General features: G+C 70.0%; 75 protein-coding genes, 8 pseudogenes and 1 riboswitch. Of the genes and pseudogenes, 39 read left to right on the top strand and 44 right to left on the bottom strand.

Going from position 1 to position 85,174, the window contains the following annotated elements; all coding sequences use genetic code 11:
* Positions 1-364 precede the first annotated feature (364 nt).
* From ABZW18_RS15240 to ribA, 4 genes are all read right to left on the bottom strand, one after another.
* Entirely contained in the window at positions 365-814 is a 450-nt protein-coding gene (locus ABZW18_RS15240; RefSeq protein WP_356187261.1) for an SRPBCC family protein, read from the bottom strand.
* A gap of 143 nt (positions 815-957) precedes the next feature.
* Positions 958-1,842, bottom strand: a complete 885-nt coding sequence (locus ABZW18_RS15235; protein ID WP_356187244.1) for an SDR family oxidoreductase — start codon at positions 1,840-1,842, stop codon at positions 958-960.
* 185 nt (positions 1,843-2,027) lie between these two features.
* Positions 2,028-2,993, bottom strand: a complete 966-nt coding sequence (locus ABZW18_RS15230; RefSeq protein ID WP_356187241.1) for a YihY/virulence factor BrkB family protein — start codon at positions 2,991-2,993, stop codon at positions 2,028-2,030.
* A 159-nt stretch (positions 2,994-3,152) separates the two neighbouring features.
* Positions 3,153-3,809 carry a GTP cyclohydrolase II gene (gene ribA / locus ABZW18_RS15225; protein WP_356187237.1) on the bottom strand — a complete coding sequence of 219 codons (657 nt, stop codon included), beginning with the start codon at positions 3,807-3,809 and terminating at the stop codon, positions 3,153-3,155.
* Between the two features lie 227 nt (positions 3,810-4,036).
* On the opposite strand from ribA, the gene ABZW18_RS15220 reads away from it, so the two are divergent.
* Positions 4,037-4,774 carry a creatininase family protein gene (locus ABZW18_RS15220; protein ID WP_356187234.1) on the top strand — a complete coding sequence of 246 codons (738 nt, stop codon included), beginning with the start codon at positions 4,037-4,039 and terminating at the stop codon, positions 4,772-4,774.
* Positions 4,775-5,005: 231 nt separating this feature from the next.
* Positions 5,006-5,686, top strand: a pseudogene (locus ABZW18_RS15215) (RibD family protein); the annotation flags it as partial.
* Positions 5,687-5,788: 102 nt separating this feature from the next.
* On the opposite strand, the gene ABZW18_RS15210 reads toward ABZW18_RS15215, so the two are convergent.
* From ABZW18_RS15210 to ABZW18_RS15190, 5 genes are all read right to left on the bottom strand, one after another.
* A complete protein-coding gene (locus tag ABZW18_RS15210) occupies positions 5,789-6,796 on the bottom strand; it encodes a lysylphosphatidylglycerol synthase transmembrane domain-containing protein (RefSeq protein ID WP_356187232.1) in 1,008 nt (335 codons plus the stop codon).
* Entirely contained in the window at positions 6,793-7,650 is an 858-nt protein-coding gene (locus tag ABZW18_RS15205; protein ID WP_356187229.1) for a class I SAM-dependent methyltransferase, read from the bottom strand. The genes ABZW18_RS15210 and ABZW18_RS15205 overlap by 4 nt, the downstream gene beginning before the upstream one ends.
* Positions 7,647-8,717 (bottom strand): glycosyltransferase family 4 protein, encoded by a 1,071-nt coding sequence (locus tag ABZW18_RS15200; RefSeq protein ID WP_356187259.1) that lies wholly within the window; start codon positions 8,715-8,717, stop codon positions 7,647-7,649. Before ABZW18_RS15200 ends, ABZW18_RS15205 begins: the two co-directional genes overlap by 4 nt.
* A gap of 47 nt (positions 8,718-8,764) precedes the next feature.
* Entirely contained in the window at positions 8,765-9,163 is a 399-nt protein-coding gene (locus ABZW18_RS15195; protein WP_356187227.1) for a 6-carboxytetrahydropterin synthase, read from the bottom strand.
* A gap of 129 nt (positions 9,164-9,292) precedes the next feature.
* Complete coding sequence (locus ABZW18_RS15190) at positions 9,293-10,291, bottom strand: zinc-binding alcohol dehydrogenase (protein ID WP_356187225.1); 999 nt, start codon at positions 10,289-10,291, stop codon at positions 9,293-9,295.
* Positions 10,292-10,400: 109 nt separating this feature from the next.
* Between ABZW18_RS15190 and ABZW18_RS15185 the strand changes: the two genes are divergently transcribed.
* Positions 10,401-11,171 (top strand): CDP-alcohol phosphatidyltransferase family protein, encoded by a 771-nt coding sequence (locus ABZW18_RS15185; RefSeq protein WP_356187222.1) that lies wholly within the window; start codon positions 10,401-10,403, stop codon positions 11,169-11,171.
* A gap of 337 nt (positions 11,172-11,508) precedes the next feature.
* Here ABZW18_RS15185 and ABZW18_RS15180 read toward each other — a convergent pair whose 3' ends face one another.
* The 9 genes and pseudogenes from ABZW18_RS15180 to ABZW18_RS15140 all read right to left on the bottom strand — a co-directional run bounded on the left by ABZW18_RS15180 (position 11,509) and on the right by ABZW18_RS15140 (position 19,354).
* The gene (locus ABZW18_RS15180; protein WP_356187219.1) at positions 11,509-11,820 is read right to left on the bottom strand and encodes a hypothetical protein; all 312 of its coding nucleotides are present in this window, start codon (positions 11,818-11,820) and stop codon (positions 11,509-11,511) included.
* Positions 11,821-11,926: 106 nt separating this feature from the next.
* Positions 11,927-12,052, bottom strand: a pseudogene (locus tag ABZW18_RS15175) (monooxygenase); the annotation flags it as partial.
* Positions 12,053-12,456: 404 nt separating this feature from the next.
* Entirely contained in the window at positions 12,457-14,577 is a 2,121-nt protein-coding gene (locus ABZW18_RS15170) for a SpoIIE family protein phosphatase (protein ID WP_356187217.1), read from the bottom strand.
* A gap of 49 nt (positions 14,578-14,626) precedes the next feature.
* Complete coding sequence (locus ABZW18_RS15165) at positions 14,627-15,355, bottom strand: transposase (RefSeq protein ID WP_356187214.1); 729 nt, start codon at positions 15,353-15,355, stop codon at positions 14,627-14,629.
* Between the two features lie 198 nt (positions 15,356-15,553).
* On the bottom strand, positions 15,554-16,369 hold the full coding sequence (locus ABZW18_RS15160; RefSeq protein WP_356187212.1) for a DUF899 domain-containing protein: 816 nt from the start codon (positions 16,367-16,369) through the stop codon (positions 15,554-15,556).
* 169 nt (positions 16,370-16,538) lie between these two features.
* A pseudogene (locus ABZW18_RS15155) lies at positions 16,539-16,949 on the bottom strand (SpoIIE family protein phosphatase); the annotation flags it as partial.
* A 260-nt stretch (positions 16,950-17,209) separates the two neighbouring features.
* Positions 17,210-17,734 carry a DUF4396 domain-containing protein gene (locus ABZW18_RS15150; RefSeq protein ID WP_356187210.1) on the bottom strand — a complete coding sequence of 175 codons (525 nt, stop codon included), beginning with the start codon at positions 17,732-17,734 and terminating at the stop codon, positions 17,210-17,212.
* A gap of 418 nt (positions 17,735-18,152) precedes the next feature.
* Positions 18,153-18,797 (bottom strand): DUF305 domain-containing protein, encoded by a 645-nt coding sequence (locus tag ABZW18_RS15145; protein WP_356187207.1) that lies wholly within the window; start codon positions 18,795-18,797, stop codon positions 18,153-18,155.
* A gap of 92 nt (positions 18,798-18,889) precedes the next feature.
* The gene (locus ABZW18_RS15140; protein WP_356187205.1) at positions 18,890-19,354 is read right to left on the bottom strand and encodes a DUF6153 family protein; all 465 of its coding nucleotides are present in this window, start codon (positions 19,352-19,354) and stop codon (positions 18,890-18,892) included.
* Between the two features lie 232 nt (positions 19,355-19,586).
* On the opposite strand from ABZW18_RS15140, the gene ABZW18_RS15135 reads away from it, so the two are divergent.
* From ABZW18_RS15135 to ABZW18_RS15125, 3 genes and pseudogenes are all read left to right on the top strand, one after another.
* Entirely contained in the window at positions 19,587-21,092 is a 1,506-nt protein-coding gene (locus tag ABZW18_RS15135) for an AMP-binding protein (protein ID WP_356187202.1), read from the top strand.
* Between the two features lie 44 nt (positions 21,093-21,136).
* A complete protein-coding gene (locus ABZW18_RS15130) occupies positions 21,137-22,906 on the top strand; it encodes a DUF3556 domain-containing protein (RefSeq protein ID WP_356187200.1) in 1,770 nt (589 codons plus the stop codon).
* Positions 22,899-23,423, top strand: a pseudogene (locus tag ABZW18_RS15125) (FAD-dependent oxidoreductase); the annotation flags it as partial. The gene ABZW18_RS15130 and the pseudogene ABZW18_RS15125, both read left to right, overlap by 8 nt.
* Before the next feature lie 63 nt (positions 23,424-23,486).
* Here the strand turns inward: ABZW18_RS15125 and ABZW18_RS15120 are convergent.
* Positions 23,487-24,347 carry a bifunctional 5,10-methylenetetrahydrofolate dehydrogenase/5,10-methenyltetrahydrofolate cyclohydrolase gene (locus ABZW18_RS15120; protein ID WP_356187197.1) on the bottom strand — a complete coding sequence of 287 codons (861 nt, stop codon included), beginning with the start codon at positions 24,345-24,347 and terminating at the stop codon, positions 23,487-23,489.
* 24 nt (positions 24,348-24,371) lie between these two features.
* Positions 24,372-24,459, bottom strand: a riboswitch (ZMP/ZTP riboswitch).
* Between the two features lie 183 nt (positions 24,460-24,642).
* Here ABZW18_RS15120 and ABZW18_RS15115 point away from each other — a divergent pair.
* The 3 genes from ABZW18_RS15115 (at position 24,643) to ABZW18_RS15105 (ending at position 26,944) form a co-directional block, all read left to right on the top strand.
* A complete protein-coding gene (locus tag ABZW18_RS15115) occupies positions 24,643-24,999 on the top strand; it encodes a VOC family protein (RefSeq protein ID WP_356187195.1) in 357 nt (118 codons plus the stop codon).
* Between the two features lie 423 nt (positions 25,000-25,422).
* Complete coding sequence (locus ABZW18_RS15110; RefSeq protein ID WP_356187193.1) at positions 25,423-26,100, top strand: UdgX family uracil-DNA binding protein; 678 nt, start codon at positions 25,423-25,425, stop codon at positions 26,098-26,100.
* A gap of 64 nt (positions 26,101-26,164) precedes the next feature.
* A complete protein-coding gene (locus tag ABZW18_RS15105; RefSeq protein ID WP_356187191.1) occupies positions 26,165-26,944 on the top strand; it encodes a DNA-formamidopyrimidine glycosylase family protein in 780 nt (259 codons plus the stop codon).
* A gap of 43 nt (positions 26,945-26,987) precedes the next feature.
* On the opposite strand, the gene ABZW18_RS15100 is transcribed toward ABZW18_RS15105, so the two are convergent.
* The 4 genes from ABZW18_RS15100 to ABZW18_RS15085 all read right to left on the bottom strand — a co-directional run bounded on the left by ABZW18_RS15100 (position 26,988) and on the right by ABZW18_RS15085 (position 29,018).
* Entirely contained in the window at positions 26,988-28,160 is a 1,173-nt protein-coding gene (locus tag ABZW18_RS15100; protein ID WP_356187188.1) for a methyltransferase domain-containing protein, read from the bottom strand.
* On the bottom strand, positions 28,157-28,309 hold the full coding sequence (locus ABZW18_RS15095; protein ID WP_356187186.1) for a hypothetical protein: 153 nt from the start codon (positions 28,307-28,309) through the stop codon (positions 28,157-28,159). The genes ABZW18_RS15100 and ABZW18_RS15095 overlap by 4 nt, the downstream gene beginning before the upstream one ends.
* 221 nt (positions 28,310-28,530) lie before the next feature.
* Complete coding sequence (locus ABZW18_RS15090; protein WP_356187184.1) at positions 28,531-28,773, bottom strand: hypothetical protein; 243 nt, start codon at positions 28,771-28,773, stop codon at positions 28,531-28,533.
* Entirely contained in the window at positions 28,770-29,018 is a 249-nt protein-coding gene (locus ABZW18_RS15085; RefSeq protein ID WP_356187182.1) for a hypothetical protein, read from the bottom strand. The genes ABZW18_RS15090 and ABZW18_RS15085 overlap by 4 nt, the downstream gene beginning before the upstream one ends.
* A 143-nt stretch (positions 29,019-29,161) precedes the next feature.
* Between ABZW18_RS15085 and ABZW18_RS15080 the strand changes: the two genes are divergently transcribed.
* Complete coding sequence (locus ABZW18_RS15080) at positions 29,162-30,520, top strand: hypothetical protein (RefSeq protein WP_356187180.1); 1,359 nt, start codon at positions 29,162-29,164, stop codon at positions 30,518-30,520.
* An 18-nt stretch (positions 30,521-30,538) separates the two neighbouring features.
* Here the strand turns inward: ABZW18_RS15080 and ABZW18_RS15075 are convergent.
* Positions 30,539-30,649, bottom strand: a pseudogene (locus ABZW18_RS15075) (NUDIX hydrolase); the annotation flags it as partial.
* A 201-nt stretch (positions 30,650-30,850) separates the two neighbouring features.
* On the opposite strand from ABZW18_RS15075, the gene dnaE reads away from it, so the two are divergent.
* The 6 genes from dnaE (at position 30,851) to ABZW18_RS15045 (ending at position 37,462) form a co-directional block, all read left to right on the top strand.
* Positions 30,851-34,441, top strand: a complete 3,591-nt coding sequence (gene dnaE, locus ABZW18_RS15070) for a DNA polymerase III subunit alpha (protein ID WP_356187177.1) — start codon at positions 30,851-30,853, stop codon at positions 34,439-34,441.
* Positions 34,438-34,788: a DUF6300 family protein gene (locus ABZW18_RS15065; RefSeq protein WP_356187175.1), complete on the top strand. Its 351-nt coding sequence runs from the start codon at positions 34,438-34,440 to the stop codon at positions 34,786-34,788. Before dnaE ends, ABZW18_RS15065 begins: the two co-directional genes overlap by 4 nt.
* Positions 34,789-34,878: 90 nt before the next feature.
* Positions 34,879-35,148, top strand: a complete 270-nt coding sequence (locus ABZW18_RS15060) for a hypothetical protein (protein ID WP_356187173.1) — start codon at positions 34,879-34,881, stop codon at positions 35,146-35,148.
* 57 nt (positions 35,149-35,205) lie between these two features.
* Complete coding sequence (locus ABZW18_RS15055) at positions 35,206-35,841, top strand: ABC transporter ATP-binding protein (RefSeq protein ID WP_356187170.1); 636 nt, start codon at positions 35,206-35,208, stop codon at positions 35,839-35,841.
* Positions 35,838-36,701 carry a metal ABC transporter permease gene (locus ABZW18_RS15050; protein ID WP_356187168.1) on the top strand — a complete coding sequence of 288 codons (864 nt, stop codon included), beginning with the start codon at positions 35,838-35,840 and terminating at the stop codon, positions 36,699-36,701. The genes ABZW18_RS15055 and ABZW18_RS15050 overlap by 4 nt, the downstream gene beginning before the upstream one ends.
* On the top strand, positions 36,659-37,462 hold the full coding sequence (locus ABZW18_RS15045) for a zinc ABC transporter substrate-binding protein (protein ID WP_356187165.1): 804 nt from the start codon (positions 36,659-36,661) through the stop codon (positions 37,460-37,462). The genes ABZW18_RS15050 and ABZW18_RS15045 overlap by 43 nt, the downstream gene beginning before the upstream one ends.
* 55 nt (positions 37,463-37,517) lie before the next feature.
* Here ABZW18_RS15045 and ABZW18_RS15040 read toward each other — a convergent pair whose 3' ends face one another.
* Together ABZW18_RS15040 and ABZW18_RS15035 are read right to left on the bottom strand one after the other, a co-directional pair.
* Positions 37,518-39,203 (bottom strand): class I adenylate-forming enzyme family protein, encoded by a 1,686-nt coding sequence (locus ABZW18_RS15040; protein WP_356187162.1) that lies wholly within the window; start codon positions 39,201-39,203, stop codon positions 37,518-37,520.
* Positions 39,200-40,993, bottom strand: coding sequence for a CoA transferase (locus tag ABZW18_RS15035; protein ID WP_356187159.1), 1,794 nt, complete (start codon positions 40,991-40,993; stop codon positions 39,200-39,202). The genes ABZW18_RS15040 and ABZW18_RS15035 overlap by 4 nt, the downstream gene beginning before the upstream one ends.
* A gap of 143 nt (positions 40,994-41,136) precedes the next feature.
* Here ABZW18_RS15035 and ABZW18_RS15030 point away from each other — a divergent pair, with 143 nt between their 5' ends.
* Complete coding sequence (locus ABZW18_RS15030) at positions 41,137-42,321, top strand: acyl-CoA dehydrogenase family protein (protein ID WP_356187256.1); 1,185 nt, start codon at positions 41,137-41,139, stop codon at positions 42,319-42,321.
* A gap of 87 nt (positions 42,322-42,408) precedes the next feature.
* Here ABZW18_RS15030 and ABZW18_RS15025 read toward each other — a convergent pair whose 3' ends face one another.
* Complete coding sequence (locus tag ABZW18_RS15025) at positions 42,409-43,461, bottom strand: sugar ABC transporter permease (protein WP_356187156.1); 1,053 nt, start codon at positions 43,459-43,461, stop codon at positions 42,409-42,411.
* Positions 43,458-44,591: an MFS transporter gene (locus ABZW18_RS15020; protein WP_356187254.1), complete on the bottom strand. Its 1,134-nt coding sequence runs from the start codon at positions 44,589-44,591 to the stop codon at positions 43,458-43,460. Before ABZW18_RS15020 ends, ABZW18_RS15025 begins: the two co-directional genes overlap by 4 nt.
* A 264-nt stretch (positions 44,592-44,855) precedes the next feature.
* Between ABZW18_RS15020 and ABZW18_RS15015 the strand changes: the two genes are divergently transcribed.
* Both ABZW18_RS15015 and ABZW18_RS15010 read left to right on the top strand, forming a co-directional pair.
* Entirely contained in the window at positions 44,856-45,626 is a 771-nt protein-coding gene (locus ABZW18_RS15015) for a hypothetical protein (protein WP_356187153.1), read from the top strand.
* Positions 45,627-45,776: 150 nt separating this feature from the next.
* Positions 45,777-46,472, top strand: coding sequence for a sigma-70 family RNA polymerase sigma factor (locus ABZW18_RS15010; RefSeq protein WP_356187150.1), 696 nt, complete (start codon positions 45,777-45,779; stop codon positions 46,470-46,472).
* A gap of 258 nt (positions 46,473-46,730) precedes the next feature.
* Here ABZW18_RS15010 and ABZW18_RS15005 read toward each other — a convergent pair.
* Positions 46,731-48,556, bottom strand: a pseudogene (locus ABZW18_RS15005) (amino acid transporter).
* Between the two features lie 256 nt (positions 48,557-48,812).
* Positions 48,813-49,226 (bottom strand): arsenate reductase ArsC, encoded by a 414-nt coding sequence (locus ABZW18_RS15000; protein WP_356187147.1) that lies wholly within the window; start codon positions 49,224-49,226, stop codon positions 48,813-48,815.
* Between the two features lie 73 nt (positions 49,227-49,299).
* Here ABZW18_RS15000 and ABZW18_RS14995 point away from each other — a divergent pair, with 73 nt between their 5' ends.
* The 9 genes and pseudogenes from ABZW18_RS14995 to ABZW18_RS14955 all read left to right on the top strand — a co-directional run bounded on the left by ABZW18_RS14995 (position 49,300) and on the right by ABZW18_RS14955 (position 56,929).
* Entirely contained in the window at positions 49,300-49,614 is a 315-nt protein-coding gene (locus ABZW18_RS14995; protein ID WP_356187144.1) for a metalloregulator ArsR/SmtB family transcription factor, read from the top strand.
* Entirely contained in the window at positions 49,611-50,717 is a 1,107-nt protein-coding gene (arsB, locus tag ABZW18_RS14990; RefSeq protein ID WP_356187142.1) for an ACR3 family arsenite efflux transporter, read from the top strand. The genes ABZW18_RS14995 and arsB overlap by 4 nt, the downstream gene beginning before the upstream one ends.
* Positions 50,714-50,845, top strand: a pseudogene (locus ABZW18_RS14985) (FAD/NAD(P)-binding protein); the annotation flags it as partial. The gene arsB and the pseudogene ABZW18_RS14985, both read left to right, overlap by 4 nt.
* Before the next feature lie 209 nt (positions 50,846-51,054).
* Entirely contained in the window at positions 51,055-52,647 is a 1,593-nt protein-coding gene (locus tag ABZW18_RS14980) for a hypothetical protein (protein WP_356187139.1), read from the top strand.
* Between the two features lie 399 nt (positions 52,648-53,046).
* A complete protein-coding gene (locus tag ABZW18_RS14975; RefSeq protein WP_356187137.1) occupies positions 53,047-54,318 on the top strand; it encodes an APC family permease in 1,272 nt (423 codons plus the stop codon).
* Between the two features lie 139 nt (positions 54,319-54,457).
* The gene (locus tag ABZW18_RS14970; protein ID WP_356187134.1) at positions 54,458-55,027 is read left to right on the top strand and encodes a PadR family transcriptional regulator; all 570 of its coding nucleotides are present in this window, start codon (positions 54,458-54,460) and stop codon (positions 55,025-55,027) included.
* Positions 55,014-55,832, top strand: coding sequence for an SGNH/GDSL hydrolase family protein (locus ABZW18_RS14965; RefSeq protein ID WP_356187131.1), 819 nt, complete (start codon positions 55,014-55,016; stop codon positions 55,830-55,832). Before ABZW18_RS14970 ends, ABZW18_RS14965 begins: the two co-directional genes overlap by 14 nt.
* Positions 55,833-55,836: 4 nt before the next feature.
* Complete coding sequence (locus ABZW18_RS14960; protein ID WP_356187128.1) at positions 55,837-56,319, top strand: hypothetical protein; 483 nt, start codon at positions 55,837-55,839, stop codon at positions 56,317-56,319.
* Complete coding sequence (locus ABZW18_RS14955) at positions 56,270-56,929, top strand: TetR/AcrR family transcriptional regulator (RefSeq protein ID WP_356187125.1); 660 nt, start codon at positions 56,270-56,272, stop codon at positions 56,927-56,929. Before ABZW18_RS14960 ends, ABZW18_RS14955 begins: the two co-directional genes overlap by 50 nt.
* Positions 56,930-57,090: 161 nt before the next feature.
* On the opposite strand, the gene ABZW18_RS14950 is transcribed toward ABZW18_RS14955, so the two are convergent.
* From ABZW18_RS14950 to ABZW18_RS14935, 4 genes and pseudogenes are all read right to left on the bottom strand, one after another.
* Complete coding sequence (locus ABZW18_RS14950; protein ID WP_356187122.1) at positions 57,091-57,921, bottom strand: SDR family oxidoreductase; 831 nt, start codon at positions 57,919-57,921, stop codon at positions 57,091-57,093.
* The gene (locus ABZW18_RS14945) at positions 57,914-58,561 is read right to left on the bottom strand and encodes a carboxymuconolactone decarboxylase family protein (RefSeq protein ID WP_356187119.1); all 648 of its coding nucleotides are present in this window, start codon (positions 58,559-58,561) and stop codon (positions 57,914-57,916) included. The genes ABZW18_RS14950 and ABZW18_RS14945 overlap by 8 nt, the downstream gene beginning before the upstream one ends.
* A 1,280-nt stretch (positions 58,562-59,841) precedes the next feature.
* A pseudogene (locus ABZW18_RS14940) lies at positions 59,842-60,315 on the bottom strand (ABC transporter); the annotation flags it as partial.
* A 389-nt stretch (positions 60,316-60,704) separates the two neighbouring features.
* Positions 60,705-61,034, bottom strand: coding sequence for a hypothetical protein (locus tag ABZW18_RS14935; protein ID WP_356187252.1), 330 nt, complete (start codon positions 61,032-61,034; stop codon positions 60,705-60,707).
* Between the two features lie 691 nt (positions 61,035-61,725).
* Between ABZW18_RS14935 and ABZW18_RS14930 the strand changes: the two genes are divergently transcribed.
* Positions 61,726-62,598 carry an oxygenase MpaB family protein gene (locus ABZW18_RS14930; RefSeq protein ID WP_356187116.1) on the top strand — a complete coding sequence of 291 codons (873 nt, stop codon included), beginning with the start codon at positions 61,726-61,728 and terminating at the stop codon, positions 62,596-62,598.
* 585 nt (positions 62,599-63,183) lie between these two features.
* On the opposite strand, the gene ABZW18_RS14925 is transcribed toward ABZW18_RS14930, so the two are convergent.
* From ABZW18_RS14925 to ABZW18_RS14910, 4 genes are read right to left on the bottom strand one after another with little or no spacing between them, the layout of a single operon-like run.
* Positions 63,184-64,332 carry an XdhC/CoxI family protein gene (locus ABZW18_RS14925; RefSeq protein ID WP_356187114.1) on the bottom strand — a complete coding sequence of 383 codons (1,149 nt, stop codon included), beginning with the start codon at positions 64,330-64,332 and terminating at the stop codon, positions 63,184-63,186.
* On the bottom strand, positions 64,325-66,487 hold the full coding sequence (locus ABZW18_RS14920) for a xanthine dehydrogenase family protein molybdopterin-binding subunit (RefSeq protein ID WP_356187111.1): 2,163 nt from the start codon (positions 66,485-66,487) through the stop codon (positions 64,325-64,327). The genes ABZW18_RS14925 and ABZW18_RS14920 overlap by 8 nt, the downstream gene beginning before the upstream one ends.
* Positions 66,484-67,476 carry a xanthine dehydrogenase family protein subunit M gene (locus ABZW18_RS14915; protein ID WP_356187108.1) on the bottom strand — a complete coding sequence of 331 codons (993 nt, stop codon included), beginning with the start codon at positions 67,474-67,476 and terminating at the stop codon, positions 66,484-66,486. The genes ABZW18_RS14920 and ABZW18_RS14915 overlap by 4 nt, the downstream gene beginning before the upstream one ends.
* Entirely contained in the window at positions 67,473-68,030 is a 558-nt protein-coding gene (locus ABZW18_RS14910) for a 2Fe-2S iron-sulfur cluster-binding protein (RefSeq protein ID WP_356187105.1), read from the bottom strand. The genes ABZW18_RS14915 and ABZW18_RS14910 overlap by 4 nt, the downstream gene beginning before the upstream one ends.
* A gap of 240 nt (positions 68,031-68,270) precedes the next feature.
* On the opposite strand from ABZW18_RS14910, the gene ABZW18_RS14905 reads away from it, so the two are divergent.
* The 3 genes from ABZW18_RS14905 to ABZW18_RS14895 all read left to right on the top strand — a co-directional run bounded on the left by ABZW18_RS14905 (position 68,271) and on the right by ABZW18_RS14895 (position 71,047).
* Positions 68,271-68,915, top strand: a complete 645-nt coding sequence (locus ABZW18_RS14905) for a TetR/AcrR family transcriptional regulator (RefSeq protein ID WP_356187102.1) — start codon at positions 68,271-68,273, stop codon at positions 68,913-68,915.
* A 1,132-nt stretch (positions 68,916-70,047) separates the two neighbouring features.
* The gene (locus tag ABZW18_RS14900) at positions 70,048-70,716 is read left to right on the top strand and encodes a pyridoxal 5'-phosphate synthase (protein WP_356187099.1); all 669 of its coding nucleotides are present in this window, start codon (positions 70,048-70,050) and stop codon (positions 70,714-70,716) included.
* 139 nt (positions 70,717-70,855) lie between these two features.
* On the top strand, positions 70,856-71,047 hold the full coding sequence (locus tag ABZW18_RS14895; protein ID WP_356187097.1) for a hypothetical protein: 192 nt from the start codon (positions 70,856-70,858) through the stop codon (positions 71,045-71,047).
* A 325-nt stretch (positions 71,048-71,372) separates the two neighbouring features.
* Here the strand turns inward: ABZW18_RS14895 and ABZW18_RS14890 are convergent, their stop codons facing one another.
* Together ABZW18_RS14890 and ABZW18_RS14885 are read right to left on the bottom strand one after the other, a co-directional pair.
* A complete protein-coding gene (locus ABZW18_RS14890) occupies positions 71,373-73,652 on the bottom strand; it encodes a GDSL-type esterase/lipase family protein (protein WP_356187094.1) in 2,280 nt (759 codons plus the stop codon).
* Positions 73,653-73,948: 296 nt separating this feature from the next.
* Complete coding sequence (locus ABZW18_RS14885; RefSeq protein ID WP_356187091.1) at positions 73,949-74,647, bottom strand: DUF4232 domain-containing protein; 699 nt, start codon at positions 74,645-74,647, stop codon at positions 73,949-73,951.
* Positions 74,648-74,871: 224 nt separating this feature from the next.
* On the opposite strand from ABZW18_RS14885, the gene ABZW18_RS14880 reads away from it, so the two are divergent.
* Positions 74,872-76,152, top strand: a complete 1,281-nt coding sequence (locus ABZW18_RS14880; RefSeq protein ID WP_356187088.1) for a helix-turn-helix transcriptional regulator — start codon at positions 74,872-74,874, stop codon at positions 76,150-76,152.
* Positions 76,153-76,463: 311 nt separating this feature from the next.
* On the opposite strand, the gene ABZW18_RS14875 is transcribed toward ABZW18_RS14880, so the two are convergent.
* From ABZW18_RS14875 to ABZW18_RS14865, 3 genes are all read right to left on the bottom strand, one after another.
* On the bottom strand, positions 76,464-77,429 hold the full coding sequence (locus ABZW18_RS14875; RefSeq protein ID WP_356187085.1) for an alpha/beta fold hydrolase: 966 nt from the start codon (positions 77,427-77,429) through the stop codon (positions 76,464-76,466).
* Positions 77,430-77,497: 68 nt separating this feature from the next.
* Positions 77,498-77,809 (bottom strand): EamA family transporter, encoded by a 312-nt coding sequence (locus ABZW18_RS14870; protein ID WP_356187250.1) that lies wholly within the window; start codon positions 77,807-77,809, stop codon positions 77,498-77,500.
* A gap of 9 nt (positions 77,810-77,818) precedes the next feature.
* The gene (locus tag ABZW18_RS14865; protein ID WP_356187082.1) at positions 77,819-77,983 is read right to left on the bottom strand and encodes a hypothetical protein; all 165 of its coding nucleotides are present in this window, start codon (positions 77,981-77,983) and stop codon (positions 77,819-77,821) included.
* A 436-nt stretch (positions 77,984-78,419) separates the two neighbouring features.
* Between ABZW18_RS14865 and ABZW18_RS14860 the strand changes: the two genes are divergently transcribed.
* From ABZW18_RS14860 to ABZW18_RS14845, 4 genes are all read left to right on the top strand, one after another.
* The gene (locus tag ABZW18_RS14860) at positions 78,420-79,013 is read left to right on the top strand and encodes a hypothetical protein (RefSeq protein ID WP_356187080.1); all 594 of its coding nucleotides are present in this window, start codon (positions 78,420-78,422) and stop codon (positions 79,011-79,013) included.
* A gap of 1 nt (position 79,014) precedes the next feature.
* A complete protein-coding gene (locus ABZW18_RS14855; RefSeq protein ID WP_356187078.1) occupies positions 79,015-79,710 on the top strand; it encodes a hypothetical protein in 696 nt (231 codons plus the stop codon).
* Positions 79,695-79,904, top strand: coding sequence for a hypothetical protein (locus ABZW18_RS14850; RefSeq protein WP_356187075.1), 210 nt, complete (start codon positions 79,695-79,697; stop codon positions 79,902-79,904). The genes ABZW18_RS14855 and ABZW18_RS14850 overlap by 16 nt, the downstream gene beginning before the upstream one ends.
* Positions 79,905-80,280: 376 nt before the next feature.
* Positions 80,281-80,526, top strand: a complete 246-nt coding sequence (locus ABZW18_RS14845; protein ID WP_356187072.1) for a tyrosine-type recombinase/integrase — start codon at positions 80,281-80,283, stop codon at positions 80,524-80,526.
* On the opposite strand, the gene ABZW18_RS14840 is transcribed toward ABZW18_RS14845, so the two are convergent.
* Positions 80,474-81,922, bottom strand: coding sequence for a peptidase C39 family protein (locus ABZW18_RS14840; RefSeq protein ID WP_356187070.1), 1,449 nt, complete (start codon positions 81,920-81,922; stop codon positions 80,474-80,476). The two genes, ABZW18_RS14845 and ABZW18_RS14840, sit on opposite strands and share 53 nt — an antisense overlap.
* A gap of 277 nt (positions 81,923-82,199) precedes the next feature.
* On the opposite strand from ABZW18_RS14840, the gene ABZW18_RS14835 reads away from it, so the two are divergent.
* Positions 82,200-82,751, top strand: a complete 552-nt coding sequence (locus ABZW18_RS14835) for a hypothetical protein (protein ID WP_356187247.1) — start codon at positions 82,200-82,202, stop codon at positions 82,749-82,751.
* 456 nt (positions 82,752-83,207) lie between these two features.
* Complete coding sequence (locus ABZW18_RS14830; protein ID WP_356187067.1) at positions 83,208-85,148, top strand: AAA family ATPase; 1,941 nt, start codon at positions 83,208-83,210, stop codon at positions 85,146-85,148.
* The last annotated feature ends 26 nt before the right edge of the window (positions 85,149-85,174 follow it).

Below are 85,174 nucleotides of genomic sequence, written 5' to 3'. Positions count from 1 at the left end.
CACCTTCGACAGGGCCCGCGCGTCCTTCGGAGCGACCTTGGACGCCTCCTCGATCCACGGAAGTTCCCCGGCCGTGGAGCCGCCGGCCCGCGAAGTCAGGGACACAGGCTTCGGGGGCGCACTCGGCTTCGCAGCAGCAGAACCCACGCTCGTCGTCATGTCATCACCCTCCTCGGTAACGGCCCCGTCGATGGCGTTCGCCTACCCCTGCGGACAGTTGCCATACGACAAAATCAGCCCCGTCCATCGCGTCCCGGGGGAAGGAGGCGCTCGGCGGGCTCGGCCTCTTCCGCAACCGGTGCGCGGAGTGCCCGGGGCGGCCCGCACGAGGCGGGCCGCCCCGGGCAGCCGGTGGGTGCGGGGCTCAGACCCGACCGCGCCACGCCCCGGTCTCGGTGCCACGGGATTCGATGAACCTCTTGAACCGCTCCAGGTCACCCTTGGCCTGGCGGGTGACGAATCCGAGCTTGTCGCCCACGGTGTCGGCGATGCCCGTCGGGTCGTGCTCCAGCTGCAGCATGACCTTCGAGCGACCATCGTCCAGACGGTGGAAGGTCACCACGCCGGCCTGCCGTACCTCACCGGCCACCGTTGTCCATGCGACACGCTCGTCGGGGAGCTGCTCGGTGATCTCGGCATCGAACTCGCGGGAGACCCCGGCCACCGACGTGACCCAGTGCGTCAAGGTCGGGCCGCGCTGCTCGACCCGCTCCACACCGTCCATGAAACGCGGGAACTCCTCGAACTGGGTCCACTGGTCATAGGCCGTCGAAACCGGGACAGCGACCTCGATGGACTCCTCGACCTGCGACATGCTGAAACCTCCTTGATCGCTCAGCGGAAAGGGCTCCGATGCGCGTGCCCTCCCCGCGGCGATGTAGACGGCCCCGTAGCCAACGATGCCGACGCGATCGAACGAGCGCTGGTCGGCGGACTTCCCGCCCATCGCGATGACGCTCAGGGCAGGGGCGTGCCGCCCGTGGCGTTGAGGATCTCCGCCGTGATGTAGCTCGCGTCCTGGGATGCGAGGAACACGAACGCCGGCGCCATCTCGGCCGGCTGGGCAGGGCGCTGGAGCGGGGACTGCTCGCCGAAGGACGAGGTGTCCGGCAGCGTGGCGGGGATGAGCGGCGTCCACACCGGCCCGGGGGCGACCGCGTTGACCCGGATTCCACGGTCGGCGAGGTGCCCGGCGAGGCCCTGGGTGAAGGTGACGATCGCGCCCTTGGTCGTGGCGTAGTCGAGCAGATGGGGGCTGGGCTTGTACGCCTGCACGGACGTGGTGTTGATGATGCTGCCGCCCTCGGGCATGTGGGGCAGCGACAACTTGCTGAGCCAGAACATGCCGTACACGTTGGTCCGCATGACGCGGTCGAACTGCTCGGTCGTGATCTCGGCGATGCTGTTGGGCTGCGACATCTGATAGGCGGCGTTGTTCACCAGGACGTCGATGCCGCCGAATTCCGCCACCGCGAGGTCCACGAGCCGGCGGCACTCCGCCTCCTCCCGGATGTCGCAGACCACGGCGACTGCCCGGCGTCCGGCCTCCACCACGAGACGAGTCGTCTCGTGGGCCTCCTTCTCCTCCTCCGCCAGGTAGGTGAACAGCACATCCGCCCCCTCCCGGGCGAAGGCGAGCGCCACAGCGCGCCCGATCCCCGAGTCACCACCGGTGATCACGGTGCGCCGGCCCTCCAGGCGCCCGGTGCCGCGGTAAGAGTCCTCACCGTGGTCCGGCCGCGGTTCCATGCGTTCGGTGTCCCCGGGGTGAGGCTGGTCCTGCTGGGGGAAGCCCGGCTGCGGGTACTGCTCGGCGGGGTTCTGCTGGTCGTGCTCGCTCATGGCCAACACCTCCGGTCACGGCTGGGGAACAGGATCACGGGTGCCCGATCACCGCACGAGGGAAACGGCCGGTCACCCCGCGGGGGAACGGTCGGCGGCGGTCGTGGCCGTCGCCCGCCCGCTGAAACCGGGGCCGTACGCATCTGGGGCCCCACCCGGGGCAGCCGGGGTGCGGGCCCGCACGATCACGGACCGGGCCCCGGGTCCGGGTGCACCGCGTCGGTGATGCCGGCACGTGCCGCCTCCAGCTGCGCGGCGAAGGCGACGCCGAGGAACAGCGCCACGCCGGTGAGATTCGCCCAGAGCAACAGAGCCACGAACGCGGTCAGCGGGCCGTACACCGTTCCGAACGATCCGCTCTGCGCGACGTAGAGCGCCAGCAGCCAGGTCGCAGCGACCCACAGGACGAGGTGCACCGCGGAACCGAAGGCCAGCCAGGTGTACCCCGGTTGGTCGCGCCGGGGCGACCAGTGGAAGATCACTGCTGAAGCCACCCAGGCGAGCAGCACACCGACGGGGATCTGCAGCCAGGCCCACCAGCTGAGCAGGTCCTCGTCCCAGTGCAGGGCGTCGACCAGGGACTCCCCCACGGCCTCGCCGGCGACGAGGATCAGGAAGCCCAGTACCATCGGTGCGCCCGCACCCAGCGAGAGCAGCAGGCTCCGCCCGTACTTGAGGTGGAACGGACGGTCCCGCTCGATGCCGTAGATGCGGTTCATCCCTCGCTCGATCTGCGCCATCGCGGACGTCAGATTGAGCACCGCGAAGCCCAGCCCCAGCCACATCGCCACGGCGCCTCCCGCATCGGCACCGGCACTGCGCCGGGTTCTGCCGAGCGCGTCCTGGATCAGGTCGGCGCTGGCACCCGGAGCGATCCGGCTGAGGGTCAGCTCGACCGTGCGCGCCACGCTTTCGGTGTGCACGGTCGTGGCCACGCCCACCAGGGCGATGGTGAACGGCACCATGGCCAGTACCACCTGGAACGCCAGCGCCCGGGAGTGGCTGAAACCGTCCGCGTAGCGGAAACGGGAGAAGGCGTCGAGCAGCAGCTTGCGCCCTTTGTACCGGCGCAGGGCTGTCCAGGCTTCGTCGCCGGAGAGTTCCTCACCGATCATGTCCCGCGTCTGCGGAACGTGCACCGCCGTCCCCATCGTTCGCCCGCTCCGCTCATCGTCCGTTGTCGCAGGCAGAGTACGTGGGCGTCCGCGGGGTGGTGCTCGGGGAGAGGTCTGGGCAGGGAAGGACGGCGGTGAGCCCCGCGGTGGTGAGCGCGGCACCGACGAGGGTGAGCGGGTCGGTCACATGCGGCGTCAGGACCAGTCGGCCGCGCCGTCCAGGTGCGGCAGGTAGTGGTGGAGGCGCTCGCGTTTGGTCCGCAGATAACGGATGTTCTCTTCGCACGGCGGCATGAGCAGTGGGACCTGTTCGGCGATTTTTATGCCGTGCCGCAGCAGCGCTTCCCGCTTGAGTGGGTTGTTCGACAGCAGCCGTACGGATTGCACACCGAGGTCGTGCAGGATCTCCGCCGCCACCCGGTAGTCACGGGCGTCGACCGGCAGCCCGAGGGCGAGATTCGCCTCGACCGTGTCCAGCCCCTCCGTCTGGAGCTTCATCGCCTTCAGTTTGGCCAACAGACCGATCCCCCGCCCCTCGTGGCCCTGCAGGTAGACGAGAATGCCACGCCCCTCCGCCACGATGGCGCTCAGCGCCGCGGACAGTTGATCGCCGCACTCGCAATGCGTGGACCCGAAGGCGTCTCCGGTCAGGCACTCCGAATGCACGCGGGTGAGTGCGCCCTCGCCCTCGACGACGCCGTATACCAGCGCCACTTGTTCCTGCCCGCAATTGCGGTCCAGGTAGCCGATAGCGAGAAAATCGCCGTGCACGGTGGGCAGTCGGACATTCACCACTCGTTCGACACCTGACTGACCAGTACCGTTGACGAGCACGACATCGCTTTCTGTCATGGCGTGATCCTACCCCTGCTGGTAAACGCCGGCTGGCGTACGCGAAACAATGACAAAGGAACAGCAACCAGGCGCCCGGTTCGTCCCGTTCGGTCGGCGGGAGCTTGCCGTTGCCACGTAGCCTGCTCTTGTGGGCGCGTTCGGAAAAATCCGTTCGTGTTGCGTCCGCATTCAGGCCGCGCGGCGGCCGACGTCCCGCAGAACGAGGTACGAAAGGCCGGAAGAACATGAGCGGTTGGGGAACGCACGAGACGGCGCCGGGCCTGTTGCCGCTGAGCACCACCGAGGAGACGAGGGCACAGCGGGCCGATGTGGCCGTCCTTCCCATCGGCAGCTTCGAGCAACACGGTGCATTTCTCCCGCTGGTGACCGATACGGTGATCGCCTGCACCATCGCCGGGGAGATCGCCGCCGCGTATCCGGTGCTGCACCTCCCTCCGGTCACCATCTCCTGTTCCCACGAGCATGCGGCCTGGCCGGGGACGGTCAGCATTTCCGCGACGACCCTCTACGCCGTCGTACGGGACATCGCGGACTCGCTCCGCCGGTCCGGTATCGGCACCCTGATCCTGGTCAACGGGCACGGCGGAAATTACGTACTGCGCAACGTGGTTCAGGAATCCTTCGGCGGCGGTACCCGCATGGCGCTTTTCCCGGGTTCGGCGGACTGGGATGCGGCGCGGGCCAGGGCCGGCATACAGACCCCGTCGCACAGCGATATGCACGCGGGAGAAGTGGAGACATCCATCCTGTTGCATGCCCATCCTCAACTGGTCCGTCCCGGCTATGAGACGTCCGATTGTCTTGCCGACGACCGGAAGCATCTGCTGAGTCTCGGTATGTCGGCCTTTACGGAGTCCGGCGTCATCGGCCGCCCCTCAATGGCGTCCGCCGGCAAGGGAAAGGAGCTGCTGGCCGGTCTGGTCGATTCCTTCGGCGAGTACCTCTCGCTCCTCGCCCCGTAAAATGTCAATAACGTCAATTCGCCCTTCCTGTCGGTCTTCGTGAAACTTCGTGGAGCTTCGCGGAGCTTCGTGGAGGCCGCACGGTGACAAGATCCGTTCCGATTGGTAGACAGAGGCGAGTACTCCCCGGCTCCGTTCCGCCAGGCACGGACCGTGACGAAAGGCGCCCATGTCCCGATCGACCGAATCCGCCGGCATCCGACAGCCGGTCCGCGCCCGGCAGGTGACGGGATGACCGGCCGCTCCGCCGAGCACCGCGACGGCGTGCCGGATGCGGGCGTGCTCGACGCGGCGGAGGCCTGGAACCGGCTGCGCGGCATCCGGTCCGCGGCGGACGCCGAAGCTGCGGGGCTGGTCCGGGGCGCGGACGGCGGCCGGCAGTGGGGGCAGGACGCCTCTCCCGAGGCGGCGCTGCTCGCCGACCGCTATCTGGCGCTGTGCCTGGCAGGTCCGCGGCTCGCGTTCGCGCAGCTCGGGCAGAGCCTGGACGGGTTCATCGCGACCCGTACCGGCGACGCCGACTACGTCACCGGCGAGGAGGACCGCCGTCATCTGCACCGCCTGCGGGCGCTCGCCGACGCGGTGGTCGTCGGGGCCGGGACGGCCGTGGCGGACGATCCGCAGCTGACGGTGCGCGCCTGTCCGGGGGCCAGTCCGGTACGCGTCGTCCTCGATCCGCGCGGCCGGGTCCCGCTGCGGCGCCGGGTGTTCACCGACGGTGCCGCGCCGACCCTGTGGGTGGTGGGCGCGGGCAGTGACCGGGGGCGGGTCCCGGACGGCGACGGCGTCGATGTACTGACCTTGCCGGACGATGCGTTCGCCCCCGGGCGCCTGATACCGGCGCTCGCGCGGCGGGGCCTCGGCCGGGTGCTGATCGAGGGCGGCGGCATCACCGTGTCGCGCTTCCTGCACGAGCGTGCACTGCACCGGCTGTACGTCACCGTGGCACCGGTCCTGCTCGGTGACGGCATCCCGGGGATCCGCTTCCCCGGCACGCCGGTGATGCGGAACGCGCTACGTCCATCGGTGCGACGCTCCGCTCTCGGCGAGGACACGCTGTTCGAACTCGAGCTGGGGACGCCGGGGCCGCAACCCGGCGAACCACCCGCCCAGGACCACGCCGACACCGGGCAGGCTCGCGACGAGGGTGAGCACTCCGTACACCACGGCGACGGTCAGCCCCTGGGCCGCTCCTAGGCCGGCGGCGCCGAACGCCCATGCGGTGGCTCCTTCCCGCGGCCCCCAGCCGCCGACGTTCAGCGGCAGCGCCATGGCCAGCAGCGCCAGCACCATCAGGGGCGCCAACTCGGCCGCCGGCGCGGTGGATCCCGCGACCCGGGCGGCGAGCAGGAACATGCCGAGGTGTCCCGCCAGCACCGCGACGGAGGAGATCAGCACTCCCGGCCAGCTGCCGCGGGCGAGCAGCCCGAGGCGGGCCTCGGCCAGCGTGGCCCGGACCGAGCGGCGCCAGCGCGAGGTGCCGGGCTCCCGGCGGAGCAGGACGGCGGCCGCGATCACCAGGCCGCACACCACGGCAAGGGCCAGTGCGGCGCCCGGCGTCGTGGCGAGGTGCCGGGCATCCGCCAGAGCGGGGGACGGCAGGGCGAGCAGTACGGCCGCGCCGACGGCGAGGAGGGCGACCTGGCCCGCTGCCCGTTCGAGGACCACCGCGCGGACACCCCGGCCGAGGTCACCGGAGTTCTGGCCGTGCCGCACCGCGCGGTGCACATCACCGAGGACACCGCCGGGCAGCGCCGCGTTGAGGAACAGGGAGCGGTAGTAGTCCGCGACGGCCCGGCCCAGCGGCAGCCGGAGGCTCAGGCCCCGGGCGACCAGGCACCAGCGCCAGGCGCTGAACACGGTGGTGAGGAGGCCGATGGCGAGAGCGGCCAGGAGGGTCGGGGCGTCGATTCTGCGCAGCCCGTCCAGGAACGCTCCGGTGCCCAACCGCCACAGCAGCACCGCGAGGATGCTCAGTCCCACGAGTGTGCGGATACGGGCCCAGACCTCGCGTGCTGTCATGACGTCCCGCCCGGCGGCAGGGGCAGTGCGAGCAGATCGCTGTGGTGCACCAGCACCCGCAACTCGCCCGCCGCGCACGCCTCCAGGCGGCGCCGCAGATAAGCCTCGGCGCCCGGGGCGAGGTCCGGCCGCTGGTCACAGGCCGCGCCGACCCAGCCCCGGAGCCACTCCGCCGTCAGCGCGGACTCATCGGCGCCGAGCCGCCACGGGCTGGCGTGCACCCGTACCGTCGCTCCCCGTCGTCCGAAGGCTTCGGCGGCCGCCTCGACGGCCTCCGGTCCGAGCATGCCCCGGCCCTGGTCACTGCGGCGCTGATGGGCGTTGAACGCGTCGGCGATCTCGGCGTCCAGCGGGTCGGCCGGTGTGAACTCGACCCGCCCCACCACGGAGAGCGCCAGCAGCGCCGGGCATCCTGCGTCGGCGCAGGCGGCGACGAGCCAGTCCAGCTCGTCGCGGGTGAGTACATCCAGCAGGGCTGAGGCGGTCACCAGCGAGGTGCCGGCCAGGCCGTCCGCCGTCAGGCGGGCGATGTCGCCGCGCTCCGTCGCGACCGTGACGCGGCTGCCGTCGGCGGCCTTTCCGGGTGTCAACGCCACGGCCCGGTCGAGCAGATCGGGGTCGTGGTCGTGCAGGATCCAGTGCTGGGGGCCGGGCAGCCGGGGGGCGAGCCAGCGTCCCATGGAGCCGGTGCCACAGCCGAGATCGCGGATCACCAGCCCCGGGCCCCGCCGTGGCAGGTCCGCCAGGTGGCGTCGCAGCGGGTGGAGGAGTCCGGCCGCCCGGGCGGCGGCGTCGGCGCCCTCCCGCAACTCCAGCCATTCCGGGGCGTAACGGGGCGTGTGGGTGGCGCTCATGCGGCCCTCCGGGGTTCCCGGCGGAGCTGTTCCAGCGCGTCGGCCAGGCTCCGTGATGTCTTCTCCCAGCCGTCGAGCACGGCACGCCGCTCCCTTGCGGATGCCCTCGAGCGACGGCGCAGGTCGGGCTCGTCGAACCAGCGGCGCAGCGCCGCCGTCAGTGCCGACGGGTCGTCCGACGGTACGAGGAGGCCCGGCACGCTGCCGTCGGGCGCGCGCCCGACCGCCTCCGGGAGACCGTCCACGGCCGTCGCCAGTACGGGAATGCCGCGCGCGAGCGCTTCGGTCACGACCATGCCGTACGTCTCGGCGTACGAGGCGAGCACCAGGAGGTCGGCGGCGGCATAGCGCGCGTCCAGGTCTGCGCCGGCCTGCGGGCCGACGAGATGCAGCCGGCCGCCGAGGTCGTGCTTCTCGATCAACTCACGGAGCCCGGCGACATAGTCGGGTTCGTGGTGCAGGCTGCCGGCGCAGATGCAGCTCCAGGGCAGGTCGGCGACGGTGGCCAGGGCTTCCACCAGCCGGTGCTGGCCTTTGCGCGGGGTCACCGAGGCGACGCACAGCAGCTGCGAGGCGCCGTCCGTACCGGATGCCAGGGGCGCCACGTCGGCGCCGGGGGCGGCGACATGGACCCGGGCGGGGTCGAGCTCATGGTGGGTCACGAGCCGGCGGGCGGCCCAGCCGCTGGTCGCCACCACCGCCGGCACGGCGCGCAGGGTCTCGCACTCCCGTGCGTCCAGGTCAGCCGCCTGGCCTGGGGCGAGTCCTGTCTCGTCACCCAGCGGCAGGTGCACCAGCACCGCCAGGCGCAGCCGTTGGGCCTCGGGGACGACGATTCCGGGGAGGCCGCAGGCGACGAGTCCGTCGAGGAGGACGGTGGTGCCGTCCGGGAGCTCCGCCAGTATCCGGGCCAGTTCGGCGCGAGCGGCCGCTCCGGGCCGCGGCCAGGAGCCGGCGACGGCGTGCTCGTGGACCTGCCAGCCGGCGTCGGGCAGGTCCTGGCACACCCGGCGGTCGTACGTGTTGCCGCCGCTCGGCGCGGCCGGGTCATCGACGTCACCGGGCATGACGACGTGCACCGAGCGCACGGCCGTGGTGGTGGCGTCGGCGCGGTTCACAGGGTGCGCTCGAAACTCGCCCAGGCGATATGCGATTCGTGCAGGGTGACCGTGATCCCGGCCAGGTCGCGGGCGCCCTCGCCCAGGGCACCGGCGTGCACCCGGTCGGCGAGGCGGTCGGCGATGACCTTGGCCAGGGCCTCCGTTGAGGTGTTGATGCCGGCGAAGGCGGGTTCGTCATCGAGATTGCGGTAGTTGAGCTCGCTGACCACACCGCCGAGTTCCTGGGTGGCCAGCCCGATGTCGACGACGATGTTGTCCGCGTCCAGCTCGGGGCGGCGGAACGTGGCGTCCACGATGAACGTCGCTCCGTGCAGGCGCTGCGCGGGTCCGAAGACCTCTCCACGGAAGCTGTGAGCGATCATGAGATGGTCGCGGACGGTGATGCTGAACAACGGTTGACTCTCCAGGTGTGGGACGTCCGCCCCGCCGGGGCGTGGGGGTGGCACGGGCCGGCTCCGTAGTCCGGATCCGGGCCGAGCTCGTTCTCCTGCTCATGGGTACGGACCGGGGCGTACTCCTGCTCAAACTCGTGCAGGATCCGTTTCGGATTCGTACAGGACGCGGTGGCAAAGCGCCGGGAGAGCGCCGGAGGTGAGCCGGGGCAGCACCGTCGGCAGCTCCTCGAAGGCGCATTCACCGGTGATCAGCGCGTCGAAGGCGGGGTCGGCGAGCAGGTCGAGGGAGACCGCGAGACGGTCGGCGAAGGTCCGGCGCGAGCGCCGGGCCGGGGAGACCGCCCCCACCTGGCTGCTGCGCACGACAAGGCGGCGGGAGTGGAAGGCCTCCCCCAGCGGCAGGCTGATGCGCCGGTCGCCATACCAGCTCAGCTCGAGGACCGTGCCCTCCGTGGCGAGGAGCTCCAGTGAGCGCGCGAGTCCGCTCTCGGTGGCGCTGGCATGGACGACGAGGTCGCATTCACCCGCGGCGTCCTCGGGGAGCGCGAAGTCGACGCCGAGCGCCTTGGCGATGTCCGCACGCGTGGGATCCGCGTCGACGATCTGGACGCGTACGGCGGGGTACCGGGCGAGGACGGCTGCGACGCAGCAGCCGACCATGCCCGCCCCGACCACGGCGATCCGGTCGCCGATCAGCGGCGCGGCGTCCCACAGGGCGTTCACCGCGGTCTCGACCGTCCCGGCCAGCACGGCCCGCGCGGCGGGGACGGTGTCCGGCACCGGGGTCACGGCGCTCGCCGGTACGACGTACCGGGTCTGGTGCGGATAGAGGCAGAAGACCGTACGGCCGAGCAGGGATTCGGGGCCTTCTTCGACAACACCGACATTGAGATAGCCGTACTTGACGGGCCCGGGGAATTCGCCGTCCTGGAACGGCGCCCGCATGGTGGTGTATTGGCTCTCGGGTACGCCGCCGCGGAAGACCAGAGTCTCCGTTCCGCGGCTCACTCCGGAACAGAGAGTGCGCACCAGAACATCGTCGGCGGCGGGCTCGGGCAGGGACACCGTCCGGATCTCACCGTTGCCGGGAGAGCGGAGCCAGAAGGCGCGGGCGTCGCGCTTCATCGGCATCCTCCTGAACAACGGGGCCCTGGTCCACGTACTGGAAGTCGTCACGGCCGCGCATACGATACGCGGCGCTCATCGACTCTGTCACACAGAGGGAGGAGGCAGGATGGCCCTGCACGACGGCTGTGCCAGAACTCTGCTCCGGCCGGAAATCCCAGAGGTGTTCCGGCGGGAAACCGCGGCGGGACTGGGCGCGCAGATGCTCCTGCTGGGGTGTCTCTGGGCAGCGGCCGGTCTGGGACCCGCGGGGTGGCTGGCGGGTTCGGCGTTCGCCGTCGCCACCTGGGCCGTGCTGTCGCTCGCCCTCAGCCGGTCGTGGGCCGGGTCCTTCGGCCCCGCCAACGGCGTCACCCTGGGCCGGGCCATGCTCGTCGGAGGTGTGACCGCCCTGGTCGCGGACTCGTTCGGGAGGCGGCCGCCGGTCGCGGTCCTGGTCGCCCTCGCCACGGTGGCGCTGATCCTCGACGCGGTCGACGGCCAGGTCGCCCGGCGCACCGGGACGGCGTCCCCACTGGGGGCACGCTTCGACATGGAGGTCGACGCCTTCCTCATCCTGGTGCTCAGCGTCCACGTCGCCATGTCGCTGGGCGCGTGGGTGCTGTTGATCGGCGCCATGCGGTACGCCTTCGTCGCGGCGGCCCGGGTGATGCCGTGGCTGCGCGGACCGCTGCCGCCGGGCACGGCCCGCAAGGCGGTCGCCGCGCTGCAGGGCATCGTCCTGGTCGTGGCCGCCGCCGGGATCGTCCCGCCCTCGCCGGTGTCGGCGATGGTCCTCCTGGCCCTGGCCCTGCTCGTCTGGTCCTTCGGACGCGATATCGCGTGGCTGTGGCGCAAAAGGGACCGCGGGACCGTCGCGGCAGTCCCGGACGTGGCCTGAGGAGGTCCGATCTGGCTGTATGAGGCCGGGCTTTCCCGGCCCAGGAAGCTGCGTCCGAAACCATTCGCCCGCCTCGGCCAGACGACTGCACAACAGGCCACGGCCTGACGTCACATGCTTGGCCAACTGCGCCGGGCGATGGGTGAGGCTTCCTGACCTGCTACGACGGTCGGCGCCTCAGGGCCGCCTGGAGGTCCGTGGGCGTTCGTGGGCGCCCCGGTCAAGCCCGTTGACCGGTAAGCGGATGGCTTCTGAGAGGTCAGACTGGCGCCGTCCATGACTGTGCCCCCGCTGGGTCGCCTTGCGGGGGCACAGTGCTGTTCTCAGGTCGCCTACTTCACTCCGTTACCACGTAGGAGAGGAGGTAGTAGGCGCCGTCCTTGGTGAATTTCAGGGTGTCGCTGCCCCCCTTGACCACATGCTCGCCGAGGAAGTCCTCGCCGTCCGGTGTGTCGCGTTCGACCAACGTGATACGGGCCTCGCCGGTGAAACGGACGGATTTGTCGACTGAGTACGTTAGGCCCTCCTCTACGTTCAGGTCTGCGACTGGTTCACCATTCACCTTGATCCTGGGCTCGTCCTGGTTGAGGCCCAAGTTCCAGTCTTCGGCAACCTTGCAGGTGAGCGTGTTCAGGTAGAGCGTGGGCATGCTGCTTCCCCCATGGTCGGGTTCTGCCTGGCAACAACGTGTTGAATGCTGCCACAGCGCGATCAACGATCACTAATCTCGTCAGTAGAGGGAGCCGCCATCGCACGCCCTGGCCGAGGTTGGGGGCCGGCGCGTGGGCGGCGTCGCCAAGCCAGGCGATCCGGCCGTGGTGCATGCGTGGGAGCGGGGCGGCCAGATCGTAGAGGTCGTTCCGGAGAACGTCGGCCGGGTCGAGGCGGCCGACGCGGTCCAGCAGGGAAGGGTCCTCTCGGGGTGACGTCGGGGACGCGGGTACGCACCAGGGATGGAGAGACGGGGCACGGTGTCAGCTCTGGGCGGGCACGCGCCAGGAGCTGAGCCGCGTCAGCGCGGTATGCGAACGGCGTATGTACTGTTCCCGTGCGGCCTCGCACGCCGGGTTGAGGGCTCGCCTGAACTCCCCCGCCACCACTGGTACTTGATCCGTCGTCAGATGCAGAAGCGCAGCACAGCGCCAGGCTCAGCGGAACGAACGGGTCGAAACGGCAGCCGCAGCATGTCGGCCCGCACCAGAGGGGATTCGGGGGCGAGTCGCTGCCACACATATGTGCGCGGCGGGCGCTCACCACGCAGATCTTGTCGACCACCCGCGCCGGGTCAGGGCGCCGCCTCCGCCCCACTCGCCGCCTCCGTCCCGCTCGCCGAACACGACCGGGCGCGGGCGATGAGCAGGGCGACGTCGTCGTGGTTGTCAGGGTGGCGCAGGGCGAAAAGGAGCCCGTCACAGGTCTCCTCAAGAGACCGCTGGGGCTCGGCGAGAAGAGCCAGGAGGGCGTCCAGGCGCTCGTCGATGGCCTGGTCACGGGTTTCGACCAGGCCATCGGTATAGAGGATCAGCTGGTCCCCGGGCTCCAGAGGGACAGTGGTGGTGCTGAAAGTGACTCCGCCGACGCCCAGCGGGGAGCCAGCGGGCAGGTCGAGCAGCCGTGGGGCACGGCCGGGGTGCAGCAGGACGGGCGGCAGGTGTCCGGCGTTGGAGATGCGGCACTGCGCGCGATGCGGATCGTACACCGCGTAGACGCAGGTGGCGATGTCCTGTTCCAGGCTCTCCGTGATGTGGTCGAGGTGGCGCAGGACCGAGGCGGGGTCGAGGTCGAGATCGGCCAGCGTGCGTGTGGCGGTGCGGAGTTGACCCATGGTGGCGGCGGCGCTGAGACCGCTGCCCATGACGTCCCCGACGACAAGCGCTGTCTTGGTCCCGGACAGAGGAATGACGTCGTACCAGTCGCCGCCCACTTCACTGGCCGCCTGCGCGGGCTGATAGCGGTGGGCGACTTCCAGACCGGGTTGGTGCGGTGGCTTGTGGGGAAGCAGGCTGCGCTGGAGAGTCAGCGCGGTGTCGCGCGCCCTCTGGTACCAGCGGGCGTTGTCGATGCATACGGCCGCCCGCGCCGCGAGCTCACCCGCCAGGACGACATCGTCCTCGTCGAAGGGCAGGGGGTTCTGGGTGCGCTTGAGGTCGAGGGCGCCGAGGACCTCGCCGCGGGCGATCAGCGGTACGGCCAAGTAGGAGTGCAGCCCGGCGCGCGCCAGGAGTTCGGCGGCGTCGGAGCTGCGGGCGATGCGCAGCAGGTCATCGCTGTCCGTATGGGACACCAGGACCGGGCGGCCGGAGGTCACGCACTCGGTGACCGCACGGTCGGCGTCGTACGTGGCGAGATCGCCGGGCCGGTCGGCGGCGCGTACGGCCTCGGTGGGGCAGGACGGGGACACGGCAAGGGCGCGGAACAGGGTGGGCCCGTTGCCCGGCTCCGCCGTCGAGCGGCTGTTCAGGATGCTGTCGAGCACGTCCACGGCGGCCACGTCGGCCAGTTCCGGGACGGACACCTCGGCGAGCTCGCGGGCTGTCTGGCCGAGGTCGAGTGTGGTCCCGATGCGCAGCGAGGCGTCGGCGACGAGCGCGAGACGCCGCCGGGCCTGGGCGGCCTCGGTCGTGGCGCGGTGCCGCTCGGTGACGTCCACCACCGAGGTGGCCACCCCCAGTACCTTGCCGTTGGGGGCATCCAGCCGGTAGTTCGATACCGACCATGCCTGCTCCTCCTCCGAGTCGGTGGCGCTGCGGCCGACGACGAACCGGTCGAGGATCGGGTTGCCGGTGGCCAGGACCTCCCGCATCGCGGACTCGGCGGCCTCGGCGTCCAGGAACGGCAGAACGTCGCGGGCGGGACGGCCGGCATGCTCATCGGCGGACAGGCCGTTGATGCGCTCCAGCGCCGGATTGACCGTGACGCACCGCAGCTCGCGGTCCATGACCGCCAGCCCGACCGGGGACTGGGACACCAGCCGGGTGGACAGTGCCAGGTCCCTCTCCACCCCCCGCAGGGTTGCCTGGTCGGTGGCGAGGCCCAGGGCGAAGATGTCTCTCCGCTCGTCCTCCAGCCGCATGTTGCGGAACTCCGCCAGCCGCATGCTGCCGTCCTTGTGCCGAAAGGGAAAGACTCCGGCCCAGCTGCCGCCGCCTCCCATGACCTGGTCGAACAGCTTGATGACGAGTTCCAGGTGCTGCTCGTGGACCAGCAGCGGGCCCGCGTACTGCCCGAGGGCCTCGTCAGCGGTGTAGCCGAACAGCTGTTTCGCTTGCGGGCTCCACAGCACGATGCGACCGTCCGCGTCGAGGACGACGGCGGCGACGTTCAGCACGTCGAGGAGGCCACCCGGCTCGGAGGGGGCAGCCGGTGTCCGGCCCGGGTCCTCCCCGAAGAACTCGGCTTCACTCATCCCAGGCACTCCCTTCCGCCCTGCCGAGAAGGTCGCAGCCCCATACCCGCTACGACCAGCCGGCCCTCCCCTCTCGCCCGTTCCGGCGCTTCCATCGTCTCTCCGCAGCGGCGGGGTCGGCACCCTTCCCGGTGCTCGTTCTGCAATCGGCGGCACCCGGTGGGCGAGGACGAACCGGCCTGTGTACCCGGCGTCGGCCCACACCGGGGTGATCGTGGAGAACGCCTCGCGCAGCGCGGCGGTGATGCGGAACGCACCGTCGCGGTCCTACAAGGAGGCGGTCGTGACCACGCCATGCCAGCAGCAGCCCGCCGGTGTCGACCGCGACGTGGTGCTTGCGGCCCTTGATCTTCTTCCCGCCGTCGTACCCGCTGCTGGCGGTCGGGACGGTGTCGGCGGCGCGGACGGTCTGGGAGTCGATCACGCCCGCGGTCGGCACGGGGCCACGCCCGTCGGCCAGGCGCGCACGTTCACGCAGCGCTGCGTAGATCCGGCACCACGCCCGCGCGCGGGTCCACCGGCGGAACAGGGCGCAGACGGTCTGGTGCGGCGGGAAGCCGGCCGGCAGGGCCCGCCAGGCGATCCCGCCGCGGACCAGGTAGAAGATCGCGTCCAGGACCAGGCGCCGGTCCCACTTCTCGGGCCTGCCCCCGCGCCCGCCGGTGCTCCCCGCCGCCGGGAGCAGCGGCGCCGGCAGCGCCCACTGACCGTCGGTCATCGTCGAACCGGGGTAGAAGTGCCGCCGCGAGGGACGATCGCCACGGCCGTGAGCAGGCATGACCAGTACTGGCACTCCGGCGATACGTGCACCCGGACTCCTGGTAGGACTGGCAAGCCTGGACAGCCCCTCTCCTACCAGGAGTCCTTTACCTTCCGGGCGAACCGCCCACCGATCGAGCGCGCGGGGGCCGTTCGCATCGTCCGGAGGTTCCGCCCGGCACCTGACACCTTTGCCGACGCCGTCGAAGAAGACGCGTCAGTGCTGGTGGCCCTGGCGGCCGAGGGTCTCCACAGGGGTCGCGCCGGGGCGGGTCCACTGCGGCACGGGCCGGCTGGTCGGGCCCCAGGTGGCGACGCCGTCGGCGTCCGAGCGCCAGTACCAGCAGGCCTGGCGGCCCTCGGACGGGTGCCCCTCACGGACATCGCCGATCACGGGCCAGCCCTCGGGGTTGTCCTCCCACGCCTCGCCGCGGCCGTAGGGCGTCATGTCGAGCAGGCCGAGGGATCCGTTGACCGGCTCGTTGCCACGGCCCGTCGTGGAGTAGGTGAGGAACACGCGGTCGCCGTCGCGCAGGAAACAGACGATGTGCCCCATTTCTCCGCCGACCGGCGCCTCCACGCCCCGCACCGAGTACCAGGGCTGGGTGTAACCCATGAACTCGACGTAGGGAGCCACCTCGTCCCACGGGCCCGAGGTCAGGACGGCGAACGAGACGCCCCGGGCGTTGAGGTAGACGGCGTCCTTCACGTGCCAGGCCGTGGTGGTGCAGCCCTCGCACTGCCCCTGGTGCGGCGCGCCGTCGTACCACATGTGCTGGTAGACCACGAGCTCGTCGCGACCCTGGAACAGGTCGAGGAACGGGACCGGCCCGTCAACGCCGGTGACCTCGACCGCGCCGTCGAGCTCGACCATCGGCAGCCGCCGCCGGGCCGCGGCGATCGCGTCGCCCTCACGGGTGTGCGCCTTCTCGCGGACCAGCAGCTCCTCGCGCGCCGCCTGCCAGGCGGCCAGGTCGACGACTGGCGGCTTGCCGGGGAGGTTGCTGCTCGCGTTGCCGGGCGTGGTCGTCATGGTGTCCTCCGTGGTGTCTCGTGCCGGGCAGCGTCGTACCACGTCCTACGACGCTCACCAGAACAGACTCGCGACCCGGCCGGAACTCATCGCGGCAGGGGCACCCTCGGCCGAGCCTGCACGGACCACGTCGGGCTGACAAGTTTACAGACGCGCTCTCAATCGCGATCATGGCGGCGTCGTCGCCCAGACTTCCGCCGGTGTACCGGAGCAGATCGTCGTGGAGGTACTGCACGAGGGAGCCCGGGCCGGCTCCGTTCCAGGTGGCGACTCGGTCGGCCGGCGGGTAGAAGGTCCCGGTGCGGTCCCGGGCCTCGATGACCCCGTCGGTATAGAGGAAGAGAAGATCGCCGGACGTCGGCGAGCGTCCGGACGGTGTGTGATCGTAACGGGGCCCGGCCTGAACGGTGCCGCGCCGCAGCCGAGGAGCCCTCCCGCCCGACCTGTCCCCCCGCCTGACCTGCCCGACGTGTCCGCACCGCCCGACCCGACCTGCCCGAACGCCGTTGTCCAATGCCTCCGCCGCCACGGACCCGCGCCGTCCGGCAAGTGATCCCTCCGGCAAAATGCTGCGCTTCATCCAGCCAGCCCCGCGGCCGGTGACTTCGGGCAGGACTGCCGGCATGCTGCGCTTCATCCAGCCCCGCGGCCGGTGACTTCGGGCAGGACTGCCGGCCCGGCCGGCCGTGATGCCCTCCGGCGTCGACGGGCTGCGGGTCCGCGTACGCAAGCGTTGGACGGCACTCCGTCATCGACGTGAAACCCCTGCTCGGCCCAGGGTCCGAGCGCTGAAGCGCGCGGCTGTACGGGGCAGCGGCGGCGCGAACGCCCGGGCCGGGGTCAGTGGTAGGCGTGGACGACGGCGTGGCCCTTGCCGCGGCCGATCATCCACTTGTTGACGGGCGTGGTGATCAGGAACGCGACGGCGAAGCCACCGAGGAGGGCTCCCCAGAACAGCCCGTCCGACAGCTCGGCGTCCATGGCACCGGGGGTCAGGGCGATGATGCCGTTGTCCACCAACTCCATGACAGCGATGGATACGGTGTCGGCGGCCAGGGCGATACGGATGGAGGCCTTGAGGCCGACGCCCGCCTTGCGACGCACCGCGTACAGGGTGAACGAGTAGCCGAAGAGGAACGCCAGGGCGATCGCGAGGACCATCGTGGGGACATTGCCCCAGAGAAGCGCGGTGCCGATGGCCATGCCCAGGATCTCGCCGATGACGCAGCCGGTGAGGCAGTGCAGCGTCGCCTGAGAGGCGGTTCGCCAGGAGGAACCGCCACCGGTCGGCGTGTGCTCGTCGTGCCCGCGGTGGTCGTACTCGGCGTCGGCCGGCGTGCTGGTCGGGCGAGCGGTGTGGTCCACGGCCTTTTCCCCTTCCCATCCAGTGTGGGTCCGGCGGGAGCGCCCGGCATCCCTCACCGATTTTATACCCCCCAGGGGTATTACGGGAAGAGTGGTCGGTCTTGTCCCGGGAGCGGCTGATGGCGGCTCTCCGGCCGGTGCTCGAGCCGGTGCCAGGCCGTCGGCCACCGAACCTGGGAGGAGTTCCTGGCCGAGCGGCTGCGTTAGCGCACCGATGCGCTGTCCTGCGACTGTTTGCGGCCCCGGGCATTCCGGCACTCCGGCACTCCGGCACTCCCGAGCGCCTCATTTCGCCGGTGACCCCATGTGTGCTTCGGGTACGGCGACCGTCGATGGGCTCGTGCGCAGAGCCCACCGACGGTGGCTTGGTGCGCTGGGGGGCAGGACGGCGGTCGCCCCGCCCCCGTGGCACCTGCGGTCAGTTCTTGCCGAGCAGCCTGTTGATCTCGGTGATCTCGGCGGTCTGCGAGGTGATGATGTCCTCGGCCGTGTCCTTGGCGGGCTGGTACGAGCCTTCGGACTTCTCGGTCGCGGCCATTTGCACGGCGCCCTCGTGGTGCTTGACCATCATCCGCAGGAACGCGGTCTCGAAGGCTTTGCCGGAGGCCTTCTCCATCCTGTCCATCTCCTCGGGCGTCATCATCCCGGACATCGAGTGCCCGGCATGGCCTCCGCCTGCGCCCTCGGAGGGAGTCTGCTCACCCCAGGAGGCCAGCCACCCGGACATGGTCCTGATCTCCGGGTCCTGTGCCTTCTTGATCTCCTCGGCCAGCGTCCTCACTGCCGGGGAATCCGCGCGGGTCTCGGCGATCTCGGCCATCTCCACGGCCTGGCGGTGATGGGGGATCATGCCCTGGGCGAACGAGACGTCGGCGGCGTTGTGCCCGCCCCGCTCGGCAGAGGCCGTGGCGTTCGAGGTGGTGGTGGGCGAGGAGCTCTTGCCGTGGCCGTCGTGCCCGGCAGAGCTGGCGTCGCCTCCGCCGCAGGCGGTCAGCGTCATGGCGGCTGCGACGGCCGCCGTCACAACGGCGGCGCGGCGGATCAGGGATCGGTGTGCGGTCATGGGTGTGCAACTCCTGTCACGTACTGCGAAGAGTGGGCATGACGAAGGCGGCCACCGGCTCGAGGCAGGGAGGCGGGTGCCGCGGAGGCGCCCTATATGCGCAGGAGTTGCAGTTCGCTCAACGACGGTGGGGCGCGTCCGCCCAGCGCCGCTGCCGGTGCCATGCCGGGCACGCTCGCTCCGTCGTCGGTGACCACCGCCACGGGTGCCAGGGCGGGCAGCGCGGGAGCGTTGCTGGTACCGCCGGCAGCGCACGTACCGTCCGCGTGCTCCACGTGCCCGCCGGACCCGCCGCCGCTGCCGTGATCCGCATGCTCGCAGCTCTCGCCGCTCGCGGAGCCGTCGCTGCCCTCCGAGTGCCCGCAGCAGGTCTCGGCGTGAGCCGCCTCGGGAGCTGCCCTGACATGACCGGAGACCGGCCGAGGGTGGGGATTCGCCGGCACGGAAGGCGACCCCAAGCCGTGCATGGCCACCACTCCGGCCAGGACGGCAAGCATCAACAGCAGGTAGGCCCTTGCCCCGAGAGGCAAGACCGCCGGATGCGAGGGCCGTCTCATGGCCGCCATCGTAAGCGCACCCCGTTCCTGGCCGCAGTCCCACCCCCGCCGATCACCCCTCGACTGCCGGAGCCGGGAGTGGGGCAGCCGTCGGGACGGCCGTACGGACTGTGCTCCGCGCACAACCGGCTTCGCCGGAGTCGTCTCCCGCGCCTATGGGCCGGCGAGGCGGCGCGTTCGTACTGTCTCTCATCACAGCGCGGCGGACTGACTGTGATGGAGGAGACCCGACATGCACTTTGCGGAACTGCCTGATGTGCGCGCAGCCCGGAGCCCCGATGCCCCGTGCGTCGCCGACGATGCGGTGCGCCTGGGCAATGCCGAATTCCTGGCGTGGGTCCGGGAGGCCGCCGCGACCCTGCGGCGGCGCGGGGTCAGGAGCGGCGATGTGGTGGCGGTGATGCTGCCCAACCGTGTCGAGTTCGTGGTCGCGCTCTTCGCGGTCTGGCGGCTGGGGGCCACGGTGACACCGGTGAATCCCACCCTGACCGCCGCCGAGGCCGGTCACCAGATCGCCGACTCGGCCGCGAAGGTCGTCATCGGACAGGACGGCGGCGTGTCCCTGACGGTGGACACGATCGACGTCGCCGAGCTGCGTACGGGCGCCGACGCCGTACACACCTCCAACTCCTCGGGCGAATCCGGCACTTGGCAGGATGCAGCGCCCCCCGACACCGACGCACTCGCGCTGCTGATCTACACCAGCGGCACCACCGGAAAACCCAAGGGCGTCATGCTCACCCACGCCAACCTCGCGGCGATGTCGACGATGATGACCGAGGTGTCGCGGCTGGGCGAGGACGACCACAGCCTGCTGGTCCTCCCGCTCTTCCACGTCAACGGCATCGTCGTCGGAGTGCTGTCGCCGCTCCTCGTGGGAGGCAGGGTCACCGTCTCCGGACGCTTCAAGGCCGATACGTTCTTCCGCACCGTCGAGGCGGTACGGCCGACCCACTTCTCGGCCGTACCGGCGATCTACGCGATGCTGGCGGCACTCCCGGAGGCGGAGCGCCCCGACACCTCCTCCGTCCGCTTCGCCGCGTGCGGGGCCGCACCGATGCCGGCCGAGCTCATCGAGCGGTTCGAGAGCCGGTACGGGATCCCCGTTGTGGAGGGCTACGGCCTGTCGGAGGGCACCTGCGCGTCAACGGCGAACCCTCTCGACGGACTCCGCAAACCGGGGACGGTGGGCCTGCCCATGCCGGGCCAGGAGGTCGCCGTCACGGACCCCTCGGGCCGGCTACTGCCGCAGGGCGCCACCGGTGAAGTCGTCCTCCGCGGCCCCCATGTGATGCGCGGTTACCTCAACAGGCCCGAGGAGACCCGCCGCACGGTCGTCGACGGCTGGCTGCACACCGGTGACATCGGCCGGTTCGACGAGGACGGTTACCTCGTGCTCGTCGACCGCATCAAGGACATGATCATCCGCGGTGGGGAGAACATCTACCCCAAGGAGATCGAGTCGGTCCTCTACGGCCACCCCGAGGTGTTCGAGACTGCTGTCGTCGGGGACGCGCACGGCGTACTCGGCGAGGTGCCCGTCGCCTTCGTCGTGCTGCGCCCGGACGCCACCGTCACCACGGACGGGCTCCTCGAGCACTGCCGGGGCGCGCTGTCGCGCTACAAGCTCCCGGACCGCGTCGTCGTGCTGGAGACCCTCCCCAAGAACCCCGTCGGAAAGATCGACAAGCCCCTCCTCCGGGCCGAGCTCGCCACGTCCGCCTCCCCGGCCGTCTGAACCGCCTCCCCCTCCCGCCCCCGCGCGAGAAATGAAGGTTCGTCATGGGCTTCATCACCCCGAATCCGGCCGACTTCGACCTGAAGGAATGGCGGTCGCAGCCGTATCTGCGCCGTATCCGCCCGCTCGCCCAGCACTGGGCCGAGCACGGCTTCGGCACACCGGGGGCGGTGTACGTCCTCTACGTCCTCAAGATCGCGGGCTATGTCCTCGGCGGCGTGGCCGTCACCGCCGCCACGCCGGGGCTCGGGCCGGTCGGTGACGTCGCGTCCTGGTGGACCGAACCGATCGTCTACCAGAAGGTCGTGGTCTGGACGCTGCTGTACGAGGTGCTGGGTCTGGGCTGCGGATCGGGCCCGCTGACCCTGCGCTTTCTGCCCCCGGTCGGCGCCTTTCTGCACTGGCTGCGGCCCGGGACCGTCCGACTGCCCCCGTGGCCGGGCAAGGTGCCGCTCACCCGGGGCACCCGCCGCACGGCGGTCGACGTGGCACTGTACGCGGCGGTCATCGTCTCGGCGGTGTGGCTGCTGTGCTCTCCGGGAACCGCCGGCCCGGCGCCCCAGGGGAACACCGTCGGCCTGATCGATCCGGTCCGGCTGATCCCGCTCGCCGCCGCTCTCGGCCTGCTGGGGCTGCGCGACAAGACCGTCTTCCTCGCCGCCCGAGGCGAGCAGTACGGGCTGACGCTGCTGGTGTTCTGCTTCCCGTTCACCGACATGATCGTCGGGCTCAAGCTCGTCATGCTGGCCCTCTGGTGGGGCGCCGCGACCTCCAAACTCAACCGCCACTTCCCGTTCGTCGTGGCCATCATGATCAGCAACAGCCCGCTCCAGCGGGTCAAGTGGCTCAAGCGCAAGCTCTACCGCGGCTACCCGGACGACCTGCGCCCGTCCGGGCTGTCCGCCCTGGCCGCCCACTCGGGCACGGTCATCGAGTACTCGGTGCCTCTCGTGCTCCTCCTCTCCGACGGCGGCGTCACCACGACCGTGGCCCTCACCATCATGGTCGTCTTCCACCTCCACATCCTGTCCACCTTCCCCATGGGCGTTCCGCTGGAGTGGAACGTCTTCTTCATCTTCTCCGCGCTGTTCCTCTTCGGGCACCACGCCGGGACCGGGCTGTCCTCGCTGCACTCCCCGCTCCTGGCCGCCCTGCTGCTGGTGTGCCTGGTCGCCGTCCCGGTCCTCGGCCATGTGAAGCCCCAACTGGTGTCGTTCCTGCCCGCGATGCGCTACTACGCCGGCAACTGGGCGACGAGCACCTGGTGCTTCCGCAAGGGGACGGAGCAGCAGCTCAACGCGCACATCGTCAAGGCGGCCGGCACGCCCAAGGACCAGCTCACCCGGCTGTACGGAGAGGAGATGGCCGAGGTGATGCTGCACAAGGGCATGGCGTGGCGGTCCATGCACAGTCACGGCCGGGCGCTCAACGGCCTGCTCCCCCGGGCCCTGGACGACACCGAGGCGTACGACATCCGCGACGGCGAGTACATCGCCGGCACGGTCCTCGGCTGGAACTTCGGCGAGGGCCACCTGCACAACGAGCAACTGCTGGACGCCGTACAGGAGCGCTGCCGGTTCGCCGAGGGCGAGCTGCGCGTCATCGTCCTCGAATCGCAGCCCATGCACAGGCAGCGCCAGCACTACCGCGTCATGGATGCCGCAACAGGCCGCATCGAGGAGGGCTACGTGGAGGTGAGGGACATGGTCGCCCGCCAGCCGTGGCTGGCCGACGACGATGCGACGATCCCCGTCCGGGCCGTCGACGGCAGCTCGCAGCCCGCCGGCGCGCAGGTGGCGACGGCGCATGAGTGACGCCATCGTCGTCGGGGCCGGCCCCAACGGGCTGGCCGCCGCCGTCGCCCTGGCCCGGCAGGGGGTGGCCGTCACCGTCCTGGAGGCCGCCGAGGAGATCGGCGGCGGGACCAGGTCCGGCGAGCTGACCGTCCCCGGGGTGCTGCACGACCACTGCTCGGCGGTGCACCCGATGGCGGTCGGCTCCACGTTCCTGGAGTCCCTGGGCCTGGGCCGGCACGGCTTGGAGTGGATGTTTCCCGAGGTCGACCTCGCACATCCGCTGGATTCCGGCGCGGCGGGGGTGATGGTCCGCTCGGTCGAGGAGACGGAGGTCCGCCTCGGCGCGGACGGTCCGGCCTGGCGCCGGCTGTTCGGCCCGCTGGCCTCCGGCTACGACGCGCTGTCCGAGGACGTCATGCGGCCGCTGCTGCATGTGCCCCGGCACCCGTTCCGGCTCGCCCGGTTCGGCCTGTCCGCGATCCAGCCGGCCACCGCGGTGGCCCGCCGCTGGCGGACCGACGAGGCCCGCGCACTTGAGCGGTGCTTGCCATGCGCTGGTCGAGGCCCTGACGGATGCTGCTTCCGCCAGGGCCTTTGATCAGCCCACGCCCAGCTGTCGTGCCGCCGCTGCGACTGTCTGCTCGAGGAGGACGGCGATGGTCATGGGCCCGACGCCTCCCGGGACCGGAGTGATCAGACTCGCCCGGTTCCTGGCGGACTCGAAGTCGACGTCACCGACGTTGCCCGGGTTGTATCCCGCGTCGATCACCACTGCACCGGGCTTCACATAGCTGCCGGGGATGAAGCACGGTCGTCCTACCGCGGCCAGCAGAACGTCTGCTTCCCGCACGATCGAGGAGAGATCGGAGGTGCGCGAGTGGCAGTACGTCACCGTGGCGTCGCGTGCGAGCAGGAGCATTCCCGCGGGCTTGCCCAGGATGGCGCTGCGCCCCACGACGACCGCGTGCTTGCCTGCGATGTCGACGTCGTACTCGTCCAGCAGGCGCATGATTCCCTCGGGAGTGCAGGACACGAAGCCGGGCAGACCGAACCCCATCGCCGCGAAGGATTGCATCGTGACCCCGTCGACGTCCTTCTCGGGAGCGATTGCTTCGAACGCGGCGCGTTCGTCGATGTGGGGCCCCACCGGGTGCTGAACCAGGATGCCGTGCACACCGGGGTCCTGCGACAACTCGGCGACGGTGTCGACGAGGCCGCTTGTGCCGACCGAAGTGGGCAGAGCCACATGGCGTGACCGGATGCCCCCCTTCGCACACCTGGCACGCTTCATACGGACGTAGGCCACGGAAGCCGGATCTTCCCCGACCAGCACCGTCGCCAAGCACGGTGCCGTCCCGGTGTGCGATCGGATGTCCGCAGCGGCTGCGGTACTGCTCTCGACGATTCGGCGGGCAAGGCCGCTGCCGTCCATCAGGCGAGCTGTCCGTGTCTGGGCCATGTGCCACTCCTGAGCCTCACGGTGGTGGATTGCCCAGGCGCACGGCATCGACAACTGCTGTCAGACCGCTCCCCGGTGGTACCCCACCTCAGCGCCAGTCACGGCCCACCGCTCACCTTAGTAGACGCTGCTCGAAGTGAGAGGTCCGTCCAGGGACCTGTTGCCGGTAGCGGCTCCCGCGATCACAACGGCATTCGTCGGCCCGGCGGTTCAGCGGGTAGCGTCGCGGTTCATGAGTGCGGAGGAGCAGCAGAGTGCCAATCAACATCGCGGCCCCGTAGGCCGGTTGGTCTTCATGGTGCTTGACGCAGCGCAACGGGACACGGTGGCCCACTTCTGGAGCGACCTCCTCGCCCTGCCACTGCTCGACCGGGACTACCCGGCCACCGGACCGATCGCACCGGGCGCCCCGGGCCTCGCCTTCCAGCAGTGCCGGCCGCCCGAATCGGGCCGCAACCGGTTCCACATCGACCTGGCCGTCGACGACTTGGAGGAGGCGACCGACCGGGTGGTTGCGGCAGGCGGTTCGCTGGTCCGCGAGGTACTGGACGGCGACCACCCCTACCGCGTGATGCTCGACCCGGAGGGCAACGAATTCTGCCTTTCGAAGGGCCTGGCCGGTCCGGAGGACCCAATGTCGCCCTCTGAATGATCTCCGAGTAGATGCGAGTGTGGCCGATCCCCTGCCGGCTGGGATCGTCCCTCCGGCGAGCGGACCCGCCTGACCCGCTGCGTTGCTCGCGGCGCAGGAGGACAGGACCGACGAGGCGTTCCAGGACCTCAGGGATGCCATCCGCATGGAGGAGGAGACCTGACGCGAAGCCGTCGGTTCTCTCCGGTCCGGGTGCGTGTGGGTGTCTTCGTCGATGCCGTTCCGGGGTGAGGACCGCCCGGCGTCACACCCATTGCTTCCGCCTTTCAACGACCCCGGCAAGGAAGTGTGCGACAAGGTCCCGCGACTCTGCGCGGTTCAGCGCAGGGACTCACCCCACTGGAGCCGGACAGGGATGAAAGCCAGCATTCCGGGTACACCTGGGCCTCTGGCGAGTCCGTTTTCCGAAGGTGGGTGAGCGTCATGGCCGACGGGAGGTCGGAGCGCCCCGGAAAGCCTGGGAAGGCAGCGTACGACTCGGCCCCGTACGTTCCGGAAGGATCCGATCTGCAGGCGTTGCGGCAGGCCGCCGCCGGGTGCCGGGGCTGCCCGCTGTTCGAGAACGCTACACAGACCGTGTTCGGCGCCGGGAATCCCGAGCCCCGTCTCGTACTCGTGGGGGAACAGCCGGGAGATCAAGAGGATCAGCGGGGAGAGCCCTTTGTCGGGCCCGCCGGCCGGCTCCTCTCGAGGGCTCTGGACGATGCCGGCCTCGACATGCGCGATGCCTATGTGACCAATGCGGTGAAGCATTTCAAGTTCGTCCGGGACGAGAGGGGAAAGCGGCGAATCCACAAGCCGCCGACCCTGCGGGAGGTGGCTGCCTGCCGCCCATGGCTGGAGGCTGAGCTGGACGTACTGGCCCCGGAGATCGTCGTGACGCTCGGGGCCACGGCCGGTAAATCGCTGATGGGGAGTTCGTTCCACGTCACTCAGGAGCGGGGCGTGCTGCGGCCCATGAACGGCGCAGCGGGCACCGACTCACGACCGCAGCTGGTCGCGACCATCCACCCCTCGGCAGTGCTGCGTGCCAGGGACCGGGACAGCGTGTACGGCGGGCTCGTCTCGGATCTGACCGTCGTGGCTCAGGCACTCGGCTGAAGGAGACTGCGCGCGACCTGCGTCCTACGCAGTCCGACCGCGCCAGTGACCGGAGGTGCAGCGGATGCCCGAACTTCCGGACGTGGAGTGCTTCCGCCGGATTATGGCCGACTGCGCCCGAGACCGGATCGTCGAACGCGTCGACGTGGCCGACGCCGGGGTGCTGCACGGGGTCAGTAAGCAGCGGCTGAAGCGTGAACTGGAGGGCAGCCGGTTCGGCGAACCGTGGCGCCATGGAAAGTGGCTGATCGCTCCCAGCGACGGCACCACCGTGATCCTGCATTTCGGAATGACGGGAAGCCTTCTCTGCTGCTCGCGGGACGACCCGCCGGAGGCCCACGACCGAGTGATTCTCACGCTCGGCAACGGCCGACAGCTGCGCTACCGGGACCAGCGCAAGCTCCAGGGTCTTCGCGTCGCCGGCTCGGACGCCGCCGTAGAGAAGATCCTTGCCTCACAGGGGCCGGACGCACTCACCATCAGCCGAAGCGAGTTCAATACCGCCCTGGAGGGGAGGCGCGGCCGGATCAAGGGGGTGCTGATGGACCAGTCGGTGATGGCCGGGCTCGGCAATCTCCTGGTCGACGAGATCCTCTGGCGCGCCCGGGTCGCTCCGGCGCGGCGCGCCGATGGGCTGGCCGAACACGAGCGCCGCGACGTCCACACCGCCATGGGCCGGGTCCTCCGATCCGCGGTACGCGTGGGGTGCGTCCCTGCCCGCCGGTCGTGGCTCACCGGTCACCGCGATGCACCGCACCCCGCTTGCCCCCGTTGCGGCCAGCCGCTGCGCAGGGACCGCATGTCCGGCCGCACGACGGTTTGGTGCCCGCACTGCCAGCACTGATACGGCAGGCAGGTCCGCTGAGCGCGCGGCTGCGGGGCACACGTCACAAGGCCCATGACTGCGCCGGATCGTCCAGCCAAGCCCGCTGGCCTTCCGGCGTGACAGTGAGGCCAAACCGGGTGTGCTCCGGTTTGCCACGGCTGACCCACCACCGATACGCCGCCTCCACTTCGTCCCACAGTCGACGCGGCCCCGATTGGTAGACCGTGGCGTCCGGCTCGCCGCTGCGGAACACGGCGGCTGCCCATGACCGGCTCGCCAGGTCGAAGAACCACGCCTTGCCGGTACCCGCCTCGGTCTCGTTGACGACATGGGCGCAGTCGGGCACGCGTAGCCCCAAAGCGAAGTGTGCGGATTCGTAGCGGCCCCCCAGGTCCGCCAGAGTGACCGGCGTTCTGGACACGTCGGCGTCGCCGGGGAACTCCGGGACGTGCTCCCGGAACCGGTTCCAGTCGAGGCGTTGATTCCGTAGCTTCATGAACTCGACCATGCGGAGGAAAGGCCCTGACGCGCTGCCGTCCTCGTTCACGATCAGCCGGACCAGCGCGTCTTGATTGCTGTAGTGGGTGCCCCAGGGCGCAAGGATGATCCCGCCCGGCCGCGTCTGTTCCAGCCAGCGCGGTGGAACGGCTCGCACTCCGGCGGTCACGATCAGGCGGTCATAGGGTGCCCCGTCCGGCCAACCGTCCCGGCCGTCCCCTTGGACTACCTCAGGGCTGAGTCCGGCGTCCGTCAACGCGCCTCGGGCCTGCTGCGCGACCGCCGGGTCGATCTCGACGCTGACCACGTGTCCGGTGCCCAACCGGTGGGCGAGGAGTCCGGCGTTCCAACCGGTGCCGGTGCCCACTTCCAGCACTCGCATGCCATAGCTCACGTCCAGGTCCCGCAGCATGGACGCCACGACTGACGGCATGCTCGCCGAACTGGTCGCTACCGACCCCGGCTCTGTGCCCGTGTGCTGTTCGTCGTCCCACTGAGTGATCAGCGGAACATTCGAGTATGCGGCCTGTTCCCATCCGCCGGGGTCGCCACTCCTGGAGACGGACACACTGCGGCCGGTCGCCATGTCGTGCGCCCAGAACAGACCCGGCAGGAACCACGATCGCGGTACGGCCCTGAACGCCTCCGCCCACGCAGGCGTCAAGGCTCCGGCTTCGAGGAGGGACCGCGCCAGCTCGTCACTGGCGCGGCCTTCCTGCTCAGAGCTGAGCGTCACTTGCGGTGGCCCCCATCACCGGGCGGCATGTCACCGTCCGGGGGCGGCGGCGGGGGCGGCGTCCAAGGGGTGCCGGGGTGTCCGTCGCCTCCGTCCCCTCCACTTCCGCCTCCGCCGTCGGCAGCGGTGATGATCTGCACGTTTGTCATGTCGTGCTCCTCCCTCTCTGTCAATCGGTCAGGTAGTGCCTGCTCTTGCTGACCCGCCCGGCTGCCTACCGTCCTCACCGATACGAGGGGACAGCCGGGGGGCGTTGGAGGCCCGCCCTGGACGGGGACGGGGGAACCACTGCCCGCCGGGGGTGCGAGCCTTCCCGTCCAAGGCGGACCGGTCTAGGGGACAGAAAGTCCGCAGTGCGTGACTGCGCAGATCACGGCTTCATCCAGGTGCGCCAAGGGCGGGTGATGATCTCCCGGTAACTGTGGTGCGCGGGGTTACGCCCCGAGTGGCTGAGCGCCCACCGCTGCGGGTCGGCCCAGTCCTCGTCCCCGCCCGAGTGCTCACCGCACACAGCGCACTGCATGGCATAGGTGATCAACTCCGCATCAGGCTCACGATCCGGCTGAAGCGTCCACTCCTTGAGCGCAACGACCGCCGTGACAGGCTGGATCACTTGCCCCACCGAGACCCTTCATTGCGCTCGGCGAGACGAACACTCAGCTCTTCGCGCGCCGTCAACGGCCGAACCCGATCAGGCTCGGCGTCCCACTCCTTGCCACCGCCTACAGGTCGCAGCTGCACGTACGGGCCTTGGTAGCCCATCACGACGCCGACGCGGTTCCCCTCCCCAACGTCCTTGACCAGAGCACCCAGCTGAGGCCGCTCGTTGGTCGCTGCTGTCTCCCGTGCACTGCTCATGAAGCCCGCCTTGCTCTGCATGGTCGTATCCGTGGTTGATCGCCTCTGTGCACTACGCAACCGCACGGACACGCACAGCGGTACCGTTACAGGGACGGCAGAACTTGAAGGACTTGAAAGTTCGAGTTCGCAGGGAGGGCACCATGTCGAAGCGCCGGCCCAACGAGTCTCTGGCCCGCCTGCTGGACGAAGCGGACTGGACGTATCGGCAGTTCGCGGCGGCCGTGAACCGGGCAGGTGCCGAGATGGAAGCCCAGTTCCGATACGACGAATCTGCGGTGAAGCACTGGCTGGACGGAACGATGCCGCAGAAGAAGGCACGGCCAGCCATCCTTGAAGCGCTCTCGGGACGCGTCAGACGGCCAATCACCCATGAGGAAGCGGAACTTGGCGCACCACCGGTGGTGGCCGGATTGGACGGAGCGCCCGGCCAACACCTGGACAATGTTGAGGGACTTGTCGTTACCGGAAGGGCAGACATGGACCCATCTCGGCGCAAGGTCCTCGGCAGCGCGCTCTACTCTGCCGCGCTTGTCGTCCCCAGCTATGACGATGTGCTGGGGCGTTTGGAGCATCGGGCCACCGGTCGAACGGTGAGGATCGGCACGGGTGAAGTCGCAACAGTCCGTACCATGACCGATCGAATCGCGGACATCCTCGACGAGCTGGGGGGCGGACACGCTCGCCCCATGGCCGCGGCGTTCCTCGTCAACACCGTGGCGCCCTATTTGAAGGCGGACGCGTCCGAAGCCGTGAAGAAGGACATGCTGGCCGCCGCTTCTGATCTTGTGTACCTCACGGGATGGATGGCCATGTACGAGAAAGCTCATGGCCTGGGCCAGCGCTACTACGTCCAGGCCCTCGAACTGGCTGGGGCTGCGGAAGACCACGTGACCTACTGCCGCACGCTACGCGGCATGGCCCTACAGGCGGCCAACCTGAAGCACGCAAACAAGGCTCTCGAACTGGCCGACTCGGCCGCCGAAGCAACACCAAAGGCAGGGCCCCGCCTTCAAGCCTTCCTTCGGGGCCAGCAGGCCCACGGCGCGGCCCTCGTTGGGGATCGCACCCTGGCCTTGAGCCGTCTGGCGGAGACGGAAGCCGCTCTGTCGAAGGCGGACGACCGGCGCGATGCCGTAGGTGGCTACGACCAGTCCGCATACCTCTTCCACGTGTCCAGCGTCCTCTATGCCCTGGGTGACGTTCCCGGATCGGTCAAGGCAATGAAGGCATCGAACCGCGCACGCCCCCCCATGGAGCGCCAGGGGAGCACTCATGCAAACGGCCTCCTCGCTCAACGACAGCTCGAAATGGGTCATCTTGAAGCGGCGTGCTCCACGTGGAACAGGTTCCTCGACGACTACGCGAGCCTGTCCTCGGTGCGAGCAGATGAGCACTTCGGCATCATGCGGCGTCGCATCCGTCCGCATTTGACGAACGGCCACGCGCGGGAGCTGAACGAGCGGGCCCGCGAGGTGGCGCGACAGAAGGCTGCCGCCTGACCGATCTGGTGCTCCGTCGGGGGGCCCGAGGTGCATGGCACCGTCCGCGCGGAATACGTGGTGCTGCGAGTCCGTGACCCCGTTCGCAGGCTCGGTGTGGATCAACGGCTTCATGGGGCAGGCGCGCCAAGCCCGTCTCTTTCTCGACCTCGCGAGCCACCGGGCGACCGGCTACCCGGGGCAGGTACGCGACAACTTTCCGTGAAAGATCGAGGTCATCGTCCGCCCTGTTTTCGATCATGCTCGGGGGGCACCGGGCACGGCGTTTCGCGAGGCGCCGAGGGATAGGGTGGAGCCTTCCCACGACCCGCCTCGAAAGGTGCCTGCCCGGTGGCCGACAGCTTTGTTCACCTGCACAATCACACCGAATACTCGATGCTCGACGGTGCGCAGCGGCTTGAGCCGATGTTCGCGGAGGTCGCGCGTCAGGAGATGCCGGCGATCGCCATGAGCGACCACGGCAACATGTTCGGTGCCTACGAGTTCCAGCAGGTGGCCAAGAAGTTCGACGGTGTGAAGCCGATCATCGGGATCGAGGCGTACGTCGCTCCGTCCTCGCGTCGCAACCGCAAGCAGGAGTTCTGGGGGCCCGGCGGTGTGCGGGCCATGTCGGACGACGGCGAGGGCTCGAAGGACGTCTCCGGCGGCGGCCGCTTCACCCATATGACGATGTGGGCGCGGAACGTCGAGGGCCTGCGGAACCTCTTCTACATGTCGACCGAAGCGTCGTACACCGGGCAGTTCCCGGCCGGCAAGCCGCGTATGGACATGGAGCTGATCTCCGAGCACGCCGCCGGTGTCATCGCGACGACCGGGTGTCCGTCGGGAGCGATCCAGACCCGGCTGCGCCTGAACCAGTACGACGAGGCGCGGGAGGTCGCGGGGGCGTACCAGGACATCTTCGGGAAGGAGAACTACTTCCTGGAGCTGATGGACCACGGCCTGGATCTGGAGCGCAACGTCCGTGGCGGCCTGCTGCGCCTGGCGAAGGATCTCGACATCCCCCTGCTGGCGACGAACGACGCGCACTACGTCCTCGAGGAGCACGCGGACGCGCACGACAACCTGCTGTGCATCGGCGTGGGCAAGAACAAGGACGATCCGAACCGGTTCCGGTTCAACGGCAGCGGCTACTACCTCAAGACCGCGGCCCAGATGCGGGACCTGTTCTCCGAGCTGCCCGAGGCCTGCGACAACACCCTGCTGATCGCGGAACGCATCGAGTCGTACGAGGAGGTCTTCAGGCCCGAGGACGAGATGCCGCAGTACCCCGACGTGCCCGAGGGCGAGACCCAGGAGTCGTGGCTGCGCAAGGACGTCCTCAAGGGCTTGGAGATGCGCTACGGCTCTCCGATCCCCGAGCACGTCATGGAGCGCTTCGAGACCGAGATGAAGGTCATCGGTCCCATGGGCTTCAGCTCGTACTTCCTTGTCGTCGCCGACATCTGCCGGCACGCCCGCGACAACAGGATTCCCGTCGGCCCCGGCCGTGGATCGGCAACCGGTTCGATCGTCGCGTACGCCACCCGCATCACCGAGTTGTGCCCGCTGGAGCACGGCCTGCTCTTCGAGCGGTTCCTGAACCCCGAGCGCATCAACCCGCCGGATGTGGACCTCGACTTCGACGACCGTCAGCGCGATGCCATGGTCCGCTATGTCGTCGAGAAGTACGGCGACGCGTACACCGCCATGGTGAACACCTTCGGCAAACTGAAGGCGAAGAACGCGATCAAGGACACGTCGCGACTTCTCGGCTATCCCTTTTCGCACGGTGAGCGCATTACCAAGGCGCTGCCCGGCGACGTGATGGGCAAGTCCATCCCGATCAGCGGGATCTTCGACGAGAACCACCCCCGCTACGGCGAGGCCGGCGAGATCCGGGCGCTGTACGAGAACGAGCCGGACGTCAAGAAGGTCGTCGACGGGGCCAAGGGCGTCGAGGGCCTGATTCGCAACACCGGCGTGCACGCGGCCGCGGTCATCCTGTCGAAGACCATGCTCACCGACCGCATTCCGCTCCATATGCGCGCCAAGGACGGCGTCAAGATCACGGGCTTCGACTACCCCAGCTGTGAGGACATGGGGCTGGTCAAGATGGACTTCCTGGGTCTTCGGAACCTGGGAGTCATCGACCAGGCGATTCAGAACATCCGTGAGAACCGCGGAATCAACATCACCACGGACACCGTCCCGCAGAACGGTGACCAGCCAATCCCGCTGGACGACGCCACGACCTTCCAACTGCTCGCGCGCGGCGACACCTTCGGTGTGTTCCAGCTCGACGGCGGCGGCATGCGGACCCTGCTGAAGCTGATGGAACCCTCCCGGTTCGAGGACATCGCGGCGGCGCTCGCCCTGTACCGGCCCGGCCCGATGGCAGCGAACGCGCACACCAACTACGCGCACCGCAAGACCGGCCGCCAGGAGATCGAACCGATCCACCCGGAGCTGAAGGACGCCCTCGAAGGCATCCTCGGCAATACGTTCCACCTGCTCGTCTACCAAGAGCAGATCATGGCCATCGCCCGGCAGCTCGCCGGCTACACCCTCGGCGGCGCCGACCTGCTGCGCCGCGCGATGGGCAAGAAGAAGCCGGAAGTGCTGGCCGCCGAGTGGGAGAAATTCCACGGCGGGATGAAGGACAACGGCTATTCCGAGGAATCCATCAAGGCCCTGTGGGACGTCATGCTCCCGTTCTCGGGCTACGCGTTCAACAAGTCGCACACCGCCGGCTACGGGCTCGTCTCCTACTGGACCGCGTATCTCAAGGCGAACTATCCGGCCGAGTACATGGCCGCGCTGCTCACGTCGGTGGGCGATGACAAGGACAAGGCCGCCGTCTACCTGGCCGATGCCCGCAAACTGGGTGTCCAGGTACTTCCTCCGGACATCAACGAGAGCGTCGCCGACTTCACCGCCATCGGAGACGACGTACGGTTCGGTCTTCGCTCGGTGCGCAACGTCGGCGAAGGCGTCATCGAGTCGCTGGTCGCCTCCCGCAAGGCCAAGGGCAAGTTCGCGTCCTTCCCGGACTTTCTCGACAAGGCCGATATCGCGGCCCTGAACAAGCGGGCCGTGGATTCCCTGATCAAGTCCGGTGCCTTCGACTCGCTCCAGCACACCCGCAAGGGCTTGTGCACCGCGCATGAGAGCGCCATCGACGCGATCATCCCGGTGAAGAAGGCCGCCTCCTTCGGGCAGGACGACCTCTTCGCGGGACTCGGCGGAGCAAGCGACGAGCAACCCGCTTTCGGGCTGGACTTCCCCATCGGTGAAGACGAATGGCCCCGGAAGGTCCTCCTCGCAACGGAGCGCGAGATGCTCGGCCTGTACGTCTCGGCGCACCCGCTGGACGGCACCGAGCACATCCTGTCCCGCAATCGGGACACCACGATCAGCGAGCTCCTCGGCTCGGGCCGAAGCGAGGGCAGCGTACGGCTGTCCGGCCTCATCACCGGTGTCGACCGCCGGATGACCAAGCAGGGCAACGCCTGGGCGATCATCAACCTCGCCGACCGGGACGGCGAGATGGAGATCCTCTTCTTCCCGGCCGTCTACAACCTCGTTCAGCACGCTCTGATCGAGGACAGCGTGGTCTCCGTCCAAGGCCGGCTCAATGAACGGGACGGTGTGGTCAACATCTACGGCCAGGAGATCCAGGTGCTGGATGTCTCCTCCGCCGAGCACGGGGGCAGGCCTCCCGTGCAACTCTCCTTCCCCGCCCACAAGGTCAACCAGCCCACTGTCAGCGAGCTGAAGCGCATTCTCACGGCCCACAAGGGTGAGAGCCCGGTACGGATGCGTGTCCAGACACCCTCCAAGACGATCGTGTACGAGCTGGGTTTCCTGGTCGACCCGACCTCGGTCGCTTCCGACATCAAGGGCACCTTCGGCGCGGACGCATGGCAGGGCGTGGCGTGAGTGGCCGGGTAGACGGGATCGTCCTGCGGATCACCGATCCGCCGAACTGTGCGCGGTGCGAAGGACCGGGGCTGCTCCTGGCCCGGTTCCCGGACTCGTGGAAGAACGCCCGCAGCGAGGACGTGCGGGGCCTTCGTGAAGCAGCGCTGTGCCCTGCGTGCGATCGCGGCGGAGCGGCCGCTGATGAGCTGCTGGCACTCTTCGCCGTGGACGACCAGGTCGGGCTCTCCAACGCCGAGTTACTCGGCGAACTCGTTGCGGAATGGGTGGAGTACCTGCGCCACCGGAAGGTCGACGCGGCTCTCCTGGATGAGGAACACGGGCGCTGGGAACGCGGAAACCTGTAAAGCACGGGCGCGCGCCGGCGGAGGACAGTCCCGTCGGCGCGCGCCGGTGAAACCGCAAGACCGCGGCGATTCTCACTCGGGGAGCTACCCGTGTCCGGCACAACCCGGGCGCGCATCACGCGCCGCACCGCCGCTGTCACCACCGCCGCTCCGGCGTCCCTCCGCGCCGTCGCCGTACCGGCGGCAGCCCATGTGGAGGTCGAGGCGGAGACTCCCGCGCACTCGACCGGACACTCCGGCCAGAACTTCTTGAACAGCCTCCCCTCCCCCGCCAGGCGCGCGAAGGCCGGCGGCCGGATGCGTACGGGATCGAATTCCCGGCGCACGGGAACTGGCTCCTCCCGCCGTTCGACTCTCTGATGAGCGGGAGTTGGGGCGCTCTGCCCTCCCGCATGTCTGGAAGACGAGGGAGGTGTGATGAGCGGCCTGGATGTGCGGATGCGGGAGGTCGGCTGCCGTCATGGGCGGGTGGATGCCGTCCGTTGCGTGGATATCGACATCGCGGCCGGCGAGAGCGTGGCGCTGACCGGCACCAACGGCTCCGGGAAGACGACGCTGCTGCGTGCGGTGCTCGGGCTGCACCGACAGGTGCACGGCGAGATCCTGGTCGGCGGCCGGGGCGTCCGGTCGGCGGCCGAGTGGGCATGGCGGCGGCGGGCCTGTGCGTGGATTCCGCAGAAGCCGGCCGCGGGCCGGTTCCCGCTGCTGGCCGGGGAGCTGTTGACCAGCAGCGGCGCGCCGGCAGAGGCAGCTGATATCGCGGACAGGCTGGGCGTCGGCCGGCTGACCGACCGGCCGCTGGACACCCTGTCCGGGGGGCAGTTGCAGCGCATGTACCTGGCCCGGGCGGTCGGCTGTATCGCCGCTGGGGCCGGGGTGCTGCTGGCGGACGAGCCAACCGCGGCTCTCGACTTCTCCGGTCAGGAGGAAGCGGCCGATGCGCTGCTCTCCCTGCCGGTCACGCTGGTCGTGGTGACACACGACCGGGCGCTGGCGGACCGTTGCGACCGGATGCTGGAGATGGCCGCGGGACGGCTGCGGGAGGTCCGGTGACACTCGCCACCGACGTCGGCGAACTGCTGCACCTCGTACCCGTGCAACGGGCGGGCTTTGCCCTGCTCCTGGCGGCCGTCGGCCTCCCCGTGATCGGAGTGGTGATCGTGGGGCTGGACATCATGCCGGTGCGTTTCGCGATGATGCATGTCGCCCTGCTCGGCATCGCGATCGGGATGCTGACCGGGCTCGACCCGGCACTGTGCGCGCTGGTCGCCTGTGCACTCGCAGGCGCGGGAGTCGCACCTCTGGCTCGCACGCCTGACGGCCTGTCAGGGGCGATGGGACTGCTGATGAGCCTGGCCATCGCGGCTGCCCTGCTGGTGCTGGCGGTCTCGGGGGTCAACGCCTCGGGGGCCTTCTCGCTGCTCTGGGGATCAATTCTCTCGGTGGGCACCGCCGACCTGGTGGTGCTCGGGATACTCGCCGTCGTCGTGCCCGGCCTGTTCTGGTGGCGGCGGCGCGATCTTGCGCTGCTGCTCTACGACCGGGAGCTCGCCCTGTGCTCCGGGGTGCCGGTCCCGAGGCTGACGTTGATCCTCCTGGTCCTGGTCGCTGTGGCGGTCGCAGGGGCGATCAAGCTGACCGGGGCGCTGCTGGTCGATGCGCTGACTCTGCTGCCCGCGCTGGCCGCACGACGCCTGGGGCGCTCCCTGAAGTCGATCACCGCCTGGGCGGTGGCCATCGGCGTGGTCGTCAACCTGACGGGCTTTCTCGTCGCCCTTTCCATGGACCTGCCACCGGGGCCGGTCCTTGTCCTGACGGCGGGGGCTGCGGTCCTCGGCGTGCATCTCATACCCGAACGGAGAATCACCTCATGGCGCCCAACCGCGTCCGCTTCGCACCCTTCCTCGCACTGACCGCGAGCCTTGCCCTGACCGCCGGGTGCGGCAGCTCCGACGCCTCGCCCTCCGACGAAGGCAAGAACCCCCGCGACGGAGCGCCGGTGGTCGTGGCCACCACGACGTGGGAAGGCGGGTTCGCCAAGGCCGCAGGTGCCGATGATGTGAAGGTCATCGTGCCGCAGTCGGCCCAACACGCTCCCGACTACGACCCCAAGCCCTCCGACCTTGCGGCCGTGGCGGACGCCGATTTCGTGCTGTACGCGCCGTTCGAGCCGTACGCCGAGAAGATCAAGGAGGCCGCCGGCTCCGATGCCGAACTGGTCGAGGTGAACCTCGACAACGACGCCGACAAGACCACCGCCGAAGTGGCCCGTCTCGGCAAGCTGTTCGGCACCGAGGACGCCGCAGCCCAGTGGAAGAAGACCTTCAACTCCGAGTACGGCAAGCTGCGGCGGGAGCTGAAGCAGGCGTGGCCGGGCGGAAAGACACCGACCGTGGCCGCTCAGGTCTTCTCCGCCTGGTCGGCCGAAATGGCGGGCGCGGATGTCGTCGGGACCTACGGCCCGGAAGCCGTGACGGCGAGGCAGCTGTCCGAGCTGTCGGCGAAAAGGCCTGCGCTGGTGCTGGACAACGCGCACATGTCGACGGGGACGGTGCTGCCCGACGCGGGCGCGAAGCAGGTGGAGATCGTCAACTACCCGGGCAAGGACCTGGACCTGCTGCCGGTGTACCGCGACGCCGCGGCGGCCGTGAAGAAGGCCATGGCCAAGTCCTGAGCAAGAGCGGGAGCGGGGGCCGGCGGAACGTCCGGCGGGCCCCCGCTGCGTACGGTCAGACGGCCTGCGCCACCGGGGCCGCGCCCTGCGCGTCCGGCTGCCAGGGCCCGGTGAACCTCCCCCGCAGCGCGGCCCGGTCCGGTTTGCCCGCCGGGGTCAGGGGCAACGCCTCCAGGGCCAGCAACCGCTCCGGGTGCTTGCGCCGCTCGAGGCCACGGTCGTCGAGGTGGGCGCACAACTCCTGGAGGGTGGGAGCGTGCCCGCCGCGCGCCACGACGCAGGCCGCGAGCCGCTCGCCCATCAGCGGGTCGGGGACACCGACGCACAGCACGTCCCGTATCTCGGGGTGCGTGGCCAGTTCGATCTCGACCTCCGCCGGGCTGATGTTGGCGCCGCCGCGGATCACCACGTCCTTGAGCCGGCCGACGACCCGGAGGGTGCCGTCCCCCTCCATCAGGCCGAGGTCCCCGGTCCGCACCCATCCGTCCGTGGTGCGGTAACGGGAGTTGAGCTCTGGGGCGCCGACGTAGCACAGCGGCGTCATCGGACCGCGGGCGACGATCTCGCCGATGGTGCCCGTGGGGGCCTCCTCCATTTCCCGTGCGTCGGGGATCGCTATCCGTATGTCTGCCACGCGCGGGTCCGGTCGGCCGGTGATCAAGCCCGGCCCCTCCGCACGTACGGGCTCGTCGGCAAGGCCCGTATGGCAGTTGACGCCGTCGGCGGAGCCGTAGAGGTTGATGACGGGGCATCCGAAGGCTCGGCGCGCCTCCTCGGCGGTGGCCGCGTCGAGGACCGCGCCGCCGAGCACCAGAGCGGTCGGCGAGGGGCCGTCGAGGGGAGCTTCGCCGAGCCGGTCGAGCATCATGCGGACCATGGTCGGCACGCCCAGCACGTGGGTCGGCCGGTGCTCGGCGATGGCTGCGAGGGCGGCCTCGGGCGTGAACTGGTCGAGCAGGATCAGGGTTCCCCCGTGCCGGGCGAGCGCGACAGCGGTGCCGTTGCTGCCGAACGCGGAGGCGAGGGGCACGAGGAACAGGCAGCGCAGCGGTTCCCCGTCGCGCATCAAGGAGGCCAGGAAGTTGCCCCGGCCGCCGGCGAGCGCGTTGTGCGAGTACGCCACCATCTTCGGCTCGGCCTCCGATCCGGAGGAGACCAGGATCCGAGCCGCGGAGTCCGGGTCGGGCCGGGCCGCGGTGAACGCGCTCCCGTCCGAGCGCAGCAACTGGGAGAGCGGGACAGCGCCTTCGGGGGCGGTGCCGGGTCCGGCGGCGATCACCGTGTGCAGGGCGGGCAGTTCATCGGCGAGGGCGAGCACGTCGGCGGCGTGGCGGTTGCCGCGGTGGTCGGCGGCCGCGATCACCGCGACCGCTTCCGCTCGGCTCAGCAGGGACGCGGCCTCGCGTCCGCCGCGGCCGACGGGGAAGGGCAGAGCGATGGCGCCGAGCGCGGCAAGGGCGAGGTCGGCGATGACGGCGTTGCGCCCGTTGGGGAGCTGGATGCCGACCACGTCACCCGGCTTGATGCCGAGGCCGGCGAGGCCGACGGCCAGACGTCGCACCTTCCGGTCCAGGGCGGTGTAACAGAGCCGGCCTTTGGCGTCGATGACAGCGGTGCGGTGCAGGTCGGCGATCTGGCGGGCCCGGTAGAGGCTGTAGATGTCGAGGTCGGGGCAAGTGCCGTCGACGGCCCATGAGCGCCGCAGTCCGGCGGGCAGAAGGTCGTGCAGTTCGATGGTCATGCGAAGCTCCAGGGGTCGGGAACGGCGGGGGCGCCGTGTGCGTCGCGGCTGAGCACCCCGGCGAAGCGCGGGTCGTCGTGCAGGGCGGCCAGGTCGGCGGTGACGGCGGTCGCGGTCAGGCCGTGCGCGCGCAGTCGCTCCAGTGCCGCTTCGGTCGGCAGTCCGCGCAGGTCGTGGTGGGCAGCTTCCGCCGCGTAGGCATCGGCTGGAGCGATCCAGCCGTCGGCGGTGGGCAGGGGGCGGCGGAACCCGGCGGGGCGGCGCGGCTCGAGCCCCTGAGCCGCTCTGCGCAGCGCGGGCGCGGTGAGCAGATCGGCCGCGCCGAGGAGGGAGGAATCCACGCGGGCGCCACGACCGGTGCGTTCGCGCAGCAGCAGACCGGCCAGCACGGCCTCGGCGCCGAGCAGCCCGCCGAGCACGTCGAGCAGCGTCATCAGGGACGGCGCGGGCGGCTCGTCCGCGGGCCGGGCGGCCTCTCCGACGCCGGTACGGGCCTGGACCATGAAGTCGGTACCCATCGGGGCGCCGGGCAGCCGCCCCGCCCAGCCGCTGGTGTAGGCGTAGACGAGACCGGGGTTGGCACGGGTGAGGTGCTCCCGGTCGAGTCCCAGCTGGGCTGCCTTGCGCGGGGCCCAGTTATGGAGGAAGACGTCCGCCCCGGCCGCCATTTCGCGCAGCCGTCGCCGGTCCGGCTCGGACTTGATGTCCACCTCCACGGCCTTCTTGCCCCGGTTGAGGGCGAGCCATCGCGCGGAGATCCCGGAGCAGGCGGGCGGCATGCCGCGCAGCGGGTCACCGCCCGGCGGCTCGATGCGAATGACGTCGGCTCCCAGGAGGCCCAGCAGGTGTGCGGCGAGCGGGGCCTGGATACGGCGCCCGGCCTCCAGTACGGTCAGGCCCGCGAGCGGGCGGTCCGCCGTTGGCGGCACGCCGGCGGGACGATGTCCGGCTTCGTGGGAGGCCAGCGTCCATGGGGGTGCGCCGTCGTTCTCGACTGCCCGTTCGGCGAGTGAGGTGAGGGGGCACAGGTCGGCACCGGCAGCCCGAGCGGCATGCCGTATCTCCTGCCAGGAGCTGGACCGGGCCGTGGTGTGCAGGACCTGGGGGAAGGGCGCGCAGGCCGTGGCGTAACGGAACTGGAAGGGCCGCCAGCCTGCCCGTATCGCGTCCTCGGGAGCCTCGAGCGCGCGCCAGAAGGCCGCCCACACTCCGGGGTCCAGGGTTTCGAGTTCGAAGAGGGTGCCGTCCGCCGCCGTGAAGGGGGGCCCGCCCGCCGCGAGTTCGGCTGCCTCGCCTTCCTCGGCCCCGGCGGCGGCCAGGTACTGGGAGACGGCCAGCAGCCCGGCCCTGTCGGCGCTCGTCGCCACCTGTGACGCCCGGCCGCCGCCTCGGGCCTGGGCAAGCAGCCCGGCCAGCAGCCCCTGCACGGTGAGAACCGCGGTCGCGGTGGCGACGTAGTCGACGGCCAGGCCGCGCGGGGCGCCGTCGCGACGCCCGTGCACCGCCATGATGCCGGTGGCCGCCTGGACGGTGGCCTCGTCGGCAAGGCCACTCGCCGGGCCGCCCGGATCCGTCCACGCCACCTGGGCCGAGACCGGACCGGAATCACTCCCCGTGAGGGATATGTGGGCCGGCTCATGGCCGGCCGGGGTGGCGGGAGCTGTTTCTCTCCGGGCTCCGAGCAACTGCAGATGTTGCGCGACGAGACCGTTGAGCTCGGGTCGTCCGGAGGTTTCCAGACGCAGTCCGTCGAGTGGCCGGACTGTCCGCGTGATGGCTGGTGACGTCATGCCTCTCCTCTCCTGGCGCGGCGGTCGCCGCCGCCGGGGATGTTCGGAACGCGGGAACCCGGGAGCCTTCACGCCCGACCAGTTCCACGGAGAGGCAGTCGGACTGTCGTTCCCACGGGTTCCCGGGAGGCTGGAGGAAAGTGGTGGAGAGCAAGGGCGATGCGGCGCGCGGACTACCCGAATGCCCGCCAGGGGTACGGGAGCTGAGCGACCGGGTCGCGACCTTCGTACGTGAGCGGGTGATGCCCTGCGAGCCCCTGCTGGACGGCGGCGGTCCCGCCGCCGCGGCCGCCCTGAGCACACTCCAGCAGGAGGCCAGGACAGCGGGGCTGTGGGCGCTGCCGCTCCCGGTGGAGCTGGGCGGCCAGGGCCTGCCGCTGCGGTCGTACGCGCATCTCGCCGAGGCCGAGGGGGCGAGCGACCACGGACCCGCGGCGCTGGGCTCCTCGACGCTGCTGGACGCGCTCATGCTGAAGCGGCACGGCAGCGCCCGCGTATGCGAGATGCATCTCGGGCGGCTGGTCGCCGGGGAGATCCGGGCCTGTTATGCGATGACCGAACCCGAGACCCCGGGCACCGACCCTTTCCTCACCGGAACTCGGGCCACCCAGGGGGCGGACGGCAGCTGGACCGTACAGGGCCGGAAGTGGTTCACCTCCGGTGCCGCCGACGCCGACCTGGTCACCGTTCTCGCCCGCACCGACGGCGAGCCGGCGGACCGCGAAGGGCTGTCCCTGCTGCTGGTGCCCACCGGTTCGCCCGGCTTCCGCGTGGTGCGCGAACTGCCCGTACTGGGTGCGAGCGGACAGTGGGAGATCGAACTCGACCAGGTCACCGTGGACGGCGACCACCTGCTCGGCGAGCGCGGCAAGGCGCTGGCCGTCGCCGGGGAGCGGCTGCAACTGGGCCGGACCCTGCGCTGCCTGCGCTGGCTCGGCCAGGGCCGGCGCGCCTTCGACCTGATGTGCGAGCGGGCGGTCACCCGCGCCCGGTCACGCGGCCCGCTCGGCGACCTCCAGCTCGTGCAGCGGCACGTCTTCGAGGCGTTGCTCGCCCTGCGCACCACCCGTCCGCTGGTCTTCGAAGCGGCGGCACGCCTCGACGCGGGGCTGGACGCACACGTGGAGGTGGGCCTGGCGAAGGTCGCTGCGGCACGCATGCTCCAGCAGGTGGCGGACGCCGCCATCCAGGTGTACGGGGCAGCAGGGCTCGGTCCCGACACCCCGCTTCCCGCGCTCTTCCGCACCGGCCGCATGGCGCGGCTCCTCGACGGCCCTGACGAACTGCACATCGCATCCGTCGCGCGGCGGGTGCTGCGAACGGACTGACCGAATGGCCGGACCGGCCGTACGCCCGGACCGACCGTACGCCGGGACAGCCCGAACGCCCGGGACGGACGGAACGCCCGGACAGACCTACGCGTCCCAGACGTCGATCAGGCCCGTGAGCACGGCGAGGCCGTACGCAAGGAAGAAGTTGCCCCAGACCAGCTCGTGTTGCGTCGCCGTGCCCAGGTCGAGGTCGTAGCAGCCGTGCAGCAGCATGCCGGGCGGGCGGTGCGCGCCGGGCCCGGTCACGTGTGCGCGGACCAGGTTCTCCAGGGTCGTCACCGCACGCTCGTACCACCAGGACTCGTCCGTCGCACGGGCGAGTTTCAGCAGAGCGACCGCCGTGATCGCGGCGGCCGAGGTGTCGAGCGGGCCGTCGGGGCGCGCCTCGTCGGCCAAGGGGACGGGCACCGGCCCCGGGGCAGCAAGGTACCGGGCCCGGCCTGCGAACTCGCCCGGGCCCAGGTGGTGCAGTGCGTCGGCCGCTGCGAGCAGCAGCCAGGCGCGGCCCCTGCTCCAGCCCGGCGGCGGAATGTCGCAGGCACTCCAGCCCGCCGCCGCATCGAACCGCCACGCAGGCCGCAACGCTCCCTCCCCGAGGCACAGCTGGAGATGTCGGCGCAGATGCGATCCGGCCGCCGCCACGCCGTCCGGGCCGGCCCCTGCCAGCAGGGGCACCATGCCGGGCACCCCGTCGGCGCGGGCAAGCAGACGCGGTCCGCCGAAGGCGGACCCCCAGGGCACCAGACCGAGTCCGGGTTCGACGGCGTCCAGACAGGAACGGGCCGCCCGGTCCCGCAGCCGGGCTGCCTGGTCCTCTCCCCCGGGACCGGCAGCGAGCGCCGTCCCGTACCAGAGGATCAAACCCCGTGTGGCGGTATCGGCTTCGGTCCAGTCCGCCAGGCGGCCCGTGCACTGCGTCGCGGCGTCGCGGTCGGCTTTCTCCCCGGTGTGCAGAGCGCGCAGCCACAACAGCCCCGCCCAGAAACCGCCGGTCCACGAGCCCCGGCTCGTGGTCGTCCAGCGCCCGCTGTCCGGCTCGGCGAACAGCGGGAACCGGCCGCCCACTTCGGCCCGGGTGGCCACGACCCGCTCCAGGACCGTCGCAAGGGCCTGCTCGGCCCACAGGGGCGTGCTCATGCCCGCACCATGGCGTGCTGCCGCCGGTCCCGCACGGCCCACAGCACAGCGGTGGCACAGGCCCCCGCGAACTCCGCCGCGACCAGCAGCCAGCCGGACCCGTAGTGCCCCGTCTCCGCCAGCAGACCGAACAGCGGCGGGCCGACCGCGAACCCGGCGAAGAACCCCGCCGAGACCAGCGCCGAGTCCTGCCCCGCCCGGCCGGCCGCCGCACGCTGCATGACCAGCACCATGGACACAGCATTGCCCGCGACTGCGAAGACCCCGACGGCCACCGCCGCCACCCACACCAGCGGGTGTACGAAGGAGGCGCCCACCAGCAGCAGCGCCGCCCCCACCGCTCCCGCCGCCAGTCCACCGGGCAGCCATCTGGCACGTCCGGGATGACCGGCCACCTTCGACCAGCCCACCCGGCCTGCGATGCCCGCGACACCCAGCACTGCCACGAGCGCACCCGCGGCGGTCGGCCCCAAGCCGAGCCTCTGCGCGCCGAAGAGCGCCAGATAGGTGTTGACCGACGCAGTACCGCAGCCCAGCAGCAGAGAGAAGACCGTCAGCCACGCGATGGCGCCACGCGGCACCATCGACGAACGCGGACCCGGCGACGCCGCAGCCGTCGGATCCGGGGGCAGAGCGCGAACCGCCCAGACAGCCGCCACCACCGCGGCCCCCGCCGCCGACCACACCGCTCCCCGCCAGCCGGCGACTCCGGCCAGCGCCACGAGCGGCAGCCCCGCCGCGAAGGCCCCCAGCTGCACCCCCGACTGCTTCATGCCGGTCACCGAACCGCGCCTCGCAGGCGGCACGGCGGCCAGGATCGCCTTGTTGGTCGCGGGATTCGCCAGCGCCTGCGGCAACCCCCCCAGTGCGACCGCTCCGAGCAGAAACCCGGCACCGGGCGCCGCCCCGATCAGTGCCAGCGCCACGGCGGACACCAGCAGCAGCGCAACGAGACACCGTCGCGGGCCCACTCGGTCCACCACCCGCCCCCCTGCCGGGGAGAGCAGGGCCGCCGTCCCGAAGCCGATCGTCGTTGTCAGGCCCAGAACCGTGGGAGAGATACCCAGTTCATCGACGAGCCGCGGCCCCAGTGCCCCGAGAAGGAACAACTGCATCATCGAGAACGCCATGGCACAGGTCAGCAGCGCCGTCACGGGCCCGGTCGCCCGGCTCCCGCCCGCTTCGGCCGGCGCCGCCCGGGTCTCCTGCTCCGCCCCCACAGTCGTTCTCCATTCCTCGCCATCAGGTTCACCTGGCCAGGAGTCGGCTCGCAGGCCCGCCAAGTTCCCACCACCGTCTGTGGCTTGCATCACATCCACTGGGATGAGTGGCGTTGGAGAGGTTTCCGTACCCGCCGGTGAAGAGCGCGGAGCGAATGCGAGGATGAGGCCGCCATGGATGCAGGGTGGGGGTGTCGCGCGGTACGGGCTGCGGTGTTCGCGGCCGTCTGCGTGCTGCTCGCTGCCCTCGGCCACGTGATGATGTCCGGAGCCGGCGTCCCGTGGTGGGCCCTGGCGACCGGGGCATTGGCGACGGTCGCCACGGCATGGTGCCTGACCGGCCGCGAACGCGGCCGGCTCCCCGTCGTCTCGATCGTGGTGGCCGTCCAGGCCGCACTGCACTCCGCGTTCTCCCTGGCCCAGGCCGCGGTCCGGCCCGTGCTCCCGGACAGTGCCTCCTTCGCCCAGCAGTGGGCGCACTACGTGCTGTGCGGGGCATCGGACACCGCCTCCCTTTCCTCAACCCGGGCACAGAGCATGGCGGCCACGGCCGGAATCGGCAGCCGGCTGCACGAGCCCGGCATGGACCACGCGTCCATGAACGGCCGGGGCGGGCACGCCCTGCAGGCCGCCATGGACGGCACGTCGATGCCCATGGGAGATGGCATGGACGGCATGCCCCCGGCCGGAATGCTGGCGGCGCACCTGCTGGCCGCGCTGCTGTGCGGGCTGTGGCTCGCCCACGGCGAACGGGCCGCCTTCCGCATCCTGCGCGCCTTCACCGGATGGCTCCTCGCACCTTTGCGACTGCTGTTCCGTCTCCCCACACCGCCGCACCGGCCGCGCGTCCGCGGCCGCTATCGAGCGGTCCGCGCGCCGCAGCGGCTCCTGCTTGTTCACGCCATCACCTCTCGGGGCCCGCCTGCCGGGATTGCTGTCATCTGACAGCCGGCTCCCCGACGCCGCGACGGTGACCCCCCATCACGCACCGCGCGCCTCGGGCATCGGCCACGCCACACGGCGCGGCCGTACGACGTACCGGACCCGTCCCCCGCACGGCGCCGGATCCCGGAATTCCGAGAAGGACACCAGGCGATGAACCCTGCCCTGCCCACTCCCCTGCCGCGATGTTCCGATGCGCGGCCGTCACACTCCACGACCGCACGCGACGAAGCCGTGACGGCGTGGGCGCTCGCCGCAGGCAGCGGCGACGCCGACGCCTTCGAACAGTTCGTCCGCGCCCTGCGGCCCGACGTCCGGCGATACGTGGCATATCTGAGCGCTGACCCGCAGGCTGCGGATGACCTGACGCAGGACACGTTCCTGCGGGCACTGGGCAGCTTGCACCGTTTCGAGGGCCGTTCCTCGGCGCGCACCTGGCTGCTGTCCATAGCCCGGCGCGCGGTGGTGGACCGGCTCCGGTACACCGCGGCCCGGCCGCGGCTGTTGGACACGGACGACTGGCAGTCCGCCGCCGAGCAGGCCCAGCCCCAGGACCTGCCTGGATTCGAGGACGGAATCGCGCTCACCGAACTGCTCGCGACGCTTTCGGACGAGCGCCGGGAGGCCTTCGTCCTCACCCAGCTGCTGGGAATGCCGTACGCCGAGGCGGCGTCGGCCAGCGGGTGCCCGGTGGGCACAGTGCGCTCCCGGGTGGCTCGCGCCCGTACCTCCCTGATCGGACTGCTGCGGGATGCTGACCGTCCCGCCTCGAACGAGGGCTGCTCGGTGCCGACAGGCGACCCGGCCCCGTACGTTCGGACACCGGCCCTCATGCCTTCCGCAGCCTGATCGGCGGAAGCGCCGCGACGAGGGGCACATGCTGACGAAGCACTCCGCCCATGTGCCCCTCGTCGCGACACCTGCCCCTTCGCAGCGAGAACCGCTACTGCCGCACGGAGACGCTGACGCCGATGGGCTCGGGGAGCGCCCGATGGCAACCGCTGCGCCGACACACCGCCACGCCAAGGCCGTCGCTGAAGAACTTCGGGCACCGGGGGCCGTGGAAAAAGCGCCGCCGCAACTGCCGGCTGTGGCCCACCCCCGGTCTCAGCCGACGTGGACACGGGGGCGACGGGCGCGGTCCGGTTCGGCTTCGCGCAGCACCTCGCGGGTGACCGGTGCGACCTCTCCCTGCCCGAAGAAGAACTTCACGAAGTGGGAAAGAGGGCTGCCCTCGGTCCACTCGAAGTAGATGTGCGGCCGTTGACCCGTCATATCGCGCACATGCGGGAGCAGCGCGGCGAGGGCGTTGGGGATGGTCGAGCTTTCCAGGGTCAGCACGCGGTAGCGCCCATGGAGCACTTCACCGAAAACGCTCAGATCGGACTCGAACTCCGAGGGGTCGCGGACGGTGATTTCGACGAAGATGAGGTCGTCCTCGGGCGGGATGTCGTTGTCGGCCCGGATCTGGTGAAGCTTGTCCCGGTACTCGGCCGCGTCACGGGCTTCGGGCTTGTTCGCGATGAACCGGATCCTCCGGTGGGCGATGTCGCGGACGAAGCGCTCGGCCATGTCGTCCAGGGTCACGCTGGTGACCCGCAGTTCGAATGCCCGTGCCACCCGGGAGAGCAGAGAGACCCCCATGATCCCTGCGATGAAGCAGCCGCCGATCTTCACGCCGTCGGGCCGCTCCACGATATTGGCCCCCGTCGTGTAGAGGAAGACCGCCGAGATCAACCCGAAGGCGGTGGTCCAGCCGCGTTGGCGCGCCCGCCGCGCGGCGATGGTCACGGCGATCGCCGCGGAAGTGATGAGGACGAGGACGCCGGTGGCGTACGCGCCGCCCTGGGCGTCCACGTCGGCCTTGAAGATCCAGGTCACCAGGAAGGCAATGACGATGAAGACCAGCACCATCGGGCGCACGGCTCGTGCCCAGTGCGGGGCCATGCCGTACCGGGGCAGGTAGCGGGGCATCAGGTTGAGCAACCCGGCCATGGCCGAGGCGCCGGCGAACCACAGGATGGCGATGGTGGAGATGTCGTAGATGCTGCCGAAGCCGTTGCCCAGGTATTCGTGGGCCAGATAGGCCAGGGCGCGGCCGTTGGCCTTCCCACCCGGCTCGAACGCGTCCTGCGGGATGAGCAAGGTCGTGATCAGACTGCTGGTGATCAGGAAGACGCTCATGATGACCGCGGCTGTCGTCAGCAGCTGCTTCGTGCCCTTGATCCGCCCGGTGGGCCGCTGCTCGGTGTCCCCCGGCTCTCCCTCGACGTGGGGCATGACCGCCACCCCCCGGTCTCGAACCCGGACAGGCCCAGAGCCAGCTTGGGGAAGACCACCAAGACCACCAAGGCCACGCCCACCATGGCCAGCGGGCTGCCGTGCTCGGCGGTCAGCGCGCCGGACCAGTCGGTGACCACATGCGGCTCGGTCACCACATGCCACAGGCCGACCGCCACGACCACGACGTTCAGCGCCAGGTAGATGCCGACGAGTACGACGGCGATCCCTACAGCCTCGGTGAATCCCTTGAGGAACACCGCCCCCAGGAGGGCGATCAGGATCAGGGTGATGACCACCTGCTGACCGTGCAGGGCGTCGGACAGATGCGGGTTCTCCACCAGGTGGGCGGTGGCGTCTGCCGCGGACAGAGTGATGGTGATCAAGAAGTCGGTCGCGGCGAATCCCAGCAGCGCCAGGACGAACAGCTTGCCCTGCCAGAAGGACAGCAGCCGTTCCAGCATGGCGATCGAGCCCTGGCCGTGGGGGCTCTCCTCCGCCACCCGGCGGTACACCGGCGGTGCACCGACGAGGGTCACCACGACCAGCACCACCGTCGCCACCGGGGACAAGAGCCCCGCCGCCAGCGCGGCGATACCCGGCTGGTACCGGTACGAGGCGACCAGCACCGCGAGCAGCACGGAGATCGCCACGTGACGGGGAGCGTGAAGCCGAGCTCGTGGCCGCCCGCCGCGGCCAGGACCAGGACGATCGCCTCGGGTCCGTATGCCACCGAGGCCATCGCGTCGAGCGTGTGTCCAGGGCTTGCGCGTTCTTGGCGCGAGACGGCGAAATCCTCACGCGTTCTTGACGAGGGCCGTCGGGCGGACCTCTAGGGCGCCCGGTGCCGCTTCAGCGGGCGGCCCGGAACGGATTACGGGACGTTCCGTATGCCGAACTGATCGGCGGTCACTTGGTGCCCTCCGACGCGACCTCGGCGATCAGACCCTCGATCCGCTTCTTGATCTCGTCGCGGATGGGGCGGACAGCCTCGACGCCCTGCCCGGCCGGGTCGTCCAACTGCCAGTCCAGGTAGCGCTTGCCCGGGAAAACGGGGCAGGTGTCGCCGCAGCCCATGGTGATGACCACGTCGGACGCCTGGACCGCGTCGACCGTGAGCACCTTGGGGGTCTCGGCGGCAATGTCGATGCCGACCTCGCGCATGGCCTCGACCGCGGCCGGGTTGACCTGGTCGGCGGGCGCGGAGCCGGCGGAGCGTACCTCCACGCGGTCGCCCGCCAGATGCGTCAGCCAGGCGGCCGCCATCTGGGAACGCCCGGCATTGTGGACACACACGAACAGGACGGAGGGCTTCTCGGACATCGCAGTCTCTCTTGTCTCACGACGAGTGGAACCAGGCTGGCATCAGCCCTAGCTGATGTGAGAATATCAGCCCATGATGACGTCAGTCGACACTGACCTGATCCGGGTTCTCGCGGACCCGCTCAGGCTGCAGATTGTGAGCCTGCTCGCGCACGAGACGCTGTGCACCACACACCTGGTGGAGGAGACCGGCGCCCGCCAGACCAACCTCTCCAACCACCTCCGCGTCCTGCGCGAGGCGGGCGTGGTGGAGACCGAGCCATGCGGCCGGTACACGTACTACAAGCTGCGCCCGGACGTCCTCGACGCCCTCGCGGGCTCCTTCACGGAGCTGGCCGCCACCGCACGAACCACCATCGACCTCGAGAAGAAGAGGCCCTGCGCGTGACCAGTACCGAACCCGCCACCACCACCGCGCCATCCGATCCGGATGGCGCTGCTGTTGTCGCCAAGCTCTCCACACTCGACCGCTTCCTGGCCGTATGGATCCTGCTCGCCATGGCCCTCGGCCTGGGGCTGGGCCGGCTGATCCCGGGCCTGAACGACGCCCTGGCCAAGGTCGAGATCGGCGGCATCTCACTGCCGATCGCGGTCGGCCTGCTGATCATGATGTACCCGGTGCTGGCCAAGGTCCGCTACGACAAGCTCGACGCGGTCACCGGCGACAAGAAGCTCATGGTCTCCTCACTGGTGATCAACTGGATCGTCGGCCCGGCGGTGATGTTCGCCCTCGCCTGGACCTTCCTGCCGGACCTGCCGGAGTACCGCACCGGCCTGATCATCGTCGGCCTCGCCCGCTGCATCGCGATGGTCATCATCTGGAACGACCTCGCCTGCGGCGACCGCGAAGCCGCCGCCGTCCTCGTCGCACTCAACTCGGTTTTCCAGGTCATCGCCTTCGGCCTCCTGGGCTGGCTCTACCTCGACCTGCTGCCCGGATGGCTGGGCCTCGGTGACGGTGAGCACCTCGACATCTCCATGTGGAAGATCGCCCTCAACGTCGTCATCTTCCTCGGCATCCCGCTGCTCGCCGGTTTCCTCACCCGTCGCTTCGGCGAGAAGTCCATGGGCCGCGAGAGCTACGAGCAGAAGTTCCTGCCGAAGATCGGCCCCTTCGCCCTCTACGGCCTGTTGTTCACCATCGTCATCCTCTTCGCCCTCCAGGGGAAGACGATCACCAACCAGCCGCTGGACGTCGCCCGCATCGCGCTGCCGCTGCTGGTGTACTTCGCGCTGATGTGGTTCGGCACCTTCGCGCTCGGCAAGGCCCTCGGCATCGCGTACGACCGCACGGCGACGCTGGCCTTCACCGCGGCGGGCAACAACTTCGAGCTGGCCATCGCCGTCGCCATCGCCACTTTCGGCGTCACCTCCGGCCAGGCCCTCTCCGGCGTCGTCGGCCCGCTGATCGAGGTGCCGGTGCTGGTCGCGCTCGTCTACGTCTCCCTGGCCTGGCGCAAGAAGTTCGCCTCCAACGAGTTGGGGGCATGAACGGCGCCGATCGCAGCGTGCCAGTGGTGGTAGTCGGCGGCGGCCAAGCCGGGCTCGCCACCGGTCGCCGCCTGCGCCGCCTGGGCGTCGAGTTCGTCATCCTCGATGCCCAGGCGCGCCCGGGCGGGCGGCACAGCCGCTGTGAGGACGTACACCAGCGCCGTGAAGACGGCCTGCATGTCACACGGTGCTCCCACCGCCCTGCGAGCGAGCAGCGAACGGCGGCAGCAACGGGGAAACGGGACCCACGGCGGCATGGGTGGTGTCACGGGGAGCGGAAACCTCTTTCGGCCGACACCACCGGGCGCAGTGGTGCGGGGCGTGGCAATTTGGCGACATGGACGTGCAGGAACTACGCCGCCACTCACCGGGCAAACGCGGCCGGAACTTTGTGGCGGTGAGGGCCGTCCTGGCCCTCTGCGTCGGCGGGGCTCTGATTGCGGCGTGCGGGTCGGAGGAGAAGAAGCCTCCAACTCAGGAGTCCGCCAGAGAGGTCCTCAAGGAACGCCTCGTTGCCACCGAGAAACGACTGCCGAGCAATGAGGTGCTACGCACCTTCCAGGAACTCGCCGATGCCATGGCCGCCGCCAGGGACGCCGGCATGAGTCAGGACGCAATGCTCGGGGAGGTGCTCGCCTCACACGTCCGTCAGTGGAAACGGCCTGGGGGCATGGAGGAGTCTCTGGCGAACAACCAGGCGTTGGGCGACCAGGCCCGGGCTGGTCACGTGGTGACGGTCCCGGCTCCCTCCGGACAGAACGACAAGCCGCACGGTGGGGCCGCCGGTACTCGGGCAGCGGGGCTGGGACCGGCAGCCCAACCGACTCCGACCAAGTCACAGGAGGTCGTCGGAATCTTTGGCAATGGGGTCCTCAACACGGATCAGGAAGCCCTCCAGGCCGCAACCGCGCTGGGCGGTGCATTGAATCAAAAAATCGATCAGGCATACAACGTCAGCTCGAAAAACGCCGCTCTCAGTTTCGCCAACGGCCAAGCAATGGGCCGGGTGGTCAGAGATCAGCAGACAATTCCGGAAGTCAAGAACTACGTCGACATGCTGGTCCAGAGACGGGGAGTTCCTGCAGGCGGGACCGCTGAAGCGATCGGCGCGGATGTGTTCCTCAGGAAGTTGCCCGGCCTGCTGTATCAGTACGGGGGGAGCGAGCAGAAGGCCCAGGAGAATACTGCGTACCCCGCCCTGATGGCGCAGGCACGCGCAGCGCTGAAGGCCGGAAAGCCGGTCATCCTTATCAGCCACAGCGAGGGCGGATTTCCGGTCCGACAGGCCAAGACGGACCTGGACAAGGAAATCGCGGAAGCACGCGAAAGGGAAGGCAAATCCCCCGCACCCTCTCCCGTCGGGGCGCTCTACATCGCGCCCCCCTTCGGGAACGAGACCAAGGGGTCTCTGAACCGCGACGACAGCAAATACGTCCTGCTCCGTGGGGATGCCATCAACATCATCAGCCCGTTCCTCAGGTCCACTGTGGACTCGACGGGAAAGCAACCTTCGGCTGATTCACTCGATCCCAGGGACGCCATCACCCTCCACTTGCTGAACACATACCTTCAGGACGGCACCGAATCGCGAGCCCAGATCATCAAGGCCTTCAACGAGCTCAAGGACCATGTTTGCAAGCAGCCGGCCGTGACCGGGCTGAAGAGTCGGCCGGGCCGCCGGCAGGCGTGCCCGGTGCCACCGCCGCCCGGCGAACCGTCCGAGCGCCCCACGGGGCAGCCGCCCGGGGAACCCTCGGAACGCACTCCTGGTGACACGCCGGGGCAGCAGTCGCCCGAAGAAACACCGGAGCAGCCGACCACTGAGCAGCCACCCGAAACGCAGGAGCAGCCAACTCCGGGCGGCACGCCGGAGGAGCCCCCCGGCCAAACTCCGGAGCCGCCCCAGCAACCCCCCGGCCACACCCCGTAGCCACCAGCGCAACCGGGTGCAGCCGTTGGCATGGGAAGACAGGTCCCAGGCGGTTCCGCTCGGGACGGCAGCACCGGTGAACCTCGGTCGGCACTCCTGCATCGACGCCGGGCGGGTAACTGTCTCCAGGCGTCCTTCTCCACGGCGATGCCTTTCTCCCTCAGCTTTTCCAGCGGTCGCGGTGGCGTTGGCCGTAGGCGGCGTTGCGCACTGCCTCCGGTGTCTCGAGACCGGAGCCGAAGGCGCCGCCGACCATGCCCCCCGGCCCTGGCGACGGGACCGTGCCGTCCTGCCGGCCGACGACTGCCCGACACCCTGGCCTTGTATCGTGCGCCCGATACCGCAAACCTGTCATCGCCGCGCGGGGCGAGCCTTCGGCCGCCGCTGAGGAGTTGTGAGATGAGTACCCCGGCCGCGCCTTCGGGCACCGGCGAGTTGAGGCGGCGCCTGGGCGTGTTCGACGCGGTGGTGATCGGCTTGGGATCGATGATCGGGGCGGGGATCTTCGCCGCGCCGGTGCCGGCCGCACGTGCGGCCGGGTCCGGGCTGCTGCTCGGTCTGGCCCTCGCCGCCGTCGTGGCGTACTGCAACGCGACGTCCTCCGCGCGGTTGGCCGCCCGTTACCCCGCCTCCGGCGGCACCTATGTGTACGGCCGCGAGCGCCTCGGCGACTTCTGGGGCTACCTGGCCGGCTGGGGCTTCATCGTCGGCAAGACCGCCTCCTGCGCCGCCATGGCCCTGACCGTCGGCTCGTATGTGTGGCCCGGCCAGACGCACGCGGTGGCGGTCGCCGCGGTGGTGGCGCTGACCGCGGTGAACTACACCGGGGTGCAGAAGGCGGCATGGCTCACGCGGGCGATCGTCGCCCTCGTCCTGGCGGTCCTGGCCGCCGTGACCACCGTCTGCCTGACCGGCGGCACAGCGCAGGGCGCACGGCTGGACATCGGCGCGGACGCCACCGCGGGCGGCGTATTGCAGGCGGCCGGGCTGCTGTTCTTCGCGTTCGCCGGGTACGCGCGCATCGCCACCCTCGGCGAGGAGGTCCGGGACCCGGCCCGCACCATCCCCCGGGCGATTCCGCTCGCACTGGGCATCACCCTGCTGGTGTACGCGGCCGTTGCCGTCACCGTGCTGTCCGTCCTCGGGCCCGACCGGCTCGCCCACGCTTCCGCCCCCCTGGCGGAGGCCGTCCGCGTGGCCGGAGCCCCGGGCCTGGCCCCTGTCGTACAAGTCGGCGCGGCTGTCGCTGCGCTGGGCTCCCTGCTCGCACTCATCCTCGGTGTCTCACGCACCACCCTGGCCATGGCCCGCGACCACCACCTGCCCCGCGCCCTGGCCGCCGTCCACCCCCGCTTCCAGGTCCCGCACCGCGCCGAACTCGCCATCGGCGCGGTCGTCGCCGTCCTCGCTGCCACTGTGGACGTACGCGGAGCGATCGGCTTCTCCTCCTTCGGTGTCCTGGCCTACTACGCCGTCGCCAACGCCGCCGCCCTCACCCTCACCACGGCCGAGAACCGGCCGCCGCGCGCCGTACCACTGTTCGGCCTGGCCGGCTGCCTGGTCCTCGCCTGCGCCCTGCCCCTGGCCTCCGTCGTCTCCGGTGCTGCCGTGATCGGCATCGGAGCTGCCGCCTACGGACTGCGCAACACCCTTACCCACACCGGCCGGTAGTGCCCTCGGAAGGGCATCGCGTACCTTCCAACAGCCGGACCGCAGTTCTCCAGGACCGCTCTCGCATACTCAAGGATATGATTACTCATTTTCTTGAGTATGATGCGGGAGCGGATGTGGATGAGAAGGGGCTGCTGCGATGGCTTTGCGACATGCCGTGCTGGCGGCGCTGCTGGACGGCGAGTACAGCGGATACCAGCTGGCCAAGGCGTTCGATATCGGCGTCGCGAACTTCTGGCACGCGCTCCCCCAGCAGTTGTACGCCGAGCTGACCAAACTGGAGAAGGACGGGCTGGTCACGGGGCGGCAGGTGGTCCAGGAGACCCGGCCCAACAAACGCCTGTTCCGGGTCACCGACGCCGGCCTCGCCGAGCTGGAGCAGTTCGCGGCGACCGCATCGAAGCCCTCGTTCATCCGCGACGACCTGCTCGTCAAGGTCCAGGCCGCCGACCGCGTCGGCATCGAGCCGCTGATCGAACAGCTCGAGGAGCGAGCGGCCGCCGCCGAGGCCAAGGTTGAGCTGTTCGGCAAGCTGCTGCGGCAGATGCGCGGCGAGACGGACGAGGAGGAGTTCCTACGCCGCGGTGAGCGGATCGGGCCGTACCTGACCTGCCTGCGCGGCCTGGCATTCGAGCAGGACAACCGGAACTGGTGCCTGCGGATCGCAGCCATCCTGCGGGAAAGGCGCACGCATCATGCCAGGCGGTGAATACCTGCGCTACGTCGCGGTGGGCGACAGCCAGACCGAAGGACTCGGTGACGGTGACGACACCATCGGCCTGCGAGGTTGGGCCGACCGGCTCGCCGAGCACCTCGCGGCCGTCAACCCCGGTCTCCAGTACGCCAATCTGGCCGTACGAGGACGTGTCGCCGGCCAGGTCCGCGCCGAACAGCTGGGCCCCGCCCTGGCCCTGCACCCCGACCTGGCCACCGTCGTCGCCGGGGTCAACGACCTGATCCGGCCGCGGTTCAACGCGGCAGAGGTGGCCGGGCACCTGGAAGCGATGTTCGCCGCGCTCACGGCCGCAGGCGCCCACGTGGTGACCCTGACTTTCCCCGACGTTGCAAAGATCGCGCCCCTTGCCCGGCCGATCAGGTCCCGCGTGTTCGACCTCAACACCCGTATCCGCACTGCAGCTGCCCGTCACGGAGTCACGGTCGCCGAAACCGCCGGGCATGCCGTCGCCACTGACCCGCGGCTGTGGAGCGCGGACCGGCTCCACGCCGGCCCCCTGGGCCACGAGCGGATCGCGGCAGCCGTCGCCCATGCCCTTCAGCTGCCCGGAAGCGACGACAGCTGGACACTCCCCCTGCCCCCACGGGCGGTCCCCCTCCGCCGGGGAACCGCGGGAGCCGAACTGCGCTGGGCGGCCGCATTCCTCGGCCCCTGGCTCGGACGCCGCCTGCGCGGCGAGTCCTCCGGCGACGGCCGCAGCGCCAAACGCCCCCAGATCCTGCCCCTGAGCACCACTCCTGACCCCCCGGCAGACATCGCTCAACGGGAATCTTCGTAGGGGCATGGTGTACACCCCGAGGGTCGCCACCACGCCAGGGATGACCGAGGCGGTGCGGGAGACCCGCCGCGGCCGCTCCCTGCTCGGCACCGAAGGCAGCGGCTGGGACGTCGGGGAGGCGGTGGCGTTCCTCGCCGGCCGCCGCGCCGGATGGATCACCGGAGTGGTGCTTCCGGTCGATACCGGCTCCACGGCGGGCCGCGAGTTCGCGCCGAACCTGGCCCTGGACCGGGTGCCGGTTTCAGGTAACCAGCAGCTGGAGCACCGCGCAGGGCAGCCGCCCGGACAGGGCCGGTATCCCCGCGTAGGGGTACGCGTGGATTCGGGCACGCGTGGCGTACGGGTATGCGTGCGGGTCGGGTTCGCCGATCCGCGGGCGCCGCAGTCCACCCTGTCGCGGCTGGGCCTGGAGGCACGGATGGCATACTGCGGTTGCGATGAGCGAATCCACCGCGGCGGCCGGACGCCGCCCGACCAGGCGCGATGACCAGCGGGAGACATCCCGGCGCAAGTTGTTGGACGCGGCGCTGGAGATCCTCGCCGAGGAGGGCTACCGCGGCCTGACGGTCAAGCGGGTCGGTGATCGCGCCGGGGTCAGCCGCGGCTTGGTCAACTACCACTTCACCTCCAAGGCCGGACTCGTCGAAGCCGTGGTCACCGACATCCGCGAGGTCTTCGTCGACCAGCTCCGGGCGCTGCCCGGGTACGGCACGATGAGCGGTCTCGAGACCGTGGTTGCCAGGGTCGACCAGTTCTTCGTACGGCTTGCAGAGCCGGAGCCGGGTGTACGGGCGCGTGCCCTGCTGGTGCTTCTCGTCGAGGCGGTCGGCAGTCCCGGCGGGATGAAGAGCACCATGGCCGGTCACCTCAGCCTCGTCCGCACCGCTGTCGAGGACGACATCCGGCGAGGGGTGGCGGACGGGAGCATCCGTCAGGACGCCGACCCCGTCGCGGAAGCGTTCCTGGTGGAGAGCATCGCCCGGGGCGTGCTTCTCCAGTACCAACTGGGCTCGGCGCGTAACCGGCTGGCCGACATCGGGCGGGCCGCGCACACGATGCTGGTCCGCGGACTCTCCCCGGCGCGGGACGCGGACTGAGCCCGTACGGCGGCTGCCCCCCACGCCGGCACCCGACGCTGAAACGGCGCGAGGAAGCGGGCACGGAAAGGGCGCACGCAAACGGCGCATGGAAAGCGCACGGCCACTGGCCGGCACGGAAGAAATCCGTGCGGGCCAGTGGCCATGGTGCTGCCGGGCGGTCAGACAGCGTCGAGTCCGCCGTCCACCACCAGGCTCTGGCCGGTGATGTAGGAGGCTCGGTCGGAGAGCAGGAAGGTGACGGCCTCCGCCACCTCCCACGCGGTGCCCGGGCGGCGCAGCGGGATCCGCGTGAACGAGGCGGTCCTGGATGCCCGCCTCGCCGACGCCTGCCGCCCCATCGGGGTGTCGATCAGTCCCGGGGCGACGAGGTTGGCGCGGATCCCGCGTGCCCCGCCTTCCTTCGCGACATGGCGCGTCAGCCCGAACAGGCCGGCCTTGGAACTGTCGTACGCCGGTGAGTTGGTGGCGGCGCGCAGCCCGGCTGTCGACCCGATGAAGACGATCGCGCCGCCGTCGGCCATCGCCGGGAGCCCGTACTTGGCGGCCAGGAAAGGTGCACGCAGATTGAGGGCGAGCACCCGGTCCCAATCCTCCGGTGACGAGCCCTCCAGCCCGGCGCCGAGGCCGACCCCCACATTCACCACGACCCCATCCAGACCACCCAGTGCGCGTACCGCCTCCGCCACCATGGCGGCCGAGGCTTGCGCATCCGTGGCGTCACTCGCCAAGGCAACGCCGCGAGCACCTTCGGCGGCCACCAGCGCGGCGGTCGCGGTGGCGGCCTCTGCGACGACATCGGCGCAGGCGACGCTCCCGCCTTCACGGGCGGCGAGAACGGAGATCGCCCGGCCGTTGCCGACCGGCGCTGCCGGGTCGTCGTCGGGACGGGTCCCCGCTCCTATCACCAGCACCTTGCGTCCGGCCAGGCGGCGGTCGACCGTACGCCCCGGCTTCCGTCCCTCCGCGGCAGGCTCTCCCGACTCACCCATGCTTGCGAGCTCCCCCTTCGAACCCCCCGCCTGCGAAGCCGGGGTCCAGCTCCACACCGGCGGAGTTCAGGAAGAACGCCACCATGTGGTACTGCCCGACGAGCATGGTGATCTCGATCAGGTCCTTCTCGTCGAAGTGGGCGGCGAGGAAGTCCCAGGTGGCGTCGGACAGCCGGGCGTCGCAGTGCAGCTCGTCCGCGGCTCGCAGCAGATTGCGCTCGAGGTCCGGCCATCCCTCGGCGTCCGGGCCCAGCGGAATGCGCTCGATTTCGGCATCCGTGACGCCCGCGGCCCTCGCCAACGGGGTGTGACGGCCCCATTCGTACGAGGCGGACGTGTTGAACGAGGTCCGCAGGATCAGCAGCTCACGGACCCTCCCCGGCAGCCGTCCCGTACGGAGCAGCCGACCGCCGAAGGGCATGAACTTCTCGTACAGGTCGGGGTGGCGAACCAGGGTAGTGAAGACGTTGGGGACCCGGCCTCCCGGGTCCCGCGTGGCACGGGCCATCAGTTCGCGCGTCCTCGTATCCCAGCGATCTTCGGACAGCGGCAGGAGCCGGGGGCGGGCGGCACCGTCGCGGTCGTGGCCGCTTTCGCTGGTGCCGTCGGTGCTGTGTGTTGCCAGAACTCTTTCGGACATGGAAACCTCCCGGCGCCCACAATAGAAACTGGCTGAACGCATAGCAAGGGAAGGAGGGGGCCGGGCTGGTGCCTGAGGACCTGCTGCTGAACCTTGGCGCTGGTGATGGCGATGACCGGGCGCTCGACGTACTGCGGCGACCTCGATGGCAGCGGTGCCGAGCTCCTCCGCAGGCGATAGGGCAACGACCGGGGGGTGGGGACCACCGCCATGCCCGGAGCAGCCGTCTCGAACGCTCCGTTGCCTTGACCTCGGCGTCAAGGTCTAGCGTCCCCGCCATGCGCATGGCGGTTACGCGGCCGGGATCTTCCTGCTGGAGCCGCTCGGTGATCGGTTCCAGCACCCGTTGATCGTCACCCTGCTCGGCCCTCACCGGCCTGGGACTGCTCGCCGCGGGCGCTGCGCCGGGGCTTTCGTCCCTCATCGGGATGCCCCGGCCCATAGTCGGACGATGAACGGCCAAGGGGGTGTCGCGCCCGGCGGATCCGGCGTGAGCCATCCACGCGCGACCACGGGGAGCGTACGTCAACTGCTTCGCACCGCCGACGCGTTGCGGAGCAACGTGGACCTTGTCAGCGCGCGACGGGAAGCGTTTGGTAGCGGCTGCCCGCGAAGCTCCGCAGCGCGGTCTCGAGGCCGTCCACGCGGGTGCTCGTCTCTTCCTTCATGGACGAGACGATCGTGCACTTCAGCGCACCCTTGCCGGCGCGGAGCGGGTAGGGGACCTGTGTGTGCGTTCCTTCCTTGAGGGCCGCCGTCAGGGCGAGTCCGCGCTTGTTCTTCTCCCGGGTGAACGTGACGGACGCGATGTCCCGCCAGGGCACCGTGAGCGTGTGCGGGCCGTGCCGCACGGAGAGACCGTCTGCTCCGACCCGCAGTGCCCTGGCCCTCAGGAGCGGCAACGAGACCTTCAGGCCGTAGAGCAGATGCAGCAGTGTGGCGACGAGCGCGTACCCGAACATGGCCGGGGCGCTGCCGAACACCATTCCGGCGAAGAGGAGCAGGCCGTCAATCGTCAACGCCGACACGGCCGGCCGTCGCATACGGCGCCAGAACACCGCGGGGCCCCATTCCTCCACAGCGAACGTGGGGAGGGCCGGCGATTCGTCAACTGGCCGGTTCCGGCGCGGTGCCGGAGCAGGCGCCAGCGGCGTGGTCGTGGCCGTTGAACTCCCTCGCCGCGGGCCGGTGGTCGCCAGGGCATCCGCGCCGGGAACGGCTTTCCGTATGGCCTTCCGCGCGGCTGGAGGCCCGAGGACCGTCGCCGGCTGCTCGTCCGCGACGATGCGGCCTCCCGCGCCGCCGCCGCCGGGCCCCAGGTCCACCATCCGGTCGGCCCCGGCGACCACCCCCGTCTCGTGCTCGACCACGAACATCGAGTTCCCTGCCTCCCGCAGCCGCACCAGCACCTTCAGCAGCGCCTCGGTGTCCGCCGGGTGCAGCCCGGCGGACGGCTCGTCCAGGACGTACACACCCCGAACAGGCCCGACCGCAACTGGGTGGCCAGGCGCAGCCGTTGCAGCTCGCCCGGGGAGAGCGTCGGCGTCGTACGGTCCAGGCTCAGACAGCCCCGGCCCAGTTCGTTGATCACCTCGATACGGGCGACGAGGTCGGCGGAGAGCGTCCCGGCGACCTGCCGTTCCGGACCTTCGGGGAGGTCATCCACCCCGCTCTGCTGCGGCGGGCCGCAGCACCTCGGCAAGACCGGCCAGCGGCATCGCGTTGAGTTGGGCGATGGTCCGCCCGGCTCAGCTCCTCAGTGGTGCGGTGCTGCCCAGGCCATGGCAGACCGGGCAGGCTCCGTCCGCGGTGTTCGGGGAGAAGGCGTCGGAGTCAACCCGTTCGGCGCCCGGGGGGTAGGTGCCCGCGCGGGAGCTCGGGGGCGCCGCGCACCCGTACTCGGTCGGTCTCGCAACAGCACCTTCGCACACGAGTTCCCATCTCGTGTCCTCCGCCGTTGCTCCCACAAGGGCAGTACGACAAAACCCCGACCGGGAAAACCGGTCGGGGCCTTCGTCGTCGGGACGTCGGCGCCCGGGACGCCGCTCACCCGAAGGGTGCGCCCAGCGCCGTTCAACCTCAGCAGCACCCGGACCACCCGTACCTGGCCGAGCCGAAGGCCGGGTGGGGCCGCTCTTCCTGCTCAGGCTCGACGTATCCGCGCAGCCAGCCCATGGCCGATCAGGAGATAGATCATCGCGGGCAGGCCGAAGTTCAAAAAGACCCGCAGCCCTTCGGACTCCATGGTGAAGATGTCTTGGGACCAGCCGGCGAGCCAGCCCGCCAAGCCCTCCACGAAGCCGACGAAGACGTTCGCCTGGTTGGCTTCGAGCACGTACAGCAGGATCCACAGGATGAGGGCGCCGGCGGCGACGTCCGCGATCGTCTGGATGGTCAGGGCGGCGCGGTGCGCTCCTTCACCGTCCCGGCGGCTGCGCCCGTGGTTCCGTTCGCCACCATGCGGGTTCGGCACGGGCGAGGGTTCGTGGGTGTAGCTCACTGGAGCTCCGTTTCTCGTGGATCGCTGGAAAAGGGTGGAAGAGCGGACACGGCCGGGGTAAGCCTCCCCCCACAGGAGACACCCCGGCCGTGATCGTTTACGGGCCTCTTCACCCGTGCTCGCACTCACGTCTGCGCCATACCTTGGAGAATCGTTACGCACCACAGCCCTCGCGTGCGGGAGTGTTCCGCGGCGCCGGGATCTGCGGCGAGCCGGGCGGTGTCGTCTGGCGTAGGAGGGGCAGCTGCCTGCCGCCCCGGCCCGGAACGGGCCCACCCTGTCGATCCAGGTGCCGTCCGTGTCCGCACCCCGCACCCTCATGTCCGGCCTGGTCCTCGGCGAGTCGCACAGCGGGACCCTTTGGTCGGTGCCATGGACATGACATCCACGGGAGCGGGTCCGGCGGGAGCGACGGCAGCTCGACGAGGCGGTGGTCGCCGATCACGAGCGGGACGGCACGAAGAAGGAGCAGGACAGGTGAGACGACGGGCGTCGGTCCGCTGCGCGCGGAGACCGCTCGGCCCCCGGTCGCCGAGCGGGCCGCGACGGACCGCGGCGGACCGCGTTGCACATCGAGGCAGAGCCAGTGCCGCGTGACCTCCTGCGTACAGCGGAGGTGAGGCCCCACCCCCGAGGACCAGGCCTTCGGGAGGATACTTGTGGGGTGAACCTTTCCGCGCCCACGGTCTCCGACCTGCGAGAGCGACTCGGTGGCAGTCTGTTCACCCGCGTTGCGGGCCCCGCAGGTACGGACAACCGTGCCCGCATCCATGACACGCCCGGACCTCGTTGGTTCGGTCCGGACCGGCCCATCCGTACCGTCCATGGCGACGCCTCGATGTTCATCGGGGGTCTGAGAGCCCTGTTGCTTCAATCTCTGCATCCGCTGGCCATGGCCGCCGTCGCGGCTCACTCCGGCTACCGCGGGGACCCCTGGGGGCGACTCCAGCGCACCAGCACCTTCCTCGCCGTGACGACCTACGGCACCGCGGACGACGCACAGCAGGCGGTCGACCGAGTGCGAGCCGTGCATGCCCGTGTGAAGGGAACCACCGGCGCCGGAGAGACCTACCACGCCGCCGACCCGCACCTGCTCGCCTGGGTGCACGTCGCCGAAGTCGACAGCTTCCTGTGCGCCCACAAGCGCTACGGCGCGCATCCACTGGACGCAGCGGGCTGCGACGCGTACGTCGCCGACACCGCACGGGTAGCGGCCGCGCTCGGTGTCATCGACCCTCCCCGTGACCAGGCCGAATTGGCCGACCGACTGGCCACCTACCGTCCCGAGCTTCGCGCCACGCAAGAGGCCCGCGAGGCGGCGCGCTTCATCCTTCTCCGCCCGCCACTGCCCTTTGCCGCCCGGGCCCCCTACGCCGTCCTCGCCGCGAATGCGGTGTCCACACTCCCGCTGTGGGCCCGTAAGCCACTCAGGCTGCCCTACCTGCCAGGCGTCGAGGAAACCTGCGTACGGCTGGCCGGCCACGCACTCACCCGCACCATCCGCTGGGTCATGACACCTCCCCCGGTTCACCCATAACCACCCTGACCTGAGAGACGCCCCCCCTGTGTTCCCCCGATCGGAAGCCTGCCGGAGCAACGAGCGCGAAGACAGTCGTTCCACGCCGCGGCTTGCAGGCCACACCCCCTGAGTGACCACCTCCTCTGCCGGCCACACAGCCCGCACAGCCGTCGGCTTCTGCTGGAGCATCGTCTCCACTACCGCACACCTGAGGTCAACGCGCTGTGTCTCCCCGGTTGCTCCACGCCACCCCCCTCCCACCAGGCTGAAATACCGGGACTGCCGTGCAGTCATCCGGCTTCAAGGTGATGTGCCGCCGTCCCGGGAGCGTGCGGCCGCCGCACGGGAACGACCAGTAGCAAGCGCATCACCGCAATCCCCGCGACGAGCCCGGCCAGTGCCGGCACCGGGTCCAGCGGGGGGCCGTGCCGACAGTTGCCGCCGGGACCCCCGACGGCGCTGGCGATGACGTGCCGGTGGCCGTGGTGGGCGGGAGAGCTGCCGAGGTGCTCCCGGCGTTGCCCGACCGCGACGCGGCCCCGGAAGGAGTCGGGTCCGACGCCCGTCCAGCCGCCGCCAGCGCTCGTCGGCAGCCGAGCCGGGTCACGCCGCCGCTCGGGAGCGGGCCTCGCCCTCCTCCCTCCCGTCCACGTCATGGTGAATGGGCGTCCCCGAACCGGTCAGCGGAACCCCCGTCCCGCCCCGGCGCGCCGCGACGATCTCCGCCGCGATGGACAGGGCGGTCTCCTCGGGGGTGCGGGCGCCGAGGTCGAGGCCGATCGGGGAGCGCAGGCGAGCCAACTCGCGGTCGGTGACGCCGACTTCGCGCAGGCGCCGGTTGCGGTCCTCGTGGGTGCGGCGCGAGCCCATCGCGCCGACGAACGCGACCGGCAGCCGCAGGGCCGTCTCCAGCAGAGGAACGTCGAACTTGGCGTCATGGGTGAGCACGCACAGGACGGTTCGTTCGTCGGTCGCGGTGCGCCGGAGGTAGCGGTGCGGCCAGTCGACCACGAGGTCGTCGGCCTCGGGGAAGCGGACGCGGGTGGCGAAGACCGGCCGGGCGTCGCACACGGTCACGTGGTAGCCGAGGAACTTGCCCGCCCGTACGAGCGCCGTCGCGAAGTCCACGGCGCCGAAGACGATCATCCGGGGCGGCGGCACCCTCGACTCCACGAACAGCGTCACGCCGCCCGGGCAGCGCGACCCGTCCTCCGCGATCTCGACGGTGCCGGTGCGGCCGGTGTCCAGCATCGCGCGGGCCTCCGCCGCCGCCGTCCGGTCCAGTTCCGGATGTCCGTCGAGGCTGCCCTCGTACGATCCGTCGGGGTGGACGAGCAGCGCCTTGCCGAGCAGTTCGCCCGGGCCCCGGGCCACCCGGGCGAGTGCCGCCGCCTCTCCTCGGTCCGCGGCCGACACCCCTGACCGGAACACCGGCGCGTCCGCGCGCACCGGCGTGACCAGGACTTCGATGACGCCGCCGCAGGTGAGTCCCACCGCGAAGGCGTCCTCGTCGCTGTATCCGAACCGCATCCGCACCGTCCGGCGGTCCTGGAGCGCCTGGACGCACAGGTCGTACACCGCCCCTTCCACGCAACCGCCGGAGACGGAACCGATGGCGGTGCCGTGACTGTCGACGGCCAGGGCGGCGCCAGGGCCGCGCGGCGCGCTGCCGCCAACGGTCACGACGGTGGCGACGGCGAAGTCCCGGCCCTCCTCGAACCAGCGGTTCAACTCCTCGGCGATGTCAAGCACTCCGGGCTCCCTCCGCCGGCCGACGCCGGGCTTCGTCCGCCGCCCGCAGGACGCGGTCCGGACGGATCGGCAGGTCCCGGTGGCGTACGCCGGTCGCGTGCCACACCGCGTTGGCGATCGCGGCGGCGACGCCCACGATGCCGATCTCGCCGATGCCCTTGATCCCGACCGGGTCGTCCGGAACGGGGTCGTCCACCCAGTCCGCCTCGATGAGCGGCACGTCGGCGTGCGCGGCGAAGTGATAGCCGGCGAGGTCGGCGCCGACGTGGCCGCCGGAGGCCTGGTCCCTGATCGCCTCCTCGTGCAGGGCCATGGACAGCCCCCAGGTCATTCCGCCGATGAATTGGCTGCGGGCGGTGAGCGGGTTGACGATGGTGCCCGCGGCGTAGATGCCGAGCAGCCGTCGCACGCGCACCTCACCGGTGGTGACATCCACCGCGACCTCGGCGTACTGTGCTCCGAAGGAGTGCCGTTCCTTCTTCGCGAGGGCGCCGATGGCCTCGGCGGTGTTCGACCGGGCAGTGATCCCCTCCGGCGGAATGCCGCCTCCCAGGGCCAGTCGCTCCCGCAGTTCGTCCGCCGCGATCGTCACCGCCCACGCCCAGGAGCGCGTGCCCATCGAGCCGCCGGCGAACATCGCCGGGCCGAGGTCGCTGTCCGCGATGCGCACACGGATGCGGTCCGGGTCCACCTCCAGCGCGTCCGCGGCGACCAAGGTCATCGCGGTCCGTGCCCCGGTCCCGATGTCCGCCGCGTTGATCCGCACGGTGAAGGTTCCGTCCGACTCAGCGGTCACGGCCGCCGTGGACGGGCCGACTCCCGAGGGGAAGGTGGCCGCCGCCGTTCCGGTCCCGAGCAGCCAGCGCCCCTCACGGCGGAGGCCGGGACGCGGGTCCCGGTCCGCCCAGCCGAACCTGCGGGCGCCCTCCTCGAAGCAGGCGAGCACATTGCGACTGCTGAACGGCAGCCCGGACACGGGACCCATCTCGGGTTCGTTGCGTGCGCGCAGCGCGATCGGGTCCATGCCGCACTTCTCGGCCAGTTCGTCGAGGGCGGATTCGAGGGCGAAGGATCCCGGTGCCTCGCCCGGTGCACGCATCCACGCCGGGGTCGGCACGTCGAGCCGTACGAGCCGGTGAAGGGTGTGATGCGCGTCGGCGTCGTACATCACACGCCCCAGCACGGCGCTCGACTCGATGAATTCATGCACGGTCGACGTAAGACTCTGCGCCTGGTGGTCGAACGCGCGCAGCCGGCCGTCGGCGTCGGCGCCGAGTCTGATCCGCTGCGCCGTGGGGCTGCGGAAACCGACGAGGGAGAACATCTGACGTCGGGTCAGTACGACGCGGACCGGGCGCTGGAGGACGGTCGCCGCCATCACGGCGGCCACCTGGTGCGGGCTCATGCCCTTCGATCCGAAGCCGCCGCCGACGTGTTCGGACCGCACCCGTACGGAGGCCGGATCGAGGGAGAAGAGCTGCGCGAGTTCGCTCGCCACCCAGGTGCTGCCCTGGTTGGAGTCGACGACGTCGAGCCGGCCGCCGTCCCAGCGAGCCGTCGCCGCATGCGGCTCCATCGCGTTGTGGTGCTCCTCCGGCGTGGTGTACTCCTCGTCCACGACGACAGCGGAAGCGTCGAGTTGGGCCGCCACGTCGCCCTTCCCCGTCTCGGCCTGGACCATCGGGTTGTCCTCCGGCGTGTACGCACCGGAACGCCCGGCGAAGAACGCGACGTCGTGCGGCTCCTCGTCGTATCGAACCACCAGCGCCTCGGCGGCCTCCCTGGCCTGTTCGGACGTCTCGGCCACGACCAGTGCCACCGGCCAGCCCACGAAGGGCACACGGTCGTGCTGGAAGATCCCGAGGACCGGGTTCGGCCGCCCCAGCATGCCCACATAGTCGGTGTCGACGCGCGGTGCGTTCCCGTGATGGAGCACGGTGAGGACGCCGGGCATGGCCAGGACGGGGGCGTCCTCCACGGAGCGGATACGGCCCCGGGCCACGGTCGACAACACCAGCCAGCCGTGGGCTAGTTCGGCGAAGGGTATCTCCCCGGCGTAGCGGGCGGCCCCGGTGACCTTGTCGCGGCCCTCCACCCGGCTGCGGGCGGAGCCGACGGCTCCCGGCACGGCGGAGATACCGGTCGTCGTGGTCATCGGGCGGCCTCCTCGGTGAGTTCGGTCAGTACGGCCACGACGAGGTTACGCATCAGTGTCACCTTGTATCCGTTCTCGGGAAGCGCCTCGGCGGCCGCCAGTTCGGCATCCGCCGCGGCGGCGAACGCCTCCGCGCTCGCCGGTCCGCCGATCAGCACCCGCTCGGCCGCACGGGCCCGCCACGGTCGGGACGCCACCGCCCCGAACGCGAGGCGCACTTCGCGTACGACATCGTCCTGGACGTCGAGCGCGGCGGCGATCGAGCCGATCGCGAACGCGTACGAGGCGCGCTCGCGCACCTTCCGGTACCGCGAGTGTGCGGCGACCGGGGCCGGCGGCAGCGTGACGCCGGTGATCAGCGCGCCATGCGGAAGGGCGGTCTCGATGTGCGGGGTGTCACCCACTGGCCGATAGAACGCGGCGATCGGCAACTCGCCCGGCCCGTCCGCCGTTTCGTACGAGATGACGGCGTCGAAGGCGGCGAGCGCGACCGCCATGTCCGAGGGATGGGTGGCGACGCAGTGCTCGGAGGCACCGAGGATCGCGTGGTTGTGGTGCTCGCCCGTGAGGGCGGGGCAACCGCTGCCGGGAGCACGCTTGTTGCACGGTTTGCTGAGGTCGGTGAAGTAGCCGCAGCGGGTCCGCTGGAGCAGATTCCCGCCGACCGTGGCCATGTTGCGCAGCTGTCCCGAGGCGCCTGCCAGGACGGCCTGCGCCAACGCCGGGTAGTGACGCCGTACTTCGGGGTGGGCCGCGAGATCGCTGTTGGTGACGGTCGCGCCGATGCCCAGCCCGCCGTCGTGAGTGAACTCGACTCCGTCGAGAGGAAGTTCGCGTACGTCGATGAGCGTCGCGGGCCTCTCCACGCCGGTCTTCATCAGGTCGACGAGGTTGGTACCGCCGCCGAGGAAGCGGGCGTCGGGGTCGGCGCCGAGCAGGGCGACCGCTCCGGAGACGTCGAAGACGCGTGCGTAGCCGAATTCCCTCATGCCGCCGGCTCCTTGACCTCGGCCTCGGCCGCCTCCGCCGCCCGCGCGACCGCCTGCACGATCGACACATAGGCGCCACAGCGGCACAGGTTGCCGCTCATCCGCTCGCGGATCTCTTCGGTGGTGAGCGCAGGCACTCCCGCTTCGGGCCGGACATCGTCGGTCACGGCGCTCGGCCAGCCCGCCGCGTGTTCCTCGATCACCGCGAGGGCCGAACAGATCTGCCCCGGTGTGCAGTAACCGCACTGATAGCCGTCGAGGTCGAGAAAAGCCTGCTGCACCGGATGCAGCCGCTCACCATCGGCCACGCCTTCGATGGTGGTGATCGCGCGCCCCTCGGCCGCGACCGCGAGCTGAAGGCAGGAAACGGCCCGGCGCCCATCGAGCAGCACCGTACAGGCGCCGCATTGGCCCTGATCACAGCCCTTTTTGGTACCGGTCAGATCGAGATGCTCGCGCAGGGCGTCGAGCAGGGTGGTGCGATGGTCGACGGGCAGCGTGTACTTCTCGCCATTGATGTTCAGGGTGATGGCGCTGGACGTCGATGGGGCCATGGTCAGCCTTCTTTCGCATTGCTGATGCGCGTCGAACGAGACGATCCCGGCAGACAGTCCGGGAGGGAGAGGGCGATGCGGGTGAAATGAACCAGTGACGATGGGCACCGGTCGGCCACACTGGCCGGATCTGTCGCTATGGTGGACCTAAGCGGACAGCTGTCCGGTAGTCATCGAATTTACCGGACAGCTGTCCGGTTAGCAAGGCCGGGCTTGGCTGTGATTCCGGAAGGAGGACGAGTGCAGGAACACAAGAGCGCGACTCTGCGCTCGGACGCGCAACGGAATCGCGAGCGCATCCTGGACGTCGCGCTGGCCGAGCTGACGCGGGCTGCGGACGCACCGCTGAGCGCGATCGCGAAGAAGGCGGGCGTCGGGCAGGGGACGTTCTACCGCAACTTCCCCAACCGCGAGGCCCTCGTGCTGGAGGTCTACCGCTACGAGATGCAGCAGGTCGCCGACGCCGCTGTCCAGCTGCTCCGAACCCGCGCACCCGACCAGGCCCTGAGGGAGTGGATGGACCGCCTGGCGCAGTACGCCATGGCCAAAGCCGGCCTGGCCGACGCGCTGCGCAAGACCACCAGCACGTACGGCAGCCTGGCCCAGTTGGGTCACGGCCCGGTGACCCAGGCGGTCACGCTCCTGCTGAACGCGAACGAGGAGGCCGGCACCATCCGCCCGGGGCTGACTCCCGACGACTTCGTGCTCGCCATTGCCGGGCTCTGGCAGATCGACCCGCACAGCGACTGGCGGCCGCGTGCGACGCGACTGCTGGACCTCGTGATGGACGGGCTGCGGGCGGGGGCGTCCAGAGCGGGCGGGCCTGCGACGGACGAGTCCGGGGCGGACGGGTCCCAGGCGGATGGGCCGGGGGGCGGAACCTGAGGTGGGCGGACCTGGGCCCGGAGGGACCTAGCCAGGTGTTCTGTCCACGGAGGTTGGTGACTGTGATCGCTGACGTGTGATCTTGAATGGGTGAGGGCCTTCTGGCTCGCTGTGGATTGCGACATCTACCGGAGACAGGTCGAGGACACCTCCAGCGTGGAGAGGACGTGGTGAAGGCCCGACGGGACAACACTGCGACGCGTCATGGAACCGAACGTGACCAAGTCCGGAGGGCGCTGAACCGAATTGACTCCATGCGCCCGGAGACGATCGGCTGGAGCCGACCTGACTCATTTCCGGTTCCCTCACCCGCCATCAATCGGTTGGGCATGACCGGAATCGAAAGAGCCACGCCCCAGAAACAGGTCGTCGAATTACATGGTCCAGCGTCCCGAAGAGATATAGTGCCCCACACAGATCCGCATCCGATGGGTCGGCGTCCGAGCGAGGCCGCCTGCACAGCTCCCAGTCGCAGGGGCGACTGCGCGTTCCGTACAACAGCCTCTATCGCCCAAGCATGAAGCAGTGACCGCTGCCGCAGAATGACCGAGTGGCAGCTCTGGAATCGATGTCCTGAAGCGTCTTACCCGGAGCGTCAGCACTGTCGGCCTCAAGCCGACACTCTGACCGTGGCGACCAAGGCGATACTCCGGGATGGCTTGACCGGCCGTATTCCTCAGGCTCTCGGGGCCTCCAAAATGGTTCTTCGAAGACTCTGGCCGGAACCGCGGACGGGACGAGCCGTCATTCAGCCTTGAATGCCGAACCTTCAACTCATTGAGGCTTCCATTGTAAATCCGCACAGCGCAGGAGGGCGACTCCCATGTCCAACTGTAGGGACCTTCCGAACGCCCCCAAGGGCGGCCGAACCGGACGCAAGCCCAATTGGCTCCGAACCGCCGGCCTACGCCTGCCCTCCCTCGCTTGGCACGCCGCCCGCGGAGCCGCATACGCAGCAGGGAGCACCGCCTTCAGTCTCCTCGTTCTCTGGTGGCAATCTCAGCACTGACCCAGCGCACCGAGAAACGGCCCGCGGCCACGGCCGGGGCAGACACACATCGGACGAGCGCAGTCAACGGCCGCCGCCGAGTGCGATGGTGCTGATGGCCGCCCCCAGGGTTGGATGGCATCCATGAACCAGGACCAGCAGGCCGCCTTCCGCGAACTCCTGCGCACACTGCGCGTATGGGACTGTGAACTGCCCAGCTTCGATCCGGCTGCAGCCCCCGCCGAACCCCTCCCCCTCTTCCAGCAGTGGCTGCGCGAGGCCGCAGAGGCCGGTGCCCCGGAGCCACACACCATGACGCTCGCCACGGCCGACTCGCAGGGCCGGCCGTCGGTCCGCACGCTGATGCTGCACGACGCCGACGTCCGCGGCTGGCACTTCGCCTCCCACCGCACCAGCCACAAGGGCTGGGAGCTGGCCACCCGGCCCGACGCCGCGCTCGGCTTCTACTGGGCGGCGGTGGGACGGCAGGTCCGCATCCAGGGAAAGGTCACCGCAGCCGGCCCCGAGGAGAGCCAAGCGGACCTGCACCGCAGATCCACCGGGGCGCTGGCGGCCGCACTGGTCGGGCACCAAAGCGAGCCACTCAGCTCCTACGAGGAGCTGGTGGAGGCCTCCGCCGCGGCCTGGGAACGGGCGCAACGCGAACCGGACGCACCGGTGCCGAGCTGGACGCTGTACATCCTGCAGGCGGACGAGGTCGAATTCTTCCAAGGGGACGAGCGGCGGCGCCACATCCGGCTCCGCTACCGCCGCCACGAAAAGAGTTGGATCCGGGACCTGCTCTGGCCCTAGCAAGCCTATGCACACGTTGGTCGGGGGTGTCGGGTCGCGGGCCAGAGACCAATGGCCATGGGAAGCCTCCAAGCGGTCTGTTCTGCATGGGGAGTTGACGGGGAGGGACTACGAACGGTCCCGGAAGGACGGTCAGGCGGTGTGCGAGCGAGCTCTCGCTCGAGGCGAGCACGTCAACGAGGCGGTATCCGGAACGGTGATGTCCGTTGCCGTCGCCTGGCTGTTCACTCGCACGCTTCTGAGCGGCGCAGCGCCCAGCACCGCAGAACAGGAGCGCTTCGTCTCCGACGTCCTGCTGCAGGTGGTCACGGGCACCCCCAGCGACTCTTGAATGCCGGACGCGCATCGCGTCCCGCTTCCCCAACCCACCGCCCCGGCCCGGCCCCACGCGCTCCCCCCGCGCTCCCGTACGCCGGGAGCACTGTCAGGAGCTGACACGTGCGGCTGTGCAGGCCGCGGCAGCCCAGGACCTGCGGCTCGCCGTCGCGGATGCCGAGGCCGGCCGAATCGCCCAGTATCTTGCTGGGGTACCGGAGTTGCTGCGCCGCTCCCGTACGGTCGCCGCGGCCGCGCCACCAGGTGGCCGAGCGCATCATCGTGGTGGGCGGGGCAGGGCTGCCCGGCCGTGCGGCCGGGCAGCCCATCCGATCTGGTTCCTAGGCGGGGTCCCCGCCTCGGTTGAGGTACGCGTCGACCGAGCCGTCGCTACCGACGACCAGGTAGTCGTCACGACCGTCACCGTCCACGTCGCCGAATCGGACGTTATTGGCCCTGGCGACGCCCGCGGCGGTCCGGCCGCGGGGCGCCCATCCTGGCGTGCCGTCCGGCTTGTCCCCGCCTTTGTTGATCCAGACGTCGACCGCGCCGTTGTCGTGCAGCGCCCAGTAGTCGTCCTTGCCGTCACAGTCGTGGTTGTGCAACCGGAACCGGGTGGTGACGTCACGGGTCACGCCCTGGGCGATCTTCCCCAGCGGCACCCAGCCCGCCGAGCCGCCCTGGTCGCCGCCCGTGTTCTCCCAGGCGTACATGGCACCCATGCGGAGGGTGATGCCGGCGTCGACCACCACATAGTCGTCCTTGTCGCTACCGGCCACGTCGCCGAAGATCACGAGGCCGTTGGTGGCCTCGGCTGTGCCCTTGGCGAAGCCCTTGCGCACCGACCATCCCGGGGTGCCGTCCGGCCGGTCGCCGCCCTCGTTGATGTAGGCGTCCACCGCGCCGGTGGCTTTGTCGACGACCAGATAGTCGTCCCTGTCGTCGCCGGCCACGTCGCCGAACTCGAGTCTGTGCTTGGACGGGTCCAGGCCGAGGCCCTTGGCGATCCGGCCGCCCGGCTGCCATCCCGGCTTGCCGTCCTTGTCGCCGCCCCGGTTGTACCAGACATCGACCGAACCACCTTCACCGATCGACAGGTAGTCGTCGAGGCCGTCACCGTCCATGTCGGCGAACCCGACGTTGTGCTCGGGCTCGGGCCTACCGACACCGGCCGCGAACTTCGTCCGCACCTCCCACCGGCGCTGGTCGTCGGTGCAGGACGTAGGACCGCCGCCGGACGGGGCGGTGATCAGGTCTTGGAGCAGCGCCGCGGCGATGCCGCCGAGAAACGCTTTGCCGATCTTGGTGTAACCGGAGTCGTTGGGATGCAGGTCGTCGTACATGTAGCTCGTCTGGAGGAATCCGTCCATGTCGACCAGTACGACCTTCTTGCCGGCGCTTCGTTTCGACTCCACCAGCGAACGGACCCGGTTGTTGTAGTCGTCGATCCGAGCCTGGTCGCCGGCGTCCGACTTCACGCGGATGGCCGTCGCCACCACGACTGTCACGCCCGGTGCGTCTTTGTGGATCTGGTCGATGAGAGCACTCAATTTGGGGGCGGCCACCTCACCCGGCTCGTTGTCGCGCGCCACGTTGTTGGTGCCGGCCATGAGCGTCACGAGGTTCGGCCGGAGCCTAGGCAGCGACGTTGCCAGCCGCTCGGCGACCTGCTCGATCCGGTTGCCGCTTTCGGCTTCGTGGTCAGAGTCGGGCATGTTTCCGTTCTGCCGCGACCCCACCATTTTCAGGGACCGTTTGGAAATCGGCGACCACGCCACATTGATCCAGTCCAGCAGGCCGCGGTAGAGATCGTTCCGGTACCCGTTTCCGTCCACGCTCCGGAAGCCTTCACTGATGGAATCGCCGGCCACCGCCAGCTCGAATCCGGGCAGTTTCACAAGATCGGCCGATCCCCGGATCGCGCCGATCCACGTCGCATCGTGGTCCGACTGGGTACGAGGAATGGAAATGCGCGTGACGGCGGGGTTCTGCACCGCCGACGACGAGACGAAGTAGTCGTACTCCCGCCGACTCGGCCATCGAGTGGGGAGTCCAGGATTGTAGACGTGGACGCCGTTCGGGAATGCCGTCTCATTCATCAGATTCGCCGGAATACGGTTGAAGTCGGCGCCGACGGTAAAGCTGTGTTGGCTGTTGCCGTTGGCGTCCACCCCTCCCCAGGTGCGCACGGAGTCACGAATCTGAGTGATCATCGCCGACGAGTCATTGGGACTGCCGCCGCGGGAACTTGCGTGCCACGTGAAGTACCAGTGGTCGCCGAACCGGGCACCGAGCGCAGCCCGCCCGCCCTGATTCGGAACCACCCGCAGCTCATCAGGCGTCCCGTTCGTCACAATCAGGGTGTTGACCCGGCCGCCATTCGTCGGGTTCTGATCGGTCTGCAGATAGTAGACGTCGTACGGCCCCTCGGGCCGGCTGCTGGTTCCCGGGTTCCACGTTCCTTGGGTGATCCGATCACCGTCTGCCGTCACATAGGCTGCTTGTGAAACGGCGCTGCCAGGTGGTGTCGATCCCGCCTCCTGAAGAAGCGCGATCTGGGCGCCGCCGTTCATGAACTGTCTGAGCGAGGCCCACTTGCTGCCGTCGCCCTGCCCGTCCATGTTCCATGTGACGATCGGAGTGGTCGTCAGCGGCCGATCGTCGGCGCGGGCGTGGGTCGGTGACACCAGCGACAGCAGACCTGCCATGATCGCCAGGACGGCGATCAGAGATAACTTTCGGGCATGTCTCAGTGCGGACAAAATCGTCCCCCTTGATGGACTTCATTCCGGGTGTGAGATGCACATAGGGCTCCTCGGGATGCTCGGCGTCGCCGACGTCACACCTGCCACGACCCGGCTGCACCGGCGCAGCGGTGAGTGAACCCTGGTGATCCGTCAGTGCTGCCGGGCATCCATCAGTGCTGCAGGGCGTCTTCGGCGTCCGGCACCCAGTACGTGACGCGTAGCGCATCGTCGACGTGGACGCCCTGGGCGGGCAGCCCGGGGTGGGCGGCCGGACCGATGCCGTTGTTGCGGGCGTCGAAGAAGGAGACCGCGAGGCTCTTCGCAGTGGAGCCGTGGGAGCCGCTGCCGTCCGCCGCTGAGAGTCGGACGCCCGCATAGCCGGATTCACCCGGCTCGAGCGTGGTGACCGCCTGCGGCTTGGTCTCTGCGAACGCCGGGGGGACGGACTGGGCGTCGTCGAACCGCACGGCCGGGAAGCCGTAGAGGGCGCAGTTCTTGGAGCCGGTGTTGGTGGCGGTGATCAGCAGGTGGTTGAGGGGACGTGTGACCGGCCGTGCGGTGACCTCGGTGTTGGCGCCGGTGCACGGGACACCGTTGGCCGCGGCATTCGAACCGGACGTACCGGTGGTGCCGGTGGTGCCGGTGGCGTCCGAGGAGTCGTCGGAGGAACCGCTGGACTCCGCGGGTGAAGACGAACCTTGCGCGCCCGCATTGGGGTCCGCACCTTGGGTCTTTGCGGGCTGTGACGAGGGCGCGGCGGCACTGTTCCCGTCTCGCACGCCCTGCCCGTCTTGGCATGCCGTCAGCGAGAGCGCCGCAACCACGACGGTTGCGGCGGTGGTGAACAGGCGGGTGGCGTAGGCAGACATGGCTGATCCGATCCGTTGCAGGGTGGGTTTCGGGAAGGGCCGCTCAGCCGGTCGCCGGGCGGCGTGCTTGGATGACCGCAGCTTGTGCCGCACTTCGTCCCACCGGCTGCAACCGGCCGTGACTAAGGGAGGCTCGAACGTTCGCACCGGCTGTGACCTGGGGGAATGACCCTCACCTCGAATGCTCGAATGGGATGGGAGAAGCGATGGGGGCGGCTGAGGAGATGGCCACTTTCGGAGCGCTGCTGCGAGAGCTCAAAGACCGTTCCGGGCTGAGTTACGGCACGCTCGCCAAGCGGCTGCACATGAGCGCCTCCACACTGCACCGCTACTGCAACGGCGAAGCGGTGCCCAGCGAGTACGCCTCCATGGAGCGATTCGCCCGACTGTGCAAGGCCACGCCGGAGGAACTGATCGAGGTCCACCGGCGGTGGGTCGTGGCGGACGCGGCGCGGCAGCAGGAGCGCAAGCCGGCGGGGACAGCCGGTGGAAAACAGCCCGGGACCTCGCCGGGCGACGGACCCGTCATCGAGCCGGAGTCAGTGCCGGATAGCGGGTCGGCCATCGATGTCCCCACAGTCCCGTCCGAACGCTGGCACCGCCCCGGCACGCCCCGGCCCGCCTCAACCGGACGCCGTGCCTTATACGCCGCAGCCGCCCTGGCCGTCCTCGTCGCATCCGCCGTGCTCGCCACGCCCCTGCTCCCCGAGGGCGGCGAGGACAAGCAGACAGTGGGCGCCGAGCCCACCGCCGACGACCCCGCCCGGGAGTTGCCGCGCCCATCCCCTTCGTCGCCCGCCTCCGCCAGTGAAAGACCCACCGCGTCTCGCACGGCGGCCGACCAGTCCTCACCGTCGGCGAGCAACACGGTGACCGCCCCCGCAGGCTCGCAAGCGCCGGTCCCCCTCACGGTGGCCACTCGGCCCTACGCCTGGGAGGACCCGTGCAGTCAGCGCTATCTGATCAACCGTCCTCCGGCCGAGGTGCCGCCGCCGCCCACCGAGCAGGACGCCCCGGGCTGGGTGCACGCGCTGGGCGGCGTCTCCGCCGAAAGCCAGCGGCTCGAACTCACCGTCCAGGGCACCGGCAAGGACACCGTGGTGCTGCAGGCCATGCACGTACGGGTGGTGCGAAGTAAAGCGCCGCTGGCCCACAACGCCTACGGCATGGGCTTCATCGGCGTCGGCTGTGGCGGTGACGTCTCCACCCAGTCGTACGCGGTCAACCTCGACGCCGGCCGTCCGCAGATCACACCCAAGTCCGGGCAGCGGGACTTTCCCCACAGAGTCAGCGAGACCGATCCCGAGGTCTTCTATGTCACCGCCCGGACGACCTCTCATGATGTGAGCTGGTATCTGGAGCTCGAGTGGTCCAGCGGTGGCCGCCAGGGAAGACTGCGCATCGACGACCAGGGCAGGCCGTTCCGCACCAGCAGCCTCAGCGGCCGCCCCCAGTACGGCCACCCGCTGGACGGCAGCGAATGGATCCCCCACAAACCCGGCTAGGCGCCCCGACAGCGCAACACGGCGAGGACGACCCAGACCCCTCGAAGGAACCAAAGAACGGCCACGCTGATCGCAGCGAACACGGGCTTGTTGACTCCGCCGCTGGGCAGCTTCTCCACGACCAGGCGGATGCACGACCAGGCGGATGCACGACCAGGCGGATGACAGTGCCTTGATGTCAACCCAGCTCAGCCGACCTCGACTGACATGCGGAGGTCAGCTCGTGCATGGCTGAACACATGAGGTTGTACGCAGACACCCGTGCCCGTGAGCGCGGCCCATGTCAGGAGTTCTCCCTGGCATCGGCCGTATCAGGAGTTCTCCCTGGCATCGGCCGTAAGCGACACCACAGCCTCGGTCAAGGCGTCGACGGCCTCCCAGTTGAGCATGTGCCCGGCGTCGGGCACGGCGACCAGTCGGGCACCGGGTATGCCCGCGGCGAGCCGCCGCGCGTGGGCGGGCGGCGTGGAGCGGTCGGCCGAACCGACCACCACGACGGTCGGAACCGTGATCTCGGCCAGGCGCGGGTAGCGGTCCTCCGCGGCGAAGGCCCGGAGAACCGGCGGGAGCGGGGTGTGGTCCTGCCGCAGGAAGACGTCACGGAATACCGAGATCATCGCCGGGGACGGTCGCTTGCCGCACTGGGCGGCGCCGAACAGGACGCCACCAGTCCGTGTGCGCGCCCAGCGCTGCAGGACGCCCGCCTTCAGCAGGGGGATCTGCAGCCGGTTCTGCGGCGCCCCCTGGTAGATCTTGCCCGCCCAGGTCGCGACCAGGACCAAGCCGCGCAGGCGGCGGACAAGTTCGGGGTGATCCAGCACCGCGCGGATCGCGATGAATCCGCCCATCGAATGGCCGACCAGCACCCCGTCGCGCACGTCGAAGTGCTCCGCTACGGCGGCGTAGTCCTCCGCCATGGGCCCGGAGCCGGCGCCGTCGCGGCCGAGCGTGGACTGCTCGTGGCCGCGCTGGTCGAAGGCGATGACGCGGTGACCCGCCGCGCGCAGGCCCTGCCACAGCAGGTTCCATTCCAGCAGCGAGGCGCCGTAACCGTGCGCGAGGACGATCGTCGGCCCCTCCCCCGCGACCAGCGCGCGCAGCACCGTCCCGTCCGGCCGGGGGATGAACACCTCCTCGCCCTCGGGCTCACGTGCGAGCCGCTCCCGCGGGAACGGATCGGGATTCCCTTCGATGCGAGCGGCAGCCGCCCGCGCCGCCGACACGCCCGCGGCACCCAGAACGGCGAGGGCAGCGCCCCCCGCGAGTAAGCCTCTCACCGCAATGCCTTCCCCTGGCCCAGTAACTCCCATTGGAATCTTATGCTCACATGACAACTGCACGGCTACTACGGCCATATTGGGAAGGGTCGTGTCAGCCACGGCCACCGCGGCGCGGGCCCGCTTCGGCAACGAGACTCCGCCCGCCGTCGCTCCTCCGGGCCTGGCCCATTCGGCCCGTGTCCGCAGCCGCCTCGCCGCGCTTCCTCCCGCCGGACCACCGCCCCGGCGCTCGCCGCGCCCACACACGCCAGAGCCGCCCACTGCACGGTGTTCAGGTGTTCGTCCAGGACCAGCACTCCCGCAAGGCCCGCGCTCGCAGGTTCCAGACTGGTCAGCACGCCCACTGTCCGCGCCGGCAGCCGCCGCACGGCTGTCAGCTCCAGCGACTACGGGAGCACGGCCGAAAGCACCGCCACCACGGCCCCGGTCAGCAGCATCTGGGGGGCGAGGAGCTCGGCCCCCTGATCCACTACGCCGAGCGGCACTGTCAGCACGGCCGCCCGAGCCACCGCCAGGGCCAGCGGACCGCCTCCCGTGCTGCGGGCTCCCACCTTTTTTGCTCAGCAGCAGGTAGGCGGCCACGGATGCCCCCCGCGGCCAGGGCGAGAAGCACCCCCGGAGAGCGGGAAGCGGGCGCCGTGCGGGGAGTTGAAGAGCCACACTCCGCATCCGGCCAGGACAGCGCAGCCCGCGTCGCGGAGGCGGCGAGAGGTGAGCAGTGCGAGTGTGACCGGGCCGAGGAGCTGGAGGGCGCTGGCCAGTCCCAGGGGCAGGAGGAGCAGCGCGGGATGGATCAACTGGCAGGCCCGCACATACTCCTACCCCTTCGGCAAGTCCGAAGCGCGGACAACCAGACTCACTTCGCGCCTTCGACGCTGGGCCAATTCGGTTCGGCCAAGGGCGTGTTGTTCTAGGCTGAGGGGTCTGACACGCGCGCCGCATCGGGGGACGAGCATGATCGTGCAGTGGTGCATCAAGGGGTTGTCGTTGCCGAGTGATAACGAAGCCCGGAGGCTGATCGACAGCCAGGACGGTCTCGTGAGCCGCTGGTGGCTGAAGCACAACCCCCTCCCACTCAACCAGGTACCGGGCAAGCTCACCGAGCAGAATCTGAATCTGCATGTCAACCACTTCGAGACGATCGACCCGACCACCGGGCTCCCGTTCTGCGAGGAGAGCCCCTTCATCTCCCTCGCGTGCGGGACGGTGGAACGAGACGCGATGGCAAAGACCAACTTCGTCCACACCGCGCGCCACACGGCACTGTGGTTCGGTACCCGCTTCGGTGCCGAACGAGTGGCCTACCTCTACACATGCTGGGTCATTCTGGCGCCGCGCTCCGCGGTGGAGGTGCAGGGTGTCGCCGAAGAGATCCGAGACCTGAACACCTACCGCAGGTACTCGCCGTATCAGACCGAGGGCGAGGTGACCGCCAAGGTCAACGTGCCCGCCAATCAGATCCGCAGCTGCGAGAAATGGGTCTGGGACCGTCCAGCAGGGGACATGCAGCGGCAATGGGAGTACCTGAACACCGACTTCACCGAGCCCGAGGCGTTGAGCAATGTGAGGGAGCTGATCTGAGATGGCGACTTCGCCGTTGGATCCCTTGCAACTGTCCCGGTATCAGGTTCGCATCGCGGCGGATTTCCACGAGTCCTACGCGGAACTCGTTCTGCGGGAAGCGGAGTCGGTCCGAAGGGAAGAAGGCCCCCGACGGGAGCCCCCAGCCGCCTTCGTCGAAGCAGCGTCAGCCTACCGGCTGGCGGGGCAGTGGCGTCTGCTGATCGATCCGGCTGGGGCTCGTGGCCCGCTCCTGCGTGCCGCCGATCTGCTCACTGCCGCAGGGCTCGCGTTCGGAGCGTTTCTCCGGGCCTCGGTGGAACCGGCCGGTGTCGAACCGTTCACCCGTAGCGCCTGGATGAGGCGGCTCGTCCAGCACGGCAGTGTGGCGGACACGATCGGCCGGGAGGAGGGACCGGCGGACGACCTGCTGGGCCACGCTCAGCAGCAGGCCTATCTGCTGCTGGCCTGCGCCGCGCTGAACAGGCCGGGATACGGGGAAGCCGAAAGGCTCGCGAGTTTCGCGGCGGAGTCCCCTCACTTGAGGGGGGTGGTTCCCATGGGCTCGCTGGGCATGCCGGTCCGCATGTTCTGGAGCCTGGCACTGAATCTCCTCGACCGGCACGACGATCGGGCGGCCTCGTCCTATCTTGCGACTCTGTCCGAGCTGTCGCGGCGTACGCCAGGACGGTCGATCTCGCCATGGCGAATACGCTGACCTGGGACAAGGCGGCAGCCCCCATTGATGTCGCGGATCTGGATGTGATCGGCACGATGGCGTTGGGCGTGCGGCGCTTCGGCCGGGACAGGATGAGCGATCTGCTGGGAAGCGTTGTCGAGACACTGCCGACCGTCGCCCGGGTTCCCCTGAACCTCGGGATGGCAGTCGCTCGCGATGACAGGGAGGACTGACCCATGAAGGACGCGGGCGTTCAGATCGACGCCCTGGCGGGGCTTGCCTGGCCCCTGTTCGCCTCCGCGCTGTCGACACATCAGTAATCGATCAAACGCACACAGCGTCGCCTTGTGGTCCGTAGCTTGCCAACCGCCACTCTCCGAGGCCCGCACCTTGTCGGTGAGGCCACCGGCCCGCATGGTGCGTACGCCCGTTGTCTCCACCTCTCCGGCCACTGCTCACGGCACAGTGAGGCTATGAACACAGACGACCGGAACCTTCGCCCGGGCACGCAGAGCGACATGCTTCCAGGCCAGCACCTGGACGGGCGCGGTCGTCGAGCAGCCCAAGCGGGAGCGGCTGCGCCTCCCCGTCCGAAACCAATCGGGAGGCATGATCCATCCAGACCCCATCCGGAAATCGTGGGCCACCGTGACCTTGAGCAACGGTGTTCCCATCCACGAGCTATCCCGCTGGATGGGGCACAGCTCTATCAAGATCACGGTGGACACCTACGGCCACCTCGCCCTGGACGGCAGCGACCGCTGCCGTCAGGTCGTCGACGCCACCTTCGGGGCGCACATGCTCAGCGGATCCCCAGCTCCTTCAGAACCCGGTGCTGACTTGGTGATGGCTTAGCAGGCCAGTAGAGGTACGCGACGCCTCCCGTACCGCTCTTGACCTTGCCATCCGCCCCGTATCGCTTCGTCCGCAGCCAGATATTTTCAAACTGGCGCCTCTTGTAGACGTTTCGGACCGCGTCGTTGGTGTCGCTCGCCGGGTCGTTGGCGATCACGTTGCCCGCGCGCGTGAAGCCGACGATGCACATCAGATGGCCTGCCGTGCCGTAGCCCGCGCCGTCGAGTTCCGGCTCCAGGAAGGACTGGGACGTGATGACCGGAATTCCGGCGCTGATCAGCTTCTCGACGTCGCCCAGCGAGCCGAGGCGGGTGACGATGCCCTGCATGTCGCGGTACGTGGCCGCGTAGGCCGCGTTGAAGGCCCAGTTGCCGCAGCCTTCGTACTGGTAGTCGAACGTGAAGCGCGCCGCGTGGCAGACCTGCGGGTCGGCGAAAGCCGGGTTGACCCACGCCAGGTCCTTCTTCGTGGGCTTGCGGCCCCAGTATTCGACGATCATCTGCGAGGAGGTCGGGCTGCACCAGGCCTCGCCGCCGTTGTCGTACTCCGGGTACTGGCCCTTGTGGATGTTCTGCGAGTAGCGCGGGACCTTCAGCTCGCGCCCCGCCCCCTCCCCCGGTTTCGACGCGGGCACCGTGAAGCGGTCCGGGACGTCGGAGGCCATCGCGCCGATCCGCCACACCTTCGGCGTAGCGCCGCTGCCGGGCTTCCGGTAGAGCGTGAGACGCAGCCGGTACGAGGCGAGGCGCAGGCCGCTCGCCGTGTCGTCGATGGAGAGGGTGTCGGTCCAGACGGTGCTCTTGCCGTCGGTCTGGTCGTCCAGCGAGGTGCGCTTGATGTCCGCGTCGCCCGACGCCCACCGGCCCAGCACGTACCACGGCGTGTTCTTGCCGTCGGTGTACGTGCCCCGGAGCTCGACCTGGAGCCAGGTGCCTGCCGGGGTGCTCGCGTTCCAGGAGGCGACGACCTCGCTCGCGGGTGTGGCGAGCTTCCGGACCGGGCCGGTCCACGTGGCATAGGCCCAGCTGGCGGTCTTGCCGGTGTGCGGGTCGGGGTAGTCGATGCGGCCGGCCGGGCTGTCGATGACGACCCCGGGCCGGGAGCCGGCCACGGCGCGGGTGCCACGGGCCGTGCCGCCGCGCCAGTCGGCGTATGTGGTCCAGCCGTGGTAATCCACGCGGGCGACCCCCTTCCCGGAAACGGAACCGGAACCGGAGCCCGAGCCACCGCCGGAGCCTGAACCGCTGCCGACGACGGCGCCTGCGGCTGCGTCTGTTGCCGTTCCCGTGGTGGACGCGGCCGGAGCGGCGAACGCGGAGGGCGCCGACGCGGCCCCCGCCGCTGCCGCCAGCACGGCGGCCAGCACAGTGCGCCGGGGTGGGGTGGGTCTGATCATGGTGGGTGGACCCCCAGTCGTGATCGAGTCGTCCGGAGAGGTTGCAGGTGCACGACAGCTGCTCAACTATCGCCTCTCGGGACGCGCTTCGGCCAGAGCCCACGCGGGCGTCCCCGTACCAATATTGGTCAGGACCACTGACGTGACCAGGGGCGTGACCAGGGACGCGACGGACGGGGCCCGTAGGGTGAGCCGAGTGGACCGTCCGAATCCGCCGACACCGCCCAATCCGCCGACTCCGCCCGCCCCGGCCGCTCTCGGCGCACTAGCCCGGCGGCTGCGCGCCCTGCCGCCGTCCTGCGGGCCGGTACGGCTGGTCGCCGTCGACGGCCACGCCGGCTCCGGCAAGAGCACCTTCGCCGCCCGTCTTTCCACCGCCCTCGGCGGCGCCCCGGTGCTGCACCTGGACGATCTCGCGACGCACGACGAGCTGTTCGAGTGGACGGACCGGCTCCGCGAACAGGTCCTCGCCCCGCTCTCCCTCGGCAAGCCCGCCCGCTACCGCACATACGACTGGGTCCGGCGCCGCTTCACCCACGAGGAGCAGCTTCCGCCCGCCCCCGTCGTGCTCGTCGAGGGCGTCGGGGCCGGGCGCCGGGCCCTGCGCCCGCAGCTCGCGTGTCTGCTGTGGCTGGAGGTGCCCGAGCACACGTCCTGGCAGCGCGGCCGACTGCGCGACGGACCCGGCCTGTCCGGATTCTGGGACGGCTGGGTGGAAGCCGAGCAGATACATTTCGATACGGACCCCTCCCGGCCCTACGCCGACCTTCTGGTGCGGCAGGGAACCGAGGGGTACGTGGTGCTGCCGGGGCCTTCTGCGACCGCATGAACGGCCCGCCTGTTCACCGTGAGTGAGCGATCGGCCCGCGGCACATATCCCACCTTCGCAGGACACCGGACGAGAGCCTCAACTCGGCTTGACCGGGGGGCCGTACAGGTCTTACGTTCTGGATGTGCGGCCTTCGTGACCGCCCTCAGACGCGAAGCCCCCGGTTGTTCCCCCGTGATCGGGGGCTTCGTTCTGCCCATGATGAGCGTTTTCCGAGCGCACCCCGCCGTCGATCCCTCACCCTCGGTCACCACCCCGTCCGCGGCCCGGCGGCTGACCGGATACCGGTCGCCTCCCTGATCGTCAGCGCGCCGCACCTCGGCCACCGGCGACGACGCAGGTACGATGCGTGCGGGAGGCACGGCAACTCCCGTCCACAGCGCGGCGGTTCGGAAAGGCAGCCGCTCGGCACACGCCCGGCGGCACACCACGGGGGCACGGTTTGTGGGGGACGTGATGGACATCGGCATGCAGGGCTCGGACGCCCCCGCCGATCTGGCCTGGCTGCGTGCCGTCGACGCCTACACGATGGGGGCGTACGCGCACGCCGAGGAGGAATTCCGGGCCGCGGTCCTGATCGACCCGGGGATGGCCGACGGATGGCTCGGCCTGCACGCACTGCGCGTCGACACCACGACCGCGCTGCTGCGTATGTACCGCCACAGGGAGCGCTTCGGCGAGCAGCGGGCCCGCCACCGCCGTCGGCTCAACTCCTGGTACTGGTTGGGATGGTGGGTGCAGCCCGTCCTGGAGAGCCCGCGCGACCTGCTGCTCGCGCATGCCTCCCACTGGCTCGACGGGCGGCACGTCCCGGAGCTGGACCGGGCGCTGGCCGGCTGCCCGCCCGTGGACACCGACCCGCAGGTGCGCTTTCTGCACTCCTGCCGCGCCTATCTCGTCAAGGACTGGGAGCAGCTCGTACGCCACACCGAGCCACTGCTCGACGACCCGCTGCTGGGGATCGAGGCGGGGCTGTTCGGCGGCATGGCCCGGGTCCGGCTGGAGATGTACGGCCAGGCGGAGCCGCTGCTCTCGGCCGCTCTGATGCGCTGCCGCAGCGAGCAGCCGCAGCGCAAGGAGCTGCGTTACTGGCTGGCCCGCGCGCACGAGGGCACCGGTCGCAGCGCCGCGGCGCTGCCGCTGTACCGGGCCGTCCACCGGGTCGACCCGGCCTTCATGGACACCGCCGCCCGGCTCGCCGCGATATCCGAGGGGGACGGTCTCGACGAGGCCGGGGACCTGGCGTCCGTCTCCCTGGCAGGCATCGGACAGGATGCGATCGACGCGACGACCGACCCCGATCTGCTGTCCCCCGACAGCGGCGCCGACGGCCGCGAACTGCCGACCGTCCCGGACCCGGACGAGCTGGTTCCCGGTATGGCCCCGGTGGACGCCGACGCCGTACGCGAGAAGGCCGTCATCCCCGTGCAGCCGTCGCCGTCACAGCTGCCGGCCGGGCCCCCCGATCCCGTACTGCTCCAGCAGGCGCTGGCCGAACTGGAGCGGATGGTCGGTCTGGAGCCGGTGAAGCGCCAAGTGCGCGCGCTGTCTGCGCAGTTGCACATGGCGCGGCTGCGCGCCGGGCAGGGCCTGCCCGTCCAGCCGCCGAAGCGGCACTTCGTCTTCTCGGGCCCGTCCGGGACGGGCAAGACCACCGTGGCCCGCATCCTCGGCCGGGTGTTCTACGCGCTCGGGCTGCTCGGCGGGGACCACCTGGTGGAGGCCCAACGGGCCGATCTGGTGGGCGAGTTCCTCGGCCAGACGGCGGTGAAGGCCAATGAGCTGATCGATTCGGCGCTCGGCGGAGTGCTCTTCGTCGACGAGGCGTACAGCCTCTCCAACAGCGGCTACAGCAAGGGCGACGCCTACGGCGACGAGGCCTTGCAGGTCCTCCTCAAGCGCGCCGAGGACAACCGCGACCGCCTCGTCGTCATACTCGCCGGCTATCCGGAGGGCATGGACCGGCTGCTGACCACCAACCCGGGGCTGGGCTCCCGCTTCACCACCCGGGTGGACTTTCCCAGTTACCGTCCGCTGGAGCTGACCAGGATCGGCGAGGTGCTGGCTGCCGAGAACGGCGACTGTTGGGACGACGAGGCCGTCGACGAACTGCGCAGCATCAGCGGGCATGTGGTCGACCAGGGCTGGATCGACGAGCTGGGCAACGGCCGCTTCCTACGCACGCTGTACGAGAAGAGCTGCGCCTACCGCGATCTGCGGCTGTCGGGATACAGCGGCGTCCCGACCCGCGAGGACCTGGCGACGCTCCGGCTGCCGGATCTGATGCAGGCGTACGGCGAGGTGCTGTCGGGCGGGCGGGCCGCCCCCCGCCCCCCCCCCGGCGCCCCCCCCCACGCCGAACACCCCCAGAACAAAACTCCCAAAAAAAAAAAATAAAAATAGCAGGAGGTATAAGCAATTAT

Origin of the sequence: Streptomyces sp. NPDC004647, assembly GCF_040609575.1 — a bacterium.
Lineage (GTDB): Bacteria > Actinomycetota > Actinomycetes > Streptomycetales > Streptomycetaceae > Streptomyces.
This window is presented reverse-complemented; position numbering and strand designations above follow the sequence as displayed.

What these genes read in the sequence shown, in the direction of transcription:
- ABZW18_RS14910 (WP_356187105.1), bottom strand. Translation starts at nt 68,030, where the DNA reads ATGGCCCCATCGACGTCCAGCGCCATCACCCTGAACATCAATGGCGAG.
- ABZW18_RS14915 (WP_356187108.1), bottom strand. Translation starts at nt 67,476, where the DNA reads ATGAGGGAATTCGGCTACGCACGCGTCTTCGACGTCTCCGGAGCGGTC.
- ABZW18_RS14880 (WP_356187088.1), top strand. Translation starts at nt 74,872, where the DNA reads ATGGCCACTTTCGGAGCGCTGCTGCGAGAGCTCAAAGACCGTTCCGGG.
- ABZW18_RS15145 (WP_356187207.1), bottom strand. Translation starts at nt 18,797, where the DNA reads ATGACCGCACACCGATCCCTGATCCGCCGCGCCGCCGTTGTGACGGCG.
- ABZW18_RS15130 (WP_356187200.1), top strand. Translation starts at nt 21,137, where the DNA reads ATGGGCTTCATCACCCCGAATCCGGCCGACTTCGACCTGAAGGAATGG.
- ABZW18_RS15080 (WP_356187180.1), top strand. Translation starts at nt 29,162, where the DNA reads ATGTCGAAGCGCCGGCCCAACGAGTCTCTGGCCCGCCTGCTGGACGAA.
- ABZW18_RS15210 (WP_356187232.1), bottom strand. Translation starts at nt 6,796, where the DNA reads ATGACAGCACGCGAGGTCTGGGCCCGTATCCGCACACTCGTGGGACTG.
- ABZW18_RS15135 (WP_356187202.1), top strand. Translation starts at nt 19,587, where the DNA reads ATGCACTTTGCGGAACTGCCTGATGTGCGCGCAGCCCGGAGCCCCGAT.
- ABZW18_RS14920 (WP_356187111.1), bottom strand. Translation starts at nt 66,487, where the DNA reads ATGACCACGACGACCGGTATCTCCGCCGTGCCGGGAGCCGTCGGCTCC.
- ABZW18_RS15240 (WP_356187261.1), bottom strand. Translation starts at nt 814, where the DNA reads ATGTCGCAGGTCGAGGAGTCCATCGAGGTCGCTGTCCCGGTTTCGACG.
- ABZW18_RS15115 (WP_356187195.1), top strand. Translation starts at nt 24,643, where the DNA reads ATGGTGCTTGACGCAGCGCAACGGGACACGGTGGCCCACTTCTGGAGC.
- ABZW18_RS15035 (WP_356187159.1), bottom strand. Translation starts at nt 40,993, where the DNA reads ATGACGTCACCAGCCATCACGCGGACAGTCCGGCCACTCGACGGACTG.
- ABZW18_RS14955 (WP_356187125.1), top strand. Translation starts at nt 56,270, where the DNA reads ATGAGCGAATCCACCGCGGCGGCCGGACGCCGCCCGACCAGGCGCGAT.
- ABZW18_RS15230 (WP_356187241.1), bottom strand. Translation starts at nt 2,993, where the DNA reads ATGGGGACGGCGGTGCACGTTCCGCAGACGCGGGACATGATCGGTGAG.
- ABZW18_RS14970 (WP_356187134.1), top strand. Translation starts at nt 54,458, where the DNA reads ATGGCTTTGCGACATGCCGTGCTGGCGGCGCTGCTGGACGGCGAGTAC.
- ABZW18_RS14960 (WP_356187128.1), top strand. Translation starts at nt 55,837, where the DNA reads ATGGTGTACACCCCGAGGGTCGCCACCACGCCAGGGATGACCGAGGCG.
- ABZW18_RS14980 (WP_356187139.1), top strand. Translation starts at nt 51,055, where the DNA reads ATGGACGTGCAGGAACTACGCCGCCACTCACCGGGCAAACGCGGCCGG.
- ABZW18_RS15160 (WP_356187212.1), bottom strand. Translation starts at nt 16,369, where the DNA reads ATGACGACCACGCCCGGCAACGCGAGCAGCAACCTCCCCGGCAAGCCG.
- ABZW18_RS14890 (WP_356187094.1), bottom strand. Translation starts at nt 73,652, where the DNA reads ATGGACGGGCAGGGCGACGGCAGCAAGTGGGCCTCGCTCAGACAGTTC.
- ABZW18_RS15000 (WP_356187147.1), bottom strand. Translation starts at nt 49,226, where the DNA reads ATGTCCGAGAAGCCCTCCGTCCTGTTCGTGTGTGTCCACAATGCCGGG.
- ABZW18_RS15220 (WP_356187234.1), top strand. Translation starts at nt 4,037, where the DNA reads ATGAGCGGTTGGGGAACGCACGAGACGGCGCCGGGCCTGTTGCCGCTG.
- ABZW18_RS15010 (WP_356187150.1), top strand. Translation starts at nt 45,777, where the DNA reads ATGAACCCTGCCCTGCCCACTCCCCTGCCGCGATGTTCCGATGCGCGG.
- ABZW18_RS14975 (WP_356187137.1), top strand. Translation starts at nt 53,047, where the DNA reads ATGAGTACCCCGGCCGCGCCTTCGGGCACCGGCGAGTTGAGGCGGCGC.
- ABZW18_RS15120 (WP_356187197.1), bottom strand. Translation starts at nt 24,347, where the DNA reads ATGGCCCAGACACGGACAGCTCGCCTGATGGACGGCAGCGGCCTTGCC.
- ABZW18_RS15180 (WP_356187219.1), bottom strand. Translation starts at nt 11,820, where the DNA reads ATGCCCACGCTCTACCTGAACACGCTCACCTGCAAGGTTGCCGAAGAC.
- ABZW18_RS15185 (WP_356187222.1), top strand. Translation starts at nt 10,401, where the DNA reads ATGGCCCTGCACGACGGCTGTGCCAGAACTCTGCTCCGGCCGGAAATC.
- ABZW18_RS15235 (WP_356187244.1), bottom strand. Translation starts at nt 1,842, where the DNA reads ATGAGCGAGCACGACCAGCAGAACCCCGCCGAGCAGTACCCGCAGCCG.
- ABZW18_RS15095 (WP_356187186.1), bottom strand. Translation starts at nt 28,309, where the DNA reads ATGACAAACGTGCAGATCATCACCGCTGCCGACGGCGGAGGCGGAAGT.
- ABZW18_RS15055 (WP_356187170.1), top strand. Translation starts at nt 35,206, where the DNA reads ATGAGCGGCCTGGATGTGCGGATGCGGGAGGTCGGCTGCCGTCATGGG.
- ABZW18_RS14855 (WP_356187078.1), top strand. Translation starts at nt 79,015, where the DNA reads ATGGCGACTTCGCCGTTGGATCCCTTGCAACTGTCCCGGTATCAGGTT.
- ABZW18_RS15170 (WP_356187217.1), bottom strand. Translation starts at nt 14,577, where the DNA reads ATGAGTGAAGCCGAGTTCTTCGGGGAGGACCCGGGCCGGACACCGGCT.
- ABZW18_RS14965 (WP_356187131.1), top strand. Translation starts at nt 55,014, where the DNA reads ATGCCAGGCGGTGAATACCTGCGCTACGTCGCGGTGGGCGACAGCCAG.
- ABZW18_RS14950 (WP_356187122.1), bottom strand. Translation starts at nt 57,921, where the DNA reads ATGGGTGAGTCGGGAGAGCCTGCCGCGGAGGGACGGAAGCCGGGGCGT.
- ABZW18_RS14995 (WP_356187144.1), top strand. Translation starts at nt 49,300, where the DNA reads ATGATGACGTCAGTCGACACTGACCTGATCCGGGTTCTCGCGGACCCG.
- ABZW18_RS14840 (WP_356187070.1), bottom strand. Translation starts at nt 81,922, where the DNA reads ATGATCAGACCCACCCCACCCCGGCGCACTGTGCTGGCCGCCGTGCTG.
- ABZW18_RS15045 (WP_356187165.1), top strand. Translation starts at nt 36,659, where the DNA reads ATGGCGCCCAACCGCGTCCGCTTCGCACCCTTCCTCGCACTGACCGCG.
- ABZW18_RS15200 (WP_356187259.1), bottom strand. Translation starts at nt 8,717, where the DNA reads ATGCCCGGTGACGTCGATGACCCGGCCGCGCCGAGCGGCGGCAACACG.
- ABZW18_RS15020 (WP_356187254.1), bottom strand. Translation starts at nt 44,591, where the DNA reads ATGGCGTTCTCGATGATGCAGTTGTTCCTTCTCGGGGCACTGGGGCCG.
- ABZW18_RS14885 (WP_356187091.1), bottom strand. Translation starts at nt 74,647, where the DNA reads ATGTCTGCCTACGCCACCCGCCTGTTCACCACCGCCGCAACCGTCGTG.
- ABZW18_RS14830 (WP_356187067.1), top strand. Translation starts at nt 83,208, where the DNA reads ATGGACATCGGCATGCAGGGCTCGGACGCCCCCGCCGATCTGGCCTGG.
- ABZW18_RS15190 (WP_356187225.1), bottom strand. Translation starts at nt 10,291, where the DNA reads ATGAAGCGCGACGCCCGCGCCTTCTGGCTCCGCTCTCCCGGCAACGGT.
- ribA (WP_356187237.1), bottom strand. Translation starts at nt 3,809, where the DNA reads ATGACAGAAAGCGATGTCGTGCTCGTCAACGGTACTGGTCAGTCAGGT.
- ABZW18_RS14945 (WP_356187119.1), bottom strand. Translation starts at nt 58,561, where the DNA reads ATGTCCGAAAGAGTTCTGGCAACACACAGCACCGACGGCACCAGCGAA.
- ABZW18_RS15110 (WP_356187193.1), top strand. Translation starts at nt 25,423, where the DNA reads ATGGCCGACGGGAGGTCGGAGCGCCCCGGAAAGCCTGGGAAGGCAGCG.
- ABZW18_RS14900 (WP_356187099.1), top strand. Translation starts at nt 70,048, where the DNA reads ATGAACCAGGACCAGCAGGCCGCCTTCCGCGAACTCCTGCGCACACTG.
- ABZW18_RS15015 (WP_356187153.1), top strand. Translation starts at nt 44,856, where the DNA reads ATGGATGCAGGGTGGGGGTGTCGCGCGGTACGGGCTGCGGTGTTCGCG.
- ABZW18_RS15205 (WP_356187229.1), bottom strand. Translation starts at nt 7,650, where the DNA reads ATGAGCGCCACCCACACGCCCCGTTACGCCCCGGAATGGCTGGAGTTG.
- ABZW18_RS15025 (WP_356187156.1), bottom strand. Translation starts at nt 43,461, where the DNA reads ATGAGCACGCCCCTGTGGGCCGAGCAGGCCCTTGCGACGGTCCTGGAG.
- ABZW18_RS15165 (WP_356187214.1), bottom strand. Translation starts at nt 15,355, where the DNA reads ATGCCTGCTCACGGCCGTGGCGATCGTCCCTCGCGGCGGCACTTCTAC.
- ABZW18_RS14845 (WP_356187072.1), top strand. Translation starts at nt 80,281, where the DNA reads ATGATCCATCCAGACCCCATCCGGAAATCGTGGGCCACCGTGACCTTG.
- ABZW18_RS15105 (WP_356187191.1), top strand. Translation starts at nt 26,165, where the DNA reads ATGCCCGAACTTCCGGACGTGGAGTGCTTCCGCCGGATTATGGCCGAC.
- ABZW18_RS15040 (WP_356187162.1), bottom strand. Translation starts at nt 39,203, where the DNA reads ATGACCATCGAACTGCACGACCTTCTGCCCGCCGGACTGCGGCGCTCA.
- ABZW18_RS15140 (WP_356187205.1), bottom strand. Translation starts at nt 19,354, where the DNA reads ATGAGACGGCCCTCGCATCCGGCGGTCTTGCCTCTCGGGGCAAGGGCC.
- ABZW18_RS14850 (WP_356187075.1), top strand. Translation starts at nt 79,695, where the DNA reads ATGGCGAATACGCTGACCTGGGACAAGGCGGCAGCCCCCATTGATGTC.
- ABZW18_RS15085 (WP_356187182.1), bottom strand. Translation starts at nt 29,018, where the DNA reads ATGAGCAGTGCACGGGAGACAGCAGCGACCAACGAGCGGCCTCAGCTG.